Genomic DNA, 113830 nt, shown 5'->3' with positions numbered 1-113830 from the left:
ACCGGCGCTGCTCGCGGCCAGCTGGTCTACACCGAGAAGGCCGGCGTCAACACGGTCGTCGTCGACTCGACCGACAACCTGCGCGGCGTGCTGGGCAACCTCGCGTTCTCGCTCAGCCTCTACTCCGGCCAGATGTGCACGACCCCGCAGAACCTCTACGTGCCGCGCGACGGCATCGAGACCGACGAGGGCCACCTGTCGTTCGAGGACTTCGGTGGGCGCCTCGCCGCGGCGATCGGCAAGCTCACCGGCGACGACGCCCGTGCGGTCGAGCTGCTCGGCGCGACGGTCAACGACGGGGTCCGCACCAACGCGGCCGGTCTCGCCGCCCTCGCCGAGGAGGCCGGTGGCACGGTCGTGCTGGACTCCCGCGAGGTCAGCCACCCGGCCTACCCCGACGCCGTCGTCCGCGCCCCCGGGCTGGTGAGCATGGACGCCAGCCGCGAGGACGTCTACACCCAGGAGTGCTTCGGCCCGGTCACGTTCCTCATCGGGACGAGCGGCACCGACCAGTCGCTGGCGCAGTTCCGCGACACGGTCCGCGAGCACGGTGCGATGACGGCCGCGGTCTACTCGACCTCCGAGGACGTCCTCGACGCGGCTCGTGACGCGGCCGCCGATGCTGGCGTCGCGCTGTCCGAGAACCTCACCGGGCCGGTGTTCGTCAACCAGACCGCGGCGTTCTCCGACTTTCACGGCACCGGCGCCAACCCGGCGGCGAACTCGGCCTACGTCGACGCGGCGTTCGTGGCCAACCGGTTCCGGGTGGTCACCTCCCGCCGCCACGTCTAGTTCGGCACGCCGGGTTCGGCGGAGCGCGCTGATCTGGCACGATCGGGACCATGAACTTCCTGATCAAGGTCGCGGTCAACGCGGCGGCACTGTGGATCGCGGCCTGGCTGGTGCCCGGCATCAGCTTCGGGGACGGCAAGTTCGGCTCCAAGTTCGCGACCGTCCTGCTGGTCGCGCTGGTCTTCGGGCTCGTCAACGCCGTCGTCAAGCCGATCGCGAAGTTCCTCAGCTTCCCGTTCATCATCCTGACGCTGGGGCTGTTCACCTTCATCGTGAACGCCTTCATGCTGCAGCTGACCGAGTGGATCGCCGACCCCCTCGGGCTGAGCTTCACCATCAACCACTTCTTCTGGGACGCCGTGCTCGGCGCGATCGTCATCACGATCGTCTCGATGGTCCTCGGCTGGGTCCTGCCCGACGGCGACGACGACTGATGGGAGACGGCGACGTCCGCTTGCGCGCGGCCCTCGACCAGGTGCCTGCCTACGTCCCCGGCAAGCCCGCCGCGGCGCCCGAGGGCGTCACGGCATACAAGGTGTCCTCCAACGAGAACCCCTACCCGCCGCTGCCGTCGGTGCTCGAGGTCATCCGTGCGACCGCCGGCTCGGTCAACCGCTACCCCGACATGGCCGTCACCGAGCTCACCCAGGCGCTCGCCGAGACCCTCGGGGTGCCCGCGGAGCACATCGCCACCGGCACCGGCTCGGTCGGGGTCCTCGGTCAGGTCATCGCGGCCACCTGCGACCCCGGCGACGAGGTCGTCTACGCCTGGCGCTCCTTCGAGGCCTACCCGATCGTCACCGCCCTGGCCGGAGCGCAGTCGGTGCAGGTCGGGCTCGACGACCACGCCCGGCACCGCCTCGACGCGATGCGTGCCGCGATCACCGACCGCACCAAGGTCGTCATCGTCTGCACCCCCAACAACCCCACCGGCCCGATGGTCACGCACACCGAGCTGGAGCGGTTCCTCGAGTCCGTGCCGAGCCGGGTGCTCGTCGTGATCGACGAGGCCTACGTCGAGTTCGTCACCGACCCCGAGGCGCCGCGCAGCCTCGAGCTCTACCGCGACCGCCCCAACGTCATGGTGCTGCGCACCTTCTCCAAGGCCTACGGCCTGGCCGGCCTGCGGATCGGGTATGCCGTGGCGCACCCCCCGGTCGCGGCCGCCCTGCGCAAGACGGCGACCCCCTTCGGCGTGAACTCGATCGCCCAGGCCGCGGCCGTCGCGTCGCTCAAGGCCTACGACGAGCTCAAGGAACGCGTCGACGCGCTGGTCGCCGAGCGCACCCGGGTGGTCGCGGCGTTGCGCGGGCAGGGCTGGTTCATCCCGGAGACGCAGGCGAACTTCGTCTGGTTCGGGCTCGGTGACCGCTCCGGCGACTTCGCCGCGGCCGCGCAGGAGGCCGGGCTGACCCTGCGCCAGTACGGCACCGACGGGGTGCGCGCCACGATCGGCGAGACCGAGGCGAACGACGTGCTGATCAGGGTCGCCGGCGACTTCCTCTCCGAGCACCCGGTGGACCCCGCCTGACCGTCGTCCCTTTGGGGGAGGGCGTCACCCGGGATCGGGAGGAGAGTCGGCAGCACACTCCCGGAGGCCTGCCATGACCGACCTGACTGACGCCCGCCCGATGATCCCGGAGTTCTCCGGCCAGCAGCTGGCCCCGGGCGATGACGGCTACGACCGAGCCCGCAGCGTGTTCAACGGGATGATCGACCGGTCGCCGAGCCTGATCGCGACCTGCGTCAGCGCAGCGGACGTCGCGGCGGCCATCGCCTGGGCGCGGGCGTCCGACCTGCCGATCTCCGTCTACGGCGGAGGGCACTCGGTCCAGGGTTCCGCGGTGCTCGACGGGGGTCTGTGCGTCGACCTGCGCGGGCTGCGCGACATCGTGGTCGACCCGGACAGCGCGACCGCCCAGGTGGGCGGCGGGTGCACGTGGGGTGAGCTCGACGCGGCCACCCAGGTGCACGGGCTCGCCGTGACCGGCGGGCGCGTCTCGACGACCGGCGTCGGTGGCCTCGCCCTTGGCAGCGGGAGCGGCTGGCTGGAGCGCAGGTTGGGGTTCACCTGCGACAACCTGCTCGAGGCGCAGGTGGTGACTGCGGACGGGCAGGTCGTCACCGCCTCGGAGACCGAGCACCCCGACCTGTTCTGGGCGCTGCGTGGCGGTGGCGGCAACTTCGGCGTCGTCACCCGCTTCACCCTGCGGCTCCACCCGATCGGGCCGATCGTCTTCGGCGGCATGCTCATGTACCCGGCGCCGATGGGAGCCGCCGTGCTGCGCAACTTCCGCGACTTCGTCGCCGACGCCCCCGACGAGGTCGGCGGTGGCGTCGCCTTCATCACCGCCCCGCCGATCGAGATGGTGCCGGAGCCGGCTCGCGGCAAGCCGGCCGTGGGCGTGATCGTGGCCTGGACCGGACCGCTCGAGGAGGCGGAGCGGGTGCTGGCGCCCCTGCTGGAGTTCGGGCCGCCGGCCTTTGCGCAGGTGGGGCCGATGCCCTACCTGGCCCTCCAGCAGATGCTCGACGACGCCAACCCCCACGGCATGCAGAACTACTGGACCGCCGACTTCTTCGACGAGCTGCCGGACGAGGCGGTGGAGACCCTCGCGTCGCTGGCGACCGCTCCGGTGTCGCCACTCAGCCAGGTCATCATCGTGCCGGGTGGCGGTGCCGTCGCGCGCGTGCCCGAGGACGCCACCGCCTTCGGGGAGCGCCAGGCCGCGTTCAACATCCACTACCTGTCGATGTGGCCCGACCCGGCCGACACCGAGGCCAACATCGCCCACACCCGCACCCTGGCGACCGCGCTGAAGCCGTGGACGACGGGAGCGGTCTACCTCAACTTCATCGGCGACGAGGGGAGTGAGCGGATCGAGAGCTCCTTCGGCGAGGCCAAGCTGGCCCGCCTGCGCGCGACCAAGGCGGAGTGGGACCCCGACAACGTGTTCCGGCACAACCAGAACATCGCCCCCAGGTAGTCGGGGAGCCCCGGGCGCGACAGACTGGGGCCATGGTCGACACCTGGCTCCCGCCCTATCTCGCCCGCCCCGACCGCTACGGTCCGATGCCCTACCGCAAGGTCGGGCAGAGTGGTCTGCGGCTGCCCGCCGTGAGCCTCGGCATGTGGCACAACTTCGGCGACGACAAGCCGTTCGACGTCCAGCGCGCGATCCTGCGCCGTGCCTTCGACATCGGCATCACCCACTTCGACCTCGCCAACAACTACGGGCCGCCCTACGGCAGCGCCGAGCAGAACTTCGGCCGGCACTTCGCCGCCGACTTCCGGCCCTACCGCGACGAGCTCATCATCAGCTCGAAGGCCGGCTGGGACATGTGGCCGGGTCCCTACGGCGACGGCGGTTCGCGCAAGTACCTGGTCGCGAGCCTCGACCAGACGTTGCAGCGCACCGGGCTCGACTACGTCGACATCTTCTACTCCCACCGCCCCGACCCCGACACCCCGCTCGAGGAGACGATGGGGGCGCTCGCCAGCATCGTCAAGCAGGGCAAGGCCCTGTATGCCGGCATCTCCAGCTACGGTCCCGAGCTCACCGCGCGGGCGGCTGACCTCCTCGACGAGATGGGCGTGCCACTGCTCATCCACCAGCCGTCCTACTCGATGGTGAACCGGTGGGTCGAGGGCGGCCTGCTCGACACCCTCGGGGAGCGCGGCATCGGCTGCATCGCGTTCAGCCCGCTCGCGCAGGGGATGCTGACCGACAAGTACCTCGGCGGGATCCCCGAAGGGTCCCGGGCCAGCCAGGGCAAGTCGCTGTCGCCCGACCTGCTGACCGACGAGACCCTGGCGCACGTCCGCAAGCTCAACGACCTAGCCTCCGAGCGTGGCCAGTCGCTGGCCCAGCTGGCGCTGGCCTGGGCGCTGCGCGACGACCGGGTGACCTCGGTGCTGATCGGCGCCTCGTCGGTCGGCCAGCTCGAGGACTCCGCCGCGGCGGTCGGCAACCTGAGGTTCAGCGACGCGGAGCTCGAGGAGATCGACCGCGACGCCGTCGAGGCCGGCATCGACCTCTGGCGCACCCAGTCCCGCCTCACCTGAGCAGCGAGCCCTGCCGCGCGCGGCAGATGCGGGCTCGTTCGGAAGGCAAACCCGCTGGTGGCGAGCGCGGAGGAGTCCGGATTCTGAGATTTTCGGTCGTCCCGATATCTTGGCCCGGTAAGGCCCCCCTGTGAGCGCCGCCACAAGCGCGCCCCACACCAGCCGCCCCACGACGGCGGAGACCCCGCCCGGGTGAAGAAGGAGTTCCAGTGAGCGACAACGCAGTCGCCGGCGCCACGAGCGTCGACCATGAGGACGAGGTGCTCGCCGAGCTGACCGCCCCGGTCCCGGAGGTCGGTGACGGCGGACCCGAGATGATCCAGCTGCTGACCCCCGAGGGCCAGCGCGTCGAGAACACCGAGTACGACGAGTACGTCAAGGACCTCACCGACGAGGACCTGCGCGGCTTCTACCGCGACCTCGTGCTGATCCGCCGCGTCGACGCCGAGGCCACCGCGCTCCAGCGCCAGGGCGAGCTCGGCATCTGGGCCAGCCTGCTGGGCCAGGAGGCGGCGCAGGTCGGCTCCGGTCGGGCGATGCGCCCGCAGGACTACGCCTTCCCGACCTACCGCGAGCACGGCGTCGCCTGGTGCCGCGGGGTGAACCCGCTCAACCTGCTCGGCCTCTTCCGTGGCGTCAACCACGGCGGCTGGGACCCGAACGAGAAGAACTTCCACCTCTACACGATCGTCATCGGCGCCCAGACGCTGCACGCGACCGGCTACGCGATGGGCATCCAGCGCGACGGCGACGTCGGCACCGGCGACGACGAGCGCGACGCCGCCGTGATCGCCTACTTCGGTGACGGCGCGACCGCCCAGGGTGACGTCAACGAGTCGTTCGTCTACGCCGCGGTCAACAACGCCCCGGTCGTCTTCTTCTGCCAGAACAACCAGTGGGCCATCTCCGAGCCCAACGAGCGCCAGACCCGCATCCCGCTCTACCAGCGCGCTCGCGGCTTCGGCTTCCCCGGCGTGCGGGTGGACGGCAACGACGTCCTGGCCGTCTACGCCGTGACGCAGCAGGCCCTCAACGCGGCCCGCTCGGGCAACGGCCCCACGTTCATCGAGGCCTACACCTACCGGATGGGTGCCCACACCACCTCCGACGACCCCACCAAGTACCGGGTCTCCGCCGAGGTCGAGGTGTGGAAGCACCGTGACCCGATCGAGCGGCTGAAGTCCTACCTCGTGCACACCCAGAAGGCCGACCAGGCGTTCTTCGACGCGCTCGAGGTCGAGGCCGACGCCCTGGCCGTCGAGGTCCGCGAGGGCTGCCTCTCGATGCCCGACCCGACGCCCGACTCGATGTTCGACCACATCTACGTCGAGGAGCACCCGGTCGTCGAGGCCGAGCGCAAGGAGTTCGCCGCCTACCACGCCGGCTTCGAGGGCGAGGGGAGCCACTGATGGGCACCATGACGATCGCCAAGGGCATCAACAACGGCCTGCGCGCCGCCATGGAGCGCGACCCCAAGGTCGTCCTGATGGGCGAGGACATCGGCAAGCTCGGTGGCGTCTTCCGCGTCACCGACGGCCTGCAGAAGGACTTCGGCGAGGACCGCGTCATCGACACCCCGCTCGCCGAGGCCGGCATCGTGGGCACCGCGATCGGCATGGCGCTGCGCGGCTACCGTCCCGTCGTCGAGATCCAGTTCGACGGGTTCATCTACCCCGCGTTCGACCACATCGTCAGCCAGGTCGCCAAGATGCGGGCCCGCTCGCTCGGCAAGGTCAAGTTGCCGATGGTCATCCGCATCCCGGTCGGCGGTGGCATCGGCGCGGTCGAGCACCACTCCGAGTCCAACGAGGCCTACTTCGCGCACACCGCCGGTCTCAAGGTGGTCTGCTGCTCCAACGCCGAGGACGCGTACTGGATGATCCAGCAGGCCATCGAGTCCGACGACCCGGTGCTGTTCTACGAACCCAAGCGCCGCTACTGGGACAAGGGTGAGGTCGACGAGTCCGCCGCCCCCCGCGAGCTGCTCAAGGCCCAGGTGTGCCGCGAGGGCAGCGCTGCGACGCTGGTCGCCTACGGCCCCATGGTCAAGACCTGCCTGCAGGCGGCCGAGGCCGCTGCCGCCGAGGGCAAGGACCTCGAGGTCATCGACCTGCGGTCGCTGTCCCCGCTCGACCTCGACACGGTCGCCGCGTCGGTCGAGAAGACCGGCCGGGCCGTCATCGTCCACGAGGCCTCCACGTTCCTCGGCATGGGTGCCGAGATCGCGGCCGCCCTCCAGCAGCGCTGCTTCTACCACCTTGAGGCGCCCGTGCTCCGGGTCGGCGGCTACAACCTGCCCTACCCGCCGAGCAAGCTGGAGGAGGAGTTCCTCCCCGACCTCGACAGGGTGCTCGACGCCGTCGACCGCTCGCTGGCCTTCTGAGAGGGGCGCGAAAACCCATGGCAGTCAAAGAGTTCAAGCTTCCGGACCCCGGTGAGGGCCTGACCGAGGCCGAGATCGTCACCTGGAACGTCAAGGTCGGCGACGCGGTCAAGGTCAACGACATCATCGTCGAGATCGAGACCGCCAAGTCGCTGGTCGAGCTGCCGGTGCCGTTCGCCGGCACCGTCACCGCGCTGCACGTCTCCGAGGGCGACATGGTCGAGGTCGGTACGCCGATCATCTCCGTCGACACGGCGGGTGGCGCCGTGCAGGCCCCGGGCGCAACCGCCGTGCAGGACGCGCCCGCGGCCGGAGCCGTCGAGCCCGGGATCGAGGGCTCGCCCGCGCCGAAGATGGCGGCTGCCGCGGCGGCCGCCGAGTCCGACGACGAGGAGATCGAGGAGGGCAAGATCGGCGGCACCACGTCGACCGGTCGCACCGCAGTCCTCGTCGGCTACGGCGTCAAGCAGACCGAGGCCAAGCGTCGCCCGCGCAAGGGCACCCCGGTGGGGAGCGTGCCCGCCAAGGTCGAGGCGCCGCAGCTGTCGGCCAAGGCCACCGACGTCGCCATCGAGCCGGTCGAGCTCGGCGGCGAGGGCGGACCGGCCGCCGCGCCGGTCGCTCGTGAGGGTGGCGCCCGCGCGCTGGCCAAGCCGCCGGTGCGCAAGTACGCCAAGGACCTCGGCATCGACCTCGGTTCCGTCGCCGGGTCCGGCGAGGGCGGCATCATCAGCCGCGCCGACATCGACGCGCACGTCTCGCGCGGCGCGGAGCCGACCACGGCGGCTCCGGCCGCCGCGGCGGAGCCCGGCCAGGCAGCATACGTGGCTCCGGTGTTCACCCGGGGCGGCGAGCGCGAGACGCGCATCCCGATCAAGGGGGTGCGCAAGATGACCGCGCAGGCGATGGTCGGCAGCGCGTTCACGGCGCCGCACGTCACCGAGTGGGTCACGATCGACGCCACGGCGACGATGGAGCTCGTCGAGCGGCTCAAGAAGGACCGCGAGTTCAAGGACGTCAAGGTCACGCCCCTGCTGGTGCTGGCCAAGGCGATGACGGTCGCGCTGCGCCGCCACCCGGAGATCAACGCGACGTGGGACGAGGCCGCCCAGGAGATCGTGGTCAAGCACTACGTCAACCTCGGCATCGCCGCAGCCACCCCGCGTGGCCTGATCGTCCCGAACATCAAGGACGCCGACCAGATGTCGATGCGCCAGCTGGCCGAGGCCATCGGCGCGCTGACGGCCACCGCCCGTGAGGGTCGGACCCAGCCGGCGGAGATGTCCGGCGGCACGATCACGATCACCAACGTGGGCGTGTTCGGCGTCGACACCGGCACCCCGATCATCAACCCGGGTGAGGCGGCGATCCTCGCCTTCGGCGCGATCCGTCGCCAGCCGTGGGTGGTCACCGCAGCCGACGGCACCGAGACGATCGAGCCGCGCTGGGTCACCCAGCTCGCGCTGTCGTTCGACCACCGGCTGGTCGACGGCGAGCTCGGCAGCAAGTTCATCGCCGACGTCGGCGCGATCCTCGCCGACCCGGCCCGAGGCCTGGTCTGGGGCTAGCGAGCAACTGCAGACGCCGACGGCGCGCCGGGACCTCCCGGCGCCCCGTCGGCTGTTGCGGCGGCTACTCGTCGCCGCGCAGGGTGAAGGAGCGAAGCCGGTCACCGGTGAACCACAGGGCCGCGACGCTGAGCACCGCCGCGGCGACCAGGGCGTAGGTCAGCCCGGTGCCGGAGCCGGTCACCTGCGGGCTGACCGCCTCGGCCACACCGCGACCCCAGGCCCCGATCGAGACCCACTTGATCCCGCCGAGGAGCGAGCCGAGCAGCCCCTCCCACAGCAGGGCGAAGAGCAGCCCGATGACGACCGCGTGCCGCGTGAAGGCAGCCAGGGCCAGGAACAACGCGGCGTATGCGGTGCCCGCCACGACGCCGGCCGCCCCCCAGGCGACCGCCTGCCGCACGTCCCCGCTGTCGAGCACCAGACCGGCCACCAGCAGCGGCAGCCCACCCAGCGCGACGGTGGCGGCCCACGCCACGGCGAACTTGCTGAGGGCGATGACGTGCCGGCTCACCGGCTTGGAGAGCAGGTAGACGATCGACCCGTCGTCGACCTCGGGGCCGAGCACCGCGGTGGCCGCGAGGAGCGCGACGAGCGGCAGCGCGAGCGTGAAGCCCAGGCTGAGCACGGCGTCGTAGCCGACGGCGTCGTCGGTCAGGGCCGCGACGATGACGGCGAGGGCGATCAGCACCGCGGGGATGATGACCAGCACCAGGCCGCGGCGCCGGCCGAGGAGGGCCTGGCGCGACAGGCGCAGGATCGTCGAGTTCACTGGTCAGCCCCCCACCAGGTAGGCGAAGACGCTCTCGAGCGACTCGTCCGTCGGGGTCAGCTCGAGGATGCGGATGCCGTGCTGCCGGGCCACCTGTGGCAGCCGGACCGTGAAGGCACCGAAGTCCGAGACCGACACGTCGACCCCACCCTTGGGGCGCAGCGACACCGCGACCACCGAGGGCTCGGCGATCAGGGCACTGGCCAGGCCCCGGTCGTCGTCGCCGACCACGACGTACTGCACCGGTCGGTCGGTCATCAGCCTGCGGATCTGGCCGAAGTCACCCGAGGCCGCGTGCCGCCCCGACACGACGACCTCGATCTGCCGGGCGACCTGCTCGACCTCCTCGAGGATGTGCGAGCTGAACAGCACGGTGCGCCCCTCGCTACCCATCCGCCGCAGCAGGGTCATCAGGTGCAGCCGCTGGCGGGGGTCGACGCCGTTGAAGGGTTCGTCGAGCAGGAGGACGGCAGGGTCGTGGACGAGCGCGGACGCGAGCTTCACGCGCTGGCGCATGCCCTTGGAGTAGGTGCCGATCCGGCGGGCGGCGGGCTCGGTCATCTCGACGACGTCGAGTGCGAGCTCGGTCGCGGCGCCGGGGTCGGCGAGGCCGTGCAGCTCGGCGTTCGCCTGCACGAACTCGCGCCCGGTGAGGTAGCCGAAGCTCAGCTCGCGCTCGGGCACCAGGCCGATGGATCGGTAGGCGTCGGTGTGCCGCCAGATCGGTGTGCCGTCGAGGGTCACCGAGCCGGCCGACGGCGCGAGGAAGCCGGACATCAGGGCGATGAGGGTGGTCTTGCCGGCGCCGTTGGGCCCGAGCAGGCCGGTGACCCCGGGCCGCACCGTCATCGAGATCCCGTTGACGGCCACGACGTTGCCGTACCACCGGGACGCCTGGTCGATCGTGATGACGCTCATGGACGCCCCCTGCTCATGGACGGTCTCCGCTCATCGACGCCCCCTGCTCATGGACGCTTCCCCGCTCATGCGGTGGCCACCCTGCGGTAGCGCCAGACCAGGCCGGCGAGGCACGCCGCGGACAGCCCGACGAACACCACGACGTAGGCAGCCTGCATCGGCACGCCCGTCGGTGGCGTCGCGACGTCGCCGTCAGCCCACGTCGCCATCAGGCCCCGGTAGAGCGAGTAGGGCGAGAAGAGCCCGGCCACCTCGCCGACCCGGGCGTGGTGCTCTTCACCGGCGATGGCCTGGATCGCCGTCACGATCCCGTTGCCCAGCAACAGCAGGGCGATGGTCGCGACCACGGCGAACCCGCGCCGGGTCGACCACGACGCGATCAGCCCCGCCACCCCGGCCAGCGACAACGCGAGCAGCACGGCCAGGCCGACGCCCACCGCCGCCTGGCGGCTCTGGTCGGAGACGTCGAGCTCACCCAGCAGCGCCACGGCATACAGGATCAGGATGGGCCCCAGCAGGAAGACCAGGGTCGCGCCGAGGAGGGCGCCCCAGCGGGCGACGGCGTAGGTGGCCGACGGCAGCGGGCGCGCGAGGTAGAGCGAGATGGTGCCGTGCCGCAGGTCGCGCGAGAAGAGCACCGGCGCCTGCGAGGCGACGAAGATGCCCAGCAGCACCTGGGTCGTCGAGGCATACTGCGCGTAGCCGATCGGGAGCTCCTTGAGCCCGACCATCACCATGACGCCGCCGATGATGACGGCCGGCAGGACATTGAGGCCGAGCAGGATGAAGGGCAGCACCTTCGACCGGCCGGACCGGCCGAGCCCGAAGGTGTTGCGGAACCCGGTGACGAGGAGTGCGCCGGCGATGGACGCGGCGCCGAGCCGGGGCCCGGTGTAGGGCCGGTAGCCGAGGTCATGGATGACGCTGCGGCCCTCGGGGGTGGCTGACGAAGGATCTGCGGCACGATCAGCGGAGCGGTCGGCGGAACGATCCGCGGAGCGGGGCAGCTCAGTCATCGGCGAACACGTCCTCGATCCGGCGGTGGTCGACCTGCAGCCGCACGAGGCCGAGCCCCAGGTCGCTCGCGGTGTCGCGGATCAGGTCGTGCACGTCCCGGGCTTCGACGCCGTCAGCCCGGCCCGGACGGTCGGCTGCGGCGTCGACGGTCAGGAGGGCGCCGCGCGGCGTGGTGGTCACGCCGGCCGCGGCGAGTCCCTGCGCCATGCGTGCGGTCGCGTCCTCGCCGTGCACCTCCACCAGCAGGACGCCGGTCGCGTCGAGGAACTCGTCGGTGCGCGAGGCCCGCAGGAGGTGGCCGCCGTCGAGGACGACGACGTGGTCGCTGACCCGCTCGAGCTCGCCGAGCAGGTGGGAGGTCACGATGACGGCGATCCCGAAGTCGTGCCCGATCCGCTGCACCAGCCCGAGCATCTCGTCGCGCGCGGCCGGGTCGAGGCCGTTGGTCGGCTCGTCGAGCAGCACCAGCCGGGGGTCGTGGGCCAACGCCTGGGCGAGCTTGGCCTTCTGCTTCATGCCGGTGGAGTAGCCGCCCATCGGCCGGTAGCGCTCCTCGGCCAGGCCGACGTGGCGCAGCACCTCGGCGGCGCGCTCGCGGGCGGCCACCTTGGGCAGCCCCGACATCATCGCCATGTGCACGACGAAGTCGCTCGCGCTCACGTCCGGGGGCAGGCAGTCGTGCTCGGGGAGGTAGCCGACGGCCGCGCGGATGGCCGGACCCTCGGACGCGATGTCGTGCCCGAGCACCTGCGCCCGGCCGCCGGTCGCGGGGACCAGGCCGAGCAGGATCTTGAGCAGCGTCGACTTGCCGGCGCCGTTGGCGCCCACCAGTCCCGTGATCCCCGGACCGATCTCGAGGTCGAGGGAGTCCAGCGCCAGCACCGGACCGTAGTCCTTGGTGAGGCGCTGGGTGCGCACGACGGCCCCCGCGTGATCGGCTTCCACGCGAGCCACAGTAGCCGTGCGGGGTGCGCCGACCGGTGCGACCTCGTGGAGGTTCGGTGCAGGTTCAGGGGAGGTTCAGGGAGGACCCCGACCAGGGCCGCCGCAACGAGCCGCGAGGTATGCCGCGGACGTGAGCCCGCGGCATACCTCGCAGCGTGGTGGAGCGGTGGAGCGATGGAGCGGTGAAGCGATGGAGCGGTCGTGCGGTGGTGCTGCGTCGAGCGTCAGTGGCCGATCGCGGGTGGCGCAGCGGCAGCCGCGTCGGCCTGGGCCTTGTCTGCACCTGCCTGGTCGGCGTCCGCCTTGTCGGCGGCACCCCGCTCGGAGTAGGCCGAGCCGCCGCGCAGCTCGACGTGGGGGAGCAGCAGCATCACCAGGAAGCCGATGACCATCACGCCGGAGCCGACGAGGAAGACCAGGTCCATCGAGTCCGAGAAGCCCTGGAGGAACGGCTTGGCCAGCCGCGGGTCGAGGTCGTTGAGGAACGAGCTGTCCTTGAGGACCCCACCCGCGGTGCCGCCGGCCTGACCGGCCGCGGACGACAGCCCCTTGGCGAACTCGGCGTTGGCCGGGTCGGCCAACGCGGCCTGGAAGTCCTTGGTGCCGGCCGAGGCCTTGAGCGCCGTCTGGATCCTGTCGGGCACCGTCGAGAAGAGGATGGACAGGAAGACCGCGGTGCCGAGCGTGCCACCGATCTGCCGGGTGAACGTGGCGGAGGAAGTGGCCACCCCGATCAGGCGCGGGGAGACGGCGTTCTGGACGGCCAGGGTCAGGGGCTGGAAGTTGAAGCCCAGCCCGAGCCCGAACGCCACCATGACGATGCTGGTCTGCCACAGCGGGGTGTCGGCCTTGATGAAGTGGAAGACGAACAGCGCGATCGCCAGCAGGGCCGACCCGATGATCGGGAAGCGGCGGTAGCGCCCGGTGCGGCTGATGATCTGGCCGGAGACGATCGAGCCGGCCATGATGCCCAGGGTCAGGGGCAGCAGGAGCAGGCCGGCCTTGGTCGGCGACGCGCCCTTGACGATCTGGAGGTACAGCGGCAGCGAGGCGAGACCACCGAACATGGCCATGCCGATCAGCACCGAGGCGCCGGAGGCGACCGCGACGGTCCGCTCCCGGAACAGCGTGAGCGGCAGCAGCGCCTCGTCCTTCATGGCCCGCTCGACGAGCAGGAACGCGACGACCCCGATCAGGCCGATGACGTAGCAGGCGATCGAGCGGCCGGAGCCCCAGCCCCAGTCGCGACCCTGCTCGGCGACGAGCAGCAGCGGCACGAGGCCGAGGGTCAGGGTGGCCGCACCCCACCAGTCGATGCGGTGGTCGAGACGGGTGTGCTGGAGGTGCAGGGTGCGCGAGACGACGAAGAGGGCGGCGATGCCGATCGGCACGTTCACGAGGAACACCCAGCGCCAGCCGTCGAAGCCGAGGATGGTGTCCTGGCCGGCGAAGAACCCGCCGATGACCGGGCCGAGCACGCTCGAGGTGCCGAAGACGGCGAGGAAGTAGCCCTGGTACTTGGCACGCTCCCGTGGCGGCACGATGTCGCCGATGATGGCGAGGGCGAGCGAGAAGAGACCGCCGGCCCCGAGGCCCTGGACGGCGCGGTAGAACGCCAGCTGGAGCATCGACTGCGAGAGGGTGCAGAGCACCGACCCGATGACGAAGATCGTGATCGCGGTCGTGAAGAACTTCTTGCGACCGTAGATGTCGGACAGCTTGCCGTAGAGCGGCGTGACGATCGTCGAGGTGATCAGGTAGGCGGTGGTCGCCCATGCCTGCTCGTCGAGGCCCTTGAGGTCGTCGGCGATGGTGCGGATGGCCGTGGCCACGATGGTCTGGTCGAGGGCGGCGAGGAACATGCCCATCATCAGGCCGACGAGGATCGTGATGATCTGTCGGTGGGTCAGGGGCCCGTCGGGACGGGCGGGGGCGGCGGCTGCCATGTCAGTTCTCCGGGGAACGAGTGGGAGTGGGGGTAGGAGTAGGGGGAGGGGTGGAAAGGTTCTTGCGTTGGCGTTCGAGGTCGGCGCCGAAGCGCTCGAGGTAGCCGGCGAAGTCGCTGGCCTCCTCGGGGGTCCACTCACCCATCAGCTCGCGGAACCACTCGGTCCGCTGCTGCGTGATGCCGGCGAGGAGCCGGGTGCCCTCCTCGCTGAGCTGGACGACCTGGGCGCGCCCGTCGGCGGGGTCGCTCACCTTGTCGACGAGTCCGTGCCCCTCGAGGGTGCTCACCTGCCGGCTCACGGTGGAGACGTCGGAGTGCACGACCTCGGCGAGCACCGAGACGCGACGCGGTTCGGCGGCCAGGTTGAACAGGATCGGGTAGGCGGTGGCATCGACCGCCGGGTGGATCCGTGGTGCGTGCTGGCGCATGGCCTGCAGGAGCTTCATCAACCGGATCAGGCCGACGCTGACGCGCTCAGCCGTCTCCCGGTCGAGGTGGAACGTGTCGGGCGACATGGACATACCTTGGGTCAGGAACTTGCTTGCGACATACAAGTATCACGAAATGGTTGTGTGCAGCAAGCAATAAGAAAAGCAGCGCAGCATAAAGAAGCAGCGAGAACGATCCAGCCAGCCACGATCCAGCCAGCAACGAGCCAGCGAGCCAGCGAGCACGGACTGCTAGGGGACGAAGACGAGGTTCTCCAGCACCTGGTGGGCGACGGCCTCGTCGCCCTGCACGGTGAAGTGGATGTCCTCGACGGTGCCCCGTCCGGCCGCCCGCCGGGTCAGCGCGTCGGTCGACAGCGTGATGGTGGTGAAGACGTCGTCGGGGTCACCGTCGTGGGCGATCCCCGAGAACAGCGGTATGCCGCGGGGCTTGCCGTCCTCGTGCGACTCGACCCAGACGCCGGCCCGCCCCACCACCGGACCGGTGCTCTCGATGATGACGACGTTGCCCGGCGGGATCTGGGCCTGGCGGGCGATGAGCTTGGGTAGTGAGGAGAAGAGCAGGTGCATGAAGACGACGGCGCCACCGGAGTCGAGGTCGCCGGGGCGACCGAGCGCCTGGCGGATGTCCTGCTCGTGGGTCCAGATGTCGAGGATCCGGGTGGGCAGGCTGTCTCGCAGCGGGGCCGGTCCCCAGGCGCCCTGCACGACCGTGTCGAGGGTGACGCCGGGTGCGCTGAACTGCTCGACCCGCAGGGCCGCGATGGTCTCCAGCTCGGCAACCACCTTGGCGCCGACCATCGGCCGCCGCAGCTCCACGGCCCGCTCGAGGAACTCCCCCTCGGCGTTGTGGATGTGCTCGTAGTCGGGCAGCTCGACCCGCGGGTTCGCACCGCTGTGCAGCCAGGTCTCCAGGCCGACGACGTGCGAGATCTGGTCCTTGACGGTCCACCCCGGGCAGGCGGTGGGCAGCGCGAAGTCGTCATCCGAACAGGAGTGCCCGAGGTCGACCACCGCCTGGGTGGTCTGCTGGTAGGCCGCGACGAGTCCGGCCAGGTCTTCGGGTGCTGCCGGGTGCAGAGGCATGCCCCCACCCTACGAGGTGGCTGGTTGCACGGCGGCCCGGGCGAGGTCCCGGGCCTCGGTCTCCTTAGGCTGTCACCATGACCTCCTCCGTCGCGCCCGCCGGGCGCACCACCGACGGAAAGAACACCGCGGACCCCACCCCGGCGCGGGTGCCCCTGCTGGCCCTCGGCGTGGCGGCGGTGCTGGCGCTGCCGCTCGCCGCGGTCCTCGGCGAGGCCGCCGCCGCCCCGGTGGTGGCCGACCCGGGGGCGTTCGTCCGGTGGGGCGTGCTCTACGCGCGGGTGGTCCACGACCTGGCTGCGGCGCTGACGATCGGGTTGCTGGTCCACGCGGCATACCTCGTGCCGGAGACCACCCGCACCAACCGGCGCCTCGTCGCGACCCGGCTCGCGGGGATCGCGGCCGGCCTGTGGGCGCTCGCGGGCGCAGCCGGGGCCGTGCTCACGATGGCCACCTCCATCGGCATCCCGCTCACCGACCCGGCCTTCGGGCAGCAGTTCACGACCTTCGCGTGGACCTACGAGCCGACCCGGGTGACCCTCATCACGGCCGGCGTCGCGGCGGTCATCTCGCTCGGGGCGCTCGTCGCGAGCAGCCGCGCCGCGATGGCCTGGTTGTCCGTGCTCGCCGTCCTCGGCGTCCTGCCCCTCGCCCTCGCCGGGCACGCGGCCGGCGCCACCGACCACGCCACCGCCGTCAACGCGCTCGCCGTGCACCTGGTCGCGGTGACGGTCTGGGTCGGCGGCCTGGTCGCGCTGGCCCTGCTGCGACCCCTGCTGGGTGACGACCTGGCGGCGACCGCGGGGCGCTTCTCGACGCTGGCCGGGTGGTGCTTCGCGGCGGTGGCGCTGTCGGGCCTGCAGAGCGCGCTGATCCGGATCGGTCCGCTCAGCGACCTCGGCACCCGCTACGGCGTGCTGCTGATGGTCAAGACCGCGGCCCTCCTGCTCCTCGGGTATGCCGGGTGGCGCCACCGCCGATCGCTGCTCGCCGGCCTGCGCGACGGCCGGTCCGCGGCGTTCCTGCGCCTGGTCGTCGCCGAGCTCGTGGTCATGGGCATCGCGATGGGCACCGCCGTGGCGCTGGCGCGCAGCGCCCCGCCGGTGCCGGACACCGCGGTGGAGGACCCGTCCCCGGCGTTCGCGCTCACCGGCTACCCCGACCCCGGCCCGCTGACCGGCGACTCGTGGCTGACGACCTGGACCATCGACTGGCTCTGGCTGGGCCTTGCGGTCGTCGCGGTCGGGCTCTACCTCGCCGGGGTGGTCACGCTGCACCGCCGCGGCGATGCCTGGCCGGCCCACCGCACCGTGGTCTGGGTGCTCGGCTGGGCGGTCTTCGTCTACGCGACCTGTGGCGCCCCCGGGGTCTACGGCCGGGTGCTCTTCTCGATGCACATGGTGATGCACATGGTCGTCGCCATGCTGGTGCCGCTCCTGCTGGTGCCGGCGGCGCCGCTCCTGCTGTCGCTGCGAGCCCTGCGGTCCCGCCCCGACAAGACCTGGGGTCCGCGCGAGCTGGTCCTCCAGGTCGTCCACTCGCGGCTGCTCAGGGTGTTCGCCAACCCGGTCGTGGCGGCCGTGCTGTTCTTCTTCAGCCTGGCGATCTTCTACTACTCACCGCTGTTCGAGCTCGCGCTGCGCACCCACACCGGGCACGTGCTGATGGTGGTGCACTTCCTGCTGACCGGCTACCTCTTCGCCTGGGTGCTGATCGGCATCGACCCCGGGCCCAAGAAGTGGTCGCCGCTGATGCTGCTCGTCGTGCTCTTCGCGACGATGTCGTTCCACGCCTTCTTCGGGGTGGTGATGACCGGCAGCTCGACGCTGCTGGCGCCGGGCTTCTTCGAGCTCGTGCGGCTGCCCTGGATGACCGACCCGCTCGGCGACCAGCACGAGGCCGGGGCGATCGCCTGGGGCATCGGGGAGGCGCCGACCGTGATCCTCACTCTGCTGGTGGCCGTCGCGTGGGTGCGCACCGACCGCGCCGAGTCCACGCGCAAGGACCGCCAGGCCGACCGCGACGGAGATGCGGAGCTGGCCGCCTACAACGCACACTTGCAGGAGCTCAAGCGTCGAAACGAGGGGCGGCGATGACCATGCGGGTGGCCGTGGTCCAGGTGGCGTACGGCGACGACGAGGCGATGGACGACCGGGTCGACCGGGTCGCCGCGCTGGTGCGCGCCCAGGCCGGACACGACCTCGTCGTGCTGCCCGAGCTCTGGGCACCGGGCGGGTTCTCCTACCGCGAGTGGGCCGACCGGGCGCAGCCCATCGCCGGCTCGATCGGGTCGGCCATGTCGGCCGCGGCTCGTGATGCCGGGGTGCTCCTGCACGCCGGCTCGATCATCGAACGCGCAGAGCCGGGCCACGGGGGCGCTGTCGGGGTGGGAGCCGACGGCCACGGTCTCTGGAACACCTCGCTCCTCTACGGTCCGGACGGGGCTCTCGTCGCGGCCTACCGGAAGATCCACCGGTTCGGCTTCGGCTCGGGCGAACCGAAGCTGCTCGACGCGGGCGAGGACGTCGTCGTGGTCGACCTGCCGGGCGCTGCCCCGCATCGCGCGGGCCTGTCGACCTGCTACGACCTGCGGTTCCCCGAGCTCTACCGGCGTCAGCTCGACGCCGGTGCCACCGTCTTCGTCGTACCCGCCGCCTGGCCGGCTGCGCGGGTGCGGCACTGGACGCTGCTCGCGCACGCCCGCGCGATCGAGGACCAGTGCGTCGTCATCGCCTGCAACACCGGCGGCACCCACGCTGGCACCGAGATGGCCGGGCACTCCCAGGTCATCTCCGCCTCCGGCGAGGCGCTCGCCATGGCCGGCGCGGGCGAAGAGGTGCTCAGTGTCGACGTCGACCTCGACGCCATCACGGCCTGGCGCGAGCAGTTCCCGGTGCTCCAGGACCGTCGGCTCTGATGCGCGCACGTCATCGCCTCAAGGCCCCACCCCTGCTCGGGCGGGGCTGGCTCAACACCGGCGGCCAGTCGCTGAGCCTCGACGAGCTGCGGGGCCGGGTCGTCGTCCTCGACTTCTGGACGTTCTGCTGCGTCAACTGCCTGCACGTCCTCGACGAGCTGCGACCGCTGGAGGAGAAGTTCAGCGACTCGCTCGTGCTGATCGGGGTGCACTCGCCCAAGTTCGAGCACGAGGCCGACCCCGACGCCCTCGCCGCGGCGGTCGAGCGCTACTCCGTGCACCACCCGGTGCTCGACGACCCCGACCTGGTCACCTGGCAGGCCTACACCGCCCGCGCCTGGCCGACCCTCGTCGTCATCGACCCTGAGGGCTACATCGTCGCCTCGATGTCCGGTGAGGGGCACGCGCACGGGCTCACCGTCCTCATCGAGGAGCTCGTGGCCGAGCACACCGCCAAGGGCACCCTGCGCCGTGGCGACTCCCCGTATGCCGCGCCGCCGCCGCCCGAGACCGCGTTGCGGTTTCCCGGCAAGGCCGCCGGGCTCGACGACGGGTCGTTCCTCGTGTCGGACACCGCCCACCACGAGCTCGTCTGGCTCGAGCCGGACCTGGTCACGGAGCGACGACGGTTCGGCGCAACGAACATGGATGCAGCGAACATGGATGCAGCGAACGTGGATGCAACGAACGTGGATGCAACGAACGTGGCTGGCGCGAACACCCTGGCCGAGCCCCAGGGCGTGCTGGTGCTGCCCGCCGCCACGGCCGAGCGGGTCGGCTACGACGTGGTCGTGGCCGACTCGGTGCACCACCAGGTCAAGGGACTCCGGCTGGCTGACGGCGCGTGGACCCTGCTCGCCGGCACGGGTCGACAGCTGCGCGAGCGGTCGGGCAGCGGCCCGGCGCTCAAGCAGGACCTCTCCACCCCGTGGGACCTCGCGTGGTTCATCGACCGGGTGGTCATCGCCATGGCGGGCACCCACCAGCTGTGGGCCCTGCACCTGGCCACCGACCCCGCCGACAACACCGTCGCCGTGCTCGGCGGCACGTCCGCGGAAGGCATCCGCGACGGAGCGGCCGACGAGGCGTGGTTCGCGCAGCCGTCGGGACTGGCCGTCTCGCCGGACGGCTCCCGGTTGTGGGTGGCCGACTCCGAGACCTCGGCCCTGCGGTCGCTCGACGTCACCGACGAGGGCTTCGTCGTGACCACCCACGTGGGACAAGGGCTGTTCGACTTCGGGCACCGCGACGGCCCCGCCGACCAGGCGCTGCTCCAGCACCCGCTCGGGGTCACCGTGCTGCCCGACGGGTCGGTCGCCATCAGCGACACGTACAACGGGGCGATCCGCCGGTTCGACCCCCTGACGTCGGAGGTGAGCACCCTCGCGACCGGCCTGCTCGAACCCTCCGACGCCGTCGTCGAGGCCAGCGAGCAGCGCGACGGGCCTCCGGCTGGGCGCAGCCAGCTGGTCGTGGTCGAGTCGGCGGCCCACCAACTCGTGCGGATCCCGTTGCCCGACAAGGCCCAGCGCGTCGACGGCCTTGCGCACCAGACGCAGCGCCCGCGCACGGAGGTCGCCCCGGGTGCGCTCACCCTGACCGTCCACTTCACCCCGCCCACGGGTCAGAAGCTGGACCACCGCTACGGCGACCCCACCAGGCTGATGGTCTCGGCCACCCCGGAGGGGCTCCTGCGCGAAGGCGCGGGCGGCGCGCAGGGCCTGACACGCACTCTCGTCCTCGACCCAGCCGCCGGCGACGGGGTCCTGCACATCTCCGTGCAGGCGGCCTCGTGCGACGGCGACCCGGTCACGGGTGAGGTGCCCGAGCACGCGGCGTGCCATCTGTACCAACAGGACTGGGGCATCCCGGTCGTCCTGGTCGAAGGCGCGACCGATCGCCTCGACCTCGACCTGCGCGGCACGGACTAGCTGTACTGACCAGCGGCACGGACCAGCGGCACGGACTAGGGAAACGCACTGGCGGCACGGATTAGCCGGCCACGAACGAGCTAGCTCCGCAGCGAGTAGAGGACGGACTTCTTCCCTCGAGCATCGGTGTCGACCCGGTGCCAGTAGCGGGGGTCGTGGACCCTGCGGTGGTGGTGCCCGCACAACGGCACCGCGAGCTCGAGGTCGGTGTGGCCGCCGGACGCCCACGGATCCTCGTGGTGCAGCTCGGACCAGGCATAGGGCCGGTCGCACCCCTGCGCAGCGCAGGTGTCGTAGGCGATCGCGAGCGAGACGCGTTGCGCCTCGGTGAAGAAGCGCTCCTGCCGACCGAGGTCGATCGGCACGGACCGGCCGCCAAGCACCGCCGGGACGATGCCCGCGTTGCAGGCCAGCCGTCGAGCCTCGCTGGCCGAGAGGTCGTGGCCGGTGTCGAGGTGCGCCGCGCCGAGCGCCGCCTTGAGCTGGTCGTGGGCGACCGTCACGACCACCGTCGCCGCGACCTTGCCCGAGAGGGCGTCGGTGGGCAGGTGCTCGAGGAGCTCCACGAAGGCGGATCCGTAGCGGTGGGCCCAGTCGCCGTCGGCGGCACGGAAGGCGTCCCAGGTGGCGTCGGCCACCTCGGCCGCGGTGGTGGCACCGGCCGCCTTCGCTGCCCTGGCCGCCTGCTGCGCGAACCGCCGGGGCGACGCGATCTGCTGGACCGTCTTGACGAGGATCGCCGCCGCGAGGGATGGGAGGGTGAAGTGGCCACTGGTGGTGCCGTCGCCGTTCTGGTGCCAGGTCAGGCGCGACTTCGCCAGCGCCACGTCCTCCTGCGTCCGCAGGACCCGGTCCTCGTGGGCGTCGACCTCTGCCTGCGACCGCTCGACTGCGGCGAGGGCTCGCCGCCCGTCGCGTCGCAGGGTGCCAGGATCGACAAGCTTGGCCCGGCGCACCAGCGCGGTCTCGATCGCGGTGCGCTCGTCGGCCCCGAGGCCCTGGGGCAGCTGGGCGGTCGCCGTGGCGATGACCATGGCGTGCTCGGTCGACACGTCCCCGGCGGCCAGTGCCTCCCGGGTGGCGTCGAGGCCGTGGTCCAGAGCGGTCGCCAGGCGCACGTCGCGCGCTGCTTGACCACCCTCACGCCTGGTGCGGGCGGCGAGCCAGGCCCCGGTGCCGGTCATCCCCGACTCGGCCGCCACCGCGGACCGGTCGGCCTCCGCGACCAACGAGAGCCGCACCGCCTGCAAGCGGGTGATCACCCGGTCGACGGCACCCAGGGCGCTGCCGGCCGCCGCGGCTCCGATGACGTCTCCGCCGACGTGCCGGTCGAGCAGCTCGTCGATGGCGCGCAGCACCTCGACCGTCCCGGTGAGGCCGGGGTCGAGGGTGACAGCTGCGGACATGTAGGCAACTGTAGTCGAACATCTGTTCGAACACAAGCACGATCCACAGGAACATGACCAGAAAGATGGTCATCCGCCGGGTCCGGCCCCACAGCGGCCCGGCGGGCGAGGGTGGGCCGGGTCCCGCGAGGCACCCGCCGACGGCCGCGGCAGCGCGCGTCGGTTTGCGAAGTATGCGCCGCGTTGCCGCAGGTCAGGGCCCTTCGGCCGATAGAGTCGAGGCAACGGGCGACCAGTGCCCGCAATCCCCCCAGGAGTGAAGCATGTACATCGGACTCGGCATCTTCCTGATCGTCGTCGGCGCGATCCTGACCTTCGCCATCGACGCATCCTCGGTCGGCGGGGTCGACCTCCAGACGATCGGCTGGATCTGCATGATCGCCGGCGTTCTCGCGATCCTGCTGTCGCTCGTCCTCACCAACCGTCGCGGCGTGGCCGGTGGCGGCTACTCGGCCCGCCGGGTCAGCCACAGCGACCCGGCCACCGGCACCCGCGTCGACGAGGTCGACGTCGACCGTGACGGTCGCGTCTGACCCGCACCGTTTCACCGCCACGGGGCGGAGGGGATAACTCCCCTCCGCCCCGTCGTGCGTGCTGCAGCTGTACGGGTAGTTCTCCCCATCGACGGGTGCGCCGAACGTTCCTACCTTCGTCATCAGCAGCCGGTTCCACCAGGGGGACGGGCGGATCCGAAACACGATGCAGGAGAACGCAATGCGCACACCGAACCTCAGCCAGAAGCCGGTCCGGGTGGCCCTCGCCGCCGCCCTCGGCCTCTCGGCCGTCGCGGGCGGGGCGGCCATCGCCGACGCGGCCACGGGCACCGTCCGGACGAGTGGGGCCACCCTCACCGTCCGCTCCGGTCCGGGCACCGGCTACACGGCGGTGGCCACGATCGCCAAGGGCACCAAGGTCAACATCAGCTGCCAGACCTACGGCTCGACCGTCAAGGGCACCTACGGCACCTCGAGCATCTGGGACAAGATCGGCACCGGTCGCTACGTGTCCGACGCCTACGTCTACACCGGGCGCGACGGCTTCGTCGCCCCCAGGTGTGGCGGCAGCACCCCGGCCCCGACCGGCGCGATCAAGGACGACTACCCCTACCGCGGCGCCACCTCGGGCGTCGACCCGTGGAACTTCTACAAGGGCCAGTGCACCTCCTTCGCCGCTTGGCGCGTGCGCCACAACGTGGGGGTGGCCTTCTCGAACTCCTACAAGGGACAGCACTGGGGCAACGCCGAGCACTGGGACAACGCTGCCCGCGCCGCCGGCATCCCGGTCCACCAGTCCCCGAAGGTCGGGGACATCGCGGTCCGCAGCAGTGGTACCTACGGCCACGTCGCCTACGTCGCGAAGGTCAACAGCGACGGCAGCTTCATGGTGGAGGAGTACAACCACGTGCGCTCCGACACCTACAGCTACCGCAGGGCCACCCGAGGCACCGGCAGCGAGCAGTTCAGCGACTTCATCCGGTTCACGTAGGGAATCCCGGGATCGGCACCTCGGCAGACATCCGTTCCGCCCGCTGATCCGAACCAAGAGGGTGCGCTCGTCCCCGGAGGGGAGGGCGGGACCACAGCAACCTGACGAACGCCGAGCAGGTATGCCGAAGGGCTGGCTCCCAGGGGGGGCCAGCCCTTCGGTCGTGCCGGGACCACCCGGCATACCCGCGTGGTGGGGTGGTGGTGCGTCAGAACGCGGACTCGGGGACGTCCATCAGCGCGTTGTCGGTCGACTCGGCGATCTGGCGCTCGGCCGCGATCTTCGGGAGGACGTTGCGTGCGAAGAACGACGCCGCGGCGATCTTGCCCTCGTAGAAGTCGCGGTCCCTGGCCGAGACGCCATCGGACGCCAGCGCCTTGGCGGCCACCGAGGCCTGGCGCAGGAGCAGCCAGCCGATGACGAGGTCGCCGGCGCACAGCAGGAGGCGGGAGGTGTTCTGGCCGACCTTGTAGAGGTTGGTGACGTCGCCACCCTCCTGCCGCGGGTCGGACTTCATCAGCTCGCCGACCATGTAGCCGAGGATGCCCTGGACGTCCTCGAGGCCCTTGCCGAGCAGCTCGCGCTCGGTGTCGAGGCGCCCGCCGTCGGCGCCGAGGTCCTTGGCGAACTCCTGCACCTGCATGGCCACGTGCGAGAGGGCCTGGGCCTTGTCGCGGATGATCTTGCGGAAGAAGAAGTCGAGGCCCTGGATGGCGGTGGTGCCCTCGTAGAGGGTGTCGATCTTGGCGTCCCGGATGTACTGCTCGATCGGGTACTCCTGGAGGAAGCCCGAACCACCCAGGGTCTGCAGCGACTCCGTGCCGAGCAGCACCCAGGCGCGCTCGGAGCCGACGCCCTTGACGATGGGCAGCAGCAGGTCGTTGACCCGGTTGGCCATCTCCGCGGGGGTGTCGGCGGCGATCTCCTCCGACCCCGACTCCAGGAACGCCTGGTGGACGGTGTCCTGCTGCGTCGCGGTGTACATCACCAGCGCGCGCAGGCCCTCGGCATACGCCTTCTGCGTCATCAGCGACCGACGCACGTCGGGGTGGTGCGTGATGGTGACGCGGGGCGCGGCCTTGTCGGTCTGCTGCGTCAGGTCGGCGCCCTGGACCCGCTGCTTGGCGTAGTCGAGCGCGTTGAGGTAGGCCGTCGACAGCGTCGAGATCGCCTTGGTGCCCACCAGCATCCGCGCGTGCTCGATGACGCGGAACATCTGGGCGATGCCGTCGTGGGTGTCGCCGAGCAGGGTGCCGACAGCCGGCTCCCTGTCGCCGAAGGTGATCTCGCAGGTCGTGGAGACCTTGAGGCCCATCTTGTGCTCGAGGTTGGTGACGTTGGCGCCGTTGCGCTCGCCGAGCTCGCCGGTCTCGAGGTCGATCTGGAACTTCGGCACGATGAACAGCGACAGTCCCTTGGTGCCGGGGCCGGCGCCCTCGGGCCGGGCCAGCACGAAGTGGATGACGTTGTCGGTCATGTCGGACTCGCCCGAGGTGATGAACCGCTTGACGCCCGTGACGTTCCAGGTGCCGTCGGCGTTCTCGGTGGCCTTGGTGCGACCCGCGCCCACGTCGGAGCCGGCGTCGGGCTCGGTCAGCACCATCGTGCAGTGCCAGCCCTTCTCGACGATCCAGTGGGCCAGCTTCTTCTGGTCGTCGTTGCCGAGGATGTAGAGGAGGTTCGCGAACGAGTAGGAGGCCGCGAACATCGCGATCGCCGGGTTGGCGCCGAGCACCATCTCGTTCATCGCCCACTTGAGGCTGGGCGGGGCGACGGTGCCGTCGAGCTCGGCCGGCACGTCGACGCTCCAGAAGCCGGAGTCGACGTAGGCCTGGTAGCTCTTCCTGAACGACTCGGGCATGGTCACCGAGTAGGTCTGGGGGTCGTAGACCGGGGGGTTGCGGTCGGCGTCGGCGAAGGACTCGGCCAGCTCGTGCTCGGCAAGGCGCGACACCTCCTTGAGCATCTCTCGGGCGGTGTCCTGGTCCACCTCCGAGTAGTGGCCCTGGCCCAGCACCTCACCGCGGCCGAAGACCTCGAAGAGGTTGAACTCCAGGTCGCGCAGGTTGCTCTTGTAGTGGCCCATGTCGGGCACCTCCACCGTCTCGAACGTCGTCGTCGTGCGTGGCCAGCCCTGTACTGGTCAGTAACTTCCATGGTGCTACTGACGAGTAACGAATGCAAGCCCCTTGCCCTCGAAGGACTCGGTGGGATTCCCCACCAGCCCGACACCCGCACGAAGCCCGACCGAAGACGACCAGGCATGCCGCAGGTGCCAGGTATGCCGCGGGCGCGCGGGAGGTGCCCGGGTGCGGGTCGGTGGCCACCCGGCATACTTCCGAGGGTGAGCGAGGAACCGCAGGAGCAGCCCGCGAGCCCGTCCAGCGGCGCCGTGCAGCGCGCCCGCGCCGACCTGGCGGCAGGTCGGGAGTGGAAGGCCCGCGAGCGGCTGGTCGGCCACCTCGCCGCCGAGTACGACGCCGAGGCGCTGGAGCTGCTCGGTGAGGTGAGCTACGCGATGCGCGACCTGCCGGCGGCGGGTGCGGCGTGGTTCGGCACGACCCGTCGCGGCAAGGACGTCGACGAGTCGGTCGAGGCCTGGCGGGAGCGGCACGGTGACCACTTCGCCCAGATGTGGAGCAGCCTCCCGCGCTCGGTGCGCGAGCTCGAGGGCAACAAGCGGGTGGACGCCCTGCGTCGCCGCGCCGAGCAGGTCGGCAGCTCGGGCGGCGCCGGCGTCGGAGCCGGGCACGGACAGCCGGGCCAGGCGCGGGCAGGGCAGACGCCGGCGGGTCAGGCAGGCGCCGGCCCGGCGCGGGCAGGTCGGGTTGGCGCCGGCGTCGGGGACGACGCCGGTGACGGCGGTCCTGACGCGGCGACGGTCATCGCGTTGGTCCTGGGGGTGCTGTTCGTGGCCTGTGCGGTGATCGGCCTGGTGACGGTCCTCGGCTGGTTGGTGCCCGGATGATCGACGAGTCGTCGGTCGGGGTCGGCGGACCGCCGCTGGTGCGCCCGGCCGTCATCGCCCAGGTCGCCGACTCGGTGCCCGTGGCGCAAGGGGAGGACTGCGTGCGGGTGGCGGTCGACGGGGTCGACGGGGCGGGCAAGACGGTGTTCGCGGACGAGCTGGCGGCCGAGCTGTCCGCGCGAGGTCGGGCCGTGGTGCGGGTCAGCGCCGACGACTGGCACCAGGTGCGCGAGCTCCGCTACGCCCGGGGCCGCACCTCGCCGGAAGGTTTCTGGCTCGACTCCTACGACTACCCGCGGCTGCGCGCCGAGGTGCTCGAGCCGCTGGGGCCGGGTGGCTCCCGGGAGTACCGGCCGCGAGGCCACGACCTGCCCAGCGACGAGGTGCTGACCGGTCCGTCTGTGCACGCTCCGGCCGGCTCGGTGGTGCTGGTCGACGGGCTGTTCCTGCAGCGGGCCGAGCTCGAGGGGTGCTTCGAGCTCGCGATCTGGCTGGACGTGCCGTTCGAGGAGACGGCCGCGCGGATGGCGGAGCGCGACGGCACCTCGCCCGACCCCGAGGACCCGTCCATGCAGCGCTACGTGGGGGCCCAGCGCACCTACTTCGAGCAGCGCTCGCCGTGGGCCCGCGCCGACCTCGTGGTCGACAACACCGACCTCGCCGCTCCTTTCGTCGTGACCGGCCGGTTCGACTAGCTCTCGGCGTCGGCGTCGGCGCGGCGTGGGTGCTTCACCCGGTCGGTGCCGCGTGTCACCCTCGGGACATGGACAGGGACACCAGCGAGCACAGAGACACCGGCGAGCGGGGTGACACCGGCGAGCGGGGTGACACCCTCTCCGACGTGCTGCTGCTGCACGCGGTCCAGGCCAGGTGCGACGAGTGCCGCGGGGAGCGCATCCTCGTGCCCGTCGTCGACGAGCTGCCCGGCGGGTTCTGCTGCACGGTCTGCGACACGGCCGTCTTCGCCGCCGTCGACGACCTGCCGGCCGTGGCCGCCCTGCGTCGGTCAGCCTGACCTGCGCCGCGACTCGACCTGCGCGCCCCGCGGGGAGCTCAGGCAGGGCGGCCGAAGCGCGCCAGGTGGTGCCAGACCTTCTTGAGGTCCTGGGGGTCGTGCCCGCCAGCGGCCACGGCCACCCCGATGACCGCGGGGTCGAGCCGCTCGTCGACCGCCACCTCCTCTGCGACGGCGACGATGTGCGCGCCGCGGTAGTCGGGATGGGCGCGGACCGTGGCGAGGTCGAGGCGGAAGCCGTCGTGCCACTCGACCTCGCACGGCAACGTCGCTGCGTCCGACTCGACCGAAGTGCCACGGTAGACCGGGTCGAGGACGAGCGCCTCGACGTCGGTCGTGAGGTCGATGACGCCGTGGACGTGCGCCTCGACGTAGCTGTCGAGGTCCTCGGTCACCCCCGACTCCCAGTCGTGGTCGGCCGCGGTCGTGAGGTCGAGGTGGGCCGCGGTGCCGAAGTGCTCGGGCTGGTACACCGAGTCGGGGTAGCAGAACGTGGTGCGGGCGAGCGTGTGTGGCGCGAGCCGCAGGTGCGCCGACCCGAACCGCGGGGCGCCGCCGACCGACCAGCGACGGTGGTTGAGGGCGCCGTACTTGGGGCGCTCCCCGGCGGGCGCCTCGTCATACGCGCCGCCGAAGATGCGCTGCTCCCAGAACCAGCGGTGGCCCCCGGGGTGCGCCGTCAGCCCGCCGTTGCCCGTGCCGGTCTCGAACTGGTTGCGGTAGCGGCCGTCGCGCGCCATCGCCCGCAGGATCGGGGTGCCGTCCTGCTGGCGGTCGGGGTGGAAGTTCAGCGTGACCCGCAGCGCCGGGTCGACCGGCGCACCGAGCGCCCGCGACTCGACGTGCGTCACGGCTGCCTCGGCCCAGCGCGACAGCTCACGCATCACCCGACCCCCGAGAGAGGGAATCGCCGAGGATCCGCGCGGCGTGGGGGAAGGCGCCTGGGTTGGGCCCGCTGTAGTTGAGCCGCAGGAAGGGACCGGCGGCCTCGGCCGGGAACCACTCGGTGCCCGGTGCGACGAGGAGGCCGGCGCGCTCGCAGCGCATCACCAGCTCGGCGAGGTCGGTGCCGTCGGGCAGGCGAGCCCAGAGGTTGAGACCTCCCTGGGGCACCTGCTCCACATGGGCCTGCGGTGCGTGTGCCTCGAGGCTGTCGAGGAGCAGGTCGCGACGGGCCCTGAGCTGTTCGCGGACGCTGCGCAGGTGGGTCTGCCAGGCCGGCTGGGTGACGACGTCGAGGGAAGCGGCCTGGAGCAGGCCGCTGACGTACATCGAGTCGGCACCGCGGTCGGCGAGGATGCGCTCGCGGACCGGGCCGCGGGCGATGACGGCCGCGATGCGCAAGGCCGGGGAGACGCTCTTGGTGAGCGTTCGCAGGTAGATGACGTGACCCGAGTCGTCGTGCGCGGCAACGGGTCGGGAGGTCGAGGTGATGCCGAAGTCGTGGGCCCAGTCGTCCTCCACCAGGAACGCCCCGTGGTCACGCACCACCTCGAGCACCTGCTGGGCGCGCTCGACCGACCACTGCGCGCCGGTCGGGTTGGCGTAGTTGGGCTGCCCGTAGAAGACCCGGGCACCGCTCTCCTCGAAGGCTCGGGCGAGCTCGTCGGGGTCCGGTCCGTCGGGCCCCGACGGCACCGGCACGACACGCACCCCCGCCTGGGCGGCGGCAGTGATGGCGCCCCAGTAGGTCGGTGACTCCATCAGGACGGGCTGACCGGCCGCGACGACCGCACGGAAGAGCGAGCTCAGCCCGCTCTGGCTGCCGGGCAGGATGATGACGTCACTCGGTGAGGGAGGCGTGACCCCGACCGGGGTCGCCGCTCCGAGCTCGTGCGCGAACCACGACTGCAGGTCGGGCAGCCCGGCGACCGGTGGCCTCGACAGCGTCGTGTCACCGCGCACGGCGCGGGTCAGGGCGGCGCGCACGAGTCGTTCGGGCAGGAGCTCGCGCTCGGGGTAGCCGGAGTGCAGGGCGATCACGTCGTTGGGCGCGTTGCGCATCGCGGCCGAGACCGCAGGGGTGCGCGACTGGGGGGCGCGCAGGGCGGCGGTCTGCCAGCCGTAGTCGGAGGGCCGAGCAGTCCGCACGGCGCGCACGAAGGTGCCCACCCCCGGCCGGCTCTCGACGACTCCCTGGCTGGTCAGCTCGCGGAGCGCGCGCTGGACCGTGACCGGGCTGGCCCGGTGGCGCGCGACCAGGGTGCGGGTGGAGGGCAGCCGGGCGCCGGGGGGAGCGTCCGCGATCCAGTCCCGGAGGGACGCCGCAATCCGGGAACTGCTATCGTCATTCATGACGCAGCATAGTAGCGCTACTCTCCAATCCCGGCGAGCGCTATCAGCGCGCACCCCCACCGGCCTCTGGTGGGGCCTGCTGGGAGTAGCGGCCTTCTCGTTCACCGTCCCGTTCACCAAGGTGTCGGTCGGCGGGCTGTCGCCCCTCTTCATCGGGTCCGGCCGCGCCGTCGTCGCGGCCGTCCTCGCCGCCGTCGCGCTCGCCGCGACCGGCCAACGTATGCCGCGTGGTCGCCAGTGGGCGCGGCTCGCCGTCGTTGGGGCCGGGGTCGTCGTCGGCTTCCCGCTGCTGACCACCTACGCGCTGACCACCGCACCCGCCAGCCACGGCGCCGTCGTCATCGCCCTGCTCCCGGCTGCCACGGCCACCCTGGCCGTGCTGCGGGGGCATGAGCGTCCGCCCGTGTCGTTCTGGGTCATCGCGGCCGTGGGTGCCCTCGCCGCGATGGGCTTCGCGTCGGCCCAGTGGGGTGGTCTCGGCCAGCTGCGGTGGTCCGACCTCATGCTGTTCGGGGCAGTCGTGGCCGCCGCCGTCGGCTACGCCGAGGGCGGACTGCTCGCCCGCGAGCTCGGCCCCTGGCAGACCGTGTCGTGGGCGCTGGTGCTGTGCGCGCCGCTGATGGTCGTCCTGACCGTCGGGTCCGTCGCGCACCGGACGCCCTCGGCGACCGGGGTGCAGTGGGCGGCGTTCGCCTACCTGGGGGTGGTCAGCATGTTCCTCGGCTTCTTCGCCTGGTACCACGGCCTGGCCATCGGTCCGATGGCGCAGGTGAGCCAGGTCCAGCTCGTCCAGCCGGTGCTCTCCATCGCCTGGGCGACGCTGCTCCTGGGTGAGGAGCTGACCTGGACCACGGGCGTCGGTGGCCTGGTCGTGATCGCCTGTGCGGGCGCGGCAGTGCGGGTGCGACTCGGCATACCAGCGCTGCGCGCTGCGCCGACGACGTTGGCGACCTCGGCGCCGGGAGGAGACTGACGCCATGTACGTGCCGCACTTCAACGCCCTCGACGACGAGGCGGCGATCCGCGCGATGGTGGCCGAGCTCGGCTCGGCGCAGCTGGTCACGACGGGAGCCGACGGCTACCCGATGGCCACCCTGCTGCCGGTGGTCTGGCGGGGCGACACCGTGATCGCGCACCTCGCCCGCGCGAACGAGCACTGGAAGCAGATCGCTGACGACCAGCCCGCGCTGCTCGTCGTGACCGGCCCGCAGGCCTACGTCTCGCCGACCTGGTACGCGACCAAGGCCGAGCACGGCAGGGTCGTGCCGACGTGGAACTACTCCGTCGTGCAGCTGACGGGACGGGCGACGGTGCACGACGACGTCGACTGGCTCCAGGGCGCGCTCGACGAGCTGGTCGAGCGCCACGAGGGCCATCGCGAGGCGCCGTGGCGCAGCTCGGACGCGCCGGAGAAGTACCTCCGCGGGCAGCTGCGGGCGATCGTCGGGCTCGAGCTCGCGGTGGAGCGTGTGGAGGCCAAGGCCAAGCTCAGCCAGAACCGGTCCGACGCCGACCGGGCCGGGGTCGTCGCGGGGCTGCTGGCCGAGGAGTCGCGCGACGCCCACGCCGTCGCCGAGCAGATGCGCAGCGGAGTGCTCAGACGCTGATGCGCTGACGCTGACGCTGGCCCTGTCCGGGGTCAGGGTCAGGGGCGGCTCGTGCGGCTGCGCCACTCGTCGGCCAGCAGCGCGTAGAGGTAGCCGTCCATCCACTCGCCCGACGGGTGCAGCGCGTCCTGCACGGCGTGCTGTTCCCGGCGCATCCCGACGCGTTCCATGAGGCGGTAGGAGGGGGCGTTGCCGGCGAAGCAGTCCGCCGTCACGCGATGGAGCCCCAGGTCCTCGAAGCAGATCCGCAACGCCGCCTCGACCGCCTCGGTGGCGTAACCCTGGCCGGTGTCCTCCGGTCGCAGCGCCCACCCGAGCTCGGCCTGGCTGCCCTTGGCCCGCGAAGCCAGCTGCGGGGGTGCCCAGGCGTCACCGATCTTGATCATGAGGTCGCCGATCACGGCGCCCTCGCGTTCGATGACCAGCAGGAGGTCGAGTCGCTCAGGGGCGACGAACCGCTCGTGGAAGTCCTCCGGCGGCTCGCCCAGCCACTCGGTCACCAAGGAGGAGCTGCGGTAGGAGAGCACGGCATCCGCGTCGCCGACGGTCGCCCTGCGGAGGGTCAGTCGCGCTGTGGACACTGGCCATTCGACGTCTGCGAGCTCTCTGGCCACGGTCCATTGTGCGTCACTGCCCAGCTGGTTGGCGGGTTGGTCGCCGACGCGCGGGTCAGCTCCAGAAGGCGGCGAGGGGCTCCGCCAGCGCGCGACCCTGCTCGTGGCCGCCGCGGGCGGCCTGCCGTCGGGTGGAAGGGTCCAGGGCGTTGGCGTCGAACCCGTCGCCGGCCCCTGCGTCCGGGAAGACGGTCTCGACCCGGCTGCCCCCCCGCGCGGAGGTCCTCGACCTGGCTGGCGAGGTCCATGCGCCACTCGAGCGGCATCCGGGTCCGTCCGCCGAAGGGCGACAGCACCAGCACGCGCGCGAATCCCATGGCCAGGTCTGCGTTCTCGCTGCGCCGGTAGCCGCCGTTGAGGTATCGGTCTGCTCCGATCGGGTACCCGTTGCCGGTGCTGGCCGCGACGGCGTCGACCAGGTCGATCCCGCTCTCACGGTCGAACACCACGGGCTCGCCGCTGCGGGCGTCGACGGCGGTGGCGATGATCGCGTCCGACCACTCCACGTAGTCGCGACCGGCCGCGCCCGGACCGCGTGGCCCGTCAGGTCGGCCGTCACCACCGCGGGGCCGAGGCACCTGCGCGAGGACGGCGGCATACAGGTCTCCCGGGCTCGTGCCGCTCGTGATCTGGGCCGCCACGGTCGAGCCGGCCGAGGTGCCGACGATGAGGTCGGCGGCGAGCAGGTCGACGCCCCCCTCGGCGGGGCCGGCGACCAGGCCGATCTCCCAGGCGTTACCGGCGGCCCCGCCGCCCGCGAGCACCAGCGCCCGTGCGTGGTCAGCTCTCATGCGTCACATCAGCTCGGCGAGCCGAGCCAGAGCAGGACCGGTATGCCGCGCAAGTCGTTCGTTGACCTCGTCGAGCGCCGTCGACGGGACGTACCCGGGTGGGACACGTGCAGGGTTGGTGGCCACGCCGGCAGACCACTCCTTGATGTCGGGCTCGGCCGCGACGGCGGCCGCGTTGCGACTGCCGTGGACGATCATCTGGGCCCACTCCTGCAACGAGTTCCCGTAGATGGAGGGGCTGCAGATCCGGTTCTTCTCGGCGTCGTCGGTGCGGGTGGCCTCGACGTAGCCGGTGACCGCTGCGCCGAAGGAGGGGAAACCAGCCCGCACGGTCTGGAGCGTGATCGCGTCGCGGCTCCAGATCGGCACGCGACCCGGGTTCCGCAAGCCGTCCGCGGCACAGTGCACGACGACGGCGTCAGGGTCGACGGCCACCGGGCCGTCCGCGAACAGGAGCCGTCCCCGGTCGACGGTGTGGATGTGCCCGCGCCGCACGACGTTCTCGATGGTGCGCAGCTGGTCGAGCTCCCAGGTGGCGAGGGTCGGGGTCCTGGCCATCGTCGGGGTGACCGAGCGGTCGACTCGCAGCATGACGCCGCGTTCCTCGAGCCGCACGAAGACCTCGTCGAGGTCGGCGGCGCCCAAGCTGGCCTCCATCATGTCGGCGATCGCGCCGAGGAAGATCGCCGGGTCGGGCTGGATCACGGCCCGGTTGAGCATCCACGGGTCGCGAGGGCGCACCCAGCAGATCGCCTCGGGGTCGACGCCGCGCGAGAGCAGCCAGATGACCGCATCCGTGGCGGTCTTGCCGGATCCCACGATGACGTACTGCGGGGGCGCCTCGTCGAGCATGGCCAGCGCGTTGACGGGAATGACCCTGGCGCCCTGGGCGACCCCGAACGGTGGCGGACTCTCCGCGGGGATGCTCGGGGCCAGGTAGCGGGCGTCGACGACCCGGCAGCGCTCGGGGACCTCGAAGCTCTCGCCAGAGAGGCGTGAGACGAAGGTGCGGTCGCCGAGGTACTCAGTGTTGGGGAAGAAGTCGACGCTGCCGCCGGCCACCAGCCGCTCGAGCACCTTGGCGTAGTAGGCGCAGATCTCCGCCTGGGTGGCGCGCTCCTGCAGCCCCCGCTCGGGGCCGCGCTGTTGCAGCTGCCCGTCGCCCAGCAGGGTCGACGCGACGCCGTAGAAGCAGGAGGACTGGTGCAGGCGGACGAAGGGGTAGGCCGCGAGCCAGTGGCCGCCGACGCCGTGCCGCCGGTCGACCATGGCCACGCGCACGTCCCGGTGGTCGACGAGGGCGTCGGTGAAGGCCATCCCCATGGCGCCGGCCCCCACCACCAGGTAGTCGGCTTCGACGATGCGCGTCATGCGACCACGCTGACACCGTGCGGGCGGCTCGTCCATGGTCAGATGGATGAGCCGCCCGCGTCAGTCGCGGATCAGTCGCGAGTGGCCGAGGCGCGCCTGGGGCGGCTGTGGGCGGCCAGGCTGAGGACCAGTCCGACCAGGACGGCCAACGCCCCGCCGGCGCCGGCGTACAGCAGCCCCTGGTCGACTCCGGTGTGCGGCAGGGCGCTGGGCGCGACACCCGGCTGTCCGGGGTTGCCGGTGTCACCTGTGTCACCCGTGTCGCCGGTGTCACCAGCCAGCGTGACCGTGGCCGTAGCCACGCTGGACGTGACGACGCCGTTGCTGCCGGTGCCGGCCGCGGACGCGGTGTTCACGAACGACCCCTGGGCGACGTCGAGGTCGGTGACGGTGTGTGCCGGGACCGTGCAGGTCAGCGACTCGCCGGGCGCCAGGACGGTGCCGGTGCAGGTGACCTGCCCTGCGGTCGGGTCGAGGACGGTGATGTCGCTGACCGTGGCGGTGCCCGTGTTGGCCACCTCGATGCTCCAGTCGATCCGGTCGCCGGTGTCGTTGACCTGGTTGCTGTTGACGTCGACCACATGGGCGCGCTTGGTCACCCGCAGGATGCCCTCTGCGTCGGAGCCCACCACGGTCGTCGACGGAAGTGAGCTCACCACGGGACCCGAGGGCGCCGTGCCGTTCGCCGTGGCGGTGTTCGAGACCGAGCCCTGGTCGAGGTCGGCCTGGGTGACCGCATACGTGGCGGTGCACTCGAGCTGCGCCCCGGGAGCCAGCGTCGCCGACTGCGACGGGCACGACACCGCGGACATGGCGCCGGCTCCGCTGAACTCACCCTCAGCCACCTCGACAGCGGTCAGTGTCACGTTGCCGTTGTTGGTGACGAGGAAGGTGTAGCCGATCTGGTCACCCACGGCACTGACGGCGGACGGCTCCGCCGACTTGACCAGTGACAGGGACGGCGCCTGGGCCACGGTCACCGTGGCGGTCGACGACTCGGAAGGACGGATGGGAGTGGTCGAGCCCGGAGCGGTGCCGGAGACGGTGGCGGTGTTCGTCACCGTGCCGGTGTCGACGTCGGCCTGGGTCAGCGTGTACGTCGCCGCGCAGGTGACGTCGGCGCCGGGGGCCAGCGCGGCGGCCGCACCGGGGCAGCTGATCGCCGGTGTCGTTCCCGACCCGCTGAACGCCACCTCGTCGACGGTAACGCCGGCGATGGTCACGTTGCCGGTGTTGCTGACGACGAACGTGTAGCTCACCGTCTGACCGGCAGCGTGGGCAGTCGTCGGACTGGCGCTCTTGACCACGGACAGGCTCGGTGCGGCGGGGATCGTGACCGTCGCCGTGTCCGGGGCAGACGTGACCGCGGTGGCCGAACCCCGGGGTGTGCCGTCCGCGGTCGCGGTGTTGCTGACCGACCCGGCGTCGACGTCAGCCTGGGTCAGCGAGTAGCTGGCCGTGCAGGTCGTGTGGGCCCCGGGTGCCAGGGATGCCGCAGCGGACGGGCACACGACCGGTGAGAAAGTCCCCGAGCCGGTGAAGGTGCCCTCGGTGACACCCACGGTGTCGACGGGGACGTTGCCGGTGTTGGTCACCAGGAACGAGTACGTCAGGGTGGTGCCGGCTGCGGCTGCGGCTGCGGTCGAGGGGGCGGCGGACTTCGCGATGGTCAGGCGCGGGGTCGGAGCCGTGGCGGTGGTGCTGGTCGTCGAGGGCGCCGAGGTCACCGGGCTGCTGCTCGCCGGCGGCGTGCCGGTGACCGTGGCGGAGTTGTCGACGGACCCGTTGACCACGTCGGCCGTGGTGACCGTGTAGGGGTTGTCCGCCGTGCAGATCTGCCCGGTCCCCGGCGCCAGCGTCGCGCTGGGACAGGAGACCGCGCCGACCTTTGAGTCGGTCACCGCGAGGTTCGCCATCGTGACCTCACCGGTGTTGCTGACGGTGAAGGAGTAGGCGATCTGGTCGCCGGCGTCGGTCAGGCCGTCGCCGTTGACGTCCACGGGTGGGGCGTCGTGCTTGACGATCACCAACGTGGCCGACTTGGCGGTGTTGGTGACGGTGCAGGTGTAGGCGTCGAGGGCCTGGGGGGTGAACGTCCAGTCCGGGCCGGTGCCCGACAGCGTCTCGGAGCTACCGGTGGCGGCGCCCATGCAGGTCGCGCTCCTCGTGTAGTTGCCGAGGGTAGAGCCTGAGGCCATCGCCTCGGTCAGGGTGTAGGTCCCGCCACGCGTGACGACCGTCGAGCTGCTCGTCGAGCTCGTCGCGGTGCCGGAGGTGGTGGTCGAGGTCAGGGACGTGCCGCCCGAGTCCTTCAGCGACACGGCGAACTGGTCGGCGGCGTCGATGCGGCCGGCCACCTGCTTCGCGACGCTGATCGTCGCCTCGGGGCAGCTCGTCACCGAGCTGGAGTCGTTCGCGCTGTTCGAGTCGGTCTCGTTGGCCAGGACCGTGGCGGTGTTCGTCACGCAGGTCGTGACGGTCGCTGGGGTCCGCGCCGTGATCGTGAACGTCTGCGAGGCCCCGACAGCCAACGTGCCGCTGACGCAGGTCACTTGGTTTCCACTCACCGTGCACCCACCCGTGCTGGAGGCAACGGTGGTCAGCGGTGACGGGACCGTGTCGGCGACGACGAAGCCCGAGGAGGTGCCGGCGCCCTGGTTGGTCACCTGCACCGTGTAGGTCACCGTGCTGCTGGCCGCGAGCCTGGCCGGGCCGGTCTTCGCGATCGCCAGGTCGGTCGGGATGCCCGGCGAGGAGGTGCCGTCGTTGTTGCCGTTGGGGGGGCCGGCGTTGGACGAGACGACGGTGAAGGTGGGGACGGTCGCCGACGGGTTGTTGATCTCGACCTGGTAGATCGTGCCGGTGTCGTTGTTGGAGAAGCCGAGGTTGTCGTTGCCGTAGACCCACGCGGCGCCATAGCCGCTCGCACCCGGGACGACGGCGCCGAAGAAGTCGACCGCGCCAGTCACCGGGCTGATGCGCACCATCTGCGCGCTGTTGTTCCGGTTGCCCCACAAGTAGCCGTCCTTGTAGACGAAGTCCGAGACCTCGGGGACGGCGCTCAGGTTGACCGTGCCGACGGGCAATCCCGTCGTCGGGTTGATCACCCGGATGAAGTTGGTCGAGTTGCCGAACATCACGTACAGGTTCCCGTCGGCGCCGAAGGCTCCGACGTTGTTCTCGCCGTACACGGTGCTCCCGACGCCGGTGATGACGCCGTCCTGCCCGATCCTGATGAGTGAGTTCTGGGGCAGGAAGCTGCCGTCGCTGGCATTGCCGGCGCTGCGCGAGATCGCGTAGATGAAGTTGTCGTTCGGGTTGTAGCCGATCGAGTTGTACTGGAAGTTCGCGGCCGGACCGACAGGGGTGAAGCTGGTGGTCCCGGTCTGGCTGGTGGTCGCCTGGTAGAGCCTGGTCGGGAATCCCTGGGCGATGAACACCATCGGCGCCGCCGAGTTGAACGGGTCGCCGGCGGCCGCCGAGGCGGGCAGGGCAGTCACCGCGGACAAGCCGGCCGTGACGAGCATGGTGAGCAGTGCGACGACCAAGGCCAGCGGCCGGGTATGCCGCTTGGTCCGGGCACGAGGGCGTGACGTGGCGACAGACATGATGCGCTCCTGCAAGCGTCGAGTACGGGGGGAAACACCGCCTCGGCCGCGGGTAGCGTGACCAGCGAAGTCTGCGTGGACACTATCTCCCGATTGTGCCGGACCTGACCCTCTGCACGTGATTCGGGCCGTACGGACGATATGTCGTCATTCAGTTAACATCCGTTGAATCGAGCGCATCGATGTCTGGTGGCGCTCGATGCGGACAAACTGCACCAAACACAACGGGTTTCGTCGGATCGGAAGGCGGCCAGGCCGGCGGTCACGGCGAGGACCAGCCCGAACGCACACGTCGGGGGGCACTGGCCGCTGGGGCCGACAACGGCGCAGGTCAGGGGTCTGCAGCGCCCGCGCGAGGCGTAGGGTCACGCACATGTGCAGTGATTGCTCCTCCCACTCCACCGCGACCCAGGGAGACTCCTGATGGCCTTCCTGACTCGCTACTCCGACGACCAGACGACACCCTCGGTCGGCTCTGCCCTGCGCGACCTCGCGGTCCGCGCCGCCGCCCCGGCGATCCTGCTGTGGCTCGCCATCGTCGGCGCCGGCCTGTTCATCAAGGGCCCGCTCAAGGGCCTGAACTCCGAAGACACCATCAGCAAGGACGTGCAGGGCACGCGCACCAAGACCTGGGACTCCATCACCATGGTCTGGTCCCACATCGGCAACACCGAGATCGTCATCGGCGTCTGCGTGGTCGCTGTCGCCCTGCTCTGGTGGCGCACCCGTGAGTGGTGGCGCGCCGTGGTGCCGGCGATCGCCATCGCGCTCCAGGCCACGGTGTTCGTGATCGCAACTGCCGTGGTCGGCAGGCCGCGACCGCACGTGCCCCACCTCGACCCGGCGCCGCCCACCTCGAGCTACCCCAGTGGACACGTGGGGGCGTCGACGGCCCTCTACGTGTCGTTTGCCCTTCTCGCGCAGTCGATCCAGCGCCCGGCTCTGCGTCGCCTCGTCACCACGGTCTTCCTTCTGATCCCCGTGCTGGTGGCGTACGCCCGGCTCTACCGGGGCATGCACCACCTCAGCGACATCCTGATCGGCGCCCTGAACGGCCTGGTCTGCGCCCTGCTCGCGTGGGCCTACCTCCGCCGCCGAGCCTGAACCCTGCCGAGCTGACCCGGCCGAGCCCTGACCCTGCCGAGCCTGAACCGCGCCGGCCCCTGAACCCTGCCGAGCCGAGCACCCCGGGTCCAGCCGGGAGAAGTATCGTGGGTGTCGATCCCGGCGCCCGAGCAGCGTGAAATCTCCCCGGAGCGGCGTCCCGACAGATCGAGGCCGACTGTGCCATCAGCACTGGAGCACATGAGGACGGAGCTGGGCACGATCATGTCCGGCACCGGGACGGGGCGCGAGGCCGCGGACCGCCTCTGCGTGGCGTGCGTTGACCTCCTGGAGGTCGATGGGGCGGCCATCTCGATGGTCTACGACGGGTACTCGCACGGCACGTTCGGTGCGAGCAGCGCGGCGAGCCGCCGGCTCGACGAGTTCCAGTTCACCTTCGGCGAAGGCCCCTGCCTCGATGCGGCCGCTGCGGGTGAGGCGGTGATGGCGCCCGACCTCAACGCGCCGGGTGAGCAACGCTGGCCCGGTTTCGCCGGCGCTGCCCTGGACGAGGGCATCCGGGCCGTGTTCGCGCTGCCCATCATGATCACCTCAGCCTGTGTCGGGGCGCTGGACCTGTTCCGGGCACGGCCCGGTCCACTCACCGCGGACCACCTCGCCGGGGGCATGCTCGCGGCGGAGCTGGCGACGATGCCTCTGCTCGACCTGATTGCCAGCACCCATGACGACGAGGAGCACGAGCTCGACGGAGGCCACGACGATCTCGCCGACCTCGACCGGATCGAGGTGTACCAGGCGACCGGCATGCTCATCGCGCAGCTCGACGTCAACCCCGCCGAGGCGCTGGTGCGGCTCCGAGCGCACGCGATCGCGACCGGACAGACCGCGAGCGAGGTGGCGTGGGCCATCGTCGAGCGTCGGCTCGAGCTCGAACGCGACGAACACAGAGACGCGGGTAGGCGATGACGATGGCGAACAGCAGAGAGCAGGACATCATCCGGGCCTTCGTGGACTTGTCGAACGAGCTCGTCGAGGGCTACGACCTGGTCGACCTCCTCTCCGACCTGACCGCCAACTGCGCCCGCCTCCTCGACGTCGCCTCCGCCGGCCTCCTGCTCGCTGACGGGACGGGAGTCCTGCACCTCGCCGCAGCGTCGTCCGACCGGACCCACCACCTCGAGGTGTTCCAGCTGCAGCGTGAAGAGGGGCCCTGCCTGGACTGCTTCCACGGCGGCGAGCCGGTCATCGTGCCCGACCTGTCCGAAGAGACGCACCGCTGGCCCCAGTTCGTGGGCACTGCAACGGAGGTGGGCTTCGCGTCCGTCCACGCGCTACCCATGCGGCTGCGGCACACCGTGCTTGGCACCCTGGGTCTGTTCGGGGACCGTCCTGGCCGGCTCAGCGACGACGACCTGTCCCTGGCCCAGGCCATGGTCCATGTCGCGAGCGTCGCGTTGGTCAACGAGAAGTCCGCTTCGGACCTGACGACGGTGAACACCCAGCTCCAGCACGCGTTGGTCAGCCGGGTCGCCCTCGAACAGGCCAAGGGAGTCCTCGCGCATGTCGGGGGCCTCGACATGCAGGACGCGTTCAACGTCCTTCGTCGCTACGCGCGCGACAACGGTCTCAAGCTGTCGGATGTCGCCCGCCAGATCGTCGCGCGCGAGCTGCCCGGTGAGACCTTGATCGACCACGCCAAGGCAGTCTCGATCCTGAGCTGACCGCCTGGCGCTTCGTCCGGTTGCCTGTCGGCATGCACCTCAGCTGCCTGGGGGGAACCCGCCGACGGCAGTCGCCTGCGACCAGACCTGCCGCCAGCGACCGTCGGCCCGTTCGTAGACATGGGTGTGCCAGGCGCGGTGCCGTAGCCGAGTCGACCCGGCGGCAACCTGCAGCTGCGACTCGTACGTCACCACGGCCACCTCTCCCGAGACACGCACCTCCACCGGGGTGGTCGGGTCGAAGGCCTCGTAGTCCAGGCTCCGTGACGACACCGCCCTCAGGTACTCCCTCCGTGTCTGCCGCTCGCCCGAGGGGTCGACCAGCTCGAATGTCGGTGCCAGCACCCAGCCGACGGTCTCCGCGTCCGCCGCGACGAGCGCCTTCCGCAGAGTGCGGTCGAGCTCGCTGACCTCGCGGGCCGCTGAGGCCGCCGTGGCGTCCGAGGCGTCCGCAGGGCGCAGGACGGACGAGACCCCGGCCACCGCGACCGCCACCGCCGCGAGCGCGATGGCGAGGGCGACGACCAGAAGGGGCGTTGGCGACCGCCTCGGGGAAGCCGGCTCCGGTGGCGCCGAGGACCGACGACCCGTCGCCGACGGTGACCAGGAACTCGACCGCCACTGGAGCAGGCCACGACCGGGGGTCATCCAGCACAACATGGGGTTGGCTTCGGGTCAGCGGGGCGTGTAGGCGATCAGGGCTTCACCGTCGAGGGTGAAGGTGCCGGAGTCGTCGCCGCCCTCTTGGTGGAACGTGCAGCGGTCGTGGCGGTCGTGCGCCGGTGCGGGCTTCGAGTAGTGGTCCACCGTGGTCTGCGGCACACCGCCGGTGGGCGTGAAGGTGACGGTGAAGGTGAACGAGTAGGGGTGCCCCACCTGGTTGCTGCCGACCACGAGCCCGGGCGTCCACGGCGCGTCGGCGGGCACGCTGATCGTCAGCGGCCCGAGCACGTCGCACTGCAGCAGAAGGGGCTCTCGGGGCGGATCGGCCGCGGCCGGACCAGCGAGGGCCAGGCCGAGGCCGATGGAGGCGGAGGCGGCCAGGCCGAGGCCGGCGGCCCGCAGCGCGGCAACCCGCCCGGGGCTCGGGGCTGAGGTGGGGGTGGTGTGGGTCATGGGCTTCATGGCAGGTCTCCTGTTCGTGAGTGGTCCCTCGACGGTCCGCCCGGTCGACCCACACCCGCGTCGGGCAAACCCCCCATCTTCGGAGGTCGCCCGCGGATCGGCGACGTGGGGCATATCCCCGATGCGGCAGCGGCACCCGGCATCGCAGGCTCGTGACCACTACCCGCTCCTACCCCCGGAGGTGAGCGCCGTGACGACGCCATCGCTACTCGGTCTGTCCCACGTGTCCCTCAGCGTCCGCGACCGGACCGCTGCCCGTGACTTCTGGGTCACGGTGATGGGCTTCGACGTCGTGGCCGATGAAGACGGCTACTGCTTGCTGTTCGACCACGGCACCGCTCTTGCAGTCATCCTCAGCGACCACGACCACCAGGTCGCCGACACCTTCGACGAGTGCCGCACCGGGCTGGACCACCTCGCCCTCGCGGTCCCCGACGTGGAGGGCCTGCGCAGCTGGCTCCAGCGTCTCGACCGGATGGGCGTGCCGCACTCCGAGGTCACGGAGTCCGAGGCAGGTCACCACCTGAACCTTCGCGCCCCCGATGACCTGCCGGTCGAGCTGTTCGTCATGAAACCGGAGTTCGCAGCCGGCCTCGGGGTCGACTCGACCCAGCCCGTGGCGAGCATCGGCTGATCAGCTCGGCCCTGGACCTGCCTGGTCGCCGTGCCCGAGGGCGAGCGACCTCGCCAGCTCGGTCCGGGAGCGCAGGCCCCGCTTGCGCAGCACCGCGCCGAGGTGGTGTTCGACCGTCTTCGGGCTGAGGAACAAGGCAGCCGCCACCTCGCGGTTCGTCAGCCCCTGGGCGACCAGGAGGGCGACCCGGGTCTCCTGCGAGGTCAGCGACTCTCCCGTGCCCGCACGGGTCTGGGCGTGCTCACCGGTCGCGGCGAGCTCGGCCCGCGCACGCTCGGACCACAAGGTCAGGTCCATCGCCGAGAACTCCAGCCGGGCGGCGTCGAGGTGCGTTCGGGCGTCGACGCGGCGCCCGGCCCGACGCAGTCGCATCCCGCGGAGCAACCGGGTCCTGGCTGACTCGAACCGGTCGGTCCTGGGGTCGTGCAGGGCGATCGCGCGCTCGAAGGACGCCTCGGCCGATGACAGGTCGGGTGCCACGAGCCCTTCGCACCGAGCCACCATCGCAGCCACTTGCGGCAGCATCGGGTCGGGCTGGGCGGCTCGGAACCGTGCTGACAGCTCGCGCGCCTCGTCGTCGCGGCCGAGCACCAGGTAGGCCTCGACGAGGTCGGGCGCGACCCCCAGGGGTTCGAGGAACGCGCCGACGCCGCCGAAGCGGGCGATCTGGTCCTCGAGCACCTCCACGACCGTCTCGAGGTCGCCGGCGCACAGGGCACAGGTGGCGACCACCCGCCCCAGGTGCGGTGGCATCGGGTCGAACCCGTTGGCGGCCACGACTGCACGAGCCCGGTCGAGGTGTCTCGTCGCTGCGTCATGCCGCCCTCGGTAGGCGTCCTCGAGAGCCGCGGCCTCCGACGCCGTGCCGACATCGACCCGGAGGTCCAGCGCCTCGAGGAGCTCGACCGCCTCGCCGGCCCACGCATGGGCCCGCACGTGATCGCCCATCCAGGCCAGGCCCATGGCATAGACCGACAAGGCCATCGCCAGCGCACCCAGAGCCCCGGCTTCCCGGGCTCGGGCGATCCGTCGCTCGGCGTAGGGGAGTGCGGACCAGGGGTCCATGAGGTACCTCGGGATCAGCGAGGACACGACCAGGTGGCGAGGGTCGTCGCGCAGTGCGGGGTCTGTCTCCAAAAGCTCGATCGACTTGTGCAGCAAAGGAAAACCGAGATCGAAGCGACCTTCGACGACTCGTGCAGCGCCCTCCACGTATGCCGCGAGCATGGCTTGCTCGGGGTCGTCCGGATCGGCTGCCGCCGCAGCACGATCCGCCGCGGAGAGCATTCCGGCGGTGTCGTCGAGCAGGTGGTAGGCGCCGAGCAGCTCGGCCAGGGTGCGCAGCAGCCGTCGGCCAGTGGCCACCTGCGCAGCCCGCTCGAGCAGGTCGCGACTTCCGACCAGCGTGCCGTGCGCCTGCTCGATCAGGCCGAGCGCGTACAGCACCGTGGCGCGAGGGCCCGGACCGGCGTCCGAGGCCAGCACCTCGGCCGCCAACCGGCGGGCACGACCGGTGTCGCCGCCGATGAGCGCATCGCCTGTCGCGACGGCGAGCCATTCCTGTCGTCTGACCCGTTCCGGCGCCAGCCGAGCCGCTCGCTCCATGGCCCGTGATGCTGCGGCGAACCCGTGGCGGGTGCGATCCGCCTCGGCCACGGCAGCGAGCTCCGCTGCGAGGTCCGCGTCGGGCCCGGTGGCCGCCTGGGCCCGCTGCCAGGTGCGGGCCGTGCCCGGTGGAAGGACCTGGGCGAGTCGGGCATGTGCGGACAGCCGCTCCGAGCGGGAGGCGCGGTGCCAGGCGGCGGCCCGCAGCAAGGGGTGCCGGAAGGTCAGTGACTCGTCTTCGAGCACGAGGACACCGGTCGCTCCCGACAGGCACTCCTCGACGTCCAGCCCTTCCGCGTCCAACGCCGCGAGGACCGGAGCGGGATCAGGCTCTGCGACCGCGGCACACAGGGTCGCAGCTCGCCACGACGGTGCAGAAAGGCCGGCCAGCTCGTCCACGAACACCGACCGAAGGGTGTCCGGCACCGGGAGGGTCGAAGGCAGCGGCGCGGCCCCGGCGCGTTGGGCCGGGTCGAGGACGCGTCGACACTCCACCAGCGCAAGAGGGTTGCCGCCGGTCTCCGAAACCAGGTGCGCTGTCACCTCGGCCGAGAACCCCGGCCCGAGCAGACCTCCCGCTGCCGGGGCCGGGAGACCGCGGAGCTCCAGGACGGCGATGCCCGAGAGGCGGGACGGGCGTGGTGTGCCGCTCCGATGGGTGAACACGAGGGCGACCCGGTCGTGTCCAAGTCGGCGGGCGGCGAACGCGAGCGCATCCGCCGACTCGTCATCGACCCACTGCACGTCGTCGACCGTGACCAGCACGGGGGACTGAGCGGCAGCGGCGGACAGCAGTGCGAGCGTCGCGGCTCCCACGAGGAACCGGTCGGCCCGCGAGTCGGTCGGAGGGCCCCACCCGAGAGCGTCCGTCAGAGCGGCGCCCTGCGCGGGGGAGAGCGCACCCAGATGACCGCGCACTGGGCCCAGGACGGAGAGCAGAGCTGCCCCGGGCAGCACCGACTCGGCCTCCACCCCGACCGCTGGGAGTACAGCCCACCCGCGGCTGCGAGCCTCCCCCGCGACGGCGCGCAGGAGATGTGTCTTGCCACTGCCGGGCTCTCCCGACAGCACGGTCGCCGCGGGATCGCCCGCACCTGCGACGTCGAGCAGGCCGAGCAGGGTGGAGAGCTCCGTCTCCCTACCCCACGTAGCGGAGCCGGCCCCATCGGGACCCCGCCCGGACATGACCGCACGGTACTCCCGGACCGCCGTCGCCCCACAGGTTTGCGGTGACACCCGACACCAGCCCGTGCGCCCTGCGTCAGCCGCTGCATGAGCCCGTATCACCGTCCGCGCGCGCGCCTCCTCTCGATGAGGGGATCTCGATGAGGGATCTCGATGAGGGGACCACCCTCGCCAGCCTCGCCCGTTCGTCGGGGGGACGTCGGCCCATCGCCCGATTACCCCCGGTCGCGGGGAGGCGTTCCATGGACATACCCGAGGCGACCACGAGAAGGGCGAGAGCGATGTTCGACACGACACCCGAACAGTCCAACGACCCGGTGGCCGCCTGCACGGTCGACGCCGTCCACCGGCGCGACCACCACCACGAGGGCGGTCAGGACTGCCACCCCCACCTGATCGAGGTCGTCCACCTCGGCCGGCGCGCTGTGGCCGTCTGTCACGACTGCTGCCGGGACTCGGGCTTCGTCGCGGAACGCGACGCCGACCGGCTGGCCTCGGCCCACCGCGAGGAGACGGCTGTGGACGGGGGTTCCCCCTCCTTCTCACGCGTGGCCTGAACCGCACCCGCCGTTGCTGGACCCTGCTCTCTGCGGCGAGCACGCGGCATACGCGGCCGCTGTCCGACGACGGCACTGCGGAGGTCTCCTGCCGCGGATCGGTGACCACGGGTTCGCCGCGACTCGCCGCTGATTGACCGGGATCGAAAACGCGTTGATCATGACAACACCTCGCCACGCCGGCGACTCAACCCAAGCGGCACGTGTCGTGCAGCCGACGGAGTCCACGCCCTATGAAGCCTTCTCCGAGCTTGACTGGTGGCGACCCGCACCCCACGCGTCTCCAGATCGTGGTCCTCTCGGCCTCCGTCTTCATGGCTGTCACCACCGAGCTGCTCCCCGCCGGACTGCTGCCGTGGTTGAGCAGCGACCTCGGTGTGGAGAACGACCGGGCCGGGCTGCTGGTGACCGCCTACGCCTTCGTCGTGGCGACGACGGCCCTTCCCTTGACCAAGGCGACGATTCGCTGGCCCCGCCGACGACTGATCACCGCCGTCCTCCTGGGCTATGCCGTCTCGAACGTCCTCATGGCGATCGCCGGGTCGCTCCTGGTCGCCGGTCTCGCACGACTAATCGGTGGCCTGTCGCACGCGATCCTCTTCTCGATCGTCACGGCGTATGCCGCGCGGATCGTCCGCCCGGAACGGTTGGGCGGCACCGTGGCCGTGCTGTGGCTGGGGACCGCCCTGGCCCTGCTCGTCGGGGTCCCGGCCGGCACCGCCCTGGCCGCTGCCACGGGATGGCGCCAACCGTTCGTGGTGCTCGCCGTCCTGGCCGCGGGCCTCGCCGGCTGCGCCGCCATCGTGCTCGCTCCGATCGAGACCCGGGACGCCGAGCGCGTCTCGGTGCGGAGTGTCGTCCGTACACCCGGGGTCGCCCTCGTGGCTGTCGCCACGGCCCTGGTCATGCTGGGCAACTTCATGGTCTACACCTACATCGGGCCCCTCCTGCAGTCAGCGGGGTTCGCCGAGCGGCAGATCGGCCCGGCGTTGCTGGTGCACGGGACCGCAGGTGTGGCGGGGCTCTGGTTCTCGGCACGCACGGCCGACCACCAGCCGCGTCTGGGGCTGGTCATCGCCCTGAGCCTGCTCGTCTGCTCGCTCATCGTGTTCGGGGTCGTCGGGGACACCAAGGCCGCGGCCCTCGTCGCGCTGGTCGGGTGGGGTGGCGCCTACGGGGGCCTGGCCACCTTCTTCAACGCTGCCGCGCTGCGGGCGTCGCGAGCGCATGACACCGCGACCGCACTGGTCAACATGGCCTTCAACGTCGGCATTGGCGGAGGCGCCCTGCTGGGGGCGCTCGTCCTCGGCGCAGGGGGTCAGCCCCCGGTCCACGGCCTGCTCGCCGCCGGCCTGGTCGGCGCCGGACTCGTCCTCGTCGTCCGGGGCAAGCGCAACGCCTTTCCCGCAGACCTGCGAAGACAGGAGGAGCCGGGAGCCGGGTGACGTCGGTGCCGGCGGGCGCTGGCTGGCCTGACGTCGGCGCTGGCTGGCGCTGGCTGGCCTGACGTCGGGGCTGGCTGGCCGCTGGCGAGTGTCCGCGGTGTCCCGCCAACCGTGGCGGGGGCGGAACCGAGCTCCGCAACGGTCGTCTGCCCGCCCGACGCCGAGCATTGTCACGGCCCGGAGCCACTCCCTACACTGCGAATCGGGGAGGGGGTGTCGATGGCTGATCCGCATCTCGGTGGCGCGCAGTTCTGGGTGCACGGTCACTCCGGGCGGCTCCAGACCGCGCACCTGTGGCGGACCGAGGTGATCGGCTACTACCTGCGACTCAAGGCCGAGGGCCCGAACGAGGCCTGGCTGCACTACGCCCCCCCCACGATCGTGACGCCCCACACGCGGCTCACCTCGGTGCTGATCGAGATGGTGACCCTGGGCGGGGCGAGGGTCGACAAGGTGCACGTGTGGGCGGGAGCGCGGCAGCTGGTCCTCGAGGACGACCTCGGACTGTCCAGCGACAAGGGCGAGGCGACCCACCTCGACGAAGAGGGCCTGGACTTCGGCCGGTTCGAGATCAAGGTCAACGACCCCCCGCCGGTGCGCACCGGTGTGGCGGTCTCGTTGTTGATCGTCGCCAAGGCGCGCCTCGATGCCGTGGCCATCTCGGCCGTGGGTCTGTCCCTGACGACGGAGTGACACGAAAGCTTTACGGGCGCAACGAGATTCAGGAGGATCGGATGAGCGGATTGGCGGAGCGAATCACCGCACAGGTGCGCAAGGACCTGAGCCACCACATGGTCTACCCGCCCGGTGTCCCGCTGGCCCTGGGCGACATCGTGGAGAAGTCCGGAGGCATCTGGGTGCCGATCGGCAACATCGCCAAGGACCTCGGGATCACCCTCGAGACGACCGAGGACGAGTCGGCCGGTGACTGGGAGTCCACCTCCGAGCGCGGCTACGACATCCAGGTAAAGCTGGCCGGCCAGCCTGCGCCCGCGTTCAAGTTCCTCGCCGACGCCGAAGCCGGCATCAAGCTGACGCTGAAGGGGGAGAACGCCTTCGTGCTGAGCATGTCGAAGGTGCGGATCAACCGGATCGCCTCGGTCGACGCGTTCTGGAACGAGGTGAAGGGCAAGCGCGGGTTCTGGAACTGGGACCTGTCCCGTCGGATCGTCACGAGGGTGGTCACCAGTGAGGCGACGACCTTCCTGGCCAGCGCCACGGCCGACACGGCGTTCGAGATGAGCGCCAAGGCCGACGTGCGGGCCGGCGTGGTCAGCGTGGCCGACCTCTCGACCGAGCTCACGCTGCGGTCGACCATGTCGGCGAGGGATCGTTTCGTCACCGACCAGGCCGCCACGCCGCTCTTCGGTGCCCACCGGGTGAAGCTGCTGAGCCACGACCTGGGCATGGCGTCGACCGAGTCGGAGCGTCTCGACGAGACGGGACTGACCGACGCCGACAACGACACCGGCGACGAGTAGCCCCCTCTCGATCCACATCGACGGCGAGGAAGCGACATGGCAGGGATCCCCCCGGAGGAAGCGGAGCGCTTCCTGGTCCGCGAGCGCATCGACTACGACGCGACCGACTGCCCGGTGCGCTACGAGGTGTGGAGGGAGTACGCACTGAACGGTCCGCAAGCGCGTCCCCACCTCCTGCTCGAACGCGCGACCGAACGGCAGGCGCCGGGGCAGTCCAGCGACGCGCACGCGACCCAGACCGGGATGAGCACCTCCGACCTGGCCACCGAGATCGCCCGGCGCCTCCGCCGGGCCCGAGCCCGCCAGCCCGACGTGGATCAGCCGCAGCCGCGGGCAGTGACGATCAGCCTGCAGGAGCCCGGCCAGCCACCTCGACCCTTCGACGGACCGGCGACGGACGACGAGTCGGGCACCGAGAGCGACGAGCTGGCTCTTCCGCACTTCGGCGACTGGATCGTGATCGAGCCCAACCTCGTCGAGCTGGTCATGGTGGTGCTGCCGCTCACCACCTGGAACCCGGTGCTGCGTGCGGGTCTGGCGCAGGACGAGAGGTCCCTGGCCCGCATCATGGAGCCGCCCACGGCACGACGGGCCCTCACGCCGCTCGAAGGGGCGCGCCCGGTGGACCCGAGGGTGTCGTGGTTGTTCCGCTTCCTGGGGCGCCTGTGGGGATGGGATCCCGACCTGGCGGGCGAGCGGCTGCGAGGTGCCCAGTGGGCCCTCAAGCACCTGGGTGAGGTCCACCTGGCCCAGCAGGAGCTCGAGCCGAACGGGGTACGCGACCTGAGCGGCTACATCGCGTCGGTCAACTTCGACCGGACGGTCTCCACGGCCGTCTCCTACTCGGGCCGCACCGTCAAGGCCGACGTCGCGCGCAAGGCGTTCCACATCGACTGTTCGCACCTCACCTGGGCGGTGATCGACTCGGGGATCGACGCGCGACACCCGGCCTTCCGGGCGTGGGGCAAGGATGAGGATGAGCCCTTCCGGACCCGGGTCGTGAAGACGCTCGACTTCACCAGGATCAAGATGGCCGACTTCACGGCGCTGCAGCGTGGTGACGACTTCGTCAACCGGTTGGAGCGGACCATCGGGATCGCGGCGCCGACCAGCGCCGAGGACGAGTCCGGCTACACGGCGCCCACCAACAGCCACGGCACCCACGTCGCCGGGATCCTCGCGGGAAACTGGTCCGGCGCCGAGGACCACCAGGACGTCCGTGGCGTCTGCCCCGACCTCAAGCTGTGGGACCTGCGGGTCGTCGGGGAGTCGGGAGACGGCCTGGAGTCCAGGCTGCTGATGGCCTTGCAGTACATCCGGGAGGTGAACGCCCAAGGCGGGGAGGCGTTGCAAGTCGCGGGCGTCAACCTGAGCCTGTCGGTCCCCTACAACCCCAGGGCTTATGCCTGCGGCTGGACCCCGGTCTGCCAGGAGGCCCGCAGGCTCGTCCGATCGGGCGTGGTCGTCGTCGCAGCCGCGGGCAACAGCGGCTTCGACCAGACGGACGGCGGCCCGGCCAGTGCCGGCACCGGGTTCCAGGTGGTGGGCATCACGGACCCGGGCAACGCGGCGGAGGTGATCACCGTGGGCGCGACCCATCGGTTCCAGCCGGACCGCTACGGAGCGAGCTTCTTCTCCAGCAAGGGCCCGACCGCCGACGGACGGCTGAAGCCCGACCTGCTCGCCCCCGGTGAGGGCATCTACTCCGCGGTCGGTCGCAAGGACTTCGCCGCGAAGGACGGCACCAGCCAGGCCGCGCCGCACGTCTCCGGGGCTGCCGCGCTGTTGATCGGGCGCAACTCCGAGCTCCTGGGCGAGCCGGAGCGGGTGAAGCACCTGCTCGTGTCGAGCGCCACCGACCTCGGTCGCGACCGCAACTTCCAGGGCAGCGGGCTGCTCGACGTCTTCCGTGCACTGCAGGCGCTGTAGCCGTGCCACGTCGAGGGGAGCGCTCATGACGCTGGTGCTGGGGATCAACGGGCTGACCGGACTCCATGACCGCCATGACCCCGGCGCGGCCCTCGTCGCCGACGACCTCGTCGTCGCGGCCGTGGAGGAGGAGCGGCTCAACCGGGTCAAGCGGGCCGTCGGGTTCGCGCCGGAGCAGAGCGTGCGAGAGGTCCTGCGGATCGGCGGGTTCGACCTGGACGACGTGGACGTCGTCGCCTACCCGTGGTCGCCCACCCCCATCGGCGAGCCGGAGCACGAGGTGGCGACCCTGGTCGTCGACTGGTTCCGGCAGCTCGGACGTCGACGTCCGCTCGAGGTGCGGTTCATCGAGCACCACGCGGCCCACGCCTGGTGCGGCTACGCGTTCGCCCCCGCGGCCAGTCGGACCGCCTCGATGGGCTTCCTGGTGCTCGACGGGTCGGGCGAGACGACCTCCGGCGCCGCGTTCCTCCTGCGGGACGATGGCCTCGAACGGCTGTGGAACGTGGCCCAGGCCACCTCCCTCGGCGGCTACTACGAGGCGCTCACCCAGCACGTCGGATTCGCCCTCGGGGAGGAGGGCAAGACCATGGGGCTGGCGTCCTACGGCAACCCGCGCGAGGAGCTGGCCGTGCCGGTCCTGCCCGACCTGCGCTTCCCCGGTGAGCTTCCGACGCGCACCCACGACGCGACGCTGACCCCGTCGTCCTTCCGTGAGCTGCGGTCCCGCCTGCTGCAGTCCTTCGAGGTGTGTTGTCCGCAGGTGGGCACCTTCCAGGCTCGTGCCGATGTCGCGTTGGCCGCGGAGCGCTACGTGGGCGAGCGGGTCCTGGCCTACGCGCACGAGCTGATCCCGCAGGTCGACACCCTGGTCTACAGCGGCGGAGTCGCCCTCAACTGCACCCTCAACGCCGAGCTGGCGAAGGACTGCCGGGCCGCGCGGGTCGACCTGGTGATCCCCCCGTCCGCCAGCGACACCGGCGTCGCGCTCGGTGCGGCGGTGGCCGTCGCGGTCCACGAGGGCCACCGTCCGAGACCGACCGAGCCCTACCTGGGGCGGACCCACGCGACCGAGGCGGTGGTGGCCGCCGCGGCGCAGGAGGGACTGGTCGTCGAGGAGCTGTCAATCGATGATCTTGCGTCGGCCCTGGTGGCCGACTCGACGCTGTGCGGCTGGTTCGAAGGGCGCAGCGAGGTGGGGCCGCGGGCCCTGGGTCGACGCAGCATCATCGCGCGCCCCGACGACGCCGGGGTCCGCGACAAGCTCAACCGCGTCAAGGGTCGGGAGGGCTGGCGCCCCCTTGCCCCGTCCCTCACGGCGGTCGAGTTCGAGCGGTCGTTCCCGGGAGAGGTCCCCTCACCCCACATGCTCGTCGCGGCGAACGCTGCCCCCGAGGCGGCGGCACGACTGGCAGGGGTGGTGCACGTCGACGGCAGCGCCCGCGCGCAGGTCGTCGAGGACGAGGGTCCCTACCACCAGCTGCTCGTCGCGATGGGTGCGCAGGCCGGGTCCGAGGCCGTCACGTGCACCTCCTTCAACCGCGCAGGAGAGCCCATGGTCTACACCCCTCGGGACGCCCTGCTCAGTGCTCGCCGGATGGGGCTGGACCTGCTGGCCGGCCCGGGGTGGGCAGTGCGGTTGGGCTGAGTCAGCCCCGCGACGCCCGACGTCGTCCGCCGCACGACCAGCCGACTCAGGCCGGGCGCACCGTCAACGAGGTGTCCTGGGTGGAGCGCACCGTGTGCGACGAACCGTCGAGGACCAGCCGCCGCGCCGTCCGCCACGACCACCGCCGGTCCTCGCGCCGCAGCAGCACCAGCGTCAGGGTCGGGGCCTGCAGCTCGATGCGGGGGTGGACGACGCTGGACAGTCGTGCGCAGATGTCGTCGGCAGGCACCTCCCCGTTGGCATAGGCGATGCTGATGTGCGGGTCGAACCCGTGCGTGGGCTCCGGCAGCTTGTGGAGGGGGCGGCCGCCCAGGACGCCGTCAGCAGCGTCGAGGATCAGGTTCCTGATCTCCACCAGGGGCTCGGCCGGCCGCAGCGGGAGGAAGATGGCGTCGGTGTCCAGCTCGGGTGGCTCCAGCGTCATCGCAGGAAGGGCGACCTTCTGGATCGCGCGGGCCACTTCCTCGAAGATCCGGTGCGCGCTGACGGGGTCGATCTCGTCGGCGAAGTCCAGGCCGTGCACGGTGGCGTGCAGCCACTTCTCCTGGATCAGGTCGAGGTGTGGCAGCCCCACCAAGGTCTGTTGGTAGGAGCGGACCAGCGCGTGCGCCGAGGTGTCGCGCGGGATCGTGATGTAGAAGGTCCAGAGCTCTCGGCCAGGTCGCCAGTGCGGCGAGTCGGTCCAGTGGTTCACCAGATGGGTCAGAGTCAACGGGACCCCGGGGTGTCGTGGCGCAGCCAGGTCATGCACAAATGGTGGCACCCCGAGGCCGGAACAGCACAACCACACGCCGGTGTCGTTCCCGTGAACAGCGCACGGACCCGGGGTCGAGAACCGACGAGGGCCCTGAGGGAAAGGCGTGTCGGGACCCTCGTTTCGCGTGAGCCGGTGACGAGAGCCCAGCGGATCTCAATCGCGGGCCCTCAGCAGAGCCTCCAACGATTGGGCCTCCTCGCGACACGCCGCGCAGCCAAGAAGGTGCCTGTCCATGGCCGGGTCGTGGTGCTCGGAGTCGCCGAGCAGCGCTTCGACATGGGTGTCCATGCGGTCAAAGCACTCGTCGCAGGACAGCCATGGCGTCGTGTCGAGCAGAAGGGCGTCGACGGCCTCGGGCGTGAGGTCGCCGAGGCGGAGGGGCGGAGTCGCGTCGTTCATGGCATGCCTGCCGTGCGGGTGGTGGGCGTGTTGGCCCGAGACGGGTTGTTCTCCGTGGCTTCGGACAGGTAGCCGCGGTGGGTGAGCTCTGCGCGGAGACGAGCTCGGGCATCGTGGACCGTCTTGTAGAGCGCGCCTCGGGTGGTGCCGAGCCGCTGCGCCAGCACGTCGATGGCTATGCCGTCGACGAGCAGGGCGATCGCGATGCGCCGCTGGTAGGGGGTGAGACAGGTCCTCATCGCCTCCGCCAGCGCGCGGGCGAGGTCACTGCCCTCGGCATGGAGCTCGGGGCTGTCCTGACCACCGGCCGGGCGATGCAGCAGGTCGAGGTCGCGCAGCTCGACCTCACGATGCTGCCACTGGAGTCGGCGGACGTCGGTGGCGGCCTGCAGGACGGCGAACTTGAAGGCCCACGTGGTGAACCTGCTCCGCCCCTCGAAGGTGTGCACCTTTCGGAGCAGCGTCGCCATGGCCTCGTCCGCAGCCTGGTTGACGATGAGGTCGACGGTGCCGGGCGATGCGTCGGGTAGGGCGCTACGCATGCGCCACACCTGGTGTGCGGCCGCGCGCAGCATCAGATCGTGCAGCTGGCGCATGGCCAGGGGCTGCCCGGGCCCGGCGGTCGTGAGCGCTCGCACCCAGTCGGTCGGCTCTCCCTGGGCATCCAGCCCAGCTGTACCTTCAGCACGTCCTGACCGGGCATCGGCTGGCTCGCGACGAGCTCCCGAGGACCGTTCCTCGTCGCGGCTGACGGCAGTCACCACGACGCCACGGTGTCGTCGGCCGGCGACAGGATGCGTGCGGCAAGCTCAGGCGGACATCCGGCGTCCACCAGCTGCAGAAGTGCATGAAGGTCGACTCGTTGCGAGGCCAGCGCGGTGGCCAGGGCGACCGGGAACCCGGCCTCGCGAAGGCGGCACGCGCGCCAAGCCACGACGTCGACCGGACGTCCGGCCGTCCTGCAGGGCCCGGCGGTACGGGTCGGGTTGATGGTCATGACTGTTTGCTGCGCCAACCCCTCAGGTTCATACCCGCGAGTGAGGCGCCGGTAAGACGTCCGGGCACGAGGCCGACTAACACCCTGTCAGCCTCCCACGGAGCTGCCACGGCGTCACCGCCGTGGGCTGCGGTGGCATCACCGCCGCACAGTCCGGTGGGGGGACACCGCACACCCGACTGTTGGAGACCACCATGGCCGCGACCGCCCAGACCACCACCAACCAGACCCGGCCACTGCGCCACCGGGACGCCACGTACCAGGCCTTCATGGTGCTGCGCGCCGCCTTCGTCGTCGCTCCGGTCGTGTTCGGGTTGGACAAGTTCCCGAACCTGTTGGTCCAGTGGGACAAGTACCTGGCACCGGTGCTTTCCCGACCGTTGCCCGTGACCCCACACCAGGCGATGTATGCCGTGGGAGTCATCGAGATCGTCGCCGGGCTCCTCGTCGCCTTCCATCCCCGCCTCGGCGCGCTGGTGGTGACCGCGTGGTTGGGCGGCATCATCGTGAACCTGCTGCTGATCCCCGGCTACTACGACGTGGCACTGCGGGACTTCGGGCTCCTGCTGGCCGCCATCGCCCTGCAGAGGCTCGCCACCAGGTACGACGCTCGGCCCACCCTGTGGCCCTTGCGCAGGGGGTAGCAGACATGACCATCGACGGCACGGCAGCGCGGGAACGATCCGGTGGCACCGCATTCGTCCTGACCGGCGGCGGGAGCCTGGGCGCCGTGCAGGTGGGGATGATGACGACTCTGCACGAGCATGGCATCCACCCCGATCTCCTGATCGGCACATCGGTCGGCGCCGTCAACGCCGCATACCTCGCCGGACCGGGCACCACCGCTCAACGAGTCGGCCAGTTGGCAGCCCTGTGGTCAGGGATGCGTCGGCGCGACGTCTTCGTGCCCGACCCTCGTCGCTGGGCCCGTGCCGCCTTCGGCGGAACAACCTCGATGTTCTCGGCGGAACCGCTGCGCAGACTCCTCGAGCTGCACCTCGGTTATGACGCGCTCGAGGATGCGCGTCTGGGTCTGGCCGTGACCGCCACCGACATCGTCACCGGTGGGCCGCGGTTCCTCAGCAGCGGCGCCGTCGTCGACGCCGTGACGGCCAGCGCTGCAGTCCCCGGACTCCTGCCTCCTGTGCACCGAGGCGGTCGAACCCTGGTCGATGGAGCGGTTGGGCACGCCGGTGCACTCGCCTACGCCGAAGCCCGAGGCATGGATGACATCTACTTGCTGCCGGCTGGCTACCCCTGCGCCGGGCCGCCGCCGAGCAGCGCTCTCGGGGTGGGTCTCACGGCCCTGAACCTGCTCCTGCACCGGCAGCTGATCGAGGAGGTGCACGCCTACTCAGGACGAGCCCGGCTGCACATCGTCCCACCGCTGTGTCCCCTGGCCATCTCGGCTGCCGACTTCTCGCAGGCCGACACCCTGATGCGCCGCGCCGGCGCCAGCGCCGGCCATTGGCTTGACCGGTCCGACCCGTTGGCCGCGCCGGCCGGTCGAACCACCGGCAACGGCGACGACGAGGTCCTCGCCTTCCATGGACCGCACCGCCGCGCCGCCGGGCCCGGTCGTCCCGACGACGGCGCGCCGACCCGTTTGCCCGCCACACGGCATACCACCGCGTGACGCCCCTCTCCGGCTCCCTCCGGACGCCCCCGAAAGGACGACTTCCTTGAGCACTTCAGCTTCCGCCGGCCCGACCAACCAGCCTCTCGGATCGCAAAGAAGGCAAGCCCACGCTGACGACAGCCACAGCGGAGGCCGCCGCCCACGCGGCGCGTGGAACGGTACCGGGGCCATGGCCGAGCCGGACCTGGTGGCCGCGACGGCCGCAGCCCACTGCCTGCTGACGTCGCTCGGGGTGGAGCTCTACAGCGAGTCGATGGCCAAGACCCCGCAGCGCATGGCCGCAGCGTTGGTCGAGCTGCTGACCCCGCGACCGTTCCAGCCGACGACCTTCCCGAATGACGGCGGATACGACGAGCTCATCGTGGCCCGGGGCATCCCGGTGCGGTCGCTGTGCGAGCACCACATGCTGCCGTTCGTGGGGATCGCACACATCGGGTACCTGCCCGGGGAGCGCATCCTCGGCCTCTCGAAGCTGGCCCGTGTCATGGAGCACTTCTCGCGCCGGCCCCAGGTCCAGGAGCGCCTGACCACCCAGGTCTCCGCTTGGCTGCGTGACCAGCTGGGGGCGGCCGGAGTCGGCGTCGTCATCGAGGCCGAACACCTGTGCATGACCCTGCGCGGAGTCCAGGCGCCCGGTACGACCACGGTCACCTCGAGCCTGCTCGGGGTGCTTCGCGAGGACGCCCGCACCCGTTCGGAGTTCCTCGCTCTCACCCATTCGACACGCTGACGGGTGTCGAATGGGGACGACCCCGGGCCTGGCCTGGAGCCGGTGACGAGAGCCGTCGCTGGAGGGGCTCGCTTCGCTCGCGGCGGCTCCTCCCGATTCTCGGCATCCTTCCGAGTCCGATGCCAGAGGCCCCCAGACGAAAAGCGTGTCTGGGGGCCTCTGGCATCGGAGCCGGTGACGAGAATCGAACTCGCGTGTCCAGCTTGGGAAGCTGGCGCTCTACCATTGAGCTACACCGGCGCACCCCACCGAAGTGGGACGAGCACCGCCCGGAGGGCGGTGCGGCAGGAAGTCTAACCGAACGCGCGCGCGAGACGGACGGCCCCCGGCATACCCCTCGCGTTAGTCTCTCACCGTGCTGCTGAGCGACCGCGACATCAAGGCCGAGATCGACAACGGGCGAGTCGTCCTCGACCCCTGGGACCCGGAGATGGTCCAGCCGTCGAGCATCGACGTGCGCCTGGACCGCTACTTCCGGTTGTTCGACAACCACAAGTACCCGTTCATCGACCCCGCCGAGGACCAGCCCGACCTCACCCGGCTGGTCGAGGTCGACAAGGGGGAGCCGTTCATCCTGCACCCCGGCGAGTTCGTGCTCGGGTCGATCTTCGAGACGGTGACGCTCCCCGACGACGTCGCGGCTCGCGTCGAGGGCAAGTCCAGCCTCGGCCGCCTCGGCCTGCTCACCCACGCGACGGCCGGCTTCGTGGACCCCGGCTTCACCGGCCACGTCACCCTCGAGCTGAGCAACGTCGCCACCCTGCCGATCAAGCTGTGGCCCGGCATGAAGATCGGCCAGCTCTGCTTCTTCCGGCTGAGCTCGCCCGTCGAGAACCCCTACGGCTCGGCCAAGTACGGCTCGCACTACCAGGGCCAGCGCGGCCCGACCGCGAGCCGGTCGTTCAAGAACTTCCACACCACCGACGTCTGACCGCTGCCGAGGTATGCCGCGTGCTCACCCAGAGCGCGCCTCCCAGCACCGCGTCGCGAGCGCGCCACAGGTGCGACGAACGTGTGCTCGCGCGCGTTGAGGGGTAGGAGGGTCGTCGGTGCGGGGGCGACGCCATCCGGCAGCGACCCGGCTACGAACGACGTCGACAGACTCGAAACCCTGAAGGAGGCGACCGTGCCCGCATCCCGACTGCTTTGGACGGCGGAGGTGGACCATCCCCGCGCGGTCGTGCTCGTCCTGCACGGGGGCAAGTCGCGCAGTCGGCAGCCGGTGCGCTCCTGGCAGGGCGCCGTGCTGCGCATGGTGCCGTTCGCGAACGCCGTCGCGTCGGCGGGCGACGGGCAGATCGCCGTGGCGTTCCTGCGCTACGCCGTGCGCGGGTGGAACGGCGCGGAACAGAGCCCGGTGGCTGACACCAGGCTGGCCCTGGAGCAGATCGAGGCGAAGTACCCCGGGGTGCCGATCGGCCTGCTCGGGCACTCGATGGGCGGCCGTGTCGCGCTGCACCTCGCCGACGACGAGCGCATCGCCGCCATCGCCGCGCTCGCCCCGTGGGTCGAGGGACAGGACCAGCCCCGGTCCCACCCCGGCCTGCACGTGCTCTTCATGCACGGCAGCCTCGACCGGATGACCTCGCCGCGGGCCTCCCGGGCGATGGCCACGGCGATGGCCCGGCGCGGCGCCGACGTCAGCTACGAGTCGGTCCGGGGCGAGAGCCACGCCATGCTCCGCCAGGCCTCCCGCTGGCACCGCGAGGCGGCCGCCTTCCTCGTCGGCCACCTGCTCGACCAGCCCTGTCGGACCCTCACGCCATAGTGTCGGGAAGGGCTCAGCGGGGGCCGCCGACGAGACCGTCCCGGCGAAGGACGGCGACCAGAGGAGACGACATGGCCGAGGTAGTGCTGTTCCACCACGCCCAGGGGCTGACCACGGGGATCACCGACTTCGCGGAGGCCCTGCGCGACGCGGGCCACACCGTGCACACCCCCGACCTCTACGAGGGCCAGACCTTCGAGACCCTCGACGACGGCCTCGCCTACATGAAGCAGGTGGGCTTCGACACCATCCTCGAGCGGGGCAAGACCGCCGGGGAGGCGCTGCCCGCCGAGGTGGTCTGGGCCGGGTTCTCCCTCGGTGTCATGCCCGCCCAGCTGTTGGCCCAGACCCGTCCGGGCGCGAGGGGTGCCCTGCTGATGGAGTCGTGCGTGCCGCCGTCGGAGTTCGGAGACGGCTGGCCCGACGAGGTGCCGGTGCAGGTGCACGGCATGGCGGACGACCCGATCTTCGCGGGTGAGGGCGACCTCGAGGCCGGCCGGGCGCTCGTCGAGGAGGCTGCCGACGGGGAGCTGTTCACCTACCCCGGAGCGGTTCACCTGTTCGCCGACAACAGCATCTCCACCTACGACGCCGAGCAGGCCGCGGTCCTCACCGACCGGGTCCTCGAGTTCCTCGACCGGGTGTCCTGACGTCTGCGCGGGATGGTCGGGCGGAAAGGGTGCTCCGGGCGGTGCGGCGGGCGATGCAGCGGTGACGACGCAGGGAAGGGGCTAGCGCTCCTCGGGCGTCGACACGGCATACCGCGCAACGATGCGCTCGGCGATCTCGAGCTCGGGCGACAGGTCGCGGTCCTCGATGCCCGCGGGCAGCGCCTCGCACCGCGCGAACGCCTCGCCCAGCTCGCCCACCGGCACGACGCCTCGCATCCGCAACGCCCGCACGGTGCACACGAGCTCGACGGCGAGCATCCGCCGGTACGCGGCGGTCGCCTCCCCGAGCCGCAGCGCGGCCTGCCCCGCGAACGACGCGTCGTCCTCGATCCCGGCCGACACCCCGGCGGTCTGCACGCTCGACGGTGTCGAGGCGACCCCGCGGATCGTCGACAGGGCCGAGGCGGCGACGTACTCCGCGATCAGCACCCCCGACGACCCCATCGTCGAGTCCGACAGGAACAACGGCAGCCCGCTGTCGGAGTCGGTGAGGGTGTGGCTGATCCGCGACTGCACCGCCTGCGCCGAACGCGTCAGGGCCAGCAACGTCGTGTCCACCGCCAGCACGAGGTATGCCGCGTGGAAACCGCCGTGGTGCGTCACCTCCGGCGCGCCGTCGGTGCCCGTGAAGAGCGGGTTCTCCGAGGCCGTGTTGGCTGCCGTCTCGACGACGCTCTTGAGGTCGAGGACCGTGTCGAGGACCGGACCGTGCACCTGCGGCCAGGTGCGCAGCCCGAAGAAGTCCTGGAGGTGGGCCGGCTCGCCGGGCTGGCCCTCCAGCAGGTCCCGGAGCACGCGGCTCACCTCCTGGGCGCCGCGGAAGGGCGTGGCGGCGGCGGCCGTCGCGCTGACCGCCTCGGGATTGCCTTGCAGGGCAACGAAGCTCAGTGCACAGACCGTGTCGGCGGCGCGGGCCAGCTCGTGCAGCGACGCGGCGTGCAGCGCGGTCTCGGCGATGGCGAAGGCGTTGGACGACATGAGGGGGAGGGCGTCTGCCGAGGTGAGCTGCACGTCGCAGCGCCTCGCGCCGCCGGCTCGCTCACGCTCCCCGATCAGTGCCAGGCCGACCTCGGCGAGAGCGGTCAGGTCGCCGGTGCCGAGCGAGCCGTAGCGGTGCACGACGGGGAGGTCGCCGTCGGGCGCGCCCACGAGGTCGGCGAGCGCCTGGGCGAGGGCGGGCGAGGCGCCCGACCCCCCGGCGAGGATCTGGTTGGCCCGCACCGCCAGCGCGGCCCGCACGACGGACGACGACATCACCTCGCCCCAGCCGGCGGCGTGCGAGCGGAGCAGCCGCAGGCCGTGGTCGACCTTCGAGTCGGTGCTCTCGTCGCGGGCCGCCCCGACGCCCGTCGTGCGGCCGTAGACCGGGCGGGTGGTGCTGACCTCGGCGGCGTTGCGGTGCGACGCGGCGGCCCTCGACAGCGCGTCGGGGTCGATCGAGGCGGGGGTGCCGCGAGCCGCCCGCTCCAGTGCGTCGAGGTCGAGGCTGTGGCCGTCGAGGTGCACCGGTTGCGTCACGCCGCCCAGTATCCCCGTCGGTGTCGCTTGTCGGTGTGCTGGGTTAGGTTGATCGCCATGATCGCCTTCGACGGTGTCACCAAGCAGTATCCGGACGGCACCGTGGCCGTGGACGACCTCAGCTTCGAGGCTCCCAGCGGCAAGATCACCGTGCTGGTGGGTCCGTCGGGCTGTGGCAAGACGACGTCCCTGCGCATGATCAACCGGATGATCCAGCCGTCCTCGGGCACGATCTCGCTCGACGGCCGGGACACCGCGCGGATGAAGGAGTCCGAGCTGCGGCGCGGCATCGGCTACGTCATCCAGCACGCCGGCCTCTTCCCGCACCGCACCGTCCTCGACAACGTCTCGACGGTCCCGCGCCTGTTGGGCATGGACAAGACCGAGACCCGCAAGCGCTCGATGGAGCTGCTCGAGCGCGTGGGGCTCGACCCCGCCTTCGCCAAGCGCTACCCCGCCCAGCTGTCCGGTGGGCAGCAGCAGCGCGTCGGGGTGGCCCGCGCCCTCGCGGCCGACCCGCCGGTGATGCTCATGGACGAGCCGTTCAGCGCCGTCGACCCCGTCGTGCGCGAGCAGCTCCAGGACGAGTTCCTGCGCCTGCAGGGCGATCTCGGCAAGACGATCATCTTCGTCACCCACGACATCGACGAGGCCATCAAGCTGGGCGACCAGGTGGCCGTGCTCAAGGTCGGTGGCCACCTCGCCCAGATCGCCGCACCGGCCTACCTGCTCTCCCACCCGGTCGACGACTTCGTCGCAGACTTCGTCGGGCGCGACCGGGGCTACCGCGCGCTGTCGTTCCAGCCGACCCCGCGCCTCCCGCTCGCGTCCGAACGCACCGTCTCGATCGGGGAGCGGGTCGACTCCGTCGACGCTGGCTGGGTGCTCGTCGTCGACGACGACAACCACCCGCTCGGCTGGGTCGAGCCGGCTCGCGTGAAGGGTGAGGTGCGCAGCGAGGCGCTGCACCGCGGCGGCACCGTCGCGCGGGCGAGCGGGCCGCTGCGAGCCGCCCTCGACGCCGCCCTGTCGAGCCCGAGCCGGCGAGGGGTGATCGTCGACGACGCCGGCGCGCTGGTGGGCACGGTCAAGGCCCACGAGGTGCTCACCGCCATCGAGGAGACCAGCCGTCCCGAGCTGGAGAACCCCGAGAACCCCGGGGCGCCGGCGGCATGACCTGGTTCCTCGACCACATCCCCGAGGTCCTGCGACTGGCGTGGACGCACGCCTACCTCGCGGGCATCCCGTTGGTGGTCGGGCTGCTGCTGGCGCTGCCACTGGGCTGGCTCGCGCGCCGCTACGCGTGGCTCTACGCGCCGTTCACGGCCGGGTTCGGGTTGCTCTACACGATCCCCAGCCTCGCGCTGTTCGTGATGCTCCCGCTCTTCACCGGCTACGGCATCCTCAGCCCGGTCAACGTCGTGATCGCCCTGTCGCTCTACACCCTCGCCCTCCTGGTGCGCACCGTCGCCGACGGCCTCGGCGCGGTCCCCGACCACGTGCAGAACGCCGCCACGGCGATGGGTTACACCCGGGGCAAGCGGTTCTTCGCGATCGAGCTCCCCCTCGCCATCCCGGTCATCGCGGCGGGGCTGCGGGTCGCTGCCGTCAGCAACGTCAGCATCGTCAGCGTCGGCACGATCATCGGGGTCCAGCAGCTCGGCCTGCTGTTCAGCGACGGGTTCAACCGCGACTTCTACGACCCGTTGGTCGTCGGCATCATCGGCTGCGTCGTGCTCGCCCTCCTCTTCGACGTCATCATCATCGTCGTGGCGCGGCTGCTCACGCCGTGGCAGCGGGCGACGGGGGGCCGGTCGTGAACGGCGTCATCACCTGGCTCACCGACCCGCTCAACTGGTCGGGCCCCGACGGCATCCCGGGCCAGACGCTCGCCCACCTCCGCTACTCCGCGATCTCGCTGTTCATCGCCAGCCTCATCGCCCTCCCGCTCGGGCTGGCGATCGGCCACACCGGTCGCGGCCGCTTCTTCGTCGTCAACCTCGCGGGCGCCGCGCGGGCGATCCCGAGCCTCGGCCTGCTCTACCTCATGGTGCTGTGGCTCTTCCCCAAGCTCGCGGGTGACTCGGCGTTCCTCGTGCCCAGCCTCATCGTCCTGGTCGTGCTGGCGATCCCGCCGCTGATGGCAGGCGCCTACGCCGGCGTCGAGGGGGTCGACCCGGCCGCGCGCGACGCCGCCAAGGGGATGGGCATGACCGGCCTGCAGGTCCTGCGCAAGGTCGAGGTGCCCAACGCCCTGCCGTTGATCTTCTCCGGGTTCCGCTCGGCGACGCTCCAGGTGATCGCCACGGCCACCCTGGCGGCCGTGGCCGGCACCGGCGGGCTGGGGCGGTTCCTCATCGACGGCCAGAAGATCCGCGACTACCCCCAGATGGCCGGCGGCGCCCTGCTCGTCGCTGTCCTGGCCCTCGTGGTCGACCTGCTGCTCGCCGTCGTGCAGCGCTACGTCGTCTCGCCGGGGCTGACCGGCCGCGGAGCGGGACCGGCTCGCGGGTCGCGGCGGCGGTCACCGAACCGTAACCAAGCTAATACCCCCCTCGATGTAGACATTCCACCGTCGACACGTACGGTGGATCCTCAGACCCCATGAACTACGGCAGGAGCGGGACCGTGAAGCTCACCAAGATCACCCTGACCATCGCCACGGCGGCGGCCCTGATGGCCACCGCGGCGTGCGGCAACTCCGGTGGCGACCCGCTCGCCACCACCTCGAGCTCGAGCTCGGGTGGCGCCGCCTCCGGCACCATCAAGGTCGGCTCGGCCGACTTCCCCGAGAGCGCACTGCTCGCCGAGATCTACGCCGGGGCCCTCGAGGCCAAGGGCGTCAAGGTCGAGAAGAAGCTCAACATCGGCGCCCGCGAGGCCTACATCCCGGCGCTCCAGGACGGGTCGATCGACCTCATCCCCGAGTACACCGGCGTGCTGCGCGACTACTTCAAGAAGGGCCAGACCGGCACCGACGCCGAGGCCGTCTACACCGAGCTCAAGGCTTCTGTCCCGGCGACGCTGACCGTGCTCGACAAGTCCGCGGCCGAGGACAAGGACGCCTTGGTCATGAAGAAGTCGCGGGCCGACGAGCTCGGCGTGAAGTCGATCGCCGACCTCGCCGGCAAGGCCGACAAGCTGACCGTCGGCGGACCGCCGGAGTGGAAGACCCGCGACACCGGCATCCCGGGCTTCAAGAAGATCTACGGCCTGGAGTTCAAGGCGTTCCGTCCGCTCGACGCCGGTGGCCCGCTGACGCTGGCTGCCCTGAAGAACGGCCAGATCGACGCCGGTGACCTGTTCACCACCGACCCGAGCATCGCCGCGAACGACCTCGTCGCGCTCGAGGACCCGAAGAGCATGTATGCCGCGCAGAACGTCGTGCCGCTGATCACCAAGAGCAAGAGCAACCCGACCATCGAGGGTGCCCTCAACGCGGTCTCGGCCAAGCTCGACACGGCCAGTCTCTCCGCGCTGCTCACGGAGGTCGTCGTCAACAAGAAGGACGCCGATGTCGTGGCCAAGGAGTTCCTGACCAAGAACGGCCTCGCCTGACGAGTCCGGTCTGACCGGTTCAGCCCGACTCCTCCCGGAGACGGATGAAGGCCGGGTGTGGTGTCCCCCCGGACCCACACCCGGCCTTTCGGCATGACCCCCCGGTCTGCCAATCCCGGATCCGCGATCTCGGGAAGCGCCCCTCCGCGCCTCACGTGACCTCGGATCCAGTGATCTCCGTTGCCACCAAGAGTGGCGGACGGTGGCCCGGTCGGGCATCGGTGAAACCACCGATATTGCTCGGCGCGGACGAGATAACCTGTCGGGGTGCTGACTCCGTGCGTGGGTCGTGACGACGTCCTCGAACGCCTTCGGCTCCTGCTCAGCAGCAACCGGTGGGTGACGCTGACCGGTGCCCCGGGATGCGGCAAGACGCTCGTTGCGCGGCACACCGCGAGCAGCGCCGGGTCGGTCGCCTGGGTCACCGGGCACCAGCACGCGCACGTCGACTCCCTCGTCACCGCCTGCCTCGACGCCCTCGACGCCGAGGTCGCCCCGGGCGACTCGCCCACGCTGGCGCTCAAGCGGGCGCTCGACGGACGCCAGACCCTCGTCGTGCTCGACGGCGTGGACGCGATCGAGGGGCTGGGCGAGCTGCTCAACGACCTGATCGACGACGCCGAGGACTGGCGCCTGCTGTGCACCGCGACCACGGTCGCAGGCCGACCCCACGAGCAGGTGCTGCGACTCCCCCCACTGCCGGTGCCGTCGTCACGTCAGCCCCTGGAGGGGCCGGCCATCGAGCTGCTGCTCTCCCGGGTCGCCACCGCCGGAGGTCACTCGGTCGACCTCGACCAGCACGACACCATCCTGCGCGGGCTGTTGCGCGCCAGCGGGGGGCTGCCCTCGCTCATCGAGCAGCTCGCGGTGCAGATCGCGCTCGTCGGGGTGAGCGACGTCTCGCCCACCAACACCCTCGCCGATGCGGTCCGGGCCTCCTACGACCTGCTCGACCCGGCGCAGCAGGAGTGCTTCCGCCGACTGGCCGTCATCGGTCGCCCGGTCGGACTCGACGTCCTCGCCGATGTGTGCGGGGTGGGGCGTCCGCAGGCCGTCCAGCTCGCGGCGGCCCTCGCCCGACGAAGCCTGGTCGAGGTGCAGCCCGACGGTCGGTTCGACCTGCTGCCCCCGATGCGCGAGGCCGGACGGCTCCTCGCCCGGGAGACCGACGACGCGGCCAAGGCCCTCGAGGGACTGCTCACCTGGGCCGACCGCGTGGTGCCGAAGGCGGTGAACGCGGGGTCGGCCGACGAGCCGTTCCTCAGCCAGCTCGCCCTCGTCGACTCCACGGTGCGCCAGGCCTGCGCCGCCGACGCGACGCGGGCGCGCGGCTACGCCATCGCCAACCGCGCCTTCCCGTCACTGTCCTCCGCGATGCGGGCCCGCGAGGCCCTCGACATGATGGATGCAGCCCTCGCCAGCGGCGACGGACCGCCGATCATCGGTTCGCAGCTCGCCCGCCGGGCCGGCATCTGCGCGTCCGAGGTGCGGGGCACCTACGAAGGGCTCCGGCTCCTCGATCGCGCCGAGGAGCACGCCTCGGCCCTCGACAGCGCCACGCGTGACCTCGAGCTGGCCCGCAACGCCGCCATCCGCGCCGAGATGCACCTCGATGCCGGCGACCTCGCCGCGGCCCGCCGCGACGCCGAGCGCACGCTCGCCCTCGGGGGCGGCGACCCCTACGTCATCCGTCAGGTGCGGCGCACCCTGATGGACGTCTGCGTCTCGGCCGGCGACTTCGCCGAGGCAGAGGAGCTGGCCACCCTCATCGTCGACTCGCCGCCCGCCGACGAGCTCTGGATCGCGCTGTCGGCCCGCACCCTCCAGGCCAAGATCGCGTGGGAGCAGGGCCGGCTCGTCGAGGCCGCCTCCTTGGCGACCTTCGCCCGCACGCAGGCCGAGGAGATCCGGGAGGACCGGATCGCGCTGCTCGCCGACACGGTGCACCGCATGGTCGCCGGCGGCCCGGGGCTGCGGGTCGACACCGAGGCCCTGCCGTGGGCGGTGCGCCTCGTCGTCCAGCTCCAGGACGCGCGCCAGCTGCTCGCCGAGGGCGATGTCAGCCGCGCTGCCGGCCGCGCCGCCGACATCGTCGTGCTCGCCGACAGCAGCAAGCTCGGCCGCGACGCCGTCGAGGCCAGGCTCCTGGTCGCCGACGCCCTGATGGCGCTCGGCGAACCCGCTCAAGCGCGACCGTCCTACCTGTCCGTGCTCCGGCGGTCCGTCGAAGTGCCCCTCCCGCTGCGCGCCGCCGACGCCCTCGACGGGCTGGCGGCGATCGCGGCCGAGTCGGGCACGGCGGCATACCGGTCCCTCGCGGGGGCCGCGGAGGCGCTGCGGGTGGGTCGCCGGGCGGTCGGGCGCGAGCGACCGGGCGTGCCGTATGCCGCGGGGTCGGCGAGGGACTGCCCCACGGGCTGGGTGCAGGCCGGGCAGCTCACCGCTGCCGGGGTGGCCGCGGTGACCGGCCTGGTCGGGAGCCAGGAGTCGGCCGAGCAGGCGCCGACCCCCCTGCGCGTCCTGACGCGGGCGGAGCGGGCCGTCGCCGAGCTGGTCGCCGAGGGACTGACCAGCCGCCAGATCGCCGAGCAGCTGTTCGTGTCGCCACGCACGGTGGACGCCCACCTGTCCCACATCTTCCGCAAGCTGGAGATCGCCTCGCGAGCCAAGCTCGCAGCGCTGATGGTCGAGATCGCCTGAGCGACCAGGCGGTGGGCCCGCCCCGACCAGCCGGCGGAGCGGGGCCACGCAACCAGAACCGCCCCGGCACCGAATGACCACCGTGCCCGACCTCACCGCCCTCGACCGCGCCGTCCTCGACCGCACCGCCCGCGACCGCACCGCCCGCGACCGCACCTACCGCTGGGTCATCCGGCTGTGCCGCGTCCTGTTCCGGGCGTTGGGGCTGCGGATCGAGGTGTCCGGGGTCGAGCACCTGCCGTCGACCGGGCCCGTGGTCGTCGCGGCGAACCACAGCAGCTTCCTCGACTTCATGTTCGTCGGGCTCGCGGCGGTGCAGCGGGGGCGGCTGGTGCGGTTCATGGCCAAGGAGTCGGTGTTCCGCTCACGCCTGTCCGGGCCGCTGATGCGCGCCATGGCGCACGTCCCGGTCGACCGGGCGCACGGGGAGCTGGCCGCCAGACAGGCCCTGCGTGCGCTCCGGGCCGGCGAGGCCGTGGGTGTCTACCCGGAGGCGACCATCGGGCGGGCGTTCGTCGTGAAGGACGCCGAGGACTTCCGTCGGGGCGCCGCCTACCTGGCGCTGGCCACCGGGGCGCCGCTGGTCCCGGTCGCGCACTGGGGCATCCACCGGATCTTCACCGTCGACCGACGCTACTCGCTGCGCCGGGGCAAGGCCGTTGAGGTGGTGGTCGGAGCGCCCCTCGTGCCGCTGCCCGGCGAGGACGCCGATGCCCTGACGCTGCGGTTGCACGACCGGCTGCGCGTCATGGTCGACGAGCTGGTCGAGCGCTACCCCCAGCCGCCGACCGACCCGGCCCGCGCCTGGTGGTGGCCGGCCACGCTGGGCGGCGCCGCACCGGCCCTGGTGGACGCCCGGGTGCTCGACGTCGCGGCGGTCCGTCGGGTCGACGCCCGCCGCTGACCCACCGAAACCCCACCTGTCCTCCTGCCAGGAACCTTTGCTAGCAAAGGTTCCTGGCAGGAGGACAGGGTGCAACCTGACGGTCACCGAGCAACCTTTGCTAGCAAAGGTTGCTTCAGGCGACGGGCTGGGGCTCGGGGTCGGGAGTGGGCTCGACGGCCTGGGTGGGGGAGGGCTCGTCGTCACGGCGCTTGACCGCGGCCAGCAGCATCTGCGCGACGTCGACGACCTCGACGTCCGCGCCCTTGCCCTCGGACTGCGCGGCGGTGAGGCCGTCGGACATCATCACGCGGCAGAACGGGCAGCCGATCGCGATCCGCTCGGCACCGGTGCCAATGGCCTCCTCGGTGCGGTTGGTGTTGATCCGCGTGCCGAGCTTCTCCTCCATCCACATGCGGGCACCACCGGCGCCGCAGCAGAACGACTTCTCCTTGGTGCGCTCCATCTCGCGCAGCTCGACGCCGGGCAGCGCGCCGATCAGCTCGCGCGGCGGCGCGTAGACCCCGTTGTGCCGACCGAGGTAGCAGGGGTCGTGGTAGGTCACCGTCTCGGCGGTCGAGGCGACGTCCCTGTTCGACGACTTGCCGGGCACGTCGGCCGGGCGGGCGACGGGCACCAGCTTCTTCTCGCGGACCAGCCGGTTGAGCAGCTGGGTGTGGTGGACCACCTCGTACTTGCCGCCGAGCTGCGGGTACTCGTTCTTGATGGTGTTGAAGCAGTGCGCGCAGGTGACGACGATCTTGGTGGCGCCGACCTCGTTGAGGGTCTCGACGTTCTGCTGGGCGAGCATCTGGAAGAGGAACTCGTTGCCGGCCCGGCGGGCGGAGTCACCGGTGCAGGACTCCCCGTCGCCGAGGATCGCGAACGACACCCCCGCCTGGTCGAGCAGCTCCGCGACGGCGCGGGTGGTCTTCTTGGCGCGGTCCTCGTAGGCACCGGCGCAGCCGACCCAGAACAGGTAGTCGACGTCGTCGGCGGAGTCGACGTCCTGGCCGAGGATCTTCACCGGGAACGGCAGGTCCTTGGCCCAGTCGAGCCGGGCGCGGGCGGCCATGCCCCACGGGTTGCCCTTGTTCTCGAGGTTCTTGAACAGGCCGTTGAGCTCGTTGGGGAACGCGCTCTCGATGAGGTTCTGGTAGCGGCGCATGTCGACGATGGCGTCGACGTGCTCGATGTCCACCGGGCACTGCTCCACGCACGCGCCGCAGGTGGTGCAGGACCACAGCACGTCCTGGTCGATGACCGCGTCGGGGCCGTGCGGGTTGTAGGCGGCGAGCGTGTTGGTGATGTCGTAGCCGGTGTCACCGATGAGGGGGACCTCGGCCAGTGCCGCGGCGTCCTCGCCCAGCGCCTCGCGCTCGGACTCGGTGGCCAGCAGCCACGGGGCCTTGGCGTGCGCGTGGTCGCGCAGCGCCATGACGAGCATCTTGGGCGACAGCGGCTTGTCGGTGTTCCAGGCCGGGCACTGGCTCTGGCAACGGCCGCACTCGGTGCAGGTCGTGAAGTCCAGCAGACCCTTCCAGGTGAAGTCCTCGACCTTGCCGACCCCGAGCGCTGCGTCCTCGTCGAGGTCCTCGATGTTCTCGAAGTCGACCGGCTCGCCCTTGACCATCAGCGGCTGGAGCTCGCCGAGCGAGGTGCGGCCGTCGGCGTGGCGCTTGAGGAAGATGTTGAAGAACGCGAGGAAGCGGTGCCACGCGACGCCCATCGTGGGGATGAGGGAGATGGTGATCATCCACGCGAACGAGATGAGGATCTTCACGGCGGCGACGACCACGATGACGTTCTCGAGGGTGTCCACCGAGGCGCCGTCGAAGAGGCCGCCGAGCCACCCGGTCAGGGGGTAGTGCAGCGCGTCGGCGTGCCCCTTCCCGGAGAACCCGGTGGTGCCGCCCTTGAGGTCGAGCGCGTACTCCAGCGCGCGCAGGGTGATGATGCAGATCGTCACGCCGAGGATGGTCAGCTCGACGTAGTAGGCCTGCCAGAACGTCGACCCGAAGAACCGCGAGCGCCGACCACCCTCGCCCGCAGCCGAGCGCGGGTGGTTCTTCTGGCGGATCACCATCAGCGTCACGATGCCCACGAGCCCGGTCCACGCGAAGAACTCGGTGACCCACTCGTAGAGGAAGAAGTGCCCGATGACGGGGAGCACGAAGTCTGCCTTGACGAGCTGGCCGAAGGCGTTGAGCAGCGTGAAGAACAGCACGCCGAAGCTGATCATCGTGAACCAGTGCGCCACTGCCACGACCGGCAGCCGCGACATCCGGGTGTGCCCCAGGAACTCGCGCAGCAGCGTGACCGTCCGCGTCCCCTTGTCACCGGTGCGGGTGGCATCGGGCTGGCCGAGGCGGAAGACGGCGAGGAACTGCCGGATCACCCGGGCGAACAACGCGATGCCGGTCAGGGCAACGGCGAGGCACACGACGAGCGCGACGATCTTGAGCGCAGACATGGCCGCCACTCTACTGGCCAGTAAGCGCTCGCTCACCGCTCTGTGACCCTTGCCGCACCAGTGTTTCCCGAGGTGGGGGCTGCGCCGGCGACCGCGCCGACAGGGCGGTCTCGAGCCGCTGGCGAGCGCGTTGGAGCCGCTTGCGCGTCGTGGCGGGGCTGGTGCCGAGCACCACGGCCACCTGCTCGGACGTGAGTCCTTCCCAGTAGGTCAGCGTGAGCACCTCGCGGTCGTCGGGCCGCAGCTGCGCCAGGGCGGCACGGACTGCCTCGACCGCGGGATCGCCCGCCGGCCCAGAGGTGTCTCGGTATGCCGCGAGCTCGCCTCGAAGTCGCTGCGTCGCCGCGTGCCGCCGGCGGGTGGCGCGACGGTGGTTGGAGAGGGTGCGGCGGGCGATGGAGAGCAACCAGGCGAGGCAGTGCTGCTCGTCCTCGGGGACGTCGTGGATCTTGCGCCACAGGATGGTGACCACCTCCTGGTAGACGTCGGCAGCGTCCTCGACCGGAGTGGTCCGGCGGGTGAGGTAGGCCAGGACCCGGGCGCCGTGGGCGCTGAGGACGGTCTCGAGCCGGCGCTCGGCGGGCGTCATCGGCGGCACCCGACCCACTGCGGGAGCTTGCTGTTCGCGAGGAAGGTGTCAGGGTCCTGGGTGCCGACCGCGCCGTCGAGGCTGCTCAGCCGCCGGGCTCGGGCGTCGAGGGTGAGCATCTGCCGACGAGCCGACGAGGCAGTGGTGCTGTCGCCGTCCTCGTCCGCCCAGACCAGGGTGCAGCCCCAGTCCGCGCTGGCCCGGGCCAGCAGGTCGAGGCGCAGGCTGCTGTCCTGCACGGTCCCCTCCCCGGGAGCCGGGCAGGCACCGCCAGAGGTGTAGGACCGCGCCACCGCGGAGGCGTAGCCCGCCCAGGTGTGCCCTGGCGGGGCCGGCAGGTCGGTGGGCGCCACCGTGGTGACGTAGGCCGTGAAGTCGTCCGCACAGGTGTTGATGAGCTCGGACCCGTCCTCGAAGTCGGGGTTGAGGGCCGGGTTCCCGAACCGGCCCGTCTGGGCCAGGAAGTGCTGGGCGGCCCAGGCGCCGGTGGGGACGAAGACGGTCGCGGCGGCGATCGTCGCGGCTGCGAGCTTGTGGCGGCGACGCAGGCCGCGGACCCGGCCGCGGATGGTGCGATCCGACTCGACCACTGCCCTGGCAAGGGCCAACGAGAGCTGGTCGACCCGGGCAGGGTCGCGGACCGGATCGGGTGCGGGCGGGGCGGCCGCGGTCAGCAGGTCGCCGAGCGGGTCACTGGTGGTGTGGTTGCTCTCCATGCCCCCGTACTGTCCCCGCACCAGCGAAGTGTGACAGGGCACGCAGCCGAAGTGTGGTGTGACAGGGCGTCGCGCGTCACACCACCCACCCGCCCCCGCCCATCGCGGGGCGTGGACCCGCGTTGCCAAGGCGCATAACGATCTGTTGGAATATTCATAACGTCGGGTTCGCTGAACCCGACGAAGGCCCATGACCTCGCGCCACGGCTCGCCGCGGCATACCGACGCAAGGAAGCTCGCATGCCCATCTATGACGACGTCACCAAGCTCATCGGCAACACCCCGCTGGTGCGGATCAACCGGATCATCGACAGCGACGCGATCGTCGCCGCGAAGCTCGAGTTCTACAACCCGGCTTCTTCGGTGAAGGACCGCATCGGCGTGGCGATCATCGACGCCGCCGAGGCGGCCGGGGCGCTCAAGTCCGGTGGCACCATCGTCGAGGCCACGTCGGGCAACACCGGGATCGCCCTCGCGATGGTCGGCGCGGCCCGGGGCTACAAGGTCGTCCTGACGATGCCGGAGACCATGTCGAAGGAGCGGCGGGCCCTGCTGCGCGCCTACGGCGCCGAGCTGATCCTGACCGAGGGCGCCCTGGGCATGAAGGGTGCCGTGGCCAAGTCGGAGGAGATCGCGGCCGAGCGCGGCGGCATCCTGGCCAAGCAGTTCGCGAACGAGGCCAACCCCGAGATCCACCGCAGGACGACCGCGGAGGAGATCTGGAAGGACACCGACGGCCAGGTCGACATCGTCGTCGCCGGCATCGGCACCGGCGGCACCATCACGGGTGTCGGTCAGGTCCTGAAGTCGCGCAAGCCCGACGTGCAGATCATCGCCGTCGAGCCCGAGGAGTCGCCGATCCTCAACGGCGGCCAGCCCGGTCCGCACAAGATCCAGGGCATCGGCGCCAACTTCGTGCCCGAGATCCTCGACCGCGACGTCTACGACGAGGTCATCGACGTCAACGCCGAGACCTCCGTCGAGTGGGCCCGTCGCGCTGCCAAGGAAGAGGGTCTGCTGGTCGGCCTCTCCTCGGGTGCGGCCCTCGCTGCGGCCGACCAGGTCGCTCGTCGCCCGGAGAACGCCGGCAAGACCATCGTCGTCATCATCCCGTCGTTCGGGGAGCGCTACCTGTCGACGATCCTCTTCTCCGACCTCCTCGACTGACGTCGTCTGGTGACCCCGCTAGAACCCTTCTGCTGCAACGGAACCCGATGACCCTCGCCCTCTACGCCAGGCGCGCGCGCAACCGCGTCGTCGACGACCTCGACGCCGCGATCGCGCGCGACCCGGCCGCGACCTCGCGGGTGGACGTGGCGTTGAACGCCCCCGGCCTGCACGCGATCTGGGCATACCGCTTCGCGCACCGGCTGTGGCTGCGCGGGGGATGGACCAAGCCGGTCGCGAGGCTGGTGATGACGGTCGTGCGGTCCGTGACGGGCGTCGAGATCCACCCGGGCGCCGTGATCGGGCACCGGTTCTTCATCGACCACGGCATGGGTGTCGTGATCGGTGAGACGGCGGAGGTCGGCGACGACGTGATGCTCTACCACGGCGTGACGCTGGGTGGTCGGTCGCTGCAGCGGGTCAAGCGGCACCCGACGGTCGGCTCGCGCGTCACGATCGGTGCGGGTGCGCGGATCCTGGGTCCGGTCCACATCGGCGACGATGTGCAGATCGGGGCCAACTCCGTCGTGGTCAAGGACGTGCCGGCGGGGGCGATTGCCACCGGCATCCCCGCGACCATCCGCTTCCCGCACGGCCACGAGGACCCCTACGAGGCGATGTTCAAGGACCCGGCCCTCTGGATCTGAGCGGGGTCGGGTCGCCAGTCCGTGCCGAACAGGCAGAACGCCCCCGCGGACGGGTGCTCCCCGAGCGTCGCGGCGAGGGCCTCGGAGGCGGTCCGGCCCGAGGCGAGCTGCTGGTGGTAGGCCACCATGGCCTGCTCTGCGACGACGTCGGCCACCGGGGCGACCGGCGCGACGACGCTGCGGACCCCGAGGGCCAGCAGTGCGGCGGTGAGGCCGAGCGGCTCGTCGCCCGGTCGGGGGTCGAGCCGGCCGACGTCGCAGGCCGAGAGCACGACGTGCGGCGCGGTGGCCGGTCGCGGCAGCTCGTGGGCGAAGACCGGCCCGTCGGCCATCTGCAGCGACGAGAACCACGGGCTCTGCGGCTCGTGGGTGCCGTGCGCAGCGACGTGGACGACGCCGCCGCTGACCAGGGCGTCCCGCACCGACTGGGCCGTCGCGGCCGTGTGCCCGGCGGTGTCGGCGCCCACCGACCGCCAGGTCTCGGCGACCGCCGCGCACTCCGCGCCCGCCCGCACCAGCCGGGGGCCGGTCAGCGTCGTGACGGCCAGCGGACCGGCCGGTCGCGAGCCGGCGGAGAGCAGGGGAGTGGCCCACCGGGTGACTGACGGCGAGACGGTGACCGCGCGCCCGGCCAGGCTGGGCAGCATCCCCCACGGAACCGCCATCAGGGTGCGGCCCGGGACGACGACGACCGGCCCGTCGCCGAGGCGCAGCTCGGCGAGCAGCCGCTGGTCGAGGCCGGTCACGGACTCGGCCACCGCGCGCCCCACGGCAGCCTCCATGGCCGGGTTGGTGCCCGCGAAGGCGTGCGCCCGCAGGTCGCGGGTGAGCCGGTCCGCCAGGGCCGACACCTCGGCGGCAGGGCCGACGTGGTGCAGCCGGGTGCCCTGCCCGGTGACGACCAGGACGTACTCCTCGCCCTCCTGGGCCACCCACACGAGAGCCTGCTCGCCGCGGGCGCGGAGCAGCTCGCGCGCGGTGCCGTGCGCGAGCGGGGCGCCGGCTGCCGAGACGTCACCCTGCTCGGCGCGGGCCCAGTCGAGGCGGCTGACCTCCCATTCCAGGCGGGCCGCACGGGCGCGCTGCCGGGTGCCCTCGTCGCCCGGCGACACTGCCTCTCGGCGGGCCTGGCGCAGCTCGGCGAGCAGCTCGACCGAGCGCTGGTCCTGGGGCGACGAGAGCGGTGGCAGCCGATGTGACACGGCCCGCCAACGCTCGACCGCGTCGAAGACCCGGGGTGCGGAGCCGCTCGCCAGGGCGTCGTTGACGTCGAAGTCGGCGAGCCGCCGACCGTGCAGGGCCAGCGCCGCACGGATCTCGACGCTCTGGATCGGGGCCTGCCGCTGCGTCAGGCGGTGCATCGCGGCGCGGACCGCCCGCCGCGACCTGACGGTGTTGCCCTGGGCCGCCGCGACCCTCGCGACCAGCAGGCGGTCGTGCATGTCCGCGGCGAAGCCCTGCCGCACCCGCCCGCTCAGTCTCTGCACGGCATACCCGGCCTCGTCGACCTGACCCCGCACCAGCAGGGCCTCGACGTGGACCCGCGCCGCGAGGCGTTCGTCGGGGGTGACCGGCCGGTCGACGTCGAGCCACGGCGCGAGGGTGCGGTCGAGGCCGCGTGGCACCGCTCCCTCGCTCAGGGACAGCGAGGCGCGCAGCAGGGCAGCGCTTCTCTGCCGTTCGGTCGCACCGCGGGCACGGAAGGCGGCCACCGCTGCGTCGAGGTGCGCACGGGCGGTCGCCAGGTCGTCACGCAGCATCGCCGTCGTCGCGAGGTCGAGCCGCAGGTCGGCCTCCTCGAGGCGGTGGCCGTCGCGCCGCGTCTCGTCGAGGGCGCGGCTGAGGGTCTCGCGGGCCTGGTCGAGCAACCCGGCCTCGAGAAGCACCAGGGCGAGGTCGTGCTGGGCCCGCACCCGCCCCACCGACACCGACATCTCGTCGGCCTCGCGCATCAGCTCGATCGCCTGGGGCAGACGGCCCGCGTAGTACTCGAGGCAGCCCAGGTTGTGGCGGACCTTGAACTCCTTCTCGGCGAGCCCGTGCGCCACGCTCAGCTCGAGCGCGGCCATCAGGTCGGCGCGCGCCGGACCCAGCTCGAGCAGTGACAGGTGCGCCAGCCCGCCGTTGATCCGCGCCGCGACCTCCTCGCCGGGGGTCAGCAGCGCGTGCCCGTCACCGACCTTGTCGAGAGCCGTCAGGGCCGCGCGCCAGTCCTGGCAGGAGACGTGGACGACGGCCTCCTGGATCCAGCTCAGCGCTCGCAGCCGGGGCGAGGCGTTCTGGGCCCGCGACTCCCGCAGCATCGCCAGCGCCTGGTCGAGCCCGTGCAGCGCCAGGGTCGGCCAGGCCAGCGTGATGAGCAGGCGGGCGCGGGTCGGCACCCGGTCGTGCTCGTTGAGCTCGTCGGCCAGCGCCAGGGCACGACGGAGCGAGCGCTCGGCGTCACGGAACCGGCCGATCTCGTTGAGGTTCCGTGCTCGGGCCAAGAGCTCGGCGACCTGGTGGTCAGCAACCTCGATGTCGTACCTCAGATCTCGATGGCCGGGGTGATGACAGGACGGCTCTGCGGGTCGTCGAGCCTGCGCATGACGAGGTGGACGAGCCCGCGCTGCACCGAGGTGAAGGTGAACCGACCCGCGTCGTCCGTCGTGGTCTCCTGCGTGCGCGAGCGTTCGCGCAGCTCGATGTGTGTCGGTCCGGTCGTCACCCACCCGCTCAACCGGGCGTTCGTCCCCTCGACCAGCTCGATGGTGATCATCGCGCTGAGCTGCTCACTGGAGAAGGTGATCGTGCCGGCCCGGTCGTAGTCGGTCGACCGCACGCCCGCCAGCTCCGCCGTCGTCGTGGTGATCTCGGCGATCTCGGCCTCGAGCGCCGCCACCGACATCGCGAACTTGGCCCGCTCGGCCAGGTCGCTCGGCACCGGGTCGCTGGCCTGGAGGATGGACCGCAGGGTCGCCAGGGTGCGCAGGTCCTGCTCGTCGATCGGCTCGGCCGCGAGGGCCTCGAGGTCGCGTTCGGCGGTCATGACGTCGCCCACCCGGGGTCGCCGAGGAGGGCCAGCTTGAGCTTGGCCAGGCACCGGCCACGGGTCGGCCCGATGCTGCCGACCGGCATGCCGAGCGCGTCGGCCACCTGGACGTAGTCGGGGCGCTCGGCGAGGGCGATGACCCGGAGCAGCTGCTGGCAGCGCTCGGGCAGGTCCTTGAAGTGGCGCCACAACAGGCCCTGCTCCTGGCTGCGGACCACGGCGTCGGCGGGCTCGTCGCCGGTCGTCGGGATCTCGGGCAGCGCGTCGCCGACGTCCTCGCGGACGTCCTCACGACGAGACTTCTTCGACACCGCCCATGCCTCGCGACGGGTGGTCGTCAGCAGCCACTTCAGGACGCCACGGGGGTCGCTGATCCCTGCCGCGTGCTGGACCAGCGACAGCCAGGTGTTCTGCACGACGTCCTCGGCCTGCGCGGCCGAGAGCCCCTGGGCGCGGGCGGTGTGCCACAGCAGCGAGGTCGTGCTGTCGACCAGCTCGGACATCCCCTCGGGCCGGCCGTCCCGGTAGTCGCTGAATGCGTTGGCGGCCAGCTCGGCCAGGCTGCGCGTGCCTCCCTCTGCCTGCATCACCGCTCTCCCTCCTCGAGGGTGGACTGCGCCTTGCGCAGGGCCTCGAGCCTGGTCTGCACGTCGGCGTCCTCGGGGCACTCGAGCCGCACCAGGATGGCGGCGACGTCACCGGCGTATGCCGGAGCCGCGAACGAGGTGCCGCTCCACAGGCCGAACCCGCAGGAGTAGTCGTCGGGGTCGCACGCACCCCGGGCCGGGTCGTGCCCGGCGGGCTGGGCGATCACCGGTCGCAGGCTGCCGTCGAAGGTGGTGGGCATCGTGCTGACCACCGCAGTCCCGCAGCGGTAGGCCGTCACCCACGACCCGGTGTTGGAGTAGATCGACACCGTGCTGCCGTCGGGGTTGTGGGACCCGACGCTCGTGATCGGGTGGTCGTACCCGCCCGCGATCGCGAACGCCGCAGGGTAGAACTCCTGGTTGGTGCCACCGTTGCCGGCTGCCGCGACCACGGCCACGCCGGTGCTGGCAAGCGCCCGCAGCACGCTGGAGAAGGCCGGTTCGTCGTCGAAGGCTCCCGGGGTCTCGTGGTAGTAGCCCAGCGAGAGCGACAGCACGTCGACGGCCGGTCCCTTGCCGCGGCCGGAGTGCGCCAGCAGCTGGCGGACGTAGAGCAGCGAGAGGGTCTCCACGAGGAACGCCTCGTCGGTGACGCCGTCACCGTGCATGACCGGGACGATCATCAGGGTGGCCTCGGGGCAGTGCTGGCGCACGACGCCCGCGATGAACGTGCCGTGCCCGGCAAGCGGGTCGAGCACGCCGTTGACGCGGTCGAGGGTGCAGCCCGTCAGCTCGGGGTCGTCGGCCGGTGTGAACCGGAGCCCGATGGGCAGCCCGTCGACCTCCACGTCGCGGATGACGTTGTCGGCGAACCACGGGTGCTGTCCCAGCCCGGTGTCGAGGAGGGCCACGACGGGTCCCGGTTTGCCGGTGGGCTCCGGGACCGGACCGGCCCAGACCACGGGCAGGCGCGGCGACGGACCGCCGCCCGGCATCGCGACCTCGTCGTCACCGACCCCGGAGCCGTAGCCGACCCCCGAGCCGTACCCCACTCCCGAGCCGTACCCCACCCCGGAGCCGTAGCCGACGCCCGACCCGTAGCCGACCCCCGAGCCGTACCCCACTCCCGAGCCGTAGCCGGCTCCCGTGACGATGTGGCTGAGGCCCACGGCCTTCGCCGCATCGGGGTCCTCCGCGCGCAGGGTCTGGAGGATGAGCCAGGCGTCGGGCGCGACGACGGGCCGGTTCGGCAACGGCCGGAACTCGACCGTCGTCGACACCGCCGCGTCGACCTGGTCGCCCAGCTCGTACTGCTCCACCAGCGCCTCGAACCGGTCGTCGCGACGGGCCTGCACCGAGTAGCCGAGCCGCTCGGCGATCGCGGACAGGGCGCTGATCGGGCCCTGCGCCGAGCGCGTGCCGAGACCGCGCACGAGCAGGCGGTTGCCGGCATACAGGGTCGGCTCCAGGGCGTCGTCACCGTCGAGGCGCACGGCCTTCGCGGGGTCGAGCACGCGCACGTCGAGACGCCGTGCCGCCGAGCGCGGGATCGCAACCGAGGGCGTGGGCCCCGGCCCGGACGGCGGCGGGGGGGTCGATGCGGCCATGAGTTCTCCTGTGGTGGTGCCGACCACGCAGTGCAGTGTTCAGCGTAGTGAGGGATCGCTTCATCTGACAGGAGAAGCCGCTGGGTCGGGTGATACCGGACGGCACCGGAAATCCGGCCGCGCCGGTCGGTGGGTCAGGTCGGGAAAAATCTTCGGACCGGGATGTATCAGAGTGCGGCGCCCCGACTCTTGTCCACTGTCAGACCTGGTCGGGGGACGGGGTGGGCACAACGAGAGGAAGCCTCATGTCATGCAGGATCCGTCGCAGGGGGCGGCGGGTCAGGCAGGTGGAGGGCCGCTGGGCACAGGGGTGCCAGCGGACCGGACGGCAGGTCGTGGGGGCGTGCTGCCGTCCCGCCCTACGGGGCGCGTCGCCGGGTAGGTCAGGTCGAGGAAGGTGCTGGTCAGGGGTTCCCAGCACGCGCCAGGCCGGACCTTCTCGGCGACGCCGTTGAGCCCAGCAACACAGGAGCGGCACGGCATACAGACCTCGTATGCCGTGCCGCTTCGTGCTGTGCGCCGCCTCGCCTCGCCGCTCGCTCGCGCGGGCGGGCGGGCATCCGTGGGGCGGGTCGGTCAGGGGAGCTTGCCGGGGCCGGGGCCGAAGCCGGTCGTGTCGGCGTGCAGCCGTCCGTCCGTGCCGCGGTGGAGGGTCTCGGGCAGGTCCTCACCGGTGAAGCGCTCCTTGGCGCTCGCGCCGGCGGTCTTCGCGGCGTCGCCGAGCTTGGCCGCGACGACCGGTGCCTGCTCCTTGACCGCCTGCTTCACGGTGTCGACCCGCGTCTGCACGGGTTCGCTGCCCCAGACGCGGTCGGCCTGGGCCTTGATCTGCTGGTAGCGCTTCTGACCGGCCTTGGCCCCGAGCACGTAGCCCGCAGCGAGACCGGCGAGGAAGGAGAGCTTTGCCATGGTTCGCATCCTTTGGTCGGGTCCTCGACCCTAACCCATGACCCTGGCAAACGTGCTGGTCAGCGGCTCGCCAGAGCATGCCATCGAGGCAGACAGAAGGAGCCCGACGCGATGCGTGTGTCGGGCTCCTTCAGCGTGCGGCGGGTGTGGGATTTGAACCCACGAGAGGTTGCCCTCTGGTCGCTTTCAAGGCGACTGCACTAGGCCACTATGCGAACCCGCCCGGTGCGCGCCAACTATTCCAGACCTTCCCATCCGGCTGTGAGCGAGTACCGTGGAGGGAGGGCGACGACACGCCACGCAACGGGTGGTCGCAAACTGGACTACGGTCCGAAATGTGTTGAATAGCAGCATAATTCGCGTCATGACCCAAGCATTCCGGCGTCACCCATACGCGAATTGAAGGATCCTGAAGTCACGGCCTCGCGACTAGCGTTCGCGGTGGGGGAGATGAGACGTCCGCTTTCGGGCGGCGGGCCGAAGGCCGGGCAACCCTGCAGCCCGGCCTTCGCGCCGTCCGGGCCCGGCCGTCCTGGCCGGCTCAGCGAGCCCGGCGCTGGCGCCCGCCGGCCAGCGCGGCGTCGGCCAGGGCGTCCGCGACCGCGTCGAGGTCGCCGGTCACCGCGCCGACGGTGACGCGGACGTGACCCCCGGAGCCGCCCGCCTCAGGAGCGCCGATCCGGAACGGCGCCCCGGCGGCCACGCCGATCCCCTTGCTCGCCAGCCGCACGACGGCGGCCGTCTCGTCGAGCACCGGCACCCAGATGTTGATCCCCTCGGTGCCCGGCACCGGCACGCCGCGCGCGGCCAGGGCGTCGACCACGTGGGCCCGCCGCGCGGCATACGTCACTGAGGCGTGCGCGACCTCGGCACGGGCGGTCTCGCTGGTGAGCAGCCCGTGGAGCACCTGCTGGAGGAGCCGGCTCGACCAACCCTGTCCCAGCTCGCGGCGGGTGGTCAGGGCCCGGTGCAACGCGGTCGGCGCGCTGAGCGCCGCGAGGCGCAGGTCGGGACCGTGCGACTTCGAGAACGACCGGAGGTATGCCGTGTGCTCGGGCCGCCAGCGCCCCAGGCTCACGAGCGTCTCGGACGACAGCCCCGCCGCCGAGTCGTCCTCCACGACGAGGGTCTCGGTGCCGTCGAGCAGGGCTGCGACCGCCTCGGCTCGCGCCGTGGTCATGGTGACGCCGACGGGGTTCTGGGCGCGCGGCTGGAGGAAGACGGCGGCCACGGGCTCCCGGAGGGCGGCCTCGAGCGCGCCGAGCTCGAGCCCCTCGTCGTCGAGCGGCACCCCGACCAGCTGCACCCCGACCGACTCCAGCAGGTCGACCAACGGCGGGAAGCCGGGGTCCTCCACCACCACGCGGTCGCCGAACCGCAGTGTCGTCCGCACGATCAGGTCCATCGCGTCCATGGCGCCGTCGACGACGGCCAGGTTGGCCGCGGCATACGGCCAGTCCTGGCGGAGGGCGTCCGCGAGCGCCGGGAGCACCGGGTCGTCGAGGTAGCTGCCGGTCGTGGGGGCGGAGGTGAGCTGCGCGAGCACCGACCCGAGGGACGGCAGCAGCGCGGGGTCGGGCACCCCGGTGGACAGGTCGAGGCTGAAGACCGACTCGTGGCGCAGGGCTTGGCGGTAGCGCCCGCCGGTGGCGCCGCCCTGCTCGAGGACCGTGGTGCCCCGGCGTCCGTCGGCGTGGACGGCGCCCGACCGCGCGAGCAACGCCCAGGCCGCGCTCACCGTGGTGGGCGACAGTGCCAGCTGGGCGGCGACCGTGCGGATCGGTGGCAACCGGTCGCCTGCCACCAGCTCGCCGTCCCGGATCGCCGCCGAGACGGCATGCGCGAGGCCCTTCGCGGTGGGGTGGTCCAGCCGGTGCTCGAGAGCGGAGAGGACAGCGGTCATGTTTTGTACCATAGCAATAGTGTCATTGTGTTACCAGCGAGTGGATCGTATGGTGGGGGCATGACGACGCGCATCTCCCACTGGATCGACGGCCGCCACCACGAGGGCAGCTCCGGACGCACCGCGCCGGTGTACAACCCCGCCACCGGGGTGGTCTCCGCCGAGGTCGACCTGGCCTCGGTCGAAGAGGTCGACGCCGCCGTGCAGCTCGCCGCCGCCGCGGCACGCGAGTGGCGCCACACCTCGCTGTCGCGTCGCTCCGCCGTCCTCTTCGCGTTCCGTGAGCTCCTCCACCAGCGCACCCCGGAGCTGGCCGAGATCATCACGGCCGAGCACGGCAAGGTGCGCTCCGACGCCGCGGGCGAGATCGCGCGGGGCCTCGAGAACGTCGAGTTCGCGACCGGGGTGCCGAACCTGCTCAAGGGCGGGTTCAGCGAGCAGGCCGCGACCGGCGTCGACGTCTACAACATCCGCCAGCCGCTCGGCGTCGTCGCCGGCATCACGCCGTTCAACTTCCCCGCCATGGTGCCGCTGTGGATGTGCGCCAACGCGATCGCCTGCGGCAACGCCTTCGTCCTCAAGCCCAGTGAGAAGGACCCGTCCGCCGCGCTCTTCCTCGCCCAGCTGTGGAAGGAGGCCGGGCTGCCCGACGGCGTCTTCACCGTGGTCCACGGCGACAAGGTCGCCGTGGACGCGATCCTCGACCACCCCGACATCGCCGCGGTCAGCTTCGTCGGGTCCACCCCGATCGCCAAGTACATCTACGAGCGCGGCACCGCCAACGGCAAGCGCGTCCAGGCCCTCGGAGGCGCCAAGAACCACGCCCTCGTCCTGCCCGACGCCGACATCGACATGGCCGCGGACGCGGTCGTCTCGGCCGCCTACGGCTCGGCCGGCGAGCGCTGCATGGCGCTGTCGGTGGCCGTCGCGGTCGGCGACGTCGGCCAGCCGCTGGTCGACGCCATCGCCGCGCGGCTGCCCAAGCTCACCGTCGGCGACGGGGCCGACCCCGACTCCGACATGGGTCCGCTGATCACCGCGGAGCACCGCGACAAGGTCGCCGGCTACGTCGACGCGGGCGAGTCCGCCGGTGCGGCCGTGGTCGTCGACGGTCGCACCGGCGACCACCCGAGCGAGGGCTTCTTCCTGGGCACCACGCTGCTCGACCACGTCACCCCCGAGATGACCGTCTACACCGACGAGATCTTCGGCCCGGTGCTGTCGGTCGTCCGCGTCGACACCTACGAGGCCGGCCTCGCGCTCATCAACTCCAACCAGTACGCGAACGGCACCGCGATCTTCACCCGGGACGGTGGGGCCGCCCGCCGGTTCCAGTACGACGTCGAGGTGGGCATGGTCGGCATCAACGTGCCGATCCCGGTGCCGGTGGCCTACTACTCCTTCGGTGGCTGGAAGGACTCGCTCTTCGGCGACACCCACATGTACGGCCCGGAGGGCATCAACTTCTACACCCGGGGCAAGGTGGTCACGCAGCGCTGGCCCGACCCGGCCACCTCCAGCGTCGACCTCGGCTTCCCGCGCACCCGCTGACATCGCTTCCCGCGCACTCGCCGACGTCCCTTCCCGCGCACCCGCTGACGCAAGTCGCCAGACTGTCCGGAACACCCGGCATACCAAGGAACCCCGATGACCGACACGCTGCCAGCCGCCACCGCCGCCACGACCTCCGCCACCGCCTCCGAGGAGCAGGTGCGTCGCGACGACCGGGCCCACGTCTTCCACTCCTGGTCGGCGCAGGGTCTCATCGACCCGCTGCCGATCGCCGACGCGCTCGGTTCCCACTTCACCGACTACTCGGGCAAGCGCTACCTCGACTTCTCGAGCCAGCTGGTCAACGTGAACATCGGCTACCAGCACCCCAAGCTGGTCGCCGCGATCCAGGAGCAGGCCGGTCGCCTGACCACCATCAGCCCCGCCTTCGCCAACGACGCGCGCTCCGAGGCGGCCCGCCTCATCAGCGAGCTCGCGCCCGGTGACCTCAACCGGGTGTTCTTCACCAACGGTGGGGCCGAGGCGACCGAGAACGCCCTGCGGATGGCCCGCCTCCACACCGGGCGCCACAAGGTGATGGCCGCCTACCGCAGCTACCACGGCGCGACCGCGGGAGCCATCGCCCTGACCGGCGACCCCCGCCGCTGGCCCTCGGAGCCGGGTATGCCGGGCGTCGTGCGCTACTGGGGGCCCTACCCCTACCGCTCGGCCTTCCATGCGCAGGACGAGCAGGAGGAAGGCGTGCGCGCGCTCCAGCACCTGCGCGACCTGGTCACGGTGGAGGGACCGCAGACCATCGCCGCGATCATCCTCGAGACCGTCGTCGGCACCAACGGCATCCTTGTGCCTCCGCCCGGCTACCTGCAGGGCGTCCGCGACCTGTGCGACGAGTTCGGGATCGTCATGATCGCCGACGAGGTGATGGCCGGGTTCGCCCGCTGCGGTGAGTGGTTCGCGATCGACCACTGGGGCGTCGCCCCCGACCTGATCACCTTCGCCAAGGGGGTCAACAGCGGCTACGTGCCGCTCGGTGGCGTCATCATCTCGGAGCGGATCGCCCAGACCTTCGACCAGCGGCCGTTCCCGGGCGGGCTCACCTACTCGGGCCACCCGCTCGCCTGCGCGTCCGCCGTCGCCTCCATCAACATCTTCAAGGAGGAGGGCATCGTCGAGCACGCACGCTCGCTCGGCACCGATGTCATCGGTCCGGGGCTGCAGGCCCTGGCCGAGCGCCACCCCAGCGTCGGGGAGGTGCGCGGGCTCGGCGTCTTCTGGGCGCTCGAGCTGGTCCGCGACCGGTCGACCCGCGAGCCGCTCGTGCCGTTCAACGCCGGTGGGGCCGACGCCAAGCCGATGAACGACTTCGGGGCCGCCTGCAAGGAGCGCGGTCTCTGGCCGTTCATCCACTTCAACCGCACCCACGTCGTGCCCCCGTGCACCACCACGGCCGACGAGGTGCGTACGGGCCTGGCGATCCTCGACGAGGCGCTCACCGTCGCCGACGCCTTCTACACCGGCCCGGACGCCTGACCCCGGTGGGTCATCCCGCCCTGGCCGACGCCGCGCCCGCGGTCTACTGGCTCGACCAGCCCGACCGACCTGCGCGTCGCCCCGGGCTCGGGGGTGCGTCGTCCGCCGACCGGTCAGCCGACCTCGTCGTCGTCGGCGCCGGGTACTCCGGTCTCTGGACGGCCCTGCTGGCCAAGGAGGCCGACCCGTCGCTCGACGTGCTGGTCCTCGAGGCGGGCTCGGTGGGCTGGGCGGCCTCCGGCCGCAACGGCGGCTTCTGCTCCGCGAGCCTGACGCACGGCGAGGCCAACGGCCGGGCCCGGTGGCCGCAGGAGTATGCCGCGTTGCACCGCCTGGGGCTGGAGAACCTCGACGGCATCGAGGCGACCGTGCGCCGGTATGGGATCGAGTGCGACTTCCGGCGCACCGGTGAGCTGACCGTCGCGACGCGACCACACGAGGTGCAGTGGCTGGCCGAGGAGTCGGAGGGCGAGCTCCTCGACCGCGACGCGGTGCGAGCCCACCTCGACTCGCCCACCTACCTCGCCGGTCGCCACCAACCGGACGAGACCGCGATCGTCGACCCGGCCCGCCTCGCCTGGGGCCTGGCGCGGGCGGCCGAGTCGCTCGGCGTCCGCATCGCCGAGGGCGTGCGGGTGACCGGTCTGGCGACTGCTGGGTCTGGGGTCGACGTCGCCACCAGTGAGGGCCAGGTCGTCCGTGCGGCGCGAGTGGCCTTGGGCACCAACGCATTTCCTTCACTGCTCAGGCGCACCCGGCTGCACACCGTCCCGGTCTACGACTACGCCCTGATGACCGAGCCGCTCACCGGCACGCAGCTCGCCGCGCTGGGCTGGTCCAGTCGGGCCGGGGTGGGTGACATGGCCAACCAGTTCCACTACTACCGCCTCTCGGCCGACAACCGGATCCTGTGGGGCGGCTACGACGCGATCTACCACTACGGGCGTCGCCTCGAGCCGAGCCTGGACCAGCGGCCCGCGACCTTCGACCGGCTGGCCACCCACTTCTTCGAGACCTTCCCCCAGCTCGAGGGCCTGCGGTTCAGCCACCAGTGGGGCGGGGCCATCGACACGTCCACGCGGTTCTGCGCCTTCTACGGCACGGCCCACCGGGGTCGCGTCGCGTACGCCACGGGGTTCACCGGGCTGGGCGTCGGCGCGACCCGGTTCGGCGCCCAGGTCATGCTCGACCTCCTCGACGGCGCACAGACCGAGCGGACCCGCCTGGCGATGGTGCGTGAGAAGCCCCTGCCGTTCCCCCCGGAACCGTTGGCCTACACCGGGATCCAGCTGACGCGGTGGGCACTCGCCCGGGCCGACCGACACGAGGGCCGGCGCAACCTGTGGCTGCGCACCCTGGACCGGGCCGGCCTCGGCTTCGACTCCTAGCCCGGCAGCTGCGGGACCGGCTGGTCCTCCGGGTCTTGCTGGTCCTGCGGGTCTTGCTGGTCCTGTTGCTGTGGGTCCTGCCTGAGGGTGAGGTGCGCGCGAAGGATCCCGGCCGCCACCTCGTCCGGGGTGCGGCGTGCCCGGGACGCCTCCTCGAGCAGGGCCTGCGCGACGTCCGCCGGCAGGGAGAGGGCGAGGCCCCCGGGCCCGGGATCGTTCGTCGTGCCGGGCCCGAACTTCAGCAGCGCCGCGCCCACGACCGTGCCCAGCACGTCGAGGATGGCGACGACGCCGACCGCGCGGTAGTAGCCGTCGTCCCCAGGGTGCACCCCGAGGACCAACAGGCTCGTCATCCCCGCCAGGAGAGCGGCCAGCCCGACGGTAGCCGTGAGCATCCGTCGGGCCACCGAACCAGATGGCCGTCGGGGTGCCAGGAGCAGACAGATCTGCGCCAGGGTCGCTGCGACGATCGCGCCGATCGCGAACGTCTTCACCCACCACTCCCCGGGGTCCTCCTCGAAGCTGCTCCAGATCATGGTGAGCCCGGTCGCGAGCGGCACGAGGACGACCGCTCCTCCGATGACCCCGACGGGCTGCGTCCTTCGGCCCGCAGTCGTGAGGTAGCAGAGCACGGCGATGCTGACGACGCCCACGAGCAGCGTGGTCAGCAGGACCTGGCCCTGCGTCTGGCCGAACTCGCCCCCGCTGAGGAGGGCGGCGATGCCGAGCAGCGCCGCCACGGAGAACGACCCGATGGTGACGCGGACGATCCAGCGCCGGACGGGAGCGGTGGTGGGGGTGGTCATGCTCCATCGTGGTCGATCGCGCACTCCTGCGCCTGAGCACAAGGTCCCAGCCCGGGCGACAGCGCCCGATCTGCTCGTCCTGGCTGGCCTCCGGGCGCGGTGTGGGGCGCGACCACGGCACCGACCCGGGGTGCGAGGATGGCCGGGTGAGCCTCCCCGAGCCGCGCCCCCTGGACCTGCCCCGGACGCCACCACTGCGCCTGCGCGGCCGGACCTTCGATGCGTCGAGCCCTGCGGTCATGGGGATCATCAACCGCACCACCGACTCCTTCTTCGCCGGCAACCGGCACGCGGACCTCGAGTCGGCCAAGCGTGCCCTCGAGCTCGCCGTCCTGGCCGGTGCCGACATCGTCGACGTGGGAGGCGTGCGCGCAGGGCAGGAGGGCGAGGTGGTCGGACCCCAGGAGGAGATCGACCGCGTCATCCCGTTCCTGGCCCACGCCCGCGAGACCTACCCCGAGCTGGCGCTCAGCCTCGACACCTGGCGTTCCGAGGTGGCGCAGGAGGCCGGCCGGCACGGCCTCGACCTCGTCAACGACACCTGGGCCGGTCACGATCCCGAGCTCGTGCACGTCGCGGCGAAGATCGGGGCCGGGGTGGTCTGCTCGCACACCGGTGGGCTCCCGCCGCGGACCGACCCGGTCAAGGTGACCTACGGGCCCGATCCGCTCGACGTCGTCCGCGACGTGCTCCGCACGCTGGCCGAGGGTGCGTCCGCGGCCCGGCAGGCCGGCATACCGCAGGACCGCATCCTCATCGACCCCACGCTCGACTTCGGCAAGACCACTGTGCACTCCCTGGAGGTGCTCCGGCACACCGCCGACGTGGCGGAGCTGGGCTTCCCCATCCTGCAAGCGCTGTCCCGCAAGGACTTCGTGGGTGAGTCGCTCGGGCTCGAGGCCGACGACCGGCTCGAAGGCACGTTGGCGGCCACGGCTGTGGCGGCCTGGTTGGGGGCCACCGTGTTCCGTGCCCACGACGTCCGTGCCACCCGTCGGGTGGTCGACATGGTCGCGGTCATCCGCGGCGACCGGGCACCGGTACGCGCCGTACGCGGTACGTGACCGCCCACGCACGGGCTCACCTGTCACGGCCCGGACCAACAACCGGGCCATCCCGGTGCATCCCGGACGCGACGACGACCGGAAGCCCCCTGGCATTCCGGCCGTCGTCACATCCCTCAGCTCACCGCAGGCTGATGGTCACCGTGTGCGGCACTCCGTCGCCGAGGTCGATCCTCAGTTCGTAGGTCCCGACCTGCAGGGGCTTGGTGTTGAGGTTGAACAGGTACTGCCCATCGGTGTATCGGAACAGGTTGCCGGTGGTGGCTGCGGAGGTCGACACCGCCACCGCCACCTGCCCAGCCGGCGTGGGCGAGACCTTGCGGACCCACAGCGTGGCCTGCAGGTTCGTCACGCCGGCCGAAGCACCGGTCAGTGCGAACTTCACCGGGATGGTGCTGCCCTGCTTGTAGACGCCACCCTCGGTGACCGGCGCGAGCACACCGCTCCAGCCGACCGTCACCGTGACCGAGAAGGACACCGTGGCGGTGTTGCCCGTGCGGTCGGTCGAGGTGCACTTCACGTTGGTGGTCCCGAGCGGGAAGGTGCTCCCGCTCGGCGGGGTGCAGGTCACCGCGGTGGCGCCGTCGACCAGGTCGGTCGCCTCCGGCGTCGGGTAGGTCACGACCGCGCCGTTCGCCGACGTCGCCGTCGCGGTGCGGTTCGCCACCGCGCCGAAGCTGGGGGCCGTCGTGTCGACCACGGTCACCGTGAAGGCCGTCTTGCCGACGTTGCCGCTCAGATCCGTCGCCGAGCAGTTGACGACCGTGTTGCCGAGGGGGAAGGTCGAGCCCTGTGCGCGGTCGCACGTCACTGGTCGTGCCCCGTCGACGATGTCTGTCGCCGTCGGAACGACCCAGCTGTGTGCCGCACCTGCGGCCGAAGTGGCCTCGATGGTCTGGCTCGCGACCGCCCCGACCACGGGAGCCGTCGTGTCGGCGACGTTGACCGTAAAGGTCTTGTCGACCGAGTTGCCGGCGTCGTCCGTGGCGGTGCACTTCACCTGGGTGGCGCCGAGCGCGAACACCGAACCCGATGCCGGGTCGCAGAGGACCGCGGGTGACGGGTCGACGAGGTCGGTGGCCGTCGCGCTGAAGGACACCGGTGCGCCGCTCGGCCCCGTGGCCTCGACCGTCTCCACGGAGATGTCGTTGAACACCGGCGGCGTCGTGTCCTCCACGGTCACGGTGAAGTGACCCGTGCCCGCGTTGTCGTGGGAGTCGGTGGCCGTGCACGTGACGGTGGTCTTGCCCAGCGCGAAGGTCGAGCCGCTCGCGGGGGTGCAGACGAGGCCGACGTTGCCGTCGACGGCGTCGGTCGCGGAACCGACCAGGTAGGTCACGTCCGCGCCGTCAGGACCGGTGGCCTCTTCCGTGACCGACTTGAAGACGGGCAGGGTCGGCGCGGTGGTGTCCACGACGTTGACCTTGAAGGAGCGCGTTGCGTCGTTGCCGTGGGCGTCAGTGGCCGAGCAGCTGACCGTGGTCGGGGTGTCGAGGCTGAACTGCGTCCCCGACGTGGGGGTGCAGTGGACGACGACGGCTCCGTCGACGAGGTCCGTGGCCGAGGTCGACCAGCTGACGACGGCACCCGCGGGGCTGGTGGCCTCTTCGACGATGTCGTCCGGGACGGTGAGGGCCGGAGGCGTCTCGTCCGTGACGGTGACGGTGAAGGTCGCCGACCCCGTGTTGCCGTGCGTGTCGTCGGCGGTGCAGGTCACCGTGGTGTTGCCCACCGGGTAGGTCGCACCGGACGCGTGGTTGCAGCTGACCGGGCGGGCGCCGTCGACGTCGTCGAGGGCGGTGGCTGCGGTCCAGCCGACGGCCGCACCCGAGGGCCCGGTGGCTTCGACCGCCGCCGGCTCGTGGACCGTCACCAGAGGGGCAGTCTTGTCCTGGACCGTCACGACGAACGAACCCGAGCCGGTGTTGCCGGCGGCGTCCTTGGCCGTGCAGGTCACGGTGGTCGGACCGAACGGGAAGGTGCTTCCTGATGCGGGGGTGCAGGTGGCCAGCACCGCGCCGTCGACGTTGTCGCTGGCGCTCGCGTTGAAGGAGCGGGTGGCGCCAGCGGGGCTGGTGGCGCTGATCGTCACGTCAGCGGGCACCGTGACCACGGGGCCCGTGTGGTCCGCCACCGAGACCGAGAAGGTGGTGCTCGACGAGTGGCCGCTGAGGTCACTGGCCGAACAGGTGACGGGCGTGCTGCCGATCGGGAAGGTCGAGCCCGAGTCGGGCAGGCAGGTGACGGGGCGGCTGCCGTCGACCGCGTCGGTCGCGGTCGGCGCCGTGTAGGTGGCCGGAGCGCCTGCTGCGTTGACCGCGTCGACTGCCAGGTTGGAGACCGTGGAGAGCGACGGCCCGGTGGTGTCGACGATGGAGTAGGTCGCCGTCGCGGTGCCGAGCAGGCCACCGGCGTCGGTGTAGGAGCAGGACACGGTCCGGCTCCCGAGCCCCGAGGCCGCGCGGGGTCCGCTGAGGGCAGACACGGTGGGCGTCACGTTGCCCGAGCCGTCATGGTCGTCCGTCCACGAGCAGGTCGCGGTCGGCGCGGAGCCGAACTCGTAGCTGCCGCCTGCCGTGACGCCGGACAGTGTCATCAAGGGCGCGGTGTTGCTGGTGCAGTTCCAGGACACCGCGAAGGTGCCGGTGTCGCCGTCCGGGTAGGCAGCCGACGTGACCTTGACGGCCACCGTCGTGTTCCCGGTCGCTGCGCCCGAGGAGATCGTCGTGCTGATCGGGAAGGTGAATGACTGCCTTGCGCCGTTCGCGGTGAACCCGTCGGGGACGACGACCGGGCCGCCGACCTGGCTGGTCGTGACCTGGGTGCTCCCGTCGGTGATCGCGATGGACAGCGTCTCACCGGGTAGGTAGTGCGAGGTGTTCGAACCACCGGTGCGCTTGACCTCGACAAGGCCAGACCTCGTGACGGGAAGCGTGCAGGCGGTGGCCACGAGATCGGTGGTGGCCGCGGCGACCGTGTCGCCGTCGGGCGTGACCTGGTCGGCCAAGGCCGACCCGGCAGAGAAGAAGGTGAGGCTGGCGGCGGCGAAGACTGCCACCAGACGGGATGGTGCGGACAGTGACATGGACGTCCCCCAAGAACGAACGAAGCAGAGCGAGTAGTGAGCGAACCATGACACCCCTGCTGACCTGCGGAAATACCCACAAGGCACAAAGAGTCCAAACGGCTGACACGTTCGTTGAGGTGGCTGTCCTAGGCCTCGGTTTGGGTGCGTCTGGGCCCACACGCGCCCCGTCGGAGCGTGAGTTCGCGAGGTGGCGTGAGTTGGTTACCTGACAAGAATTTGACCTCCGAGGACCTCACGCGGCCGCCATCCTGCGTGCTAGCGTTTCTCACGGTTGCATCAAGCAGTTCCTCGCAAGGTCGACGAAGTGCCCGCCCTAGCACCATCAGAGCGGGCATTCGCCTTCTTAGGTGGCAGTTGGTCTGAGGGCGGGCATGTCTCGTCCGTGGGGGTGTGTGTACGGCAGCCTGGGTTCCGCGAAGTGTGGACTCCCAATGGCTACAAAAGAAAGAGTTACCCCATGGCACAGGGAACCGTTAAGTGGTTCAACGCTGAGAAGGGCTTCGGCTTCATCGCCCAGGACGGCGGCGGCCCGGACGTGTTCGTCCACTACTCGGCGATCGACTCCTCGGGCTACCGCTCGCTGGACGAGGCGCAGCGCGTGGAGTTCGAGGTCACCCAGGGACCCAAGGGTCCCCAGGCTGACGCCGTTCGCCCGATCTGACCCGAGGACTGCTCAACCAACAGTCTTCCGACAAGGCCCCCACCACCGGGTGGGGGCCTTGTCGCGTCCCGGGTATGCCGTGGGGCTCAGCGGGCGAGCGCGGTGAGGAAGGCCTTCGCCACTGGAGCGGCGACGCTGCCGCCGCTGGCACCCTTCTCGACGAGGACCGCGAACGCGACGTCGCCCTGGTAGCCGACGAACCACGCGTGGGTCTCCGGCGGGTTCTTGGTGCCGAACTCAGCGGTGCCGGTCTTGCCGCGGACGGTGCCGCCCGGCGTCCCCTTCAGCACCGTGGCGGTGCCCTGGCTCACGACCTCGCCCATCAGGGTCCGGAGCTGCCCGACCACCTTGGCGTCCAACGGCTTGGGCGCCCGATCGGCACCGTCCGCGGCGGGATCGGTGACGAGGGCAGGAGCGATCGCCGAGCCGCGTGCGACGTTGCCGGCGAGCACCGCGAGGGCCAGCGGCGACGTGACGTTGCGCCCCTGCCCGATGGCCGCCGACGCCTTGTCGGTCTTGCCGTTGTTCTTCGGGATGCTCGCGTCGAAGGCGTTGGCGACGCCGAGGGTCTTGGCCCACCCCGTCAGGCCGAGGGTGGCCGCGGCCGTGGCGAGGTCGTCGTCCCCGAGCTTGGTCGACAGCTGGACGAAGGCGGTGTTGCACGAGTGCGCGAAGTCGGTGGTGAAGTCGGGGGTGCCGAGTGACTCGCCCTCGAAGTTCTTGTAGGACCTGCCGTCGACCACGAACGTCTTGGGGCAGGTGACCGAGGTGCCCGGCGTCACCGTGCCGGAGCTCAGCAGCGCGTAGCTCGTCGCGATCTTGAACGCCGAGCCGGGCGGGTAGTGGCCGGTCAGGGCCCGGTCGAAGCCGAGCGCCGGAGAGTTGGCCGAGGCCAGGACGTCACCGGTCTTCACGTCCACCGCGACGAGGGCCGAGGGGACGTCGCCGGTCGACGCGAGCGCGCCCTCGGCGGCTTCCTGCACGGTCGGGGAGAGGGTGGTCGCGACGTCCTTGCCGGGCACCGCGTCCTTGGCGAACAACGGGGTGTCACGGGCGGCGCTCGAGGTGACCTGCACCCCGGCCGTGCCGCCGAGGACCGCGTCGTACTGCCCCTGGAGGCCACTGACCCCGGCGTAGTCGCCCGCGGCATACCGGCCCTTGGACTTGGCGATCTGCTCGGCGCTCACGGCGCCGAAGGACCCGAGCAACGGCTGGCCGAAGGTGCGCGTCTTCGCGAGTGGTTGCTCGCGCGCGGGGTAGATGACGCCCTTGAGCGCGTCGAGGGCGTCCTTGCGTTCGTCGAAGTCGGACTGTCGGTAGGTGATGACCGGGATCGGCGCCTTGCTGCCCGCCTTCGTCGCGGCGGCCAGCTTGGCCACGAGCGACCCGGCCGGCTCGTCGACGATCTTCTCGAGCGCGCGCACGGTCGCGGCCGTCGCCCGCGCGGGGTCGATCTGCACCGGGTAGACCTTGCCGATGGGGGTCAGGGCCTGGCCGTCGCGGTCGAGGAGGGTGCCGCGCTGTCCCCAGGTCCGGGCAGCCGTCAGGGTGGCGCCGCTCTCGAGCTGGGGATGCCACTGCGAATGGCCCTTGGGGAGGGTGATGGCCCAGCGGCTGCCACCGGTCTCGGCCCGCTCGGCGGTGACCGGCACGTCGTAGCGCCAGGTGACGCCACCGGCCAGGGTCCACGCCACGTGCGCGGTGGCCGTCGCCCGGTCTCCCGTGCGCCGTACGCCGTACGCCGTGACCTCGACCGGTCCCGTGCCGAGGCCGGATGTGGCCTTGGTGAACTCGGCCTGCACGACCTCGCTGGTGGTGCCGGTGAAGAGCAGGCCGGGCTTGGTGAAGGAGCGTCCGGCCCACGCCGTGGCGAAGGCGGTCACCTCGTCCTTGGCGGCGGCGTCGAGCTCCTTCTCCGCCTGAGTGTGCTTCCACCACAAGCCTCCGCCGGCCGCTGCTGCGACCAGGACGACGGCGGTGACTCCCCCCACGACTCTGCGTTGCCTCATGCGTCCATCCAACCCCACCTGTTGCTGCTTCGTCCCATTTGTCACCCCGGGACAACCGCCAGACCCCCTGCGGCGTCTGGAAGGCAGGGCGCATCAGGCCTAGCACTCAGGAAGCGCCCGTACACTCACGAAGGCGATTCGTCGCCCGGCCACCTGCAGGGGTGGCGTTTTTCGGAATCAGAGAGGTACACGTGAGCGAGCCCACCAACGGCTCTGCGCCCGGCGACGACGTCGTGGGCCAGAGCACGGGTGCCCCCGCCGACGGCACGAACAGCACCGACCTCCCCTCACGTCGGTCCGACGTCCACCCGCGCAGGTCCGACCGCCACACGGCCAAGCAGCATCGGCACCCGTGGCTGCGTCGGGCCGCCTTCGGCATCGCCGGCGTGCTCGTGGTGGCCCTGGTCCTCGGCGTGGCCGCATACGTCAAGCTCAACGGCAACATCCAGCGCCTGGACATCACCGGCGCGCTGGGCGACCGCCCGTCGCAGCAGGCCACCACCGACGCGCAGACCAACCTGCCCCCGCTGAACATCTTCGTGATGGGTTCGGACAGCCGGGAGGGCACCAACCTCGGGAAGGGCCAGACCGAGTACGGCATGGCGGGCAGCCGCTCCGACACCAACCTCATCGTCCACCTGTCCGCGGACCGCAAGTCGGCGATCGTCGTGTCGATCCCGCGTGACTCGATGACCAGGGCGCCCCGCGACTGCAAGAACAAGAACGACAAGGTCGACGACGGCGTCATCCGCCAGTGGAACCAGAACTTCACCCTGGGTGGTCCGGCCTGCACGATCCGCACCTTCGAGGGCCTCACCGGCGTCTTCATCGACCACTTCGTGGTGATCGACTTCCGCGGCTTCCAGAGCATGGTCGACGCCCTCGGTGGCGTGACGGTCTGCCTGCCCGAGGCGGTCAAGGACCGCCAGAGCTTCCTCGACCTCCCGGCGGGCAAGAGCAGGGTCAACGGCAAGAACGCGCTGGCCTACGTCCGACTGCGCCACAACATCGGTGACGGGTCGGACCTGGGTCGGATCGACCGCCAGCAGGCGTTCCTGTCGTCGGTGATCCAGGAGGCGACGAAGTCGTCCCTGCTGCTGCGGCCGGACAAGCTGTTCCGCTTCCTCAACGCCACCACCTCGGCCATGACCACCGACAAGGGCCTGAACGTCGGTGAGATGAAGGACATCGCACAGAGCGTGCAGAAGATCGGCACCGACCAGATCCGGTTCGTGAAGCTCCCGACCGAGCCCTATGCACCCGACCCGAACCGCGTCCAGTGGACCTCGACCGCCGACACCATCTGGAAGGCGATCCGCACGGACAAGCCGCTGCCCGGCACGAAGGTGCCCACGAGCAGCACGACCGCCACCGGCTCGCCCACCACGACCGGGCCCGCGCTGACCGTCTCCCCGGACCAGATCCAGGTGCGGGTCAGCAACGACTCGGGCATCGCGGGGCTGGCCAAGCAGTCGGCCGTCGAGCTCCAGGTGCAGGGCTTCAACGTCTCGTCGTACATCACCGGCAACAAGAGCACCGACGGTGTCGTGGTCCGCTACGGCGCAGGGCAGAAGGAAGCGGCGCGCACCGTGGCGGCCGTCTACCCGGGGGCGCAGCTGCGCGAGGACGACAGCCTGGGCACGACGATCGAGCTGAGCATGGGTGTCGGCTCGCCCAAGGCCGTCGAGATCCCCAACCGCCTCGGCACCCAGCCGCTGCCCAAGCCGACGGTCTCTGCCACGCCGAGCACCGGCCCGAGCGAGACCATCAAGGCGCGCACCGCCGACCAGGACATCTGCAGCTGACCTGCCCGGCGCGGCTCCAGTGGTGTGCGCGCAGGGCCGCTTTGCTCCCGTCGCAGGGGTGCAGATACCCTGTGCGGGCTCGGTTGCTCGTCGACCGGGTGAGGAGACGTCGCCTAGTCCGGTCTATGGCGCCGCACTGCTAATGCGGTTTGGGTTTATCGCCCATCGAGGGTTCAAATCCCTCCGTCTCCGCCACACGAAGCAAGGCCCGACACGCTTTTCGTCGGGCCTTGCTTCGTGTGATCTGAACGAGCGGGATTTGGGAGGAGTCGCGAGGAACGAGCGGCGACGGCGTCCCTCCGTCTCCGCCACATGAAGCAAGGCCCGACACGCTATTCGTCGGGCCTTGCTTTCGTGTGGTCTGAACGAGCGGGATTCGGGAGGCGAGTCTGGCATCCTGTGGCGACCGAAGCCGAGGAGTGCCAGCCGTGTCGTACCCGTCCAACCCGTTCGGCCCGCCGGGCCAGGAGCCGCCGCAGCACCCCCAGGCCTGGGCGCCGGTCCCCCAGCCCGGGTATGCCGCGCAGCCGCCGACGCCGGGGGCGTACCCGCCGTTCTCGCCAGCCCCCAGGAACGGCAACGGCCTGGCGGTGACCGCGATCGTGCTGAGCGGTCTCGCGCTGCTGGGCGTCCTGGCGATGGCCGCGTTCTTCCTCGTCGGGCCGATGAGGGGCGGCTCCGGCTACGTCCTGACCGGCGAGGTCACGGTCGTCGACAAGGGGGCGAGCGACGGTGACCTCCAGCAGTCGCTGACCACCGCGATCGAGGACGACGGCGGCTCGGTCGACGAGCTCGTGTGTCCGTTGCGCTCGGAGGTGGGTCAGGGGCTCGTCACGGTCTGCCACGGCTCGGTGGACGGGTTCGACTGGACCGGGGTCGTGGTGTTCGAGGACGACGAGGGCTCGTTCATCGTCACCGAGTACTGACCGGCCGGGCGCCGGGGCTCCCGCCGGAAGATCCACGAGCGCATGGCCACGAAGCGCAGGACGGTCGAGGCGGCCGTCGCGGCGCCGACCACGACCGTGGCCACCGAGGTCGACGGGGAGGTGACGGTGGCGTGCAGGAGGGCCAGCGCGCCGGCGGTCATCAGCCACGTCACCGCGAAGACGGCGAGCCCCTGTGCCTGTGACCGCAGGGCACCGGCTCCGCGGATGCCGAAGGTCCACCGACGGTTCAGGGCGGTGTTGCCCACCGTGGCCACGAGCAGGGCGACGAGGTTGGCGACCTGGGTCGAGGCGAGCACGGTCGCGAGCAACGCGAACAGGCCGAGGTGGATGACCGTGGAGACCACTCCCACCACCGCGAACCGGCTGACCTGGCGCCACGTCCCCGCGGACGGGTCGCGGCGGCCGATGCGGGCGGCGATGTCGTCGACAGGCAGTCGTCCGGAGGACAGCCCGCGGCGCAGCCTGACCACCCCGCGCAGGTCGTCGACCGCCGTCGCGACGACGTCGACCCTCGAGTCGGGGTCGTCGAACCAGTCGACGGGCACCTCGTGGATGCGCAGGCCGGAGCGTTCGGCGAGCACCAGCAGCTCGGTGTCGAAGAACCACGTGGTGTCGTCCACCCAGGGCAGCAGCTCGGCGGCGACGTCGGCCCGGATCGCCTTGAACCCGCACTGTGCGTCGGTGAACCCGGCGCCCAGCGCACCCCTCAGCACGAGGTTGTAGCAGCGTGAGATCACCTCACGGCGGGCACCCCGGACGACCCGCGACCCCCGGGCGAGTCGCGACCCGATGGCCAGGTCGGAGTGGCCCGACATCAGCGGGGCGACCAGCGGCCACAGGGCGTCGAGGTCCGTCGAGAGGTCCACGTCCAGGTAGGCGAGGATCGGTGCGTCGGAAGCGAGCCACACCTGCTTGAGGGCCCGCCCCCGGCCCTTCTCCGCCAGTCGCACCAGCACCACCCCCGGCAGCGCGGCCACCAGCCCCGACGCGACGGCGGCCGTCGCGTCGGTGCTGGCGTTGTCCGCCACCGTGATCCGGAACGGATAGGGGAACGTGTCGACCAGGTGGGCGTGCAGGCGGCGCACGCTGGCGGCGACCGTGTGCTGCTCGTTGTGGACGGGGACGACGACGTCGAGGACGGGGGCGGGCATCACGGCTCTCCTCAGGTGGTCTGCGTGCTGGTGGTCGCGGAGCTGCCACTCGACGTCAGTGGCTGCGTCAGGTCGTAGAAGGTCGACCCGCCGATCGTGACCTGGGTGAAGCTCGCGGCGACCCACTGCGAGATCTGGGAGCCGGTGCCGGATGCGCCCATCCCGCCACCGGGGCCTGCACCGGACCCCCCGCCTTCGGCGAAGTAGTGGATGTCCCCGTCGGCGACGTACTGCTGGAACTGCGCCAGGGTCGGGCTCGGGTCGCTGCCGTTGAAGCCACCGATGGCCATCACGGGAAGCCCGGTCCCCAGCTGCAGCCCGGCTGCGTTCTGCGAGCCGATGGCGGCGGCGACCCAGCGGTAGGAGCTGGCGTCGGCCGCCAGGGCCGAGACGACCTCGGTGCTTGGCGTGGAGGCGTCGAGCAGGCCGCCCATACCGCCGCCGGTGCGCGCACCACCCGCGGTGCCGGTGCCACCGGCCGGGCCCGTACCGGTGCCGGCCTGCGGGCCACCGGTCAGGCCCTGGGGAGGTGCGCCCAGCCCGCCCGGGCCGCCACCCGGCATACCGCCACCTCGGCCGCCGGCCACCGCCGGACCGGCCGTGACGATGGAACCGGTGTGGGCGGTGCCGACGGTCTGCACGCTGTAGGCGGCCGGCCCGGCGAGCGCCGCCACCAGGGCACCAGCGACCACCGCGGGCACGAACCGGCGGTGCAGCTGCGTGATCGCGAGCAGCAGGAGGGCACTGGCGAGGCCGAGGGCGAGGACGACGAACCGCAGCCAGCCCTGCCAGTCGGTGCGCGAGAGCAGGATGAACGACCATGTGGCGGCAGCGGCGGTCGCGGCGGCGAGCGCGATCGAGCCGACCGGGCTGTGCCGGCGCTCCCAGGCCTCCGCGGCGCCCATCCCGACCAGGGCGGCGATGGCGGGCGCGAGGGCGACCGTGTAGTACTCGTGGAAGATGCCGGCCATCAGCGAGAACGTCACCATCGTGACCAGCAGCCACCCGCCCCAGACCAGGTATGCCGCGCGGCGGGCGTCCGTGCGTGGCGCTCGGCCCCGCAGGTACAGGCCGACGGCCAGGAGGATGAGGGCCGAGGGGATCAGCCAGGAGATCTGGCCGCCGACTGACGAGCTGAACATCCGCCCGAGCCCGGTCGTGCCCCAGCCGCGTCCGCCGCCCACCGAGCCGGTCTCGTTGCCGCTGATCCGGCCGAGGCCGTTGTAGCCGAACGTGACCGACAGGAACGAGTTGTCCTGCGAGCCGCCGATGTAGGGGCGCATGCTCCCGGGGATGAGCTCGACGACGGCCACCCACCAGGCCGCGGAGAGGACCATCGCCGCGCTTCCCACGAGGGCGCCGATGAGGCGGCGGCGCAGCGTGGTGTCGGCGAAGAGGACGTACGCGAGCCCGAACGCCGGGACGACCAGCAGCACCTGGAGGGCCTTGGTGAGGAAGCCCAGGCCGATGAAGACGCCGACGACGGCGAACCACCTGGCCGAGCCCTGCTCGATCGACTTCATCGTGGCCCAGGCGCCGAGCGCCATCAGCAGGACCAGCAGCGCGTCGGGGTTGTTGAACCGGAACATCAGGACGGCCACCGGCGTCAGGGCCATGACGGCACCGCCGATCAGACCGGCGGCGGCACCGAAGTGGCGCTTCACGGTCGCGTGGACGACGCCGACCGTGGCGACCCCCATGAGCACCTCGGGCATGAGGATGCTGAACGAGCTGAGCCCGAGCACCCGCACCGACAGGGCCATCACCCACAGGGAGGCGGGCGGCTTGTCGACGGTGATCGAGTTGCCGGCGTCGGAGGAGCCGAAGAAGAACGCCTTCCAGCTGTCGCTGCCGGCCTGCACCGCTGCGGAGTAGAACGAGTTCGCGTAACCGTTGGCGGTCAGGTTGTAGAAGTAGAAGAGGGCTGTGGCGAGGAGCAGGCCGAGCAGCGCGGGACGGGCCCACGACGGGTCGTCGCTGGGGCCTCGCCACAGGCGCTGGACCCGGCTCGGCGTCGTCGGCGCGGCCGAACCTGCCGGCACTGGAGTGGTGGGGCGCCCGGGCAGGTCGGGCTGGCCGGTGGCGTCGCGGTGGAGGGTCATCGTGTCCATGGCCCTACCCTCGAGCCCGGCCCTGTGCGGTCCCTGTGGTGCTCCTGAGCTCCGGTGATGAGGCCGTCCCACCGCCCGGTCAGTACGGCTAGGCCGGCAGCCGGACCGTGAAGGTCGTGTCGCCGGGGCTCGAGGAGAGCTCGACGTTGCCGCCGTGCGACTTGGCGACGGCGTCGACGATCGACAGCCCGAGGCCACTCGAGCCGGAGGCGCGGTTGCGGGAGTCGTCGCCCCGCGTGAACCGCTGGAAGACGTTGCGCTGCAGCGACTCGGGCACGCCGGGTCCGTCGTCCGACACGCTCAGCCTGACCCACTTGCCGTCGGGCTTGACCGACATCACCACGCGGGTGCCGGCAGGGGTGTGGGTGCGTGCGTTCGCCAGGAGGTTGGCGACCACCTGGTGCAGTCGCGCGGCGTCGCCGGTCACCTCGACCGGCTGCTCGGGCAGGTCGAGCTCCCACCGGTGGTCGGGGGAGGCGGCGTGGGCGTCGCTGACCGCATCCATCGCGAGGAGCGACAGGTCTACGGGCTCGCGGTCGAGTGGCCGACCGGCGTCGAGCCGGGCCAGCAGCAGGAGGTCCTCGACCAGGCCCTGCATCCGCAGCGCCTCGGACTCGACGCGCGACAGCGCGTGGGTGACCGACGGGGGCACCGGCTCGCGCTCGCGACGGGACAGCTCGGCATACCCCCGGATCGAGGCGAGCGGGGTCCGCAGCTCGTGCGACGCGTCGGCGACGAACTGTCGCACCCGCTGCTCGCTCTCGTGCCGGGACTGCAGCGCGCCCTCGACGTTGTCGAGCATGTTGTTGAGGGCGAGGCCGACCTGGCCGACCTCCGTGCGGGGGTCGGTGTCGGCAGGGGGAATGCGTTCGGCGAGTGCGACCGCTCCCGAGTCGAGCTTGAGGTTGGAGACCTGGGTGGCCATGTGGGCGACCCGCTGGAGCGGTGCGAGGTTGCGGCGCACGAGCCAGAGACCACCGGCCGACACGATCACGAAACCGACGATCGTCCCGCCCGCCACGAGCGTGATCATCGTGACCACCGTCTCGTTGACGCTCTCGACCGGGAGGCCACTGATGACGGTGTCGCCGTCGAGGGCGCGCCCGGCGGCGACCCGGTAGTCGCCCAGCCCGGGCACCTCCACGGTCTTGGGCGTCGTCCCGATGCTCGCGGCGTCGAGGGCTGCGATCTGCGCGGCGGTGAGGGTGCCGGAGGTGCGGTCGTGCTCCACCCGGCTCTGCGTGGCGACGCCGTTGCTGAGGCGGAGGAAGAGCAGCTCACCCCCGGCGCCGGGCGGTCCACTCGGACCGTTGCCGTCGTCCGAGCTGTCGTCGGGTCGGAGCCGGTCCGGGCCGCCGGCGCGCACGAGGCTGGCCGTGACGCCCTCATCGAGCTGGCGGACCAGGCTCTGGTGCAGCAGCAGGACGGTCAGGGCGCCCGAGGCCAGCGTCACGGCGAGGAACAGCCCGACGACCGTGGCCACGAGCTTGCTGCTCAGCGACCACGCTGCGGGGTGGAGGTGCGACCGGGCGGAGCCGACCGCGGCGGCTGGGCTCATGTCGCGGGCTTGAGGACGTACCCGACGCCACGCATGGTGTGGATCATCGGCTCCCGCCCCGCGTCGATCTTCTTGCGCAGGTAGGAGATGTAGAGCTCGACGACGTTGGCCTGGCCGCCGAAGTCGTAGTTCCAGACGCGGTCGAGGATCTGCGCCTTGGAGAGCACCCGCTTGGGGTTGCGCATGAGGTAGCGGAGCAGCTCGAACTCCGTCGCGGTGAGGTTGATCGCCTCGCCGGCGCGGGTCACCTCGTGGCTGTCCTCGTCCATGCTCAGGTCACCGACGACCAGGACCGAGTCGGACTCGTCGGTGACCACGGCGGTGCGGCGCATCAGGGCACGCAACCGCGCCACCACCTCCTCGAGGCTGAACGGCTTGGTGACGTAGTCGTCGCCGCCGGCGGTCAGGCCGGCCACCCGGTCCTCGACGGCGTCCTTGGCGGTCAGGAAGAGCACGGGCACGGTGGGGTTGTCGCCCCTCATCCGCCGCAGCACCTCGAGGCCGTCGAAGTCGGGCAGCATCATGTCGAGGGCGACCGCGTCGGGCTGGAACTCCCGGGCGGCGCGGACCGCCGCGACCCCGGTGGCCGCGGTGCGGACCTCCCAGCCCTCGTAGCGCAGCGCCATCCCCAGCAGCTCGGTGAGGTTGTTCTCGTCGTCCACGACGAGGACCCGGACAGGTGACCCGTCGAGGCGTTGGAGCTTGGCGGAACCTGACTGCTGCGTGTTCATGCTCCTAGGAAACACCGCAACCATGTGCGGCGCCCTCGCAACTCCTGTGTGAATCCTGTGAGACCTCTGTGCCGGATGCTCAGCCGCCCGACACCCCGTCCACAGCATCGCCACAGTGTCGGACCCGAGAGTCGGACCCGACCACCTCCCCAGCGACGTTGGAGTTCCGATGACGACCCCTCGCACCGACGACACCGTGCCCCACCTCGAGTGGGCCCAGACCCAGACGGTCCCGTATGCCGCGCCGACCGATCCCGAGCCCGTTGCCTCCGTGCCCGCGGACGGCGTGCCCGTTCGCTCCGCGCCCGCGGACGGCGTGCCCGTCGAGTCGCCCGGCACGCCGGAGACCGCACCGGCCCTCAACCCACCCACCTGGAGCGGCCGCAAGACCGCGATCGCTGCGGCCCTGGCCATCGGCATCTCCTCGATGGGGGCGGTCGCGGCGGCCGCGGCGCTGCCCGCCGGCACCACCCGAGGGGGTGGCCAGCTCCAACCCGGCCAGTTCGGCCCCGGAGGTCGTCAGGGTGGGGGCTTCGGCCAACAGGGCACCCTGCCCGGTGGTCAGGCGCCGGGTGGTCAGGCGCCCGGTGGTCAGGCGCCCGGTGGCCAGCTGCCGCAGAGACCCGGGACCCAGCTCCAAGCACGCGCCGGTCGACCCGGATCCGAGCACGACATGATCCACGTGGCCGTCCTGCCCCGATGCGCCCTGGAGCGGTGGGCGCGGAGCCGACGGAGGACACCCCGGTCCATGCCGCAAGAGAGCGCGGAAGCCTTGCCACTCAAGGACTTCGGCCTCGTGCCGGTCTGCGGCTCGGTGCGCCCCTCGGAGTCGCAGCGCCGGCTCGGCCGGCAGCCCTGACTCAGGGACGGATCTCGCCCGAGCCGCGTTCGACCAGCTCGGGCTCCAGCACGATGTGGCGCGGGGGAGAGGTGTCGCCGTCGATCCTGGCGAAGAGGCGCTGAGCGACCTCGGCTCCGATCGCGCCGACGTTCTGTCGGACGACGGTCAAGGGCGGGTCGACGATGTCAGCCAACGGGAAGTCGTCGAAGCCGACCAGTGCGACCTGACCGGCCTTGCCGAGCCGGTGCAGGGCGCGAATCGTGCCGACTGCCAACGAGTTTCGCGCAGCAAAGATGGCGGTAGGCGGCTCGTCGCTGTCGAGCAGCCGGCGGACGGCGGCCTCGGCATCCTCGGGTGAGCGCAGTGACGTGATGATCTGCGAGGGGTCGAGCGGCAGGTGCCGGGCGCGCATGGCGGCCTCGAACCCCTCCCGCCGGGTCCGGGCCGTCTGGATGGTCGGCAGGTCGCCGAGGAAGGCGATCCTGCGGTGTCCGTGCGCGACCAGGTGGTAGACCGCGAGCCGGGAGCCGCGGGCGTTGTCGATCGTCACCGAGTCGGTGTCGATGCCGTTGGGGCTGCGGTCCACGAAGACGATCGGCAGCCCGCTGCGCAGGTCGTCGGCGAGGTAGTCGTGGCGATCAGTCGCGGGCATGAGGAGCAGGCCGTCGACCCTGCGGCGCACCAGGCCCTCGACCAGCGCGCGCTCCCGCTCGGGCTCCTCGTCGAGGCTGGATGCCACGATGACGACGTCACGGTCGCGGGCTGCGTCCTCGAGGCTGCGCAGGAGGCTGGACGAGAACGAGTTGCTGACGTCCTGAAGGAGGGCGCCGACCATGGCTGTCCTGCCGTGACCCCGGCGCAGGTTGCTGGCGGCCAGGTTGTGGCGGTAGCCGAGCTGCGCCACCGCCCGTTCGACCCTCGTGACGACGTCGGGCGAGACGCCGGACTCACGGTTCACCACCCGCGACACCGTCTTGAGGCTGACGCCCGCCAGTGCGGCCACCTCACGCATGGTGGCGCGCGGACGGCGGGCATCACCCTTTGACAACGATGTCACGATCACGTCTGCAGTTGTACAGGACCCGTTGACAAAAGCACAACCGAGGACTAGAAACTGTCCTGACAACGTTGTCACGCGGCGATGGAGCCGCACCAGATGGGAGACCCCAATGCGTCACAGCACCTTGCAGACCCCGACCTTCCGCCGCTCCGTGGCGATCACCCTCGCGGCCTCCACTGCGCTCGCCCTCGGCGCGTGCAACCGGGGCGGCGCCGACACGAGCGGTGGCGGCGGCGAGGCCGCCGTCGGTGTCACGCTCATCACCAAGGACTCGACGAACCCGTTCTTCGTGGCCATGCAGAAGGGCGCCAAGGCCGACGCCTCCAAGAACAACGTCAAGCTCACGGTCGCCTCCGGAAAGCAGGAGGGCGACGACCAGGGCCAGATCACGGCGATCGAGGACGCCATCGCCCGCGGTGACAAGGGCATCCTGATCACGCCGATGAGCACCGGCGTCAACGCGGCCATCAAGAAGGCCCGCGACGCCAAGCTCTTCGTCATCGCCCTCGACACCCCGCCCGACCCGGCCGACACCGTGGACATCACGTTCGCGACCAACAACCGCAACGCCGGAAAGCTCGACGGCCAGTGGGCCGCGGCCCAGCTGGACGGCAAGCCGGCCGTGATCGCGCTGCTCGACCTCTTCGACGACAAGATCGTGTCGGTCGACTACAACCGCGACCAGGGCTTCCTCGAAGGCATGGGCATCGACGTGGCCGACGGCAAGAAGAACGGCGACGAGGCGAAGACCGGCAAGTACACCGGTGGCAAGGGCGGCGACTACACGATCGCCTGCAACGAGGCCGGTCAGGGCGCCGAGGACGGTGGACGCTCGGCTATGGAGAAGTGCCTGGCCAAGAACCCGAACATCAACGTCGTCTACACGATCAACGAGCCGACCGCGGTCGGTGCCAACGCCGCCCTCAAGGCCGCCGGCAAGACCGCGCTGATCGTCTCGGTCGACGGAGGCTGCGCCGGCGTGGCCAGCGTCAAGAGCGGTGTCATCGGGGCCACGGCCCAGCAGTACCCGCTGAAGATGGCCACGCTCGGCATGGAGGCCATCGCGAAGATCGCCCGTGGCGGTGAGAAGCCGCAGGTCTCCCCGGGCCTCGACTTCTTCGACACCGGCGTCGCGCTGGTCACCGACAAGAAGGCCGAGGGTGTCGACAGCATCACGTCCGACGAGGGCGCCAAGATCTGCTGGGGCAACTGACCATGTCGACCCAGGTCACGTCTGCTGCCGCTGAGTTCGCTCGGCGGCAGCAGTCCCCCCTCCAACGCGTCCAGCACCAGCTGCACGGCCGGCCCTGGCTGAGCCCGCTGTTCCTGCTGCTCGTGACGTTCGTGGCGTTCTTCATCGCGACGCCCACCTTCCTGACCGCCAACTCGATGGGCATCCTGCTCCAGCAGACGGCGGTGGTGGCTGCACTCGCGGTGGGCCAGACCCTGGTCATCCTCACGGCGGGCATCGACTTGTCCGTGGGCGCGATCATGGTGCTCTCGATGATGGTGACGGCGACGCTCGCCAAGGACGGCGGCATGCCGGCCCTCCTCGCCCTGCTGATCGGGGTGGTCCTGGCGACGGTCGCCGGTCTCCTCAACGGCCTGCTGGTGACGCGGATCAACCTTCCTCCGTTCATCGTGACGCTCGGCACTCTCAGCATCTTCACGGCCGTCGCGCTGCTCTACTCCGGTGGTGAGAGCATCCAGGCCGACCACCTGCCCCGGCTGCTCAACTTCCTGGGCGAGGGGTTCGCCATCGGCCAGTTCCGCCTCACCTGGGGCATCGTCGTGGTCATCCTCATCTACGCCGTGATGGGCTTCGTGCTCTCGCAGACCGCGTGGGGACGCTACGTCTACGCGGTCGGCGACGACGCCGAGTCGGCCCGCCTCTCGGGTGTGCCGAGCAAGCGGATCCTGCTCGCCGTCTACACGGTGGCCGGCCTGATCTACGGCATCGCCGGGTGGATCCTCATCGGCCGGGCCGGAGCCGCGACCCCCAACGCGGCGCCCGACGCCAACCTGGCCAGCATCACCGCGGTCGTCATCGGTGGCACCAGCCTCTTCGGTGGCCGAGGCCGGCTCATCGGCACCCTCATCGGCGCCCTCATCGTCCAGACGTTCGCCTTCGGGCTGTCCCAGATGGGCGTCAACCAGCAGTGGCGTGTCATGGCGACGGGCGTCCTCGTCATCGTGGCCGTCGGCATCGACCAGTGGATCAGGAAGGTGAAGGCATGAGTGCAAGCACGCTCGAGGTCGCCCACGGTGGCGTCCCGGCCGGCAAGGAGGAGATCTACGGCAAGGAGCCGGTCCTCTCCGCCCGCAAGCTCGTCATCACCTTCGGTCGCGTCGTCGGCCTCGACGGGGTCGACCTCGACCTCTACCCCGGCGAGGTGCTGGCGGTCATCGGCGACAACGGCGCCGGCAAGTCGACGCTCATCAAGTGCCTCACCGGGGCCTACGTGCCCGACTCGGGTGAGATCACGATGAACGGCAAGCCGGTCCACTTCCGCAAGCCGCAGGACGCTCGTGAGGCGGGCATCGAGACGGTCTACCAGCAGCTGGCGGTGATCCCCGCGCTCGACATCGCGAGCAACCTCTACCTCGCCCGCGAGGAGCGACGCAAGGGCCCGCTCGGGTCGGTGCTGCGGATGCTCGACAAGAAGGGCATGGAGAAGCGGGCCGGCAAGTCGGTGCAGGACCTCGGCATCCAGACCATCCAGAACATGAGCCAGGCGGTGGAGACCCTCTCGGGTGGCCAGCGCCAGGCCGTGGCCGTCGCCCGCGCGGCGGCGTTCGGGAGCAAGGTCGTCGTGCTCGACGAGCCGACCGCTGCCCTCGGTGTGAAGGAGTCGGGCATGGTGCTCGACATGGTCAAGCAGCTGCGTGACAAGGGCCAGTCGATCATCCTGATCAGCCACAACATGCCGCACGTGTGGGAGGTGGCCGACCGCATCCACATCCAGCGACTCGGCGGCCGCGCCGGGGTCATCACCCCTGCATCGCACGACATGGGTGAGGGCGTGGCGATCATGACCGGCGCGAAGAAGCTGGAAGGTGCCGCGTGAGCGGCGTCGTCGTCGTCGGCTACATCCCGACGCCCGAGGGCATCGCCGCCTTCGAGCGGGCCAAGGACGAGGTCGTGATCGACGGCTCAACCCTCGTGGTGGTCAACACGGGGCAGAGCGGCAACTTCGCCGGGTCGACGTTCGCGAGCCCTGCTGACATCGACGCGATCGATGTCGAGCTCAGCGGCGCAGGGATCGCCCACGAGGTGATCCAGTCGACCGACGAGCTGGCGCCCGCCGAGGCGATCCTGCGGGTCGCGGAGGAGCGGGACGCCCGGCTCATCGTGATCGGGGTACGGCGACGCACCCCGGTCGGGAAGCTCTTCCTCGGCAGCACCTCGCAACAGGTGCTCCTCGACGCACACTGCGCGGTGCTCGCCGTGAAGGCGGCCCGCGGCAGCTGACGTCACCACCCCGGCCCCCGGGCCACCCAGTCGCGAGCGGCGTCCCTCCGGAAGAGGAGGGGCGCCGCTCGTCCGGTCCCGCTCTTCCCGTCCGGCTGCTCCGCCCGTCCGGCCTGCTCCGCCCCGTCCCGCCGACTCTGCCCGGTCAGGGACGGGAGGTCAGGTCCGCGCCGAGCCGAGCCCCAGGACGACGGCGATGCCGAGCGCGCTGCGGGGGTCGTAGGCGGTGCGCCACAGCCCGCCGTGCACCGCACCGGCAGCTTCCTCGCGCCAGGGCGTCAGCAGTGCGTGCGGAGCGGTGCGCAGGTCGTGGACGAGGAGGGCCGCCATGAGGGTGTTGCTCGTGGCCGGCTCGAAGACCTCGATCCCGAACCGGTGGGCGCCGGCATACGCGCTCGCCAGCGCCCGGTTCTTGACCACCGAGCGGGTGCGGGTGGGTGGGGCGACGTTGAGCGAGACGGTGCGCCCGTCGCGCCGGGCGACGGTGGCCCGCCAGCGCTGCAACCGCTTGGCCAGCGCGTAGTTCGGACCCTGCTGCGGCACGAGGCTGTCGTTGAGGCCGGGGTCGGTGCCGGGCGCGTAGTTGCGCCGCAGGAGCCGGCCGCCGCTGACCGTCCGCAGCGCGGGCCGCACCAGCCGCATCGGCGTCGACGGGCCGCGGTAGCTGCGGGTCGACTGCTCGACCGCCTCGCCGGGCACGGCGAAGACGTCGGTGGGCGTGGCCAGGAAACCGAGCGCGACGTCGGGGCGCCGGCTCATCAGCTCGACGCTGAGGGCGTCCACGGCGGTGGAGACGCGCACGTTGGTGGCACCGTCGGCATACACGTAGTTGCCGAGGACGAGCGGGCCCTCGACCTCGGTCAGCCAGTCGGCGACCGCGGGGAGACCGTGCAGCAGGTCGGCCCCAGCGTGCGCAGCGAGGTCGCTGGCCGACCACGGCGCGTCGGCGGCCACCGGCATGTGCAGCGTGCCGGCGCTCGACGCTGCGGCGTCGAGCACGCGCTTCCAGATGTCGGGTCGGGGCAGGTCGACCCCCACCACGTGCCCGCCCCACGACAGGATCGAACGCAGTGGACCCATCTCCGCGCCGGCACCGAGCACGACGACCCGCTGGTCGCTGAGGTCGAGCCAGTCGGGGTTGGCCAGCACGGTGCGCACGGCCTCGGCCGCGGACGGCTCGATGATGCCGCGGGTGGTCCAGTCGTCGAGCTGTCGCCGGAGCGCGTCGCCACGCAACCGCTGGCCGTGCAGGGGGAGGCTGAGCTCCGTCGCCCGCTCGCCGGTGCCCCGCACCGTGGCGGTCCCCAGCGGCGGGCCGCCCCCAGCCGTAAAGGCGTCGTCGAGCGCCACCTCGCCGTCCGGGGTCGTGGCGCGCATCCGTGCGTGGAGGGAGTCGAGACCCGCGCGGGCGACGTCCACCGCCGCCTCGCCGTCACGCAGCAGGCCGGCCTCGACCATCCGGCGGAAGTGCGTCAGGTAGCCCTGGCGCCAGTTGGTCTCGCGTTCCGCGGCCTGGGCCCCGACCGGGTCGACCGGGCGCAGTGCGTCCGCCACGACCGCGCGTCCGAGCGCGGAGGTGCTGCGCTTGCCGTCGACCTCGGGGAAGACCACTCCGTGCGGTTGGTGGGAGTCGCTCTGCGCCATGCTCCGCGAGTATGCCGTGTGGGCCCGGATCGCGATGCGGCTGCCCGTCGGGGTCAGCTGACGGCGTCAGCGAGGCGCCGGGCGATCTGGTCCACAGCCGCGCGCAGCTCGGGACCGTTGACGATGCGGAAGGGGACGGGCAGCGCTGCCAGCTGGGCGGCATACCAGTCGGGGGCGCTGGTGCTGCCGACCAAGCGGGTGGTGCCCTCGGGGCCTTCCTCGAGCCGGCCGAGGCCGCGTGGCAGCAGCCGCGTCACCGTCTCGAGCGCAGCCTGGACGACGACCTCGGTGTCGTACTCCCACCCGGCCGACAGGTGCGTCTCGAGCTCGCCGACCGCGTCGAGGTCCTGGGGCGGCTCGAACCGCTCCCCGAGGACGGCGACCGCGGTGACCCGGTCGATGCGAAACGCGCGACGGGCGCTCGCCGCGTGGCTCCAGCACAGCAGGTACCACCTGCCGTGGCGCACCACGACGGCCCAGGGGTCGACCTCCTGCGACCACTCGCGTCCCGCTTCGGTGCGGTAGCCGATGCGGACGCGCGAGCGGTCGATGCTCGCCTGGACGAGGGCGGTGGTCGTCTGGGGGTTGGGCCGCGCGGCGGCGCGGTCGGGGGCCGGCGCGGCGGCGCGCCGGACGGCTTCGGCCTGCTCGGCGACGGGCTGGGGGAGTGCGCGGATGATCTTGCCCAGGGCGCTGCCGGCCGGGTCGGCGGTGTCCGCCGCCTCGTGGTGGCCGTCGAGCACCGCCATGACCAGGGCGAGCGCCTCGGACGCCTCGAACATCAACGGCGGCAGCCGCAGCCCGCGACCCACGCGGTAGCCGCCGTAGGGTCCGCGCTCGGACTCCAGGGGTATGCCGGCCTCGCGCAGGATGGCGACGTAGCGGCGGGCGGCGCGCTCGGTGACGCCGAGCCGCTCGGCCAGCCGGCCCGCGGTGATGCCGGGGCTGCCCTGGATCAGCTCGAGCGTGAGCAGCGCGCGGGAGGTCGGACTGGTGTCGGCGGACGACATGGCGACAGCGTAGGACGACGTGCGGAAGCCGAACGTCCGGAACAGGCCCTAGCGTCCTGTGTCATGGCCACAACAGACCCTGCGCCCGACGACGTCACCGACACCCCGTGGGAGCCCCCGCTGGCCGGCAACGAGACCGACGCGGTCCTCGGTGCCCTCGAACGGCTGCGCGCGACCTTCCGCTACAAGGCCGACGACCTCGACGCGGCCGGTCTGGCGACCCGCATCGGGGCGTCGTCGCTGACCCTCGGCGGGTTGCTCAAGCACCTCGCCGTCGCCGAGGACCACAAGTTCACGGTCAAGCTGAGCGGTGCCCCGATGGATCCCGTGTGGGACGACAACGGGTGGGATGACGACGACGACTGGGAGTTCGCCTCCGCCGCCGACGACTCCCCCGAGACGCTCTACGCCCTCTACGACGGCGCGGTCGAGCGGTCGCGGGCGAGGGTCGCCGAGGCCCTGCACGACGCGGGTCTGGCGGTCGGGCTCGACCACATGGTCGAAGCCAAGGACGACCGGGGCAACCACGCCAACCTGCGCCGCCTCCTGCTCGACATGGTCGAGGAGTACGGCCGTCACACGGGCCAGGCCGACCTGCTCCGTGAGGTGGTCGACGGGCGGGTCGGCGAGGACCCGCCGCCCGGGTGGCAGCCGGTGTCCGGCGCCTGGACGTGGGCGACCCGATGACCCAGCACGACGAGCACCCGGGGTTCGACGCCGCCCACCGTGGGGCGACCTTCCGCCGGTTCGACTTCACCGATGCCGTGTTCGACGACACCTACCTGGTCGGCGCCCGGTTCAAGAACGTCGCCCTCAAGGGCGCGCGGATCACCGGCTCGCAGGTCGTCGACGTCGAGATCACCGGTGAGGTGGAGCACCTCACCGTCAACGGCGTCGACGTCACCGACTACGTCGAGGCGGAGCTGGACCGACGCGAGCCCGACCGCACCAAGATGCGACCGAGGAGGCCGGCGGAGTTCCGCGAGGCCTGGGGCATCATCGAGCGCCGCTGGGCCGAGACCTTCGAGCGGGCCCGGCGCCTGGACCCGCAGCTGCTGCACGAGCGGGTCGACGGCGAGTGGTCCTTCATCGAGACGCAGCGCCACCTGGTCTTCGCGACCGACGCGTGGATCCGCCGCGCGCTCCTGGGCGACCCGTCACCGTGGAGCCCGCTCGACCTGCCCCACGACGACATGGCCGACATCCCCGAGGTGCCGCGCGACCGGTCGGCGCGACCGTCGCTCGACGAGGTGCTCGAGCTCCGCCGCGACCGGATGGCGACGATGCGCACTGTGGTCGACGGGCTGACCGACGAACAGGTCGAGGGCCGGACGACCCCGGTGGTCGAGCCGGGCTACCCCGAGTCGCGGGACTACCTGGTCGCCGACGTCGTGGGCTGCATCGTCAACGAGGAGTGGTACCACCACCAGTACGCCACCCGTGACCTCGCCGTCCTCGAGAGTGCACGACACGCTGGACCACGTTCCTGATCACCAGCGTGTCGCGCACTCTCGACGTTGCGGGCTGGTCACTCGAGGCCGAGGCGGGCCTTCAGGTCGTCGAGCTCGACCCGCAGCTGGCTCGGCAAGGTCTCGCCGAACTTCGCGAACCACTCCTCGATCTGGGGGATCTCGGCCTTCCACTCGTCGACGTCGACGGCGAGCGCCTGCTCGAGGTCGGCGTCGCTCATCTCCAGGCCCGCGGTGTCGAGCGACTCCGGCGTCGGGACGTGGCCGATGGGGGTCTCGACCGCGGCGGCCTTGCCCTCGATGCGCTCGATCGCCCACTTGAGGACACGGCTGTTCTCGCCGAAGCCGGGCCAGAGGAAGCCACCGTCCTGGTCACGACGGAACCAGTTGACGTAGAAGATCTTCGGGAGCTTGGACGCATCGGCGTCCTTGCCCAGGTTGATCCAGTGCTGGAAGTAGTCGCCGGCGTTGTAGCCGATGAAGGGGAGCATGGCCATCGGGTCGCGACGGACCACGCCGACCGCACCCGTGGCGGCAGCAGTCGTCTCCGAGGAGAGCGTGGCCCCCATGAACGTGCCGTGCACCCAGTCTCGCGCCTCGGTCACCAGCGGGACGGTCGTCTTGCGGCGACCGCCGAAGAAGATCGCCGAGATCGGCACACCCTTGGGGTCGTAGTACTCCTTGGCGAGGATGTCGCACTGCTCGATGGGGGTGCAGTAGCGGCTGTTCGCGTGGCTCGAGAGCTCGTCGGAGTCGGGCGTCCAGTCCTCGCCCTTCCAGCTGGTGGCGTGGGCCGGCATGTTCTCCAGTCCCTCCCACCAGATGTCGTTGTCGTCGGTGAGCGCGACGTTGGTGAAGACCGAGTTGCCCTTGTTGATGGTCTTCATCGCGTTGGGGTTGGTGTGCTCGTTGGTGCCCGGGGCGACGCCGAAGAAGCCGAACTCGGGGTTCACGGCATACAGGCGGCCGTCCTCGCCGAAGCGCATCCAGGCGATGTCGTCGCCGAGGGTCTCGACCTTCCAGCCGGGGATGGTCGGGGCGAGCATGGCGAGGTTGGTCTTGCCGCACGCGCTCGGGAAGGCGGCGGCGATGTAGTAGACCTGCTGTTCCGGGGAGATCAGCTTGAGGATCAGCATGTGCTCGGCCAGCCAGCCCTCGTCGCGGGCCATCACCGAGGCGATGCGCAGCGAGTAGCACTTCTTGCCCAGCAGCGCGTTGCCGCCGTAGCCGGAGCCGAACGACCAGATCATCCGCTCCTCAGGGAACTGGACGATGTACTTCTCCGGGTTGCACGGCCACTTCACGTCGGCCTGGCCGGGCTCGAGCGGGGCGCCGACGGAGTGCAGCGCCGGGACGTACTTGGCGTTCTCGCCGAGCTCCTCGATGCGGCGCAGCACGTTGACCCCGGTGCGGGCCATCACCCGCATGGAGACCACGACGTACTCGGAGTCGGTGATCTCGACACCGAACATCGGGTTCTCGGCCTCGACGTGACCCATCACGAACGGGATGACGTACATGGTGCGGCCCTTCATGCAGCCGGCGTAGAGCCCGCGCATGAGGTCCTTCATCTCGTTCGGGTCCATCCAGTTGTTGGTGGGCCCGGCGTCCTTCTCGTCCACGGAGCAGATGTAGGTGCGGTCCTCGACCCGGGCGACGTCGGTCGGGTCGGAGGCTGCGTAGAAGCTGTTCGGCTTCTTCTCGTCGTCGAGGCGCACGAACGTGCCGGCCTCGACGAGCTTGTCGGTCAGTCGGGTCCACTCGGCGTCGGAGCCGGTGACCCATTCGACGTGGTCGGGGGTGGTCATCGCGGCCACCTCGTCGACCCATGCCTGCAGGCCGGCGTGCGTCGTGCCGCCTGCGCGCTGGTCGGTGTGCGTCGCCTCGGTCGTCATGTGATCGGCCGTCCCTTTCGTCCGGGGCGGTGCTCCCCCGGATCATGAGGTGATGCGTCCACGCCGACACCGGTCAGCCGACCGTGTGTCCACATGGTGAACGCTCCTGATCTGGCCAAGGTACGCCCCCCTACGCGCCAGTAGATACCGCGCAAGGTCTAGTCGGCTCGTGAAAAGCCTCACAACCGACGGGTAGGAATCGCTGGCTTGCTGCCTTCTTGCAAGGCTTGCAAGAAGGCAGCGGATTCCGTTGCGTTTCTTGCCTTTCGGCGCACGGGGAGGGTGCTGGTCGGCGGCGGGGGTGTGGCCGTTGCTGCCGGCCACGGTCGGCCGCGGGGGGAGGCGGGCCACGGGGCGGTCCCAGCCGGGTGGCCGACCGATTTCGTCGCTGCGGGGTCGAGCCGGTAGTCTTTCCCGTCGTTGCTCTGGGCGATCCCACAAGGAATCTCAGGGCGACATTC

The 113830-nt window shown here is 71.3% G+C and carries 99 protein-coding genes and 3 tRNA genes (1 of these 102 cut by a window edge); 57 read left to right on the top strand and 45 right to left on the bottom strand.

The genetic code is table 11. The features are described 5' to 3' along the window. From paaN to ABD262_RS12450, 8 genes are all read left to right on the top strand, one after another. A protein-coding gene (paaN, locus tag ABD262_RS12485) for a phenylacetic acid degradation protein PaaN (protein ID WP_344136437.1) crosses the window boundary here: on the top strand, nt 1–792 show its 3' portion. The gene continues 948 nt to the left of window position 1, outside the view; the window shows 792 of its 1740 coding nt (coding positions 949–1740); the start codon falls outside the window, past its left edge; its stop codon occupies nt 790–792. A 50-nt stretch (nt 793–842) separates the two neighbouring features. Beyond that, nucleotides 843–1226 (top strand): phage holin family protein, encoded by a 384-nt coding sequence (locus ABD262_RS12480; RefSeq protein WP_344136434.1) that lies wholly within the window; start codon nt 843–845, stop codon nt 1224–1226. Continuing rightward, nucleotides 1226–2323, top strand: coding sequence for a histidinol-phosphate transaminase (gene hisC / locus ABD262_RS12475; protein WP_344136431.1), 1098 nt, complete (start codon nt 1226–1228; stop codon nt 2321–2323). The genes ABD262_RS12480 and hisC overlap by 1 nt, the downstream gene beginning before the upstream one ends. Before the next feature lie 73 nt (nt 2324–2396). Then, complete coding sequence (locus ABD262_RS12470; RefSeq protein ID WP_344136428.1) at nt 2397–3779, top strand: FAD-binding oxidoreductase; 1383 nt, start codon at nt 2397–2399, stop codon at nt 3777–3779. A 32-nt stretch (nt 3780–3811) separates the two neighbouring features. Beyond that, the gene (mgrA, locus tag ABD262_RS12465; protein ID WP_344136425.1) at nt 3812–4858 is read left to right on the top strand and encodes an L-glyceraldehyde 3-phosphate reductase; all 1047 of its coding nucleotides are present in this window, start codon (nt 3812–3814) and stop codon (nt 4856–4858) included. Nucleotides 4859–5067: 209 nt separating this feature from the next. Next, complete coding sequence (gene pdhA / locus ABD262_RS12460) at nt 5068–6267, top strand: pyruvate dehydrogenase (acetyl-transferring) E1 component subunit alpha (RefSeq protein WP_425564856.1); 1200 nt, start codon at nt 5068–5070, stop codon at nt 6265–6267. Then, entirely contained in the window at nt 6267–7241 is a 975-nt protein-coding gene (locus ABD262_RS12455) for an alpha-ketoacid dehydrogenase subunit beta (protein ID WP_344136422.1), read from the top strand. The genes pdhA and ABD262_RS12455 overlap by 1 nt, the downstream gene beginning before the upstream one ends. Before the next feature lie 17 nt (nt 7242–7258). After that, on the top strand, nt 7259–8809 hold the full coding sequence (locus tag ABD262_RS12450; RefSeq protein WP_344136419.1) for a dihydrolipoamide acetyltransferase family protein: 1551 nt from the start codon (nt 7259–7261) through the stop codon (nt 8807–8809). Between the two features lie 64 nt (nt 8810–8873). Here the strand turns inward: ABD262_RS12450 and ABD262_RS12445 are convergent, their stop codons facing one another. The 7 genes from ABD262_RS12445 to ABD262_RS12415 form a co-directional block, all read right to left on the bottom strand. After that, entirely contained in the window at nt 8874–9581 is a 708-nt protein-coding gene (locus ABD262_RS12445) for an ABC transporter permease (RefSeq protein ID WP_344136416.1), read from the bottom strand. A 3-nt stretch (nt 9582–9584) separates the two neighbouring features. Next, nucleotides 9585–10499, bottom strand: a complete 915-nt coding sequence (locus ABD262_RS12440; protein WP_344136413.1) for an ABC transporter ATP-binding protein — start codon at nt 10497–10499, stop codon at nt 9585–9587. A 65-nt stretch (nt 10500–10564) separates the two neighbouring features. Next, nucleotides 10565–11515, bottom strand: a complete 951-nt coding sequence (locus ABD262_RS12435; RefSeq protein WP_344136410.1) for a hypothetical protein — start codon at nt 11513–11515, stop codon at nt 10565–10567. After that, the gene (locus ABD262_RS12430) at nt 11508–12461 is read right to left on the bottom strand and encodes an ABC transporter ATP-binding protein (protein ID WP_344136407.1); all 954 of its coding nucleotides are present in this window, start codon (nt 12459–12461) and stop codon (nt 11508–11510) included. Before ABD262_RS12430 ends, ABD262_RS12435 begins: the two co-directional genes overlap by 8 nt. Nucleotides 12462–12685: 224 nt before the next feature. Continuing rightward, nucleotides 12686–14407, bottom strand: a complete 1722-nt coding sequence (locus ABD262_RS12425) for an MDR family MFS transporter (protein ID WP_344136404.1) — start codon at nt 14405–14407, stop codon at nt 12686–12688. Between the two features lies 1 nt (nt 14408). After that, entirely contained in the window at nt 14409–14924 is a 516-nt protein-coding gene (locus ABD262_RS12420) for a MarR family winged helix-turn-helix transcriptional regulator (RefSeq protein WP_344136401.1), read from the bottom strand. Between the two features lie 165 nt (nt 14925–15089). Further along, the gene (locus tag ABD262_RS12415) at nt 15090–15944 is read right to left on the bottom strand and encodes a maleylpyruvate isomerase family mycothiol-dependent enzyme (RefSeq protein ID WP_344136398.1); all 855 of its coding nucleotides are present in this window, start codon (nt 15942–15944) and stop codon (nt 15090–15092) included. Between the two features lie 77 nt (nt 15945–16021). On the opposite strand from ABD262_RS12415, the gene ABD262_RS12410 reads away from it, so the two are divergent. Genes ABD262_RS12410 through ABD262_RS12400 form a run of 3 tightly spaced genes read left to right on the top strand, consistent with a single transcriptional unit; the run spans nt 16022 to nt 20792 of the window. Continuing rightward, a complete protein-coding gene (locus ABD262_RS12410) occupies nt 16022–18040 on the top strand; it encodes a bifunctional copper resistance protein CopD/cytochrome c oxidase assembly protein (protein WP_344136395.1) in 2019 nt (672 codons plus the stop codon). Nucleotides 18041–18042: 2 nt separating this feature from the next. Beyond that, entirely contained in the window at nt 18043–18861 is an 819-nt protein-coding gene (locus ABD262_RS12405) for a carbon-nitrogen family hydrolase (RefSeq protein ID WP_344138179.1), read from the top strand. Beyond that, nucleotides 18861–20792: an NHL domain-containing thioredoxin family protein gene (locus tag ABD262_RS12400; RefSeq protein WP_344136392.1), complete on the top strand. Its 1932-nt coding sequence runs from the start codon at nt 18861–18863 to the stop codon at nt 20790–20792. Before ABD262_RS12405 ends, ABD262_RS12400 begins: the two co-directional genes overlap by 1 nt. Before the next feature lie 80 nt (nt 20793–20872). Here the strand turns inward: ABD262_RS12400 and ABD262_RS12395 are convergent, their stop codons facing one another. Continuing rightward, entirely contained in the window at nt 20873–22198 is a 1326-nt protein-coding gene (locus ABD262_RS12395) for an HNH endonuclease signature motif containing protein (protein ID WP_344136389.1), read from the bottom strand. A gap of 263 nt (nt 22199–22461) precedes the next feature. Here ABD262_RS12395 and ABD262_RS12390 point away from each other — a divergent pair, with 263 nt between their 5' ends. Together ABD262_RS12390 and ABD262_RS12385 are read left to right on the top strand one after the other, a co-directional pair. Next, nucleotides 22462–22731 (top strand): DUF6458 family protein, encoded by a 270-nt coding sequence (locus ABD262_RS12390; RefSeq protein WP_344136386.1) that lies wholly within the window; start codon nt 22462–22464, stop codon nt 22729–22731. A 181-nt stretch (nt 22732–22912) separates the two neighbouring features. Continuing rightward, nucleotides 22913–23683: a CHAP domain-containing protein gene (locus ABD262_RS12385; RefSeq protein WP_344136383.1), complete on the top strand. Its 771-nt coding sequence runs from the start codon at nt 22913–22915 to the stop codon at nt 23681–23683. Between the two features lie 208 nt (nt 23684–23891). Here ABD262_RS12385 and ABD262_RS12380 read toward each other — a convergent pair whose 3' ends face one another. Further along, entirely contained in the window at nt 23892–25769 is a 1878-nt protein-coding gene (locus ABD262_RS12380) for an acyl-CoA dehydrogenase (RefSeq protein WP_344136380.1), read from the bottom strand. Nucleotides 25770–26027: 258 nt separating this feature from the next. Between ABD262_RS12380 and ABD262_RS12375 the strand changes: the two genes are divergently transcribed. The 3 genes from ABD262_RS12375 to ABD262_RS12365 all read left to right on the top strand — a co-directional run bounded on the left by ABD262_RS12375 (nt 26028) and on the right by ABD262_RS12365 (nt 27666). Beyond that, nucleotides 26028–26651 carry a hypothetical protein gene (locus ABD262_RS12375; protein ID WP_344136377.1) on the top strand — a complete coding sequence of 208 codons (624 nt, stop codon included), beginning with the start codon at nt 26028–26030 and terminating at the stop codon, nt 26649–26651. Beyond that, entirely contained in the window at nt 26648–27346 is a 699-nt protein-coding gene (locus tag ABD262_RS12370; RefSeq protein WP_344136374.1) for a nucleoside/nucleotide kinase family protein, read from the top strand. Before ABD262_RS12375 ends, ABD262_RS12370 begins: the two co-directional genes overlap by 4 nt. A 68-nt stretch (nt 27347–27414) precedes the next feature. Beyond that, entirely contained in the window at nt 27415–27666 is a 252-nt protein-coding gene (locus ABD262_RS12365; RefSeq protein ID WP_344136371.1) for a hypothetical protein, read from the top strand. A 38-nt stretch (nt 27667–27704) separates the two neighbouring features. Here ABD262_RS12365 and ABD262_RS12360 read toward each other — a convergent pair whose 3' ends face one another. Continuing rightward, the gene (locus ABD262_RS12360; protein WP_344136368.1) at nt 27705–28550 is read right to left on the bottom strand and encodes a DUF3626 domain-containing protein; all 846 of its coding nucleotides are present in this window, start codon (nt 28548–28550) and stop codon (nt 27705–27707) included. Continuing rightward, nucleotides 28543–29961 carry an aminotransferase-like domain-containing protein gene (locus ABD262_RS12355; protein WP_344136365.1) on the bottom strand — a complete coding sequence of 473 codons (1419 nt, stop codon included), beginning with the start codon at nt 29959–29961 and terminating at the stop codon, nt 28543–28545. Before ABD262_RS12355 ends, ABD262_RS12360 begins: the two co-directional genes overlap by 8 nt. Here ABD262_RS12355 and ABD262_RS12350 point away from each other — a divergent pair. Both ABD262_RS12350 and ABD262_RS12345 read left to right on the top strand, forming a co-directional pair. Beyond that, nucleotides 29960–30934, top strand: coding sequence for a DMT family transporter (locus ABD262_RS12350; protein WP_344136362.1), 975 nt, complete (start codon nt 29960–29962; stop codon nt 30932–30934). The two genes, ABD262_RS12355 and ABD262_RS12350, sit on opposite strands and share 2 nt — an antisense overlap. 4 nt (nt 30935–30938) lie before the next feature. After that, entirely contained in the window at nt 30939–31568 is a 630-nt protein-coding gene (locus ABD262_RS12345) for an FMN-binding negative transcriptional regulator (protein WP_344136360.1), read from the top strand. A gap of 38 nt (nt 31569–31606) precedes the next feature. Here ABD262_RS12345 and ABD262_RS12340 read toward each other — a convergent pair whose 3' ends face one another. From ABD262_RS12340 to ABD262_RS12325, 4 genes are all read right to left on the bottom strand, one after another. Continuing rightward, on the bottom strand, nt 31607–32149 hold the full coding sequence (locus ABD262_RS12340; RefSeq protein WP_344136357.1) for a GNAT family N-acetyltransferase: 543 nt from the start codon (nt 32147–32149) through the stop codon (nt 31607–31609). After that, the gene (locus tag ABD262_RS12335; protein WP_344136354.1) at nt 32131–32973 is read right to left on the bottom strand and encodes a patatin-like phospholipase family protein; all 843 of its coding nucleotides are present in this window, start codon (nt 32971–32973) and stop codon (nt 32131–32133) included. Before ABD262_RS12335 ends, ABD262_RS12340 begins: the two co-directional genes overlap by 19 nt. Before the next feature lie 3 nt (nt 32974–32976). Continuing rightward, complete coding sequence (locus ABD262_RS12330) at nt 32977–34344, bottom strand: NAD(P)-binding protein (protein WP_344136351.1); 1368 nt, start codon at nt 34342–34344, stop codon at nt 32977–32979. Nucleotides 34345–34415: 71 nt separating this feature from the next. Next, nucleotides 34416–37952, bottom strand: a complete 3537-nt coding sequence (locus tag ABD262_RS12325) for a DUF7507 domain-containing protein (protein ID WP_344136348.1) — start codon at nt 37950–37952, stop codon at nt 34416–34418. A gap of 423 nt (nt 37953–38375) precedes the next feature. Here ABD262_RS12325 and ABD262_RS12320 point away from each other — a divergent pair, with 423 nt between their 5' ends. The 3 genes from ABD262_RS12320 to ABD262_RS12310 all read left to right on the top strand — a co-directional run bounded on the left by ABD262_RS12320 (nt 38376) and on the right by ABD262_RS12310 (nt 40738). Continuing rightward, a complete protein-coding gene (locus ABD262_RS12320) occupies nt 38376–39056 on the top strand; it encodes a phosphatase PAP2 family protein (protein WP_344136344.1) in 681 nt (226 codons plus the stop codon). 201 nt (nt 39057–39257) lie between these two features. Next, nucleotides 39258–39983, top strand: coding sequence for an ANTAR domain-containing protein (locus ABD262_RS12315; RefSeq protein ID WP_344136341.1), 726 nt, complete (start codon nt 39258–39260; stop codon nt 39981–39983). 2 nt (nt 39984–39985) lie between these two features. Beyond that, entirely contained in the window at nt 39986–40738 is a 753-nt protein-coding gene (locus tag ABD262_RS12310; protein WP_344136338.1) for a GAF and ANTAR domain-containing protein, read from the top strand. A gap of 39 nt (nt 40739–40777) precedes the next feature. Here ABD262_RS12310 and ABD262_RS12305 read toward each other — a convergent pair whose 3' ends face one another. Beyond that, entirely contained in the window at nt 40778–41386 is a 609-nt protein-coding gene (locus ABD262_RS12305; protein WP_344136334.1) for a nuclear transport factor 2 family protein, read from the bottom strand. A gap of 27 nt (nt 41387–41413) precedes the next feature. Further along, nucleotides 41414–41863 carry a hypothetical protein gene (locus ABD262_RS12300; protein WP_344136331.1) on the bottom strand — a complete coding sequence of 150 codons (450 nt, stop codon included), beginning with the start codon at nt 41861–41863 and terminating at the stop codon, nt 41414–41416. 190 nt (nt 41864–42053) lie between these two features. Between ABD262_RS12300 and ABD262_RS12295 the strand changes: the two genes are divergently transcribed. Beyond that, complete coding sequence (locus ABD262_RS12295; protein WP_344136328.1) at nt 42054–42497, top strand: VOC family protein; 444 nt, start codon at nt 42054–42056, stop codon at nt 42495–42497. On the opposite strand, the gene ABD262_RS12290 is transcribed toward ABD262_RS12295, so the two are convergent. Then, a complete protein-coding gene (locus ABD262_RS12290; protein ID WP_344136325.1) occupies nt 42498–45287 on the bottom strand; it encodes a helix-turn-helix transcriptional regulator in 2790 nt (929 codons plus the stop codon). A 281-nt stretch (nt 45288–45568) separates the two neighbouring features. On the opposite strand from ABD262_RS12290, the gene ABD262_RS12285 reads away from it, so the two are divergent. The 6 genes from ABD262_RS12285 to ABD262_RS12260 all read left to right on the top strand — a co-directional run bounded on the left by ABD262_RS12285 (nt 45569) and on the right by ABD262_RS12260 (nt 52347). Further along, nucleotides 45569–45844, top strand: coding sequence for a hypothetical protein (locus ABD262_RS12285; protein WP_344136322.1), 276 nt, complete (start codon nt 45569–45571; stop codon nt 45842–45844). Nucleotides 45845–46077: 233 nt separating this feature from the next. After that, nucleotides 46078–47289, top strand: coding sequence for an MFS transporter (locus ABD262_RS12280; protein ID WP_344136319.1), 1212 nt, complete (start codon nt 46078–46080; stop codon nt 47287–47289). 219 nt (nt 47290–47508) lie between these two features. After that, entirely contained in the window at nt 47509–47982 is a 474-nt protein-coding gene (locus ABD262_RS12275) for a hypothetical protein (protein WP_344136316.1), read from the top strand. Between the two features lie 41 nt (nt 47983–48023). Next, nucleotides 48024–48770, top strand: a complete 747-nt coding sequence (locus tag ABD262_RS12270) for a hypothetical protein (protein ID WP_344136314.1) — start codon at nt 48024–48026, stop codon at nt 48768–48770. Nucleotides 48771–48806: 36 nt separating this feature from the next. Continuing rightward, nucleotides 48807–50699 carry a S8 family peptidase gene (locus tag ABD262_RS12265; RefSeq protein ID WP_344136311.1) on the top strand — a complete coding sequence of 631 codons (1893 nt, stop codon included), beginning with the start codon at nt 48807–48809 and terminating at the stop codon, nt 50697–50699. A 25-nt stretch (nt 50700–50724) separates the two neighbouring features. Beyond that, entirely contained in the window at nt 50725–52347 is a 1623-nt protein-coding gene (locus ABD262_RS12260; RefSeq protein ID WP_344136308.1) for a carbamoyltransferase C-terminal domain-containing protein, read from the top strand. A gap of 46 nt (nt 52348–52393) precedes the next feature. Here the strand turns inward: ABD262_RS12260 and ABD262_RS12255 are convergent, their stop codons facing one another. From ABD262_RS12255 to ABD262_RS12240, 4 genes are all read right to left on the bottom strand, one after another. Beyond that, on the bottom strand, nt 52394–53062 hold the full coding sequence (locus ABD262_RS12255; protein WP_344136304.1) for a 2'-5' RNA ligase family protein: 669 nt from the start codon (nt 53060–53062) through the stop codon (nt 52394–52396). A 216-nt stretch (nt 53063–53278) separates the two neighbouring features. Beyond that, nucleotides 53279–53524, bottom strand: a complete 246-nt coding sequence (locus tag ABD262_RS12250) for a hypothetical protein (RefSeq protein WP_344136301.1) — start codon at nt 53522–53524, stop codon at nt 53279–53281. After that, nucleotides 53521–54066 carry an RNA polymerase sigma factor gene (locus tag ABD262_RS12245; RefSeq protein ID WP_344136298.1) on the bottom strand — a complete coding sequence of 182 codons (546 nt, stop codon included), beginning with the start codon at nt 54064–54066 and terminating at the stop codon, nt 53521–53523. The genes ABD262_RS12250 and ABD262_RS12245 overlap by 4 nt, the downstream gene beginning before the upstream one ends. Before the next feature lie 215 nt (nt 54067–54281). Next, nucleotides 54282–54521: a hypothetical protein gene (locus ABD262_RS12240; RefSeq protein ID WP_344136295.1), complete on the bottom strand. Its 240-nt coding sequence runs from the start codon at nt 54519–54521 to the stop codon at nt 54282–54284. Between the two features lie 194 nt (nt 54522–54715). On the opposite strand from ABD262_RS12240, the gene ABD262_RS12235 reads away from it, so the two are divergent. The 3 genes from ABD262_RS12235 (at nt 54716) to folE (ending at nt 56890) form a co-directional block, all read left to right on the top strand. Continuing rightward, nucleotides 54716–55165: a hypothetical protein gene (locus tag ABD262_RS12235; protein WP_344136292.1), complete on the top strand. Its 450-nt coding sequence runs from the start codon at nt 54716–54718 to the stop codon at nt 55163–55165. 5 nt (nt 55166–55170) lie between these two features. Continuing rightward, nucleotides 55171–56157, top strand: a complete 987-nt coding sequence (locus ABD262_RS12230; protein WP_344136289.1) for a patatin-like phospholipase family protein — start codon at nt 55171–55173, stop codon at nt 56155–56157. A 172-nt stretch (nt 56158–56329) separates the two neighbouring features. Then, nucleotides 56330–56890, top strand: a complete 561-nt coding sequence (gene folE / locus ABD262_RS12225; RefSeq protein ID WP_344136286.1) for a GTP cyclohydrolase I — start codon at nt 56330–56332, stop codon at nt 56888–56890. A 169-nt stretch (nt 56891–57059) separates the two neighbouring features. Here the strand turns inward: folE and ABD262_RS12220 are convergent. Next, nucleotides 57060–57130 (bottom strand) — tRNA-Gly (locus tag ABD262_RS12220). A 115-nt stretch (nt 57131–57245) separates the two neighbouring features. On the opposite strand from ABD262_RS12220, the gene dcd reads away from it, so the two are divergent. The 3 genes from dcd (at nt 57246) to ABD262_RS12205 (ending at nt 59308) form a co-directional block, all read left to right on the top strand. Then, entirely contained in the window at nt 57246–57821 is a 576-nt protein-coding gene (gene dcd, locus ABD262_RS12215) for a dCTP deaminase (protein WP_057378595.1), read from the top strand. 195 nt (nt 57822–58016) lie between these two features. After that, on the top strand, nt 58017–58658 hold the full coding sequence (locus ABD262_RS12210) for an alpha/beta hydrolase family protein (protein WP_344136280.1): 642 nt from the start codon (nt 58017–58019) through the stop codon (nt 58656–58658). A gap of 71 nt (nt 58659–58729) precedes the next feature. Next, a complete protein-coding gene (locus tag ABD262_RS12205) occupies nt 58730–59308 on the top strand; it encodes a dienelactone hydrolase family protein (protein WP_344136277.1) in 579 nt (192 codons plus the stop codon). An 81-nt stretch (nt 59309–59389) separates the two neighbouring features. Here the strand turns inward: ABD262_RS12205 and ABD262_RS12200 are convergent, their stop codons facing one another. Then, a complete protein-coding gene (locus ABD262_RS12200; RefSeq protein WP_344136274.1) occupies nt 59390–60847 on the bottom strand; it encodes an aromatic amino acid ammonia-lyase in 1458 nt (485 codons plus the stop codon). 57 nt (nt 60848–60904) lie between these two features. Here ABD262_RS12200 and ABD262_RS12195 point away from each other — a divergent pair, with 57 nt between their 5' ends. From ABD262_RS12195 to ABD262_RS12170, 6 genes are all read left to right on the top strand, one after another. Then, complete coding sequence (locus ABD262_RS12195) at nt 60905–62023, top strand: ABC transporter ATP-binding protein (protein ID WP_344136271.1); 1119 nt, start codon at nt 60905–60907, stop codon at nt 62021–62023. Next, nucleotides 62020–62667, top strand: a complete 648-nt coding sequence (locus ABD262_RS12190; RefSeq protein WP_344136268.1) for an ABC transporter permease — start codon at nt 62020–62022, stop codon at nt 62665–62667. The genes ABD262_RS12195 and ABD262_RS12190 overlap by 4 nt, the downstream gene beginning before the upstream one ends. Then, nucleotides 62664–63455, top strand: coding sequence for an ABC transporter permease (locus ABD262_RS12185; RefSeq protein WP_344136265.1), 792 nt, complete (start codon nt 62664–62666; stop codon nt 63453–63455). The genes ABD262_RS12190 and ABD262_RS12185 overlap by 4 nt, the downstream gene beginning before the upstream one ends. Before the next feature lie 20 nt (nt 63456–63475). Further along, nucleotides 63476–64405 carry an ABC transporter substrate-binding protein gene (locus ABD262_RS12180; RefSeq protein WP_344136262.1) on the top strand — a complete coding sequence of 310 codons (930 nt, stop codon included), beginning with the start codon at nt 63476–63478 and terminating at the stop codon, nt 64403–64405. A 282-nt stretch (nt 64406–64687) separates the two neighbouring features. Next, the gene (locus ABD262_RS12175) at nt 64688–67105 is read left to right on the top strand and encodes a LuxR C-terminal-related transcriptional regulator (protein ID WP_344136259.1); all 2418 of its coding nucleotides are present in this window, start codon (nt 64688–64690) and stop codon (nt 67103–67105) included. 82 nt (nt 67106–67187) lie between these two features. Further along, nucleotides 67188–68009: a lysophospholipid acyltransferase family protein gene (locus ABD262_RS12170; protein WP_344136256.1), complete on the top strand. Its 822-nt coding sequence runs from the start codon at nt 67188–67190 to the stop codon at nt 68007–68009. A gap of 115 nt (nt 68010–68124) precedes the next feature. Here the strand turns inward: ABD262_RS12170 and ABD262_RS12165 are convergent, their stop codons facing one another. The 3 genes from ABD262_RS12165 to ABD262_RS12155 are packed head-to-tail and all read right to left on the bottom strand — an operon-like array spanning nt 68125 to nt 71787. Then, complete coding sequence (locus tag ABD262_RS12165) at nt 68125–70461, bottom strand: (Fe-S)-binding protein (RefSeq protein ID WP_344136253.1); 2337 nt, start codon at nt 70459–70461, stop codon at nt 68125–68127. Between the two features lie 10 nt (nt 70462–70471). Beyond that, nucleotides 70472–71050: an RNA polymerase sigma factor gene (locus tag ABD262_RS12160; RefSeq protein WP_344136250.1), complete on the bottom strand. Its 579-nt coding sequence runs from the start codon at nt 71048–71050 to the stop codon at nt 70472–70474. Beyond that, complete coding sequence (locus ABD262_RS12155; RefSeq protein ID WP_344136247.1) at nt 71047–71787, bottom strand: hypothetical protein; 741 nt, start codon at nt 71785–71787, stop codon at nt 71047–71049. Before ABD262_RS12155 ends, ABD262_RS12160 begins: the two co-directional genes overlap by 4 nt. A gap of 219 nt (nt 71788–72006) precedes the next feature. On the opposite strand from ABD262_RS12155, the gene cysK reads away from it, so the two are divergent. Together cysK and cysE are read left to right on the top strand one after the other, a co-directional pair. Next, nucleotides 72007–72933, top strand: coding sequence for a cysteine synthase A (cysK, locus tag ABD262_RS12150; protein ID WP_344136244.1), 927 nt, complete (start codon nt 72007–72009; stop codon nt 72931–72933). Between the two features lie 47 nt (nt 72934–72980). Further along, nucleotides 72981–73580, top strand: a complete 600-nt coding sequence (gene cysE, locus ABD262_RS12145; RefSeq protein ID WP_344136241.1) for a serine O-acetyltransferase — start codon at nt 72981–72983, stop codon at nt 73578–73580. Here the strand turns inward: cysE and ABD262_RS12140 are convergent. The 7 genes from ABD262_RS12140 to ABD262_RS12110 form a co-directional block, all read right to left on the bottom strand. Beyond that, entirely contained in the window at nt 73541–76066 is a 2526-nt protein-coding gene (locus tag ABD262_RS12140) for a CHAT domain-containing protein (protein ID WP_344136238.1), read from the bottom strand. The two genes, cysE and ABD262_RS12140, sit on opposite strands and share 40 nt — an antisense overlap. Before the next feature lie 41 nt (nt 76067–76107). Further along, entirely contained in the window at nt 76108–76608 is a 501-nt protein-coding gene (locus ABD262_RS12135; protein WP_344136235.1) for a hypothetical protein, read from the bottom strand. Further along, the gene (locus ABD262_RS12130) at nt 76605–77198 is read right to left on the bottom strand and encodes an RNA polymerase sigma factor (RefSeq protein ID WP_344138176.1); all 594 of its coding nucleotides are present in this window, start codon (nt 77196–77198) and stop codon (nt 76605–76607) included. The genes ABD262_RS12135 and ABD262_RS12130 overlap by 4 nt, the downstream gene beginning before the upstream one ends. After that, nucleotides 77198–78805, bottom strand: a complete 1608-nt coding sequence (locus ABD262_RS12125) for a S8 family peptidase (RefSeq protein ID WP_344136232.1) — start codon at nt 78803–78805, stop codon at nt 77198–77200. The genes ABD262_RS12130 and ABD262_RS12125 overlap by 1 nt, the downstream gene beginning before the upstream one ends. Before the next feature lie 576 nt (nt 78806–79381). Beyond that, nucleotides 79382–79714 carry a YtxH domain-containing protein gene (locus tag ABD262_RS12120; protein ID WP_344136229.1) on the bottom strand — a complete coding sequence of 111 codons (333 nt, stop codon included), beginning with the start codon at nt 79712–79714 and terminating at the stop codon, nt 79382–79384. Nucleotides 79715–79852: 138 nt separating this feature from the next. Continuing rightward, nucleotides 79853–79937, bottom strand: a tRNA-Ser gene (locus ABD262_RS12115). A 318-nt stretch (nt 79938–80255) separates the two neighbouring features. Then, nucleotides 80256–81617, bottom strand: a complete 1362-nt coding sequence (locus ABD262_RS12110; protein WP_344136226.1) for an aminotransferase-like domain-containing protein — start codon at nt 81615–81617, stop codon at nt 80256–80258. Between the two features lie 60 nt (nt 81618–81677). Between ABD262_RS12110 and ABD262_RS12105 the strand changes: the two genes are divergently transcribed. The 3 genes from ABD262_RS12105 to ABD262_RS12095 all read left to right on the top strand — a co-directional run bounded on the left by ABD262_RS12105 (nt 81678) and on the right by ABD262_RS12095 (nt 86047). Further along, entirely contained in the window at nt 81678–83168 is a 1491-nt protein-coding gene (locus ABD262_RS12105) for a CoA-acylating methylmalonate-semialdehyde dehydrogenase (RefSeq protein WP_344136223.1), read from the top strand. Between the two features lie 96 nt (nt 83169–83264). After that, nucleotides 83265–84659, top strand: coding sequence for an aspartate aminotransferase family protein (locus ABD262_RS12100; RefSeq protein WP_344136220.1), 1395 nt, complete (start codon nt 83265–83267; stop codon nt 84657–84659). 5 nt (nt 84660–84664) lie between these two features. Then, the gene (locus tag ABD262_RS12095; protein WP_344136217.1) at nt 84665–86047 is read left to right on the top strand and encodes an NAD(P)/FAD-dependent oxidoreductase; all 1383 of its coding nucleotides are present in this window, start codon (nt 84665–84667) and stop codon (nt 86045–86047) included. Here the strand turns inward: ABD262_RS12095 and ABD262_RS12090 are convergent. After that, nucleotides 86044–86853: a hypothetical protein gene (locus tag ABD262_RS12090; protein ID WP_344136214.1), complete on the bottom strand. Its 810-nt coding sequence runs from the start codon at nt 86851–86853 to the stop codon at nt 86044–86046. The genes ABD262_RS12095 and ABD262_RS12090 overlap by 4 nt on opposite strands. 146 nt (nt 86854–86999) lie before the next feature. Between ABD262_RS12090 and folP the strand changes: the two genes are divergently transcribed. Beyond that, complete coding sequence (gene folP / locus ABD262_RS12085; protein ID WP_344136211.1) at nt 87000–87917, top strand: dihydropteroate synthase; 918 nt, start codon at nt 87000–87002, stop codon at nt 87915–87917. A 121-nt stretch (nt 87918–88038) separates the two neighbouring features. Here folP and ABD262_RS12080 read toward each other — a convergent pair whose 3' ends face one another. Continuing rightward, a complete protein-coding gene (locus ABD262_RS12080) occupies nt 88039–90975 on the bottom strand; it encodes an HYR domain-containing protein (RefSeq protein WP_344136208.1) in 2937 nt (978 codons plus the stop codon). A gap of 487 nt (nt 90976–91462) precedes the next feature. Between ABD262_RS12080 and ABD262_RS12075 the strand changes: the two genes are divergently transcribed. Then, nucleotides 91463–91666 (top strand): cold-shock protein, encoded by a 204-nt coding sequence (locus ABD262_RS12075; RefSeq protein WP_056915917.1) that lies wholly within the window; start codon nt 91463–91465, stop codon nt 91664–91666. Nucleotides 91667–91752: 86 nt separating this feature from the next. On the opposite strand, the gene ABD262_RS12070 is transcribed toward ABD262_RS12075, so the two are convergent. Next, the gene (locus tag ABD262_RS12070; protein WP_344136190.1) at nt 91753–93675 is read right to left on the bottom strand and encodes a penicillin-binding transpeptidase domain-containing protein; all 1923 of its coding nucleotides are present in this window, start codon (nt 93673–93675) and stop codon (nt 91753–91755) included. A 191-nt stretch (nt 93676–93866) separates the two neighbouring features. On the opposite strand from ABD262_RS12070, the gene ABD262_RS12065 reads away from it, so the two are divergent. The 3 genes from ABD262_RS12065 (at nt 93867) to ABD262_RS12055 (ending at nt 96406) form a co-directional block, all read left to right on the top strand. After that, on the top strand, nt 93867–95480 hold the full coding sequence (locus ABD262_RS12065) for an LCP family protein (protein ID WP_344136187.1): 1614 nt from the start codon (nt 93867–93869) through the stop codon (nt 95478–95480). Between the two features lie 102 nt (nt 95481–95582). Further along, nucleotides 95583–95675, top strand: a tRNA-Ser gene (locus ABD262_RS12060). Nucleotides 95676–95908: 233 nt separating this feature from the next. After that, complete coding sequence (locus ABD262_RS12055; RefSeq protein ID WP_344136184.1) at nt 95909–96406, top strand: hypothetical protein; 498 nt, start codon at nt 95909–95911, stop codon at nt 96404–96406. Here the strand turns inward: ABD262_RS12055 and ABD262_RS12050 are convergent. The 4 genes from ABD262_RS12050 to ABD262_RS12035 all read right to left on the bottom strand — a co-directional run bounded on the left by ABD262_RS12050 (nt 96301) and on the right by ABD262_RS12035 (nt 101978). Next, entirely contained in the window at nt 96301–97578 is a 1278-nt protein-coding gene (locus ABD262_RS12050; protein WP_344136181.1) for a bifunctional glycosyltransferase family 2/GtrA family protein, read from the bottom strand. The genes ABD262_RS12055 and ABD262_RS12050 overlap by 106 nt on opposite strands. A gap of 11 nt (nt 97579–97589) precedes the next feature. Continuing rightward, nucleotides 97590–99689, bottom strand: a complete 2100-nt coding sequence (locus ABD262_RS12045) for an ArnT family glycosyltransferase (protein WP_344136178.1) — start codon at nt 99687–99689, stop codon at nt 97590–97592. Between the two features lie 88 nt (nt 99690–99777). Beyond that, nucleotides 99778–101247, bottom strand: coding sequence for a sensor histidine kinase (locus tag ABD262_RS12040; protein WP_344136175.1), 1470 nt, complete (start codon nt 101245–101247; stop codon nt 99778–99780). Then, on the bottom strand, nt 101244–101978 hold the full coding sequence (locus tag ABD262_RS12035; protein WP_344136172.1) for a response regulator transcription factor: 735 nt from the start codon (nt 101976–101978) through the stop codon (nt 101244–101246). Before ABD262_RS12035 ends, ABD262_RS12040 begins: the two co-directional genes overlap by 4 nt. 169 nt (nt 101979–102147) lie before the next feature. Between ABD262_RS12035 and ABD262_RS12030 the strand changes: the two genes are divergently transcribed. Further along, entirely contained in the window at nt 102148–102837 is a 690-nt protein-coding gene (locus tag ABD262_RS12030) for a hypothetical protein (protein ID WP_344136169.1), read from the top strand. A gap of 1 nt (nt 102838) precedes the next feature. On the opposite strand, the gene ABD262_RS12025 is transcribed toward ABD262_RS12030, so the two are convergent. After that, nucleotides 102839–103831, bottom strand: coding sequence for a LacI family DNA-binding transcriptional regulator (locus ABD262_RS12025; protein ID WP_344138173.1), 993 nt, complete (start codon nt 103829–103831; stop codon nt 102839–102841). Between the two features lie 157 nt (nt 103832–103988). On the opposite strand from ABD262_RS12025, the gene ABD262_RS12020 reads away from it, so the two are divergent. The 4 genes from ABD262_RS12020 to ABD262_RS12005 are packed head-to-tail and all read left to right on the top strand — an operon-like array spanning nt 103989 to nt 107351. Beyond that, entirely contained in the window at nt 103989–105092 is a 1104-nt protein-coding gene (locus ABD262_RS12020; protein WP_344136166.1) for a substrate-binding domain-containing protein, read from the top strand. A 2-nt stretch (nt 105093–105094) separates the two neighbouring features. Then, nucleotides 105095–106117 (top strand): ABC transporter permease, encoded by a 1023-nt coding sequence (locus tag ABD262_RS12015; protein WP_344136163.1) that lies wholly within the window; start codon nt 105095–105097, stop codon nt 106115–106117. Further along, the gene (locus ABD262_RS12010) at nt 106114–106947 is read left to right on the top strand and encodes an ATP-binding cassette domain-containing protein (protein WP_344136160.1); all 834 of its coding nucleotides are present in this window, start codon (nt 106114–106116) and stop codon (nt 106945–106947) included. The genes ABD262_RS12015 and ABD262_RS12010 overlap by 4 nt, the downstream gene beginning before the upstream one ends. Then, nucleotides 106944–107351 (top strand): universal stress protein, encoded by a 408-nt coding sequence (locus ABD262_RS12005; RefSeq protein WP_344136157.1) that lies wholly within the window; start codon nt 106944–106946, stop codon nt 107349–107351. Before ABD262_RS12010 ends, ABD262_RS12005 begins: the two co-directional genes overlap by 4 nt. Nucleotides 107352–107510: 159 nt before the next feature. Here ABD262_RS12005 and ABD262_RS12000 read toward each other — a convergent pair whose 3' ends face one another. Then, entirely contained in the window at nt 107511–108995 is a 1485-nt protein-coding gene (locus ABD262_RS12000; RefSeq protein ID WP_344136155.1) for a hypothetical protein, read from the bottom strand. Nucleotides 108996–109048: 53 nt separating this feature from the next. After that, the gene (locus ABD262_RS11995) at nt 109049–110005 is read right to left on the bottom strand and encodes a helix-turn-helix transcriptional regulator (protein ID WP_344136153.1); all 957 of its coding nucleotides are present in this window, start codon (nt 110003–110005) and stop codon (nt 109049–109051) included. A gap of 63 nt (nt 110006–110068) precedes the next feature. On the opposite strand from ABD262_RS11995, the gene ABD262_RS11990 reads away from it, so the two are divergent. Both ABD262_RS11990 and ABD262_RS11985 read left to right on the top strand, forming a co-directional pair. Then, complete coding sequence (locus ABD262_RS11990) at nt 110069–110692, top strand: mycothiol transferase (RefSeq protein ID WP_344136150.1); 624 nt, start codon at nt 110069–110071, stop codon at nt 110690–110692. Next, nucleotides 110689–111495, top strand: coding sequence for a DinB family protein (locus tag ABD262_RS11985; protein ID WP_344136147.1), 807 nt, complete (start codon nt 110689–110691; stop codon nt 111493–111495). The genes ABD262_RS11990 and ABD262_RS11985 overlap by 4 nt, the downstream gene beginning before the upstream one ends. Nucleotides 111496–111533: 38 nt before the next feature. On the opposite strand, the gene ABD262_RS11980 is transcribed toward ABD262_RS11985, so the two are convergent. Beyond that, nucleotides 111534–113369, bottom strand: coding sequence for a phosphoenolpyruvate carboxykinase (GTP) (locus tag ABD262_RS11980; protein ID WP_344136144.1), 1836 nt, complete (start codon nt 113367–113369; stop codon nt 111534–111536). Nucleotides 113370–113830 lie beyond the last annotated feature (461 nt).

The sequence above is a fragment of the Pedococcus bigeumensis genome, from assembly GCF_039531795.1.
In the GTDB taxonomy this organism is placed as follows: Bacteria; Actinomycetota; Actinomycetes; order Actinomycetales; family Dermatophilaceae; genus Pedococcus; species Pedococcus bigeumensis.
Note: the sequence above shows the minus strand (reverse complement) of the source record. Positions and strands in the feature narration are given on the sequence as shown.

Bases quoted from the DNA above. Each gene is read 5' to 3' on its own strand.
- ABD262_RS12480 (WP_344136434.1), top strand. From the start codon at position 843: ATGAACTTCCTGATCAAGGTCGCGGTCAACGCGGCGGCACTGTGGATC.
- hisC (WP_344136431.1), top strand. From the start codon at position 1,226: ATGGGAGACGGCGACGTCCGCTTGCGCGCGGCCCTCGACCAGGTGCCT.
- ABD262_RS12470 (WP_344136428.1), top strand. From the start codon at position 2,397: ATGACCGACCTGACTGACGCCCGCCCGATGATCCCGGAGTTCTCCGGC.
- mgrA (WP_344136425.1), top strand. From the start codon at position 3,812: ATGGTCGACACCTGGCTCCCGCCCTATCTCGCCCGCCCCGACCGCTAC.
- ABD262_RS12455 (WP_344136422.1), top strand. From the start codon at position 6,267: ATGGGCACCATGACGATCGCCAAGGGCATCAACAACGGCCTGCGCGCC.
- ABD262_RS12450 (WP_344136419.1), top strand. From the start codon at position 7,259: ATGGCAGTCAAAGAGTTCAAGCTTCCGGACCCCGGTGAGGGCCTGACC.
- ABD262_RS12440 (WP_344136413.1), bottom strand. From the start codon at position 10,499: ATGAGCGTCATCACGATCGACCAGGCGTCCCGGTGGTACGGCAACGTC.
- ABD262_RS12435 (WP_344136410.1), bottom strand. From the start codon at position 11,515: ATGACTGAGCTGCCCCGCTCCGCGGATCGTTCCGCCGACCGCTCCGCT.
- ABD262_RS12425 (WP_344136404.1), bottom strand. From the start codon at position 14,407: ATGGCAGCCGCCGCCCCCGCCCGTCCCGACGGGCCCCTGACCCACCGA.
- ABD262_RS12420 (WP_344136401.1), bottom strand. From the start codon at position 14,924: ATGTCGCCCGACACGTTCCACCTCGACCGGGAGACGGCTGAGCGCGTC.
- ABD262_RS12415 (WP_344136398.1), bottom strand. From the start codon at position 15,944: ATGCCTCTGCACCCGGCAGCACCCGAAGACCTGGCCGGACTCGTCGCG.
- ABD262_RS12410 (WP_344136395.1), top strand. From the start codon at position 16,022: ATGACCTCCTCCGTCGCGCCCGCCGGGCGCACCACCGACGGAAAGAAC.
- ABD262_RS12405 (WP_344138179.1), top strand. From the start codon at position 18,043: ATGCGGGTGGCCGTGGTCCAGGTGGCGTACGGCGACGACGAGGCGATG.
- ABD262_RS12400 (WP_344136392.1), top strand. From the start codon at position 18,861: ATGCGCGCACGTCATCGCCTCAAGGCCCCACCCCTGCTCGGGCGGGGC.
- ABD262_RS12395 (WP_344136389.1), bottom strand. From the start codon at position 22,198: ATGTCCGCAGCTGTCACCCTCGACCCCGGCCTCACCGGGACGGTCGAG.
- ABD262_RS12390 (WP_344136386.1), top strand. From the start codon at position 22,462: ATGTACATCGGACTCGGCATCTTCCTGATCGTCGTCGGCGCGATCCTG.
- ABD262_RS12385 (WP_344136383.1), top strand. From the start codon at position 22,913: ATGCGCACACCGAACCTCAGCCAGAAGCCGGTCCGGGTGGCCCTCGCC.
- ABD262_RS12380 (WP_344136380.1), bottom strand. From the start codon at position 25,769: ATGGGCCACTACAAGAGCAACCTGCGCGACCTGGAGTTCAACCTCTTC.
- ABD262_RS12370 (WP_344136374.1), top strand. From the start codon at position 26,648: ATGATCGACGAGTCGTCGGTCGGGGTCGGCGGACCGCCGCTGGTGCGC.
- ABD262_RS12365 (WP_344136371.1), top strand. From the start codon at position 27,415: ATGGACAGGGACACCAGCGAGCACAGAGACACCGGCGAGCGGGGTGAC.
- ABD262_RS12360 (WP_344136368.1), bottom strand. From the start codon at position 28,550: ATGCGTGAGCTGTCGCGCTGGGCCGAGGCAGCCGTGACGCACGTCGAG.
- ABD262_RS12350 (WP_344136362.1), top strand. From the start codon at position 29,960: ATGACGCAGCATAGTAGCGCTACTCTCCAATCCCGGCGAGCGCTATCA.
- ABD262_RS12355 (WP_344136365.1), bottom strand. From the start codon at position 29,961: ATGAATGACGATAGCAGTTCCCGGATTGCGGCGTCCCTCCGGGACTGG.
- ABD262_RS12345 (WP_344136360.1), top strand. From the start codon at position 30,939: ATGTACGTGCCGCACTTCAACGCCCTCGACGACGAGGCGGCGATCCGC.
- ABD262_RS12335 (WP_344136354.1), bottom strand. From the start codon at position 32,973: ATGAGAGCTGACCACGCACGGGCGCTGGTGCTCGCGGGCGGCGGGGCC.
- ABD262_RS12330 (WP_344136351.1), bottom strand. From the start codon at position 34,344: ATGACGCGCATCGTCGAAGCCGACTACCTGGTGGTGGGGGCCGGCGCC.
- ABD262_RS12325 (WP_344136348.1), bottom strand. From the start codon at position 37,952: ATGTCTGTCGCCACGTCACGCCCTCGTGCCCGGACCAAGCGGCATACC.
- ABD262_RS12320 (WP_344136344.1), top strand. From the start codon at position 38,376: ATGGCCTTCCTGACTCGCTACTCCGACGACCAGACGACACCCTCGGTC.
- ABD262_RS12315 (WP_344136341.1), top strand. From the start codon at position 39,258: ATGAGGACGGAGCTGGGCACGATCATGTCCGGCACCGGGACGGGGCGC.
- ABD262_RS12310 (WP_344136338.1), top strand. From the start codon at position 39,986: ATGGCGAACAGCAGAGAGCAGGACATCATCCGGGCCTTCGTGGACTTG.
- ABD262_RS12305 (WP_344136334.1), bottom strand. From the start codon at position 41,386: ATGACCCCCGGTCGTGGCCTGCTCCAGTGGCGGTCGAGTTCCTGGTCA.
- ABD262_RS12300 (WP_344136331.1), bottom strand. From the start codon at position 41,863: ATGAAGCCCATGACCCACACCACCCCCACCTCAGCCCCGAGCCCCGGG.
- ABD262_RS12290 (WP_344136325.1), bottom strand. From the start codon at position 45,287: ATGTCCGGGCGGGGTCCCGATGGGGCCGGCTCCGCTACGTGGGGTAGG.
- ABD262_RS12285 (WP_344136322.1), top strand. From the start codon at position 45,569: ATGTTCGACACGACACCCGAACAGTCCAACGACCCGGTGGCCGCCTGC.
- ABD262_RS12280 (WP_344136319.1), top strand. From the start codon at position 46,078: ATGAAGCCTTCTCCGAGCTTGACTGGTGGCGACCCGCACCCCACGCGT.
- ABD262_RS12275 (WP_344136316.1), top strand. From the start codon at position 47,509: ATGGCTGATCCGCATCTCGGTGGCGCGCAGTTCTGGGTGCACGGTCAC.
- ABD262_RS12270 (WP_344136314.1), top strand. From the start codon at position 48,024: ATGAGCGGATTGGCGGAGCGAATCACCGCACAGGTGCGCAAGGACCTG.
- ABD262_RS12265 (WP_344136311.1), top strand. From the start codon at position 48,807: ATGGCAGGGATCCCCCCGGAGGAAGCGGAGCGCTTCCTGGTCCGCGAG.
- ABD262_RS12260 (WP_344136308.1), top strand. From the start codon at position 50,725: ATGACGCTGGTGCTGGGGATCAACGGGCTGACCGGACTCCATGACCGC.
- ABD262_RS12250 (WP_344136301.1), bottom strand. From the start codon at position 53,524: ATGAACGACGCGACTCCGCCCCTCCGCCTCGGCGACCTCACGCCCGAG.
- ABD262_RS12245 (WP_344136298.1), bottom strand. From the start codon at position 54,066: ATGCGTAGCGCCCTACCCGACGCATCGCCCGGCACCGTCGACCTCATC.
- ABD262_RS12240 (WP_344136295.1), bottom strand. From the start codon at position 54,521: ATGACCATCAACCCGACCCGTACCGCCGGGCCCTGCAGGACGGCCGGA.
- ABD262_RS12235 (WP_344136292.1), top strand. From the start codon at position 54,716: ATGGCCGCGACCGCCCAGACCACCACCAACCAGACCCGGCCACTGCGC.
- ABD262_RS12230 (WP_344136289.1), top strand. From the start codon at position 55,171: ATGACCATCGACGGCACGGCAGCGCGGGAACGATCCGGTGGCACCGCA.
- folE (WP_344136286.1), top strand. From the start codon at position 56,330: ATGGCCGAGCCGGACCTGGTGGCCGCGACGGCCGCAGCCCACTGCCTG.
- ABD262_RS12205 (WP_344136277.1), top strand. From the start codon at position 58,730: ATGGCCGAGGTAGTGCTGTTCCACCACGCCCAGGGGCTGACCACGGGG.
- ABD262_RS12195 (WP_344136271.1), top strand. From the start codon at position 60,905: ATGATCGCCTTCGACGGTGTCACCAAGCAGTATCCGGACGGCACCGTG.
- ABD262_RS12190 (WP_344136268.1), top strand. From the start codon at position 62,020: ATGACCTGGTTCCTCGACCACATCCCCGAGGTCCTGCGACTGGCGTGG.
- ABD262_RS12165 (WP_344136253.1), bottom strand. From the start codon at position 70,461: ATGTCTGCGCTCAAGATCGTCGCGCTCGTCGTGTGCCTCGCCGTTGCC.
- ABD262_RS12160 (WP_344136250.1), bottom strand. From the start codon at position 71,050: ATGACGCCCGCCGAGCGCCGGCTCGAGACCGTCCTCAGCGCCCACGGC.
- cysK (WP_344136244.1), top strand. From the start codon at position 72,007: ATGCCCATCTATGACGACGTCACCAAGCTCATCGGCAACACCCCGCTG.
- cysE (WP_344136241.1), top strand. From the start codon at position 72,981: ATGACCCTCGCCCTCTACGCCAGGCGCGCGCGCAACCGCGTCGTCGAC.
- ABD262_RS12135 (WP_344136235.1), bottom strand. From the start codon at position 76,608: ATGACCGCCGAACGCGACCTCGAGGCCCTCGCGGCCGAGCCGATCGAC.
- ABD262_RS12130 (WP_344138176.1), bottom strand. From the start codon at position 77,198: ATGCAGGCAGAGGGAGGCACGCGCAGCCTGGCCGAGCTGGCCGCCAAC.
- ABD262_RS12125 (WP_344136232.1), bottom strand. From the start codon at position 78,805: ATGGCCGCATCGACCCCCCCGCCGCCGTCCGGGCCGGGGCCCACGCCC.
- ABD262_RS12120 (WP_344136229.1), bottom strand. From the start codon at position 79,714: ATGGCAAAGCTCTCCTTCCTCGCCGGTCTCGCTGCGGGCTACGTGCTC.
- ABD262_RS12110 (WP_344136226.1), bottom strand. From the start codon at position 81,617: ATGACCGCTGTCCTCTCCGCTCTCGAGCACCGGCTGGACCACCCCACC.
- ABD262_RS12105 (WP_344136223.1), top strand. From the start codon at position 81,678: ATGACGACGCGCATCTCCCACTGGATCGACGGCCGCCACCACGAGGGC.
- ABD262_RS12100 (WP_344136220.1), top strand. From the start codon at position 83,265: ATGACCGACACGCTGCCAGCCGCCACCGCCGCCACGACCTCCGCCACC.
- ABD262_RS12090 (WP_344136214.1), bottom strand. From the start codon at position 86,853: ATGACCACCCCCACCACCGCTCCCGTCCGGCGCTGGATCGTCCGCGTC.
- ABD262_RS12075 (WP_056915917.1), top strand. From the start codon at position 91,463: ATGGCACAGGGAACCGTTAAGTGGTTCAACGCTGAGAAGGGCTTCGGC.
- ABD262_RS12070 (WP_344136190.1), bottom strand. From the start codon at position 93,675: ATGAGGCAACGCAGAGTCGTGGGGGGAGTCACCGCCGTCGTCCTGGTC.
- ABD262_RS12050 (WP_344136181.1), bottom strand. From the start codon at position 97,578: ATGCCCGCCCCCGTCCTCGACGTCGTCGTCCCCGTCCACAACGAGCAG.
- ABD262_RS12045 (WP_344136178.1), bottom strand. From the start codon at position 99,689: ATGGACACGATGACCCTCCACCGCGACGCCACCGGCCAGCCCGACCTG.
- ABD262_RS12040 (WP_344136175.1), bottom strand. From the start codon at position 101,247: ATGAGCCCAGCCGCCGCGGTCGGCTCCGCCCGGTCGCACCTCCACCCC.
- ABD262_RS12035 (WP_344136172.1), bottom strand. From the start codon at position 101,978: ATGAACACGCAGCAGTCAGGTTCCGCCAAGCTCCAACGCCTCGACGGG.
- ABD262_RS12030 (WP_344136169.1), top strand. From the start codon at position 102,148: ATGACGACCCCTCGCACCGACGACACCGTGCCCCACCTCGAGTGGGCC.
- ABD262_RS12025 (WP_344138173.1), bottom strand. From the start codon at position 103,831: ATGCGTGAGGTGGCCGCACTGGCGGGCGTCAGCCTCAAGACGGTGTCG.
- ABD262_RS12020 (WP_344136166.1), top strand. From the start codon at position 103,989: ATGCGTCACAGCACCTTGCAGACCCCGACCTTCCGCCGCTCCGTGGCG.
- ABD262_RS12015 (WP_344136163.1), top strand. From the start codon at position 105,095: ATGTCGACCCAGGTCACGTCTGCTGCCGCTGAGTTCGCTCGGCGGCAG.
- ABD262_RS12010 (WP_344136160.1), top strand. From the start codon at position 106,114: ATGAGTGCAAGCACGCTCGAGGTCGCCCACGGTGGCGTCCCGGCCGGC.
- ABD262_RS12000 (WP_344136155.1), bottom strand. From the start codon at position 108,995: ATGGCGCAGAGCGACTCCCACCAACCGCACGGAGTGGTCTTCCCCGAG.
- ABD262_RS11995 (WP_344136153.1), bottom strand. From the start codon at position 110,005: ATGTCGTCCGCCGACACCAGTCCGACCTCCCGCGCGCTGCTCACGCTC.
- ABD262_RS11990 (WP_344136150.1), top strand. From the start codon at position 110,069: ATGGCCACAACAGACCCTGCGCCCGACGACGTCACCGACACCCCGTGG.
- ABD262_RS11985 (WP_344136147.1), top strand. From the start codon at position 110,689: ATGACCCAGCACGACGAGCACCCGGGGTTCGACGCCGCCCACCGTGGG.
- ABD262_RS11980 (WP_344136144.1), bottom strand. From the start codon at position 113,369: ATGACGACCGAGGCGACGCACACCGACCAGCGCGCAGGCGGCACGACG.